At 69.6% G+C, this 113907-nt stretch carries 108 protein-coding genes and 1 pseudogene (1 of these 109 only partly in view); 42 read left to right on the top strand and 67 right to left on the bottom strand.

From position 1 onward, the window contains the following. Both GPZ80_RS10915 and GPZ80_RS10910 read left to right on the top strand, forming a co-directional pair. Nucleotides 1–723: the 3' portion of a DUF58 domain-containing protein gene (locus tag GPZ80_RS10915; protein WP_187220202.1), read on the top strand. The gene continues 543 nt to the left of window position 1, outside the view; the window shows 723 of its 1266 coding nt (coding positions 544–1266); its start codon lies off the left edge, out of view; the stop codon is at nucleotides 721–723. Between the two features lie 49 nt (nucleotides 724–772). Next, complete coding sequence (locus tag GPZ80_RS10910) at nucleotides 773–3157, top strand: transglutaminase TgpA family protein (RefSeq protein WP_187220201.1); 2385 nt, start codon at nucleotides 773–775, stop codon at nucleotides 3155–3157. A 115-nt stretch (nucleotides 3158–3272) separates the two neighbouring features. Here the strand turns inward: GPZ80_RS10910 and GPZ80_RS10905 are convergent, their stop codons facing one another. Then, nucleotides 3273–3677: an SCO2097 family morphological protein gene (locus GPZ80_RS10905; protein ID WP_187220200.1), complete on the bottom strand. Its 405-nt coding sequence runs from the start codon at nucleotides 3675–3677 to the stop codon at nucleotides 3273–3275. 134 nt (nucleotides 3678–3811) lie between these two features. Continuing rightward, the gene (locus GPZ80_RS10900) at nucleotides 3812–5812 is read right to left on the bottom strand and encodes an acyl-CoA dehydrogenase family protein (protein WP_187220199.1); all 2001 of its coding nucleotides are present in this window, start codon (nucleotides 5810–5812) and stop codon (nucleotides 3812–3814) included. 74 nt (nucleotides 5813–5886) lie between these two features. Between GPZ80_RS10900 and GPZ80_RS10895 the strand changes: the two genes are divergently transcribed. After that, a complete protein-coding gene (locus GPZ80_RS10895) occupies nucleotides 5887–6897 on the top strand; it encodes a PHP domain-containing protein (RefSeq protein WP_187220198.1) in 1011 nt (336 codons plus the stop codon). 3 nt (nucleotides 6898–6900) lie between these two features. Here the strand turns inward: GPZ80_RS10895 and GPZ80_RS10890 are convergent, their stop codons facing one another. Further along, nucleotides 6901–7338: an ATP-binding protein gene (locus GPZ80_RS10890; protein ID WP_187220197.1), complete on the bottom strand. Its 438-nt coding sequence runs from the start codon at nucleotides 7336–7338 to the stop codon at nucleotides 6901–6903. A 91-nt stretch (nucleotides 7339–7429) separates the two neighbouring features. After that, entirely contained in the window at nucleotides 7430–7741 is a 312-nt protein-coding gene (locus GPZ80_RS10885) for an STAS domain-containing protein (RefSeq protein WP_166658053.1), read from the bottom strand. A gap of 155 nt (nucleotides 7742–7896) precedes the next feature. On the opposite strand from GPZ80_RS10885, the gene GPZ80_RS10880 reads away from it, so the two are divergent. Beyond that, nucleotides 7897–8193, top strand: coding sequence for a WhiB family transcriptional regulator (locus GPZ80_RS10880; protein WP_187220196.1), 297 nt, complete (start codon nucleotides 7897–7899; stop codon nucleotides 8191–8193). 4 nt (nucleotides 8194–8197) lie between these two features. On the opposite strand, the gene GPZ80_RS10875 is transcribed toward GPZ80_RS10880, so the two are convergent. From GPZ80_RS10875 to GPZ80_RS10865, 3 genes are all read right to left on the bottom strand, one after another. Further along, a complete protein-coding gene (locus GPZ80_RS10875) occupies nucleotides 8198–8956 on the bottom strand; it encodes a SigB/SigF/SigG family RNA polymerase sigma factor (RefSeq protein WP_187220195.1) in 759 nt (252 codons plus the stop codon). Beyond that, entirely contained in the window at nucleotides 8953–9384 is a 432-nt protein-coding gene (locus tag GPZ80_RS10870) for an ATP-binding protein (protein WP_187220194.1), read from the bottom strand. The genes GPZ80_RS10875 and GPZ80_RS10870 overlap by 4 nt, the downstream gene beginning before the upstream one ends. Before the next feature lie 162 nt (nucleotides 9385–9546). Next, a complete protein-coding gene (locus GPZ80_RS10865) occupies nucleotides 9547–10500 on the bottom strand; it encodes a hypothetical protein (protein WP_187220193.1) in 954 nt (317 codons plus the stop codon). 161 nt (nucleotides 10501–10661) lie between these two features. On the opposite strand from GPZ80_RS10865, the gene GPZ80_RS10860 reads away from it, so the two are divergent. Continuing rightward, a complete protein-coding gene (locus tag GPZ80_RS10860) occupies nucleotides 10662–11399 on the top strand; it encodes an SIR2 family NAD-dependent protein deacylase (protein ID WP_187220192.1) in 738 nt (245 codons plus the stop codon). 78 nt (nucleotides 11400–11477) lie between these two features. On the opposite strand, the gene GPZ80_RS10855 is transcribed toward GPZ80_RS10860, so the two are convergent. Both GPZ80_RS10855 and GPZ80_RS10850 read right to left on the bottom strand, forming a co-directional pair. Beyond that, nucleotides 11478–12755, bottom strand: coding sequence for a DNA polymerase IV (locus GPZ80_RS10855; RefSeq protein WP_187220191.1), 1278 nt, complete (start codon nucleotides 12753–12755; stop codon nucleotides 11478–11480). Between the two features lie 30 nt (nucleotides 12756–12785). Then, nucleotides 12786–13511: a class I SAM-dependent methyltransferase gene (locus GPZ80_RS10850; protein WP_187220190.1), complete on the bottom strand. Its 726-nt coding sequence runs from the start codon at nucleotides 13509–13511 to the stop codon at nucleotides 12786–12788. A gap of 34 nt (nucleotides 13512–13545) precedes the next feature. Between GPZ80_RS10850 and GPZ80_RS10845 the strand changes: the two genes are divergently transcribed. The 3 genes from GPZ80_RS10845 to GPZ80_RS10835 are packed head-to-tail and all read left to right on the top strand — an operon-like array spanning nucleotide 13546 to nucleotide 15799. Continuing rightward, a complete protein-coding gene (locus GPZ80_RS10845; RefSeq protein WP_187220189.1) occupies nucleotides 13546–14391 on the top strand; it encodes a ParA family protein in 846 nt (281 codons plus the stop codon). Next, the gene (locus tag GPZ80_RS10840) at nucleotides 14388–15002 is read left to right on the top strand and encodes a LysE family translocator (protein WP_187220188.1); all 615 of its coding nucleotides are present in this window, start codon (nucleotides 14388–14390) and stop codon (nucleotides 15000–15002) included. The genes GPZ80_RS10845 and GPZ80_RS10840 overlap by 4 nt, the downstream gene beginning before the upstream one ends. Beyond that, nucleotides 15002–15799, top strand: a complete 798-nt coding sequence (locus tag GPZ80_RS10835) for a DNA-formamidopyrimidine glycosylase family protein (RefSeq protein WP_187220187.1) — start codon at nucleotides 15002–15004, stop codon at nucleotides 15797–15799. Before GPZ80_RS10840 ends, GPZ80_RS10835 begins: the two co-directional genes overlap by 1 nt. Nucleotides 15800–15803: 4 nt before the next feature. Here the strand turns inward: GPZ80_RS10835 and GPZ80_RS10830 are convergent, their stop codons facing one another. Next, nucleotides 15804–16229, bottom strand: a complete 426-nt coding sequence (locus GPZ80_RS10830) for a hypothetical protein (protein ID WP_187220186.1) — start codon at nucleotides 16227–16229, stop codon at nucleotides 15804–15806. 340 nt (nucleotides 16230–16569) lie between these two features. Then, entirely contained in the window at nucleotides 16570–17454 is an 885-nt protein-coding gene (locus tag GPZ80_RS10825) for an ATP-grasp domain-containing protein (protein WP_187220185.1), read from the bottom strand. Nucleotides 17455–17743: 289 nt separating this feature from the next. On the opposite strand from GPZ80_RS10825, the gene GPZ80_RS10820 reads away from it, so the two are divergent. Beyond that, nucleotides 17744–17926, top strand: coding sequence for a DUF7455 domain-containing protein (locus GPZ80_RS10820; RefSeq protein WP_091371508.1), 183 nt, complete (start codon nucleotides 17744–17746; stop codon nucleotides 17924–17926). A 64-nt stretch (nucleotides 17927–17990) separates the two neighbouring features. On the opposite strand, the gene GPZ80_RS10815 is transcribed toward GPZ80_RS10820, so the two are convergent. The 5 genes from GPZ80_RS10815 to GPZ80_RS10795 form a co-directional block, all read right to left on the bottom strand. Beyond that, the gene (locus GPZ80_RS10815; protein WP_312880244.1) at nucleotides 17991–19157 is read right to left on the bottom strand and encodes an ROK family protein; all 1167 of its coding nucleotides are present in this window, start codon (nucleotides 19155–19157) and stop codon (nucleotides 17991–17993) included. Nucleotides 19158–19184: 27 nt separating this feature from the next. Continuing rightward, complete coding sequence (locus GPZ80_RS10810) at nucleotides 19185–20612, bottom strand: sugar ABC transporter permease (protein WP_187220184.1); 1428 nt, start codon at nucleotides 20610–20612, stop codon at nucleotides 19185–19187. An 8-nt stretch (nucleotides 20613–20620) separates the two neighbouring features. Further along, nucleotides 20621–21394 (bottom strand): ATP-binding cassette domain-containing protein, encoded by a 774-nt coding sequence (locus tag GPZ80_RS10805; RefSeq protein WP_187220183.1) that lies wholly within the window; start codon nucleotides 21392–21394, stop codon nucleotides 20621–20623. Between the two features lie 136 nt (nucleotides 21395–21530). Then, on the bottom strand, nucleotides 21531–22655 hold the full coding sequence (locus GPZ80_RS10800) for a sugar ABC transporter substrate-binding protein (protein ID WP_187220182.1): 1125 nt from the start codon (nucleotides 22653–22655) through the stop codon (nucleotides 21531–21533). 202 nt (nucleotides 22656–22857) lie between these two features. Next, on the bottom strand, nucleotides 22858–24594 hold the full coding sequence (locus tag GPZ80_RS10795) for a DEAD/DEAH box helicase (protein ID WP_187220181.1): 1737 nt from the start codon (nucleotides 24592–24594) through the stop codon (nucleotides 22858–22860). Between the two features lie 172 nt (nucleotides 24595–24766). Here GPZ80_RS10795 and GPZ80_RS10790 point away from each other — a divergent pair, with 172 nt between their 5' ends. Both GPZ80_RS10790 and GPZ80_RS10785 read left to right on the top strand, forming a co-directional pair. Continuing rightward, nucleotides 24767–25852 carry a YihY/virulence factor BrkB family protein gene (locus tag GPZ80_RS10790; RefSeq protein WP_187220404.1) on the top strand — a complete coding sequence of 362 codons (1086 nt, stop codon included), beginning with the start codon at nucleotides 24767–24769 and terminating at the stop codon, nucleotides 25850–25852. Between the two features lie 127 nt (nucleotides 25853–25979). Next, nucleotides 25980–29087 (top strand): efflux RND transporter permease subunit, encoded by a 3108-nt coding sequence (locus tag GPZ80_RS10785; protein WP_187220180.1) that lies wholly within the window; start codon nucleotides 25980–25982, stop codon nucleotides 29085–29087. Nucleotides 29088–29316: 229 nt separating this feature from the next. Here GPZ80_RS10785 and GPZ80_RS10780 read toward each other — a convergent pair whose 3' ends face one another. After that, nucleotides 29317–29559 (bottom strand): DUF3039 domain-containing protein, encoded by a 243-nt coding sequence (locus GPZ80_RS10780; protein WP_312880243.1) that lies wholly within the window; start codon nucleotides 29557–29559, stop codon nucleotides 29317–29319. 66 nt (nucleotides 29560–29625) lie between these two features. On the opposite strand from GPZ80_RS10780, the gene GPZ80_RS10775 reads away from it, so the two are divergent. After that, nucleotides 29626–30420, top strand: coding sequence for a sporulation protein (locus GPZ80_RS10775; RefSeq protein ID WP_187220178.1), 795 nt, complete (start codon nucleotides 29626–29628; stop codon nucleotides 30418–30420). Nucleotides 30421–30595: 175 nt separating this feature from the next. Next, a complete protein-coding gene (locus GPZ80_RS10770) occupies nucleotides 30596–31540 on the top strand; it encodes a pseudouridine-5'-phosphate glycosidase (RefSeq protein WP_312880242.1) in 945 nt (314 codons plus the stop codon). Here the strand turns inward: GPZ80_RS10770 and GPZ80_RS10765 are convergent. From GPZ80_RS10765 to GPZ80_RS10755, 3 genes are read right to left on the bottom strand one after another with little or no spacing between them, the layout of a single operon-like run. Next, nucleotides 31525–32472, bottom strand: coding sequence for an ABC transporter ATP-binding protein (locus tag GPZ80_RS10765; RefSeq protein ID WP_187220177.1), 948 nt, complete (start codon nucleotides 32470–32472; stop codon nucleotides 31525–31527). The genes GPZ80_RS10770 and GPZ80_RS10765 overlap by 16 nt on opposite strands. After that, on the bottom strand, nucleotides 32469–33254 hold the full coding sequence (locus GPZ80_RS10760; protein WP_312880241.1) for an ABC transporter permease: 786 nt from the start codon (nucleotides 33252–33254) through the stop codon (nucleotides 32469–32471). Before GPZ80_RS10760 ends, GPZ80_RS10765 begins: the two co-directional genes overlap by 4 nt. A gap of 7 nt (nucleotides 33255–33261) precedes the next feature. Continuing rightward, nucleotides 33262–34050 (bottom strand): ABC transporter permease, encoded by a 789-nt coding sequence (locus GPZ80_RS10755; protein ID WP_187220176.1) that lies wholly within the window; start codon nucleotides 34048–34050, stop codon nucleotides 33262–33264. Between the two features lie 100 nt (nucleotides 34051–34150). Between GPZ80_RS10755 and GPZ80_RS10750 the strand changes: the two genes are divergently transcribed. Continuing rightward, the gene (locus tag GPZ80_RS10750; RefSeq protein WP_187220175.1) at nucleotides 34151–35020 is read left to right on the top strand and encodes a carbohydrate kinase family protein; all 870 of its coding nucleotides are present in this window, start codon (nucleotides 34151–34153) and stop codon (nucleotides 35018–35020) included. On the opposite strand, the gene GPZ80_RS10745 is transcribed toward GPZ80_RS10750, so the two are convergent. Then, nucleotides 35002–35337 (bottom strand): DUF3099 domain-containing protein, encoded by a 336-nt coding sequence (locus GPZ80_RS10745; RefSeq protein ID WP_187220174.1) that lies wholly within the window; start codon nucleotides 35335–35337, stop codon nucleotides 35002–35004. The two genes, GPZ80_RS10750 and GPZ80_RS10745, sit on opposite strands and share 19 nt — an antisense overlap. A gap of 80 nt (nucleotides 35338–35417) precedes the next feature. On the opposite strand from GPZ80_RS10745, the gene GPZ80_RS10740 reads away from it, so the two are divergent. The 5 genes from GPZ80_RS10740 to GPZ80_RS10720 all read left to right on the top strand — a co-directional run bounded on the left by GPZ80_RS10740 (nucleotide 35418) and on the right by GPZ80_RS10720 (nucleotide 41515). After that, nucleotides 35418–36002, top strand: coding sequence for a class I SAM-dependent methyltransferase (locus GPZ80_RS10740; RefSeq protein WP_187220173.1), 585 nt, complete (start codon nucleotides 35418–35420; stop codon nucleotides 36000–36002). A 47-nt stretch (nucleotides 36003–36049) separates the two neighbouring features. Beyond that, on the top strand, nucleotides 36050–37540 hold the full coding sequence (locus GPZ80_RS10735) for a DUF7782 domain-containing protein (RefSeq protein WP_187220172.1): 1491 nt from the start codon (nucleotides 36050–36052) through the stop codon (nucleotides 37538–37540). Next, nucleotides 37537–37962, top strand: a complete 426-nt coding sequence (gene dtd / locus GPZ80_RS10730) for a D-aminoacyl-tRNA deacylase (RefSeq protein WP_187220171.1) — start codon at nucleotides 37537–37539, stop codon at nucleotides 37960–37962. Before GPZ80_RS10735 ends, dtd begins: the two co-directional genes overlap by 4 nt. Nucleotides 37963–38138: 176 nt before the next feature. Then, the gene (locus tag GPZ80_RS10725; protein ID WP_091371542.1) at nucleotides 38139–39113 is read left to right on the top strand and encodes a sigma-70 family RNA polymerase sigma factor; all 975 of its coding nucleotides are present in this window, start codon (nucleotides 38139–38141) and stop codon (nucleotides 39111–39113) included. Nucleotides 39114–39853: 740 nt separating this feature from the next. Further along, nucleotides 39854–41515 carry a fumarate hydratase gene (locus GPZ80_RS10720; protein WP_187220170.1) on the top strand — a complete coding sequence of 554 codons (1662 nt, stop codon included), beginning with the start codon at nucleotides 39854–39856 and terminating at the stop codon, nucleotides 41513–41515. 61 nt (nucleotides 41516–41576) lie between these two features. Here GPZ80_RS10720 and GPZ80_RS10715 read toward each other — a convergent pair whose 3' ends face one another. From GPZ80_RS10715 to GPZ80_RS10695, 5 genes and pseudogenes are all read right to left on the bottom strand, one after another. Then, nucleotides 41577–42413 carry a M23 family metallopeptidase gene (locus GPZ80_RS10715; RefSeq protein WP_246476973.1) on the bottom strand — a complete coding sequence of 279 codons (837 nt, stop codon included), beginning with the start codon at nucleotides 42411–42413 and terminating at the stop codon, nucleotides 41577–41579. 455 nt (nucleotides 42414–42868) lie between these two features. Continuing rightward, nucleotides 42869–43396 (bottom strand): hypothetical protein, encoded by a 528-nt coding sequence (locus tag GPZ80_RS10710; protein WP_187220169.1) that lies wholly within the window; start codon nucleotides 43394–43396, stop codon nucleotides 42869–42871. A gap of 95 nt (nucleotides 43397–43491) precedes the next feature. Further along, nucleotides 43492–43941, bottom strand: a complete 450-nt coding sequence (locus GPZ80_RS10705; protein WP_187220168.1) for a hypothetical protein — start codon at nucleotides 43939–43941, stop codon at nucleotides 43492–43494. Nucleotides 43942–43997: 56 nt separating this feature from the next. Beyond that, the gene (locus GPZ80_RS10700; protein WP_187220167.1) at nucleotides 43998–44909 is read right to left on the bottom strand and encodes a winged helix-turn-helix transcriptional regulator; all 912 of its coding nucleotides are present in this window, start codon (nucleotides 44907–44909) and stop codon (nucleotides 43998–44000) included. Then, nucleotides 44906–45232 (bottom strand): annotated as a pseudogene (locus GPZ80_RS10695) (carotenoid oxygenase family protein); the annotation flags it as partial. The gene GPZ80_RS10700 and the pseudogene GPZ80_RS10695, both read right to left, overlap by 4 nt. Before the next feature lie 89 nt (nucleotides 45233–45321). Between GPZ80_RS10695 and GPZ80_RS10690 the strand changes: the two are divergent. Next, the gene (locus GPZ80_RS10690) at nucleotides 45322–46512 is read left to right on the top strand and encodes an acetyl-CoA C-acyltransferase (RefSeq protein ID WP_187220165.1); all 1191 of its coding nucleotides are present in this window, start codon (nucleotides 45322–45324) and stop codon (nucleotides 46510–46512) included. A gap of 30 nt (nucleotides 46513–46542) precedes the next feature. Here the strand turns inward: GPZ80_RS10690 and GPZ80_RS10685 are convergent, their stop codons facing one another. The 5 genes from GPZ80_RS10685 to GPZ80_RS10665 form a co-directional block, all read right to left on the bottom strand. Beyond that, complete coding sequence (locus tag GPZ80_RS10685) at nucleotides 46543–47310, bottom strand: SGNH/GDSL hydrolase family protein (protein WP_187220164.1); 768 nt, start codon at nucleotides 47308–47310, stop codon at nucleotides 46543–46545. A gap of 14 nt (nucleotides 47311–47324) precedes the next feature. Further along, on the bottom strand, nucleotides 47325–48068 hold the full coding sequence (locus tag GPZ80_RS10680; protein WP_187220163.1) for a GntR family transcriptional regulator: 744 nt from the start codon (nucleotides 48066–48068) through the stop codon (nucleotides 47325–47327). Between the two features lie 239 nt (nucleotides 48069–48307). Further along, a complete protein-coding gene (locus GPZ80_RS10675; RefSeq protein ID WP_187220162.1) occupies nucleotides 48308–50989 on the bottom strand; it encodes a bifunctional acetate--CoA ligase family protein/GNAT family N-acetyltransferase in 2682 nt (893 codons plus the stop codon). Nucleotide 50990: 1 nt separating this feature from the next. Continuing rightward, a complete protein-coding gene (locus GPZ80_RS10670) occupies nucleotides 50991–52166 on the bottom strand; it encodes an acetoin utilization protein AcuC (RefSeq protein ID WP_187220161.1) in 1176 nt (391 codons plus the stop codon). A gap of 107 nt (nucleotides 52167–52273) precedes the next feature. After that, entirely contained in the window at nucleotides 52274–53161 is an 888-nt protein-coding gene (locus tag GPZ80_RS10665; protein ID WP_187220160.1) for a sulfurtransferase, read from the bottom strand. Nucleotides 53162–53238: 77 nt separating this feature from the next. On the opposite strand from GPZ80_RS10665, the gene GPZ80_RS10660 reads away from it, so the two are divergent. The 3 genes from GPZ80_RS10660 to galE all read left to right on the top strand — a co-directional run bounded on the left by GPZ80_RS10660 (nucleotide 53239) and on the right by galE (nucleotide 56557). After that, nucleotides 53239–53931, top strand: coding sequence for an iron-dependent transcriptional repressor DtxR (locus GPZ80_RS10660; RefSeq protein WP_187220159.1), 693 nt, complete (start codon nucleotides 53239–53241; stop codon nucleotides 53929–53931). A gap of 266 nt (nucleotides 53932–54197) precedes the next feature. Then, the gene (galK, locus tag GPZ80_RS10655; protein WP_187220400.1) at nucleotides 54198–55328 is read left to right on the top strand and encodes a galactokinase; all 1131 of its coding nucleotides are present in this window, start codon (nucleotides 54198–54200) and stop codon (nucleotides 55326–55328) included. A 272-nt stretch (nucleotides 55329–55600) separates the two neighbouring features. Beyond that, complete coding sequence (gene galE / locus GPZ80_RS10650) at nucleotides 55601–56557, top strand: UDP-glucose 4-epimerase GalE (RefSeq protein ID WP_187220158.1); 957 nt, start codon at nucleotides 55601–55603, stop codon at nucleotides 56555–56557. A 301-nt stretch (nucleotides 56558–56858) separates the two neighbouring features. On the opposite strand, the gene GPZ80_RS10645 is transcribed toward galE, so the two are convergent. The 3 genes from GPZ80_RS10645 to GPZ80_RS10635 form a co-directional block, all read right to left on the bottom strand. Then, entirely contained in the window at nucleotides 56859–57923 is a 1065-nt protein-coding gene (locus GPZ80_RS10645) for a DUF4192 domain-containing protein (RefSeq protein ID WP_187220157.1), read from the bottom strand. Between the two features lie 126 nt (nucleotides 57924–58049). Continuing rightward, a complete protein-coding gene (locus GPZ80_RS10640) occupies nucleotides 58050–58892 on the bottom strand; it encodes a M23 family metallopeptidase (protein WP_187220156.1) in 843 nt (280 codons plus the stop codon). Nucleotides 58893–59007: 115 nt separating this feature from the next. Next, the gene (locus tag GPZ80_RS10635; protein WP_187220155.1) at nucleotides 59008–60843 is read right to left on the bottom strand and encodes a Xaa-Pro dipeptidyl-peptidase; all 1836 of its coding nucleotides are present in this window, start codon (nucleotides 60841–60843) and stop codon (nucleotides 59008–59010) included. Between the two features lie 139 nt (nucleotides 60844–60982). On the opposite strand from GPZ80_RS10635, the gene GPZ80_RS10630 reads away from it, so the two are divergent. After that, nucleotides 60983–62554 carry a mucoidy inhibitor MuiA family protein gene (locus tag GPZ80_RS10630; protein WP_312880239.1) on the top strand — a complete coding sequence of 524 codons (1572 nt, stop codon included), beginning with the start codon at nucleotides 60983–60985 and terminating at the stop codon, nucleotides 62552–62554. 54 nt (nucleotides 62555–62608) lie between these two features. Here the strand turns inward: GPZ80_RS10630 and GPZ80_RS10625 are convergent, their stop codons facing one another. Both GPZ80_RS10625 and GPZ80_RS10620 read right to left on the bottom strand, forming a co-directional pair. Then, nucleotides 62609–63274 (bottom strand): anti-sigma factor family protein, encoded by a 666-nt coding sequence (locus GPZ80_RS10625; protein WP_187220153.1) that lies wholly within the window; start codon nucleotides 63272–63274, stop codon nucleotides 62609–62611. Beyond that, nucleotides 63271–63846 (bottom strand): sigma-70 family RNA polymerase sigma factor, encoded by a 576-nt coding sequence (locus GPZ80_RS10620; RefSeq protein ID WP_187220152.1) that lies wholly within the window; start codon nucleotides 63844–63846, stop codon nucleotides 63271–63273. Before GPZ80_RS10620 ends, GPZ80_RS10625 begins: the two co-directional genes overlap by 4 nt. 144 nt (nucleotides 63847–63990) lie before the next feature. Here GPZ80_RS10620 and GPZ80_RS10615 point away from each other — a divergent pair, with 144 nt between their 5' ends. Further along, on the top strand, nucleotides 63991–64869 hold the full coding sequence (locus GPZ80_RS10615) for a DUF4394 domain-containing protein (RefSeq protein WP_187220151.1): 879 nt from the start codon (nucleotides 63991–63993) through the stop codon (nucleotides 64867–64869). A gap of 79 nt (nucleotides 64870–64948) precedes the next feature. Here GPZ80_RS10615 and GPZ80_RS10610 read toward each other — a convergent pair whose 3' ends face one another. After that, nucleotides 64949–65845, bottom strand: coding sequence for a TIGR03619 family F420-dependent LLM class oxidoreductase (locus GPZ80_RS10610; protein ID WP_187220150.1), 897 nt, complete (start codon nucleotides 65843–65845; stop codon nucleotides 64949–64951). A 34-nt stretch (nucleotides 65846–65879) separates the two neighbouring features. On the opposite strand from GPZ80_RS10610, the gene GPZ80_RS10605 reads away from it, so the two are divergent. Further along, a complete protein-coding gene (locus GPZ80_RS10605) occupies nucleotides 65880–67889 on the top strand; it encodes a prolyl oligopeptidase family serine peptidase (RefSeq protein ID WP_187220149.1) in 2010 nt (669 codons plus the stop codon). Between the two features lie 41 nt (nucleotides 67890–67930). Here the strand turns inward: GPZ80_RS10605 and GPZ80_RS10600 are convergent, their stop codons facing one another. Together GPZ80_RS10600 and GPZ80_RS10595 are read right to left on the bottom strand one after the other, a co-directional pair. After that, on the bottom strand, nucleotides 67931–68107 hold the full coding sequence (locus GPZ80_RS10600; protein WP_187220148.1) for a DUF397 domain-containing protein: 177 nt from the start codon (nucleotides 68105–68107) through the stop codon (nucleotides 67931–67933). Next, nucleotides 68104–68946, bottom strand: coding sequence for a helix-turn-helix domain-containing protein (locus GPZ80_RS10595; protein WP_187220147.1), 843 nt, complete (start codon nucleotides 68944–68946; stop codon nucleotides 68104–68106). The genes GPZ80_RS10600 and GPZ80_RS10595 overlap by 4 nt, the downstream gene beginning before the upstream one ends. Nucleotides 68947–69063: 117 nt before the next feature. Between GPZ80_RS10595 and GPZ80_RS10590 the strand changes: the two genes are divergently transcribed. The 5 genes from GPZ80_RS10590 (at nucleotide 69064) to GPZ80_RS10570 (ending at nucleotide 74624) form a co-directional block, all read left to right on the top strand. After that, complete coding sequence (locus GPZ80_RS10590; protein ID WP_187220146.1) at nucleotides 69064–69246, top strand: hypothetical protein; 183 nt, start codon at nucleotides 69064–69066, stop codon at nucleotides 69244–69246. Beyond that, nucleotides 69239–69469 (top strand): HC3 family zinc finger protein, encoded by a 231-nt coding sequence (locus GPZ80_RS10585; RefSeq protein WP_187220145.1) that lies wholly within the window; start codon nucleotides 69239–69241, stop codon nucleotides 69467–69469. Before GPZ80_RS10590 ends, GPZ80_RS10585 begins: the two co-directional genes overlap by 8 nt. Nucleotides 69470–69770: 301 nt before the next feature. Beyond that, entirely contained in the window at nucleotides 69771–72791 is a 3021-nt protein-coding gene (locus GPZ80_RS10580; protein ID WP_187220144.1) for a DEAD/DEAH box helicase, read from the top strand. Further along, nucleotides 72784–73599 carry an SWIM zinc finger family protein gene (locus GPZ80_RS33675; protein ID WP_187220143.1) on the top strand — a complete coding sequence of 272 codons (816 nt, stop codon included), beginning with the start codon at nucleotides 72784–72786 and terminating at the stop codon, nucleotides 73597–73599. The genes GPZ80_RS10580 and GPZ80_RS33675 overlap by 8 nt, the downstream gene beginning before the upstream one ends. Further along, complete coding sequence (locus GPZ80_RS10570; protein ID WP_187220142.1) at nucleotides 73596–74624, top strand: DUF2293 domain-containing protein; 1029 nt, start codon at nucleotides 73596–73598, stop codon at nucleotides 74622–74624. The genes GPZ80_RS33675 and GPZ80_RS10570 overlap by 4 nt, the downstream gene beginning before the upstream one ends. 57 nt (nucleotides 74625–74681) lie before the next feature. On the opposite strand, the gene GPZ80_RS33670 is transcribed toward GPZ80_RS10570, so the two are convergent. From GPZ80_RS33670 to GPZ80_RS10555, 3 genes are all read right to left on the bottom strand, one after another. Beyond that, on the bottom strand, nucleotides 74682–75650 hold the full coding sequence (locus GPZ80_RS33670; protein WP_187220141.1) for a neutral zinc metallopeptidase: 969 nt from the start codon (nucleotides 75648–75650) through the stop codon (nucleotides 74682–74684). Nucleotides 75651–75819: 169 nt separating this feature from the next. Further along, on the bottom strand, nucleotides 75820–76542 hold the full coding sequence (locus tag GPZ80_RS10560; protein ID WP_187220140.1) for an SDR family oxidoreductase: 723 nt from the start codon (nucleotides 76540–76542) through the stop codon (nucleotides 75820–75822). 21 nt (nucleotides 76543–76563) lie between these two features. Continuing rightward, a complete protein-coding gene (locus GPZ80_RS10555) occupies nucleotides 76564–77457 on the bottom strand; it encodes an RNA polymerase sigma-70 factor (RefSeq protein WP_312880238.1) in 894 nt (297 codons plus the stop codon). 82 nt (nucleotides 77458–77539) lie between these two features. Between GPZ80_RS10555 and GPZ80_RS10550 the strand changes: the two genes are divergently transcribed. Beyond that, entirely contained in the window at nucleotides 77540–78151 is a 612-nt protein-coding gene (locus tag GPZ80_RS10550; RefSeq protein WP_187220139.1) for a LysE family translocator, read from the top strand. Nucleotides 78152–78155: 4 nt separating this feature from the next. Here GPZ80_RS10550 and GPZ80_RS10545 read toward each other — a convergent pair whose 3' ends face one another. Continuing rightward, a complete protein-coding gene (locus GPZ80_RS10545) occupies nucleotides 78156–79034 on the bottom strand; it encodes a DNA-processing protein DprA (RefSeq protein ID WP_187220138.1) in 879 nt (292 codons plus the stop codon). A gap of 142 nt (nucleotides 79035–79176) precedes the next feature. Between GPZ80_RS10545 and GPZ80_RS33665 the strand changes: the two genes are divergently transcribed. Further along, nucleotides 79177–80028 carry a ComF family protein gene (locus GPZ80_RS33665; RefSeq protein WP_187220137.1) on the top strand — a complete coding sequence of 284 codons (852 nt, stop codon included), beginning with the start codon at nucleotides 79177–79179 and terminating at the stop codon, nucleotides 80026–80028. Nucleotides 80029–80091: 63 nt separating this feature from the next. On the opposite strand, the gene GPZ80_RS10535 is transcribed toward GPZ80_RS33665, so the two are convergent. From GPZ80_RS10535 to GPZ80_RS10525, 3 genes are all read right to left on the bottom strand, one after another. Continuing rightward, nucleotides 80092–82926, bottom strand: a complete 2835-nt coding sequence (locus tag GPZ80_RS10535) for a vitamin B12-dependent ribonucleotide reductase (RefSeq protein ID WP_187220136.1) — start codon at nucleotides 82924–82926, stop codon at nucleotides 80092–80094. A gap of 118 nt (nucleotides 82927–83044) precedes the next feature. Then, the gene (gene nrdR, locus GPZ80_RS10530; protein ID WP_187220135.1) at nucleotides 83045–83518 is read right to left on the bottom strand and encodes a transcriptional regulator NrdR; all 474 of its coding nucleotides are present in this window, start codon (nucleotides 83516–83518) and stop codon (nucleotides 83045–83047) included. A gap of 395 nt (nucleotides 83519–83913) precedes the next feature. After that, complete coding sequence (locus tag GPZ80_RS10525) at nucleotides 83914–84390, bottom strand: LysM peptidoglycan-binding domain-containing protein (RefSeq protein ID WP_187220134.1); 477 nt, start codon at nucleotides 84388–84390, stop codon at nucleotides 83914–83916. A gap of 207 nt (nucleotides 84391–84597) precedes the next feature. On the opposite strand from GPZ80_RS10525, the gene lexA reads away from it, so the two are divergent. Beyond that, nucleotides 84598–85359: a transcriptional repressor LexA gene (lexA, locus tag GPZ80_RS10520; RefSeq protein WP_187220133.1), complete on the top strand. Its 762-nt coding sequence runs from the start codon at nucleotides 84598–84600 to the stop codon at nucleotides 85357–85359. A 134-nt stretch (nucleotides 85360–85493) separates the two neighbouring features. Here the strand turns inward: lexA and GPZ80_RS10515 are convergent, their stop codons facing one another. From GPZ80_RS10515 to GPZ80_RS10495, 5 genes are all read right to left on the bottom strand, one after another. Beyond that, the gene (locus GPZ80_RS10515) at nucleotides 85494–86513 is read right to left on the bottom strand and encodes an SdiA-regulated/phytase-like domain-containing protein (RefSeq protein WP_187220132.1); all 1020 of its coding nucleotides are present in this window, start codon (nucleotides 86511–86513) and stop codon (nucleotides 85494–85496) included. A 149-nt stretch (nucleotides 86514–86662) separates the two neighbouring features. Next, nucleotides 86663–88114: a GTPase HflX gene (gene hflX / locus GPZ80_RS10510; RefSeq protein ID WP_376771667.1), complete on the bottom strand. Its 1452-nt coding sequence runs from the start codon at nucleotides 88112–88114 to the stop codon at nucleotides 86663–86665. Nucleotides 88115–88251: 137 nt separating this feature from the next. Continuing rightward, complete coding sequence (gene dapF, locus GPZ80_RS10505; RefSeq protein WP_187220130.1) at nucleotides 88252–89088, bottom strand: diaminopimelate epimerase; 837 nt, start codon at nucleotides 89086–89088, stop codon at nucleotides 88252–88254. Between the two features lie 9 nt (nucleotides 89089–89097). Next, a complete protein-coding gene (gene miaA, locus GPZ80_RS10500) occupies nucleotides 89098–90000 on the bottom strand; it encodes a tRNA (adenosine(37)-N6)-dimethylallyltransferase MiaA (RefSeq protein WP_187220129.1) in 903 nt (300 codons plus the stop codon). Then, on the bottom strand, nucleotides 89997–90713 hold the full coding sequence (locus tag GPZ80_RS10495; protein ID WP_187220128.1) for a class III extradiol ring-cleavage dioxygenase family protein: 717 nt from the start codon (nucleotides 90711–90713) through the stop codon (nucleotides 89997–89999). Before GPZ80_RS10495 ends, miaA begins: the two co-directional genes overlap by 4 nt. Nucleotides 90714–91469: 756 nt before the next feature. Here GPZ80_RS10495 and GPZ80_RS10490 point away from each other — a divergent pair. Further along, nucleotides 91470–92735: a DUF349 domain-containing protein gene (locus tag GPZ80_RS10490; RefSeq protein WP_312880272.1), complete on the top strand. Its 1266-nt coding sequence runs from the start codon at nucleotides 91470–91472 to the stop codon at nucleotides 92733–92735. A 150-nt stretch (nucleotides 92736–92885) separates the two neighbouring features. On the opposite strand, the gene GPZ80_RS10485 is transcribed toward GPZ80_RS10490, so the two are convergent. Genes GPZ80_RS10485 through miaB form a run of 3 tightly spaced genes read right to left on the bottom strand, consistent with a single transcriptional unit; the run spans nucleotide 92886 to nucleotide 95414 of the window. Beyond that, nucleotides 92886–93410, bottom strand: coding sequence for a P-loop nucleotide/nucleoside kinase family protein (locus tag GPZ80_RS10485; RefSeq protein ID WP_187220127.1), 525 nt, complete (start codon nucleotides 93408–93410; stop codon nucleotides 92886–92888). Nucleotides 93411–93468: 58 nt separating this feature from the next. After that, the gene (locus GPZ80_RS10480; protein WP_187220126.1) at nucleotides 93469–93942 is read right to left on the bottom strand and encodes an Rv2732c family membrane protein; all 474 of its coding nucleotides are present in this window, start codon (nucleotides 93940–93942) and stop codon (nucleotides 93469–93471) included. Further along, nucleotides 93939–95414, bottom strand: coding sequence for a tRNA (N6-isopentenyl adenosine(37)-C2)-methylthiotransferase MiaB (miaB, locus tag GPZ80_RS10475; protein WP_187220125.1), 1476 nt, complete (start codon nucleotides 95412–95414; stop codon nucleotides 93939–93941). The genes GPZ80_RS10480 and miaB overlap by 4 nt, the downstream gene beginning before the upstream one ends. A 66-nt stretch (nucleotides 95415–95480) precedes the next feature. Here miaB and GPZ80_RS10470 point away from each other — a divergent pair, with 66 nt between their 5' ends. Then, the gene (locus GPZ80_RS10470) at nucleotides 95481–96416 is read left to right on the top strand and encodes a TAXI family TRAP transporter solute-binding subunit (protein ID WP_187220124.1); all 936 of its coding nucleotides are present in this window, start codon (nucleotides 95481–95483) and stop codon (nucleotides 96414–96416) included. Here GPZ80_RS10470 and GPZ80_RS10465 read toward each other — a convergent pair. Then, entirely contained in the window at nucleotides 96413–97816 is a 1404-nt protein-coding gene (locus GPZ80_RS10465; protein ID WP_187220123.1) for a sensor histidine kinase, read from the bottom strand. The two genes, GPZ80_RS10470 and GPZ80_RS10465, sit on opposite strands and share 4 nt — an antisense overlap. An 18-nt stretch (nucleotides 97817–97834) precedes the next feature. Continuing rightward, on the bottom strand, nucleotides 97835–98518 hold the full coding sequence (locus GPZ80_RS10460; protein ID WP_187220122.1) for a response regulator transcription factor: 684 nt from the start codon (nucleotides 98516–98518) through the stop codon (nucleotides 97835–97837). Nucleotides 98519–98700: 182 nt separating this feature from the next. On the opposite strand from GPZ80_RS10460, the gene GPZ80_RS10455 reads away from it, so the two are divergent. The 4 genes from GPZ80_RS10455 (at nucleotide 98701) to GPZ80_RS10440 (ending at nucleotide 101976) form a co-directional block, all read left to right on the top strand. After that, complete coding sequence (locus tag GPZ80_RS10455; RefSeq protein ID WP_187220397.1) at nucleotides 98701–99429, top strand: amino acid ABC transporter ATP-binding protein; 729 nt, start codon at nucleotides 98701–98703, stop codon at nucleotides 99427–99429. Between the two features lie 56 nt (nucleotides 99430–99485). Further along, complete coding sequence (locus GPZ80_RS10450; protein ID WP_187220121.1) at nucleotides 99486–100361, top strand: glutamate ABC transporter substrate-binding protein; 876 nt, start codon at nucleotides 99486–99488, stop codon at nucleotides 100359–100361. 71 nt (nucleotides 100362–100432) lie between these two features. Next, nucleotides 100433–101083, top strand: coding sequence for an amino acid ABC transporter permease (locus tag GPZ80_RS10445; RefSeq protein WP_187220120.1), 651 nt, complete (start codon nucleotides 100433–100435; stop codon nucleotides 101081–101083). Then, the gene (locus GPZ80_RS10440) at nucleotides 101080–101976 is read left to right on the top strand and encodes an amino acid ABC transporter permease (protein ID WP_187220119.1); all 897 of its coding nucleotides are present in this window, start codon (nucleotides 101080–101082) and stop codon (nucleotides 101974–101976) included. The genes GPZ80_RS10445 and GPZ80_RS10440 overlap by 4 nt, the downstream gene beginning before the upstream one ends. Nucleotides 101977–102031: 55 nt before the next feature. On the opposite strand, the gene GPZ80_RS10435 is transcribed toward GPZ80_RS10440, so the two are convergent. Continuing rightward, complete coding sequence (locus tag GPZ80_RS10435) at nucleotides 102032–102502, bottom strand: Lrp/AsnC family transcriptional regulator (RefSeq protein ID WP_312880236.1); 471 nt, start codon at nucleotides 102500–102502, stop codon at nucleotides 102032–102034. Nucleotides 102503–102572: 70 nt separating this feature from the next. Between GPZ80_RS10435 and GPZ80_RS10430 the strand changes: the two genes are divergently transcribed. Further along, on the top strand, nucleotides 102573–103484 hold the full coding sequence (locus GPZ80_RS10430; protein WP_187220117.1) for a DMT family transporter: 912 nt from the start codon (nucleotides 102573–102575) through the stop codon (nucleotides 103482–103484). Here the strand turns inward: GPZ80_RS10430 and GPZ80_RS10425 are convergent. The 9 genes from GPZ80_RS10425 to GPZ80_RS10385 form a co-directional block, all read right to left on the bottom strand. After that, entirely contained in the window at nucleotides 103465–104220 is a 756-nt protein-coding gene (locus GPZ80_RS10425) for a succinate dehydrogenase/fumarate reductase iron-sulfur subunit (RefSeq protein ID WP_187220116.1), read from the bottom strand. The genes GPZ80_RS10430 and GPZ80_RS10425 overlap by 20 nt on opposite strands. Nucleotide 104221: 1 nt before the next feature. Beyond that, nucleotides 104222–106135 (bottom strand): fumarate reductase/succinate dehydrogenase flavoprotein subunit, encoded by a 1914-nt coding sequence (locus GPZ80_RS10420; RefSeq protein ID WP_187220115.1) that lies wholly within the window; start codon nucleotides 106133–106135, stop codon nucleotides 104222–104224. Nucleotides 106136–106179: 44 nt separating this feature from the next. Then, a complete protein-coding gene (sdhC, locus tag GPZ80_RS10415; RefSeq protein ID WP_187220114.1) occupies nucleotides 106180–106962 on the bottom strand; it encodes a succinate dehydrogenase subunit SdhC in 783 nt (260 codons plus the stop codon). 81 nt (nucleotides 106963–107043) lie between these two features. Beyond that, nucleotides 107044–107325 carry an Rv0250c family protein gene (locus tag GPZ80_RS10410; RefSeq protein ID WP_091371644.1) on the bottom strand — a complete coding sequence of 94 codons (282 nt, stop codon included), beginning with the start codon at nucleotides 107323–107325 and terminating at the stop codon, nucleotides 107044–107046. A gap of 251 nt (nucleotides 107326–107576) precedes the next feature. Next, nucleotides 107577–109601 carry a discoidin domain-containing protein gene (locus tag GPZ80_RS10405; RefSeq protein WP_187220113.1) on the bottom strand — a complete coding sequence of 675 codons (2025 nt, stop codon included), beginning with the start codon at nucleotides 109599–109601 and terminating at the stop codon, nucleotides 107577–107579. A gap of 65 nt (nucleotides 109602–109666) precedes the next feature. Beyond that, complete coding sequence (locus tag GPZ80_RS10400) at nucleotides 109667–110155, bottom strand: tetratricopeptide repeat protein (RefSeq protein WP_312880235.1); 489 nt, start codon at nucleotides 110153–110155, stop codon at nucleotides 109667–109669. 63 nt (nucleotides 110156–110218) lie between these two features. Further along, the gene (locus GPZ80_RS10395; protein WP_187220111.1) at nucleotides 110219–110800 is read right to left on the bottom strand and encodes a regulatory protein RecX; all 582 of its coding nucleotides are present in this window, start codon (nucleotides 110798–110800) and stop codon (nucleotides 110219–110221) included. Further along, nucleotides 110800–111840 carry a recombinase RecA gene (gene recA, locus GPZ80_RS10390; protein WP_091371651.1) on the bottom strand — a complete coding sequence of 347 codons (1041 nt, stop codon included), beginning with the start codon at nucleotides 111838–111840 and terminating at the stop codon, nucleotides 110800–110802. Before recA ends, GPZ80_RS10395 begins: the two co-directional genes overlap by 1 nt. Nucleotides 111841–112020: 180 nt before the next feature. Then, nucleotides 112021–112215 carry a DUF3046 domain-containing protein gene (locus tag GPZ80_RS10385; RefSeq protein WP_187220110.1) on the bottom strand — a complete coding sequence of 65 codons (195 nt, stop codon included), beginning with the start codon at nucleotides 112213–112215 and terminating at the stop codon, nucleotides 112021–112023. A 32-nt stretch (nucleotides 112216–112247) separates the two neighbouring features. Between GPZ80_RS10385 and GPZ80_RS33315 the strand changes: the two genes are divergently transcribed. Beyond that, the gene (locus GPZ80_RS33315; RefSeq protein ID WP_281401215.1) at nucleotides 112248–112370 is read left to right on the top strand and encodes a hypothetical protein; all 123 of its coding nucleotides are present in this window, start codon (nucleotides 112248–112250) and stop codon (nucleotides 112368–112370) included. Nucleotides 112371–112401: 31 nt separating this feature from the next. On the opposite strand, the gene GPZ80_RS10380 is transcribed toward GPZ80_RS33315, so the two are convergent. After that, nucleotides 112402–113907 (bottom strand): Hsp70 family protein (locus GPZ80_RS10380; RefSeq protein ID WP_187220109.1); only part of this gene is annotated, 1506 nt, incomplete at its 5' end.

Genomic DNA, 113907 nt, shown 5'->3' with positions numbered 1-113907 from the left:
TCGGGCGACGACGGCTCGATCCGGCTCAACGCGGGTCACGGCGAGGACGACGCGATCGTGCGCCCCTACCGGCAGGGCGATGACCTGCGCAAAGTCCACTGGCGTTCAACGGCCAAGCGCGACGAGATGATGGTCCGGGTGGAGGAGAGCCCGTGGCGCGGCGGCACGACCGTGCTGCTCGACCACCGGGTGTCCGGACACCGCGGCACCGGGGCGAGATCCAGCCTGGAGTGGGCGGTGTCGTTCGCCGCCAGCATCTGCGTGCACCTGCACCGCTACGGCCAGCAGATCCGCCTGGTGACCGAGACCGGCAGTGTCCTGGTGAGCGACGCGGGCGACGGCAGCCACAGCGACAACGCCGTGCTGGACGCGCTCGCCGCGCTGCAGCCGATCCACCAGCGGGAGATCAACTGCCCGGCGGACCCGGGCCACGGCCAGGAGCTGATCGCGATCATCGGCGCGGCGACCCCGGAGTCGGTGGGCCAGTTGATCAGGTACCGGACCCGGGGGACGCGCAGCCTCGCGGTCCTGCTCGACACCTCGGCCTGGGGTTCGGCCGAGGGGCCGGAAGCCGATCCGCACGGCACGGCCACGCTGCTGACCGCGGCGGGGTGGGGCGTGACGATCGCCCGCCCGGACACCCCGATGGCAGGCGTGTGGGGCAGCGTCTGCCGCAACAGCTCCAAGCGGGGCGACAGCATGATCGCGGGGTTCGGCCAGTGAGCACAGTGGACGGCAGAGCCATGGTTGAGAGCACCCGGGGGGTCGGGCGATGAGCGAGCAGACGACTCCACAGGCGCAGTGGTCGGTGACGGTCACCCCGGTGATCGCCGCCATCACGACGCTGTGCGCCTCCAGCGCGCTGGCGGGCGTGATCGACGGGATGCGCTGGCTGGGCTACGCGGGTATCGCGGTGATCGTGGTGACGGCGACCGGCTTGGCGCTGCGGGCGATCCGGACCCCGACCCTCGTCGTCGGTCTCGCGCAGATGGTCGCGCTGCTGTTCCTGGTCGTGGCCCTGTTCACCCACAGCGGAATCCTCGGGGTGATCCCCGGCCCGTCGGCGTTCGCCGAACTCGGCGAGGTGCTCCGCAAGTCCGTCGACGCGGTGCAGACCGGTGTCCCGCCGGTGCCGGCGTCAACGCCCATGCTCTGTCTCGTGGTGATCGCGATCGGGTTGGTCGCGGTCCTCGTCGACACGCTCGCGGTCTCCGCGGGCGCCCCCGCCGCGTGTGGCCTCGTGCTGCTCTGCGTCTACGCCGTGCCCGCGTCCCTGGCCGACGAGTTGCTGCCCTGGTGGTCCTTCGTGCTCGGCGCGACCTCGTTCGCGCTGTTGCTGGCCGTCGACGGCGCCCACCGCCACCAGCAGTGGCGCAACCGGCCCGCGCTGCCGGACACGGCGACGGCGTTCGGCTCGCCGACGGCGATGGTGTCCTCCGCGTTGGTCCTGGGCCTGCTCGCCGGCGTGGTGGTCACCGGCATCGGCACGGTCGGCGGTCTCCCGGGCGGGAGCGGCGGCGGCGGTGGCGGCGGCCTGGCCCTCAAGCCGTTCACGGCGCTGCGCGGCATGCTCGACCAGGGAACGAACGTCGAACTGTTCCGCGTGCGGGGACTGGGCAACGAAGGCCGCTACCTGCGCGCGATGACGCTGCCCCGCTACGACAGCAACGGTGGCTGGACCGCCGCCGACGCCCTGCCCGACGACATCCCGGCCGACAGCGACCTGCCGCCCGCCCCCGGTGACGACGGCGGCGGCACGATCACCCGGATCTCCATCGAGCCGATCAACTCCCAGGACCTGTGGGCTCCGGTCTACGGGATCCCGCGCAAGCTCCGGGACATCCCGAAGGGCTTGTTCTACGACCAGAGCGGCGGCATGGTCTATTCGCGCAACCCGCGCAAGCTGCCCACCTATGTCGAAGAGGCCGACATGAGTCAGCCCACGGCGGCCGACCTGCGGCTGGCCGGGTACGACTTCGGCGAGATCGACTCGGTCTACCTGACCGCCGAGGGCATCGACCCGGAGGTCGTGGCGCTCGCGAAGCAGATCACCGACAGCAAGACGACGATGTTCGACAAGGCGCTGGCGCTGCAGAAGCACTTCGAGCGGTCCAACGGGTTCGAGTACAAGACGCAGACCGGGACCTCCAGCGACGAGGACGCGCTCAAGGAGTTCCTGTTTCGCTCGAAGATCGGGTACTGCGAGCAGTACGCCTCGGCGATGGCGCTCCTCGCGCGCGCCGCGGGCATCCCGTCGCGGGTCGCGATCGGCTACACGGCAGGCTTCCAGTCCGGCGACTACCGGTCGATCACGACGCAGGACGCGCACGCGTGGGTCGAGGTGTTCTTCCCGGCCCAGGGCTGGGTGACGTTCGACCCGACTCCGCTGTCGGACGGCCGCACGTACGAGGCGCCGTACACGACCAGCGACCCGAACACGGAGACGTCGACTCCCACCTCGGAGTCCGCCGCGCCGTCGGAGTCCGCGAACCCGAGCACGTCGGCTCAGCAGAACCCCGAGGACCGCCCGGACACCGCGGGCGAGGCTCCGACCCCCGGACAGGGGTCGTGGTCGATCCCTTGGCAGCTCTACGCGGCGTTGATCTGCGCGCTGCTTCTCGTCGCGGTGATGGCGATCGCGCACGTCAGGCGCGACCTGCTTCGGTTCGCCGTGCCGGTCGTGGCGGCACTCGGCACGCTGACGGTGTTCTTCCTCGCGTCCATCCTGTCCTGGTGGCTGGCCGTGCTGGTCCTGGTGCTCGTGGCCGCGACTGTGCCCGCGTCGCTCAGGGAGTGGTGGCGCCACGATCGCAGGCACGCGGTGCTCGCAGGCACCGCGTCCTCGGCGAGCGCGGCGTGGACCGAGCTGATGGCGGAGTCCTGGGACCGGGGGGCGTCGATGTCCGATGCCGACACAGTCCGCACCGCCGCGCGCAGGCTGTCGCGGGAGCACAACCTCGACGAGGGCGGCAAACAGGCGCTTCGGACCGTGGTGAGCTCGGTGGAGCGGTCCTGGTACGGCGGGCGGACCGAAGACCCGGCGCTGGCGCAGGCCTTCGACGAGGTCGTCAGCGGCCTGCGGCGCACCGCACCGTTGCCTTGGAAGGCCCGGCTGCTACCTCGCTCAGTGATGCGGCCACGCCGCACCAAGCGCTAGCCACGCCGCACCAAGCGCTACGAGCCTGGACAAAGCGAAGGTGGCCGAGGGACCGAAGTCCCAGGACCACCCGAAGCTTTGTGCTGCCTCAACAGCGAGGCGGCACCCCTACTCGCTACTCGCCGTCGAAGCGCTTCTTGAAGCGCTCTTCCATCCTTTGCGAGAACGAACTGCGCCGGTGGGCGGACTCGCCGCCTGGCGGACGCTGGCCTTCGCCCTCTTCCGACGCGGCGTCGCCGCCGTGTCGCAGGGCCGTCAGCGTGAGCAGAGCGCCGACGAACATCACCAGGAAGCCGAGCAGGCTCACCACTGGGATACCCGCCGGTTTGAACGGCAGCATCACACCGATCACAAGGAGCGCAACGCCCAGGACGAACAGGGCGATGCCCTGCAGCCTGCGCCGTCGGGACGGCTTGCGTAGACGAGCACCTCGGACAGTGGAGGCGAACTTGGGATCCTCGGCGTAGAGAGCGCGCTCGATCTGGTCGAGCAGTCGCTGCTCGTGCTCGGAGAGTGGCATATTTTCCTCCTCCGGCACAGCGGTCGCGGGCGCCGGGCGATCACGGTTGCCGCCGGACCCGGCGGGCACCCCGCAGTGGGGGTGTCAGTGTCCAGGATACGGGCCTTTCCTGGCCAGGACTACCCGATCCTCGATCACGGTGTCACAGCTTCTTCGGAGTCCTCCATACGGGGTAGTTCCCGAGCCTCGTAGGACCGCTGGGCGTCCTGGCGGTCGCGTTCGGCGCCGAGCGCGATAGGGGCGCCGACCATGCTGTCAGGAATGGCGAAGGCCTCGACCAGAGTGTCCGCGTGCGGTCGCAGATGGGCGCAGAGTTCGTTGACCGCGCTGGTCACAGCCTTGGCCCGGGCGGTGGTGAGGCGACCGTGGCCGAGGAACCAGTCGAGGTCGGCCTCGATGTTGCTGAGCACGTGCAGATCGCAGAGCCGTTCGAGCAACTCCGTGACAGCCTCGTCGGTGCTGCGGTCGATGGCGGCGACAAAAGCCTCAAGGACCACCCGGTCGATGTGGACCCGGGCCGCGCGCAGCACGTGGTCTTGCGCACGATTGAAGATGGCGAAGGAGTCCGCGTCCTCCTCTCCCGCCCGACGCAGCCTCCGGGCGAGGGTGTCGAGGACGTGTTTCTCCCGGTCCTCGAACAGCTTGAGGTGCCAGCCGCGCTCCAGGAGGTCGGTCTCCTCGTCTTGGGGTGTGACCGCGTTGATGAGCCGCTCGATAAGCCCACGCGCGGCGGTGCGCTCGATGACGGTCCCGACGACCTGGTCGGTGATGAACCGGGCCATGCCCGTGCTGCCGAGTTCGTGCAGGTGCTGCTGGTAGCCGGTGAGCAGGCCTTTCGCGACCAGTTGGAGCAGGACGGTGTTGTCGCCCTCGAAGGTCGTGAACACGTCGGTGTCGGCCTTGATGCCGGGCAGCCGGTTCTCCGCGAGGTAGCCCGCGCCCCCGCAGGCCTCCCGGCAGGTCTGCACGGTCCTGGTGGCGTGCCAGGTGGCGATCGCCTTGATGCCCGCCGCCCGCGATTCGAGTTCGCGCTGCGCGCGGTCGTCGGCGTCGGTCCGGCGCTCGTGCAGGGTGGTGACGAGTTCCTCCTGGGCGAAGTGCAGGCCGTAGGTGGTCGCCAGGGCGGGCAGCAGCTTGCGCTGGTGGGCGAGGTAGTCGAGGAGGACGACCTCCTCCCCTGTCTCCGGGTTGTCGAACTGGCGGCGGACCTGCGCGTAGCGCACGGCGATCTTCAGCGCCGTCTTCGTCGCGCTGCCCGCGGCGCCCGCGACGCTGATCCGGCCGCGGATGAGGGTGCCGAGCATGGTGAAGAACCGCTTGGAGTCGCCGTCGATCGGGCTGCTGTAGGTGCCGTCGGCGGCCACGTCGCCGTAGCGGTTGAGCAGGGCGGCGCGGGGCACCCGCACGTTGTCGAACCAGAGCCTGCCGTTGTCGACGCCGTTGAGGCCTGCCTTGCGCCCGCAGTCCTCGATCCGCACGCCGGGAGCGGGCTCGCCGGTGTCGGTGCGGATCGGCACCAGGAGCGCGTGCACGCCGTGGGTCTCGCCGCCGGTGACCAGCTGGGCGAAGACGACGGCCATCCTGCCGTCGCGGGCCGCGTTGCCGATGTACTCCTTGCGGGCGCCCTCGTGGGGCGTGTGGACGACGAACTCACCGGTCGCCGGGTCGTAGGTGGCGGTGGTGCGCAGGTGCTGCACGTCGGAGCCGTGCCCGGTCTCGGTCATGGCGAAGCAACCGGGCAGGTCGAGTTCCATGATCGCGCGCAGGTAGCGCTCGTGATGGGTATCGGTGCCCAGCGCCTCCACGGCCCCGCCGAACAGGCCCCACTGCACGCCCGCCTTGACCATCACCGACAGGTCGCCGAAGCCGAGCATCTCGAACGCGGTGAGTGCGGCACCGGTGTCGGCCTCACCGCCGTACTCCTTGGGGAACCCGGCGCGCGGGTACCCGGAGGCGACCAGCGCGCGCAGCGAGTCGAGGACTTGGGCGCGGTGCTCCTCGGTGGGGATGTCGACCGGCGGTGCGGGCAGCTCGGACATCCGGACGCGGGCGTCGCGGCGGACGTGTGCCCACCGCCCGTCGAGCAGGTCGGTCAGCGCGGACGGGTCGACGGGCGCGGTGGCCGGTATGTCCATGGAGGTGTTCCTTTCGACCCATCGAACGCTAGTGGTGGGTCGCGACTGTCGCCCGCTGATGGTTAATTGGGGAGATGGATCCCGTCGCCGCCCTGAAGCAGATCGCGCTGTTCCTGGAGCGGTCGGGCGAGCCGACCTACAAGGTGCGGGCGTTCCGCAAAGCCGCCGCGATCGTCGCCGACCTGCCCGCCGGGGAACTGGACAAACGGGTCAAGGCGGGCACGCTGACCGCGTTGCCCGGTATCGGCAAGTCCACCGCCGCCGCCATCACCGAAGCGGTGACGGGCGGTGAGCCCGGATACCTCACGAAACTGACCGAGGGCGCCCAGTCTCCGGTCGCGGGCGGCGCCCAGCTGCGGGCCGCCCTGCGCGGCGACTGCCACACGCACTCGGACTGGTCCGACGGCGGCAGCCCGATCCGGGAGATGGCCGAGGCGGCGATCGCGCTCGGCCACGAGTGGATGGCGCTGACCGACCACTCCCCCCGGCTCAAGGTCGCGAACGGGCTCAGCGCCGAGCGGCTGCGCAGGCAGCTGGAGGTGGTGGCCGAGCTGAACGTGGAGCTGGCGCCGTTCCTGATCCTGACCGGTATCGAGGTCGACATCCTGCTCGACGGCGGTCTCGACCAGACCGACGAGTTGCTCGCGGAGGTCGATGTCGTGGTGGCCAGCGTGCACTCGAAGCTGCGCATGCCGAAGGCGGAGATGACCGAGCGGATGCTCACGGCCGTGGCCAACCCGCACACCGATGTACTGGGCCACTGCACCGGCAGGCTGATCACCGGCCGCGGCAGGCCGGAGTCCACCTTCGACGCCGAGTCGGTCTTCGCCGCCTGCGTCGAGTACGGGGTGGCCGTGGAGATCAACTCCCGCCCGGAGCGCCTGGACCCGCCGCGCAGGCTGCTGCGCCTGGCCGCCGAACTGGGCTGCGATTTTGCCGTCGACACCGACGCCCACGCGCCCGGCCAACTCGACTGGCTGCCCTTCGGCTGCGAACGCGCCGAGGAGTGTGGCATCGGGGCGGAGAGGGTCGTCAATACCCTGACGGCGGACGACTTCCTGGCCCGGATCGCCGCGCGGAAATAACTATCAGTGGTGTGCGGGCGGACGCGAGTGGACCGACGCGACCGGCGAGCCCGCGGGAACGAAGGGGAACTCCGCCCACACCCACTTCCCGCCTGGGGCGAGCTGCCAGCCCCACGCCGTGCTCAATGCTTCGACGATGGTCAGCCCCCGGCTGCGCGGGGCCAGCAGGTCCCGGTCCCCGCTGACGGGCGCGCCTGGTCCTTCGTCGCGTACTCGCAGGAGGACGCGGCTTTCGATCAGCCGCAGGTCGACGGTGATCTCGCCGCGCCCGTGTTCCATCGCGTTCGTGACCAGCTCGGAGGTGGCGAGGACGACGTCGGCGGTGAGCGCCTCGTCACACGCCCAGGACCGCAGGGCCATGCTGACGAAGTCGCGTGCCTCACCCGCCGACCGGGTGGTCGGCGGAAGGCGGGCGACTAACTCTGCCCGGTCATCCACCATCTCGCCGCCCCTTGCTGGAGTCCACGCACCACCCTCCCAGTGGGCCTGGGGGTGCACTCGCTCTGAGATACCCCGACCGGGGGAGCTTGAATCACGAATTTCTCGCGAGCCCGAACACCTCCGCGAGGCCCGTGATCTCGATGATTCGGCGGACCCGGTCGTGCGGCTCACGCAGGGTCATCGACAGCCCCGACCCGTCGGCCCGGCGCCGCGCGGCGACCAGAACCCGCAGGCCCGCGGAGTCCATGAACTCGACTTTTGACAGGTCGACGCACACCCCGGTGGCCCCGGAGGACGAGAGCGCCTCGTCGAGTGCCTGCTCGAGCCGCGGCGACGTGGCGAGGTCGACCTCACCCTCCACGGACACGATCACCGGGTCGAGACCCTCGCTGTTGATCTCCACTATCGATCCTTTCCGACCGGGTAATTCGGGTTTGTCACGGTGTTTCCGCAAGGCCGATCACTGTGCGAACGCTGAGCACAGTTTGGTCCATGCGGGCACCGGGTATCTGATGATCACTTCCCCGCGCGATGGCGGGGCCACAAGGAAGGGTCACGATGGCCGAGATCACCCGCCTGCCCAAGCCCGTCACGACCGAATGGGAATGGCAGACCAAGGGGTCCTGCCGCGGGGTCGACAGCGTGGTCTTCTTCCACCCCGACGCCGAGCGCGGCCCGGCGAGGGCCGCCCGCGAAGCCCGCGCCAAGGCGATCTGCCGCGCCTGCCCGGTGCTGGAGCAGTGCCGCGAGCACGCGCTGAGCGTCCAGGAGCCATACGGCATCTGGGGCGCGATGGGCGAGGGCGAGCGGCGGGCGCTGATCGCCCACCGCCGCAGGCAGATTCGGGTCAGCTGATCCATCAGCGCACCATGCTGTCCTCGCCCAGGCCCGCGCGCAGCCGCTCGAGGATCTTCGTGAGCAGTCGCGAAACCTGCATCTGCGAGACGCCGACGCGGCGCGCGATGTCGGCCTGGCTCATCCCGCGGACGAATCTGAGCAGGATGATTTTCTGTTCCCGTTCGGTCAGCTCGGCCAGCAGCGGCTGCAGCGCCCGGCGGTTGTCGACCTGGTTGAGCTCGTCGTCCTCATACCCGAACCGGTCGCCGTTGGGTTCGGCGAGCCGCGCGTCGAGCGAGGAGCCTTCCTTGGACGCGCCCGCCATGAGCGTCTCGTAGACCTGTTCCCTGGTCAGCCCGAGATGGTCGGCGAGTTCACTGGGCTTGGGCGCGCGGCCCAGCTGCTGGGTCAGCTCGGCACGACCCGCGGCGACGGTGACATGCAGCTCCTTGAGCTGGCGCGGCACCCGCACGGCCCATCCGGTGTCGCGGAAGTGCCTGCGGAGCTCGCCCATGATGGTCGGTATGGCGAAGCCGTAGAAATTGCCCTTGGCGGGCTCGAACCGGTCGATGGACTTGATCAGCCCGATCGTGGCCACCTGGACCAGGTCTTCGAGCTGGTCGCCGCGGCGGTCGAACTTGCGCGCGAGGTTGCGGGCGAGGTCCATGTAGGCCTCGACCAACTCGGTGCGCAGCGCGACCCGACGTGGATCACCGTCGGGGAGACGGGCCAACTTGTCGAACCGGGCGTCCTCGCGCTGCGTGGCGTGGGACTCGGTCACCGGGCCGCCGCTTCCCCGGTGCGGGTCACCAACTCGATCGACACGCGGTGCCCGTCCCCGGTCGCCTCGACGTTCTCCGTGACCGATGACGCGAGCGCGGTCAGGATCTGCCAGCTCATCCGGTCCGCCGAGGGCGGCATCGGGCTCTTGGCGTCGACATGGACGCGAACCCGCAGCGTGTCTTCGAGCAGTTCGAAAGCACAGAACAGCGACGAGTCCGGCACGGCCGCCCGCACCAGCAGCGAGCATGCCTCGTCGACCGCCATGCGCACGTCCTCGATGGCGTCGAGATCGAAATCGAGGCGCATCGCGATGTCCGCCGCGAACGAGCGGATCAGCGGCACCTGTTCGGCGTCGGCGCTCACCCGGACGTCGGCGCCGCGCACTCCCGACGCGTGAGCCGCCGCATTGGTCTCGACCTCTGACACTTGTTCCTCCTGGCGCTCCTGGTCCGATCCGGCAACGTACCGCGCCGGACGAGGCGAAAGCGGGGTGGCGGCGCCCTGGCGCCGCCACCCCGCTCACGATGACGCGTTCGCACGCGCGGATCCGGATGGTGTGTACCCCCGGCGCGCGCGCGTCAAACTCGGCTAACGGTAGGAGTTTCGGGTGTAGGCAAGGCTGAACGAGCCTTCACCCGCGAAGTACTGGGCCACGAGGTAGGCGGGGTCGGTGGCGATCATGCCGCGCGGGATGTCGCCGCCGTCGTTGCCGTCGTCCCAGCCCCACGGGGCGTTCGCGGCGTTGTCCTTGCCATTGTCGCCGCGGAACGTCCCGTAGCCGGCGAAAGTCGCCGTGTTCGCGCGGCGCGCCCACAGGCCGTCGGCGGCGAAGACGTTCACCAGTTGGTAGCCGACGAAGCGGTCGTTGCCGCTCGACGGCACCTCGGCGGCGCCACTCGGGTAGTAGACGACGCCGTCGCCGCCGGGGAACTCGGCGCCGTTCCAGGCGTAGACGCCGTGCCCCTTCGCCTCCTGGCGGGTGGTGGGGTGCGCGACACCGTTGTAGGTCCGCATCGGCACGGTGCCGTCGACGTTCTCCCGACCGCTGGTGAAGGTGCTGCCCGCGGGCACGTAGGAGTAGAAGTCGGTGTGCGCGACGGTCACCATTGCCTCGAACTTGCCGTAGTACGACCCGTCACGGCGCACGGTGAGGACGACGCCCTCCATGTCGTTCTCGTGGGTGTAGATGCCGAACGGGTCGGAGAAGTCCTCCCAGTCGCGCGGGTGGTAGAAGCCGTAGCCGAGGAACCAGTGGGTCGAGGTCTCCACGACCGAGTAGTAGACCGTGCCGGTCAGCCGGGAGAGCACGTCGTCCTGATGCTCCCAGTTGTTCAGGGTGTCCCATTCGAGATCGAAATCGATCTTGGAGAGGTAATCGGCGTCGTAGTCGGACGAGTCGGTGTCCTGGTAGTGGATGGGCGCCCAGCGGGTCGCCAACTCCAGGTCGGTGACCGCGGCCGCGGTGGGCGCGGTCACCACGAGCAGGGAAGCGGTGGTGACCAGACCCGCGCCCAGCGCGGCCAAGCGGCGTAAGGACTTCATCAGCTGCTACCTCCGGTGATCTTGGGGTAGCGAATTGATTACCGGAGGTACGCGTCGTCGTGGTGATTTACGGACGAACGAGTGCCGTGCGCGAGATGATCAGTACGGGTTAGGGGGTTCGGCGTCGGGGGTCGAAGCCCTACCCGTGACATCATTTTCGGATGGGCACGGATCGGGCGCGTAAGCTGATCGCGGCGGCGGATCGGATCGTCGTGCTGTCCGGGGCGGGCATCTCGACCGACTCGGGGATCCCGGATTTCCGTGGTCCCGACGGGCTGTGGACGAAGAATCCCGACGCCCAGCGGATGTCGAATCTCCGCGAGTACCAACGAGATCCGGCGCTGCGCGCGCAAACCTGGCAGGCCCGACTCGTGCATCCGGCGTGGACGGCGGAACCCAACGCGGCGCACCTGGCGCTGACGCGGCTGGAACACGCCGGACGCCTCGCGGCGATCGTGACCCAGAACATCGATCGGCTCCACCAGCGCGCCGGGTCGAGACGGGTGATCGAGTTGCACGGGACGATCTTCGACACGGTGTGCCTGTCCTGCGCCGACGTGCGGCCGATGCGGGAAGCACTGGACCGGGTGGCGGCGGGAGACGCGGACCCACCCTGCCCGCGGTGCGGCGGGATCCTGAAATCGGCGACGGTGTCGTTCGGGCAGGCCCTGGACCGGGCGGTGCTGGATGAGGCGCGGGCGGTCGTGGAGTCGGCGGAACTGCTGATGGCGGTGGGAAGTTCGTTGACCGTGCAGCCCGCTGCGGGGTTGGTCGGGCTGGCAGCTCAGGCTGGTGCTGCGGTGGTTGTGTGCAACGCTTCGGCGACGCCTTATGACGGGGTGGCGGAGGTTGTGGTGCGTGGGCCGTTGTCGAGCGTGTTGCCTGATCTTTTGGGCTGATCTTGCTCCCGCCCTGGTGGGGTGGTGGCCGGATTGGCTGTCGGTGGTCTGTTCGGGTGGTTCGCCTTGATCCGGTGTCTAGGACTTGGCGGGTTTGGGTTCTGTGGCGCCGGCTCGCTCCGGTCGGGCGCCCAGTAAGGCCGCCGGGCGTACGGCGGCGGTGCCGAACTTCGACCGGGCCTTGTCCGCGGCCTGTTCGGCTTCCCGCCAGCCCTGTTCCGGGGTGTCCAGCAGCAACTGGCCGCCCTCGCCCTGGCCGAGTTGTTCCATCCGGACCCCGATCAGCCGGACAGCGCCCGGTGGGACCTGTTCGTCGAGGAGTTTGCAGGCGGTTTGGTAGACCTCGCGGGTGACGTCTGTCGGGACCGGCAGGGTCCGTGACCGGGTGATCGTGGTGAAGTCGGCGTACCGCACCTTGATCGAGACCGTTCTGCCGCGCAGGCCGCGTGCGCGCAGGGTTGCCACGGTGCGTTCGGAGAGGCGTAGGAGTTCGCGTTTGAGCAGGTCGCGGTCGTAGTGGTCGATCTCGAAGGTTTCCTCGGCGCCGACTGACTTCTCCGCTGTCTCCGCCACCACCGCGCGGCTGTCGTGGCCGTTCGCGAGGGCGTGGAGGTGTTCGGACAGGGCCACGCCCAGCATGCGTTTCAGGCGCGGCAAGGGGGTGGCGGCCACATCCGCGACAGTCTCCAGGCCGACGTCGAAGAGGCGTTCGGCGGTCTTCTTGCCGACGCCCCACAGGGCCGAGACAGGCAGTGGGTGCAGGAACTCGGTGACCTGGTCCCGCGGCACCACGAGCATGCCGTCCGGCTTGGCCAGGCCCGACGCCAGTTTCGCGACGAACTTCGTCGGGCCGACGCCGACCGAGCAGGTGATGCCGAACTCCTCCTGGACGCGGCGGCGGATCTCCGCACCCAGGGCCGCGGGGGTGGTGCGCAGCCTGCGCAGCGAGCCGGAGACGTCCAGGAACGCCTCGTCCAGGCTCAGTGGCTCGACCATCGGGGTCAGGTCGCGGAAGATCGCCAGCACGCCGCTGGAGACCTCCTGGTAGAGCTCGAAGCTCGGCGGCAGGAACACCGCCTGCGGGCACAGCCTGCGGGCCTGACCGGTCGGCATGGCCGATCGCACGCCGAAGGTGCGGGCGATGTAGTTGGCCGCCGACACCACGCCCCGGGCGCCCACCCCGCCGACGATGACCGGCCGCTCACGCAGCTCCGGGCGCCTGCGGATCTCCACCGAGGCGTAGAAGGCGTCCATGTCGGCGTGCAGCATCGTGCAGCCGGTGTCGTCCGGCCACTCGCCGTCGCGCGCCTTGAATCTCTCGACCAGCCCTCTTGGCAGGTCGCCGCTTCTGCCCATGGCCCTGAGCCAACCACAGGGAGCCGACAGTCAGCGCCTGGCGATGGCGTGCAGGCGGCTCGCCACGTCGCGCAGCGGCGGTGTCGTGGCGGCCACCAGCTCCAGCTGGGCGAGCGCCTCCTGGGCGCCCGGGTTGCTCTCCAGGACCGAGCCGGGCACCAGGTCGGCGACGACGCCGTAGCCCTGGACCAGTTCGACGGTGAGCCCCGCGTCGGCGATCAGGGCGCGCAGGCCCTCGGTGTCGAAGCGGCGCAGGAGCGCCTCGGTCGGGCCGCTGATGGCCCCGGCCGGGTCGTCGAGCAGGGCCCGGGCGTCGACGAGCTTGCCCGAGATCGCCCGGTGCAGGATCGCCGCGAACCGGTTCGCGACCAGCACGGACAGCACCCCGCCCGGGGCCACGACGGCCGCCATCGCGGCGACGGTCACCTTCGGGTCGTCGACCACCTCAAGCAGCCCGTGGGCAAGGACCAGCTCGGCCGAACCGGGCTCCACCAGCTGGTCCAGGGCGTCGCTGTCGCCCTGGACGGCGGTGATCCGGTCGGCCACACCGGCCTCCTGGGCGCGGCGCTGCAGCGTGGCCAGGGCATTGGGGCTCGGCTCGACGACGGTGACCTCGCAGCCGGCGGCGGCCATGGGCACGGCGAACACCCCGCTGCCGCCTCCGACATCGACCACCCTCGGCGCTAGGCCGCCGCGCCGCTCGCGGGCAGCGGTCAGCTCGAGGTCGAGCACACGGCGTACGGCATCCGGTCGCATGAGAACGAACTCTAGAGACTCTAAGGTCTAGGGCGTGCAAACGGTGGCAGTGCTCAGCCTCAAAGGCGGCGTGGGGAAGACCACGGTCGTGCTCGGCCTCGCGTCGGCCGCGCTGCGGCGCGGGGCCCGCACGCTGGTGGTCGACCTAGACCCACAGTGCAACGCGACACAGACACTCGACCCGGACGAGACCGAGGCGACACTCGCCGACGTCCTGGAGAACCCGACGGCATCGGTCCTCAAGGCCGCGATCGCCCCGAGTTCCTGGGACGGGGAGGTCGACGTCATGGTCGGTTCGGAGGAACTCGAGACCCTAAACGAACCTGATCCGGGTGCCCGGAGGCTGGAGAAGCTGGGCCGGGCGCTCGCCGAACTGCGACACCTCCTGGCCGACGGTGAGCTGCCCTACCAGCTGGTGCTGATGGACTGCCCGCCGTCGCTGGGCAGGCTGACCCGCTCAGCGCTGGTGGCCGCCCAGGGCGCGCTGCTGGTCACCGAACCGACGATGTACGCGGTCGCGGGCGCCCAGCGCGCGTTCGAGGCGGTGGAGAACACCCGCGACGAGCACAACGCGAACCTGGTCGCGCTGGGCGTGGTGGTCAACAAGGTCCGCACGCACTCCTACGAGCACCAGTTCCGCATCCAGGAGCTCCGGGAGAGCTTCGGGAGGCTGGTCATGCCGGTCGCGCTGCCCGACCGGCTCGCGGTCCAGCAGGCCCAGGGCGCGTGCATGCCGATCCACCAGTGGCAGACGCCGGGGGCGCGGGAGGTGTCACTGGCGTTCAACCTCCTGCTCGCGCGCGTCCTGCGCACCGGCAGCCGAGGCAGGCACAACGCCGTCACCTGGCCCACCGCCGAAGCCGAGGCGGCCCAGGAATGAGCGGCGCGGCGCTTCTCGGCTACACCCTGGCCGCGTTCCTGCTGACCATCACGCCGGGCCTCGACACGCTGCTCATCCTGCGGTCGGTCCTGTCCGGCGGCCGTCGGGCCGGGTTCGCCGTGGGGGTCGGGATCACCGCGGGCTGCGTGCTGTGGGGCACGGCGAGCATCGCCGGTCTCACCGCCCTGCTGGCGGCCTCCCCGGTCGCCTACGACGTCGTCCGGTACGCGGGTGCGGCCTATCTGCTCTGGCTCGGCGCGTCCGGGCTCTGGCAGTCGTGGAGGCGGCGCGAGGAACCGGAGGCCTTCGTGCCGGTGTCCGGCGCGTTCCGCACCGGGCTGATGACGAACCTGCTCAACCCCAAGATCGGCGTGTTCTACGTGAGCCTGCTCCCCCAGTTCGTGCCCGCGAGCAGCGCGAGCGCGGCGTGGGCGGCGCTGCTGGTGGCCATCCACGTCGGGCTCGGCCTGCTGTGGCAGGCGGGGCTCATCTGGTTCGGCGGCCAGGCCCGGACCGCGCTCACCAGGCCAACGCTGCGTCGGGTCACCGAGCGGGTCGCGGCGAGCGTGCTGCTCGCCTTCGGGTTGAAGGTCGCCTTGGGCGGGCGCTGATGCCGGAAGGCGACACGGTCTACCAAGCGGCGGCCAGGCTGGCCGCCGCGCTGACCGATCGTGTGCTGACCACCGGCGAACTCCGCCATCCTCGATTGTCGACTGTGGACCTCAAAGGGCGCACCGTCCTCGGGCCGCACACTGTCGGCAAGCACCTCTTCCTCCGGTTCGACCGCGACCTCAGCCTGCACAGCCACCTCGGACTGGACGGCACCTGGCAGGTCCAGCCGCGGGGCGTGCGCTGGCGTCGGCCCGCCCACCAAGCCCGAGCCGTGTTCACCACCGCCGAGCACCAGGCGGTGGGATTCCTGTTGCACGAGATGGCTTTGGTGTCCACCGGCGAGGAAGGCAGGCTGGTCGCACATCTCGGCCCGGACCTCCTCGACCCGACGTGGGGTGACGAACACGCGGCCGAGGCACTCGCCCGGCTGACCGCCGGTCCCGAGCGGGAAATCGGGCTCGCGCTGCTCGACCAGCGGGTCATGGCGGGGATCGGCAACGTGTTCAAAGCCGAGATCTGCCACCTGCTCGGCGTCTCGCCCTGGACCCCGGTGTCCGATGTGGACAGCGAACGCGCCATCGCGCTGAGTCGGGATCTGTTGGAACGCAACAAGATGACACCGGACCGGTGCACGACTGGGGACCCTCGACGGGACCGGCGGCTGTGGGTCTACGGTCGCACCCGGTCCGGCTGTCTGCGCTGCGGGTCGCGGGTGGTGGCCGGAACCCAGGGATCCGGGGTGCGCGAGCGGGTGGCCTACTTCTGCCCGAAGTGCCAGCCCGGCCCCACCGGCTGAGCGATCAGCACCAGAACAGCCAGCACTCCTCGGGCTTGGTCGTGGTGGTGGTCGGGCGCTGCGTGGTGGTGGTCGTCCGGGGCGTGGTCGTCGTCGGCTTCGGCTTCGGCGTGGTGGTCGTCGGCGAGGCCGCGGTGCTCGACCCGGAGGCGGTCGTGGTTGTCGTCGTCGTTGTCGTGGTGGTGCTCGTCGCGGCGGTGGTGGTCGACGTCGACGTGCTCAGCGCGGTCGTGGTGGCGGTCGGCTCCGGGGGCAGCGCCCGACCCTCCACGCTGTCGTCGGGCTCGTCGACGACCACCTGCGGCGCCGCCTCGGCGGGCGCGTGCAGCACCGGTCCGGAGACCATTCCCTCGTAGAACAGCGCGGCGGCCGCGGCTCCGATCACGACGCCGAGCGCGATTCTTCGGGGTTGCTCCTGCTCGCTCCGCAAGGTCCCCTCCGCGCCGATCAGCCGAACTCCGGTCAACCACGTGTGTGAACCAACCCCACGCTGCGTGTGTGCGGGGACCCTATCAGTGACCCGAATGGGGGAGATAAGAAACCTCGTTGTCGAATCCGGCCCAAGACTTTACGGTCGCCGTACACGAGAGAGGAGGTGGTCCGAAGGTGAAATCTCAGAGGACTCGTGAGGTGGCTGTCCGCTAGGACCGCCCATCGAGAGATGGCAGCCGGCTCCGCGCACGGCTCGGGCTGACGGGCGTCAGTCGCCGTGGGCGCGGCGTGTGGTCGGCGAATACCAGGCAGTCACCCAGCCCTCGGGCCCCCGGGAATCAGTCCTCCCCGGCCCGACCGCCCCCGGCGGTCGGGAAACGGCCCGAGGGCTGCACCCTTTCCGAGGTCAGCGCGCCGATGAGGACCTCGGGATCCAGGGCGGGCGGCCGATCGCTCATCTGCCCGTCGCCGACCTCCACCACCCGCCACGCGCCGTCGGCCCGACGGACGACGTCGGTGGTCACGAATCGGCAGTCCAGCTTCGCGACCAACTCGGCGATACCCGCCAAGTCCGGCTCCACCGAGACATCGGGCGTGTCCGGGTGCGGGCCGACATAGACCGGCCGCCCGTCGAGCCACCAGACGCGGGTCTCAGGGCCCATGAACCGCTCGAACGCCCGCACGACGATCCCACCCGCCAGGAACTCGCCCTGGAGCGCCCGGAAGGCGTCGACCACGCCCCTCAGCCCCGCGCGATCGGCGAGATCGGGGACAAAGCAGGCGGTGTCCCAGTCGTGCTTCCGAGACTTCACGTAGTCCTTGACGATCCCCGCACCGGGCCCGAGCGATCTCACGTCGGGCACGCCGTCCGCCCAGACGCTCGCGGGCGTGCGATCCGCGAACACCGAATACCAACCGGGCAGCTCATGGGCGCGCCGGTAGGCCTCCGGCGAGACGATCAACCCCGCCTCTCGCTCGGCTAGCGCGGAGGCCAGTTCGCCGTAGCGGGCCACGGGGATCATCCAACCCCGGTACCAGGCGGCGCCGAACCCGCGTGGCACTCGACGCACCGCGGCCCGCGCGTCTCCCGCCAGGAGCGCGTCATGATCGATGAGAGCGGTCTCCGCGCCCAGAGACCGCGCGGCCTGGGTCTCGGCCGCGAAGTGCGGATCGGCCTTGGCTGGGCGAAGTGGATCAGCGCAGGACAGCAGCGGGGTGTGCACCAGGTCACATTAGGCGTTCGCCTGTGGTGAACACGGGGTGGCCAGGGCGGGGCGGGGGCGGTCGGATTTCGGGAGCAGATCCCCTGCTGAACATGCAAAAACATGGTTGAGCTTGGGCCAACCGGGTTAATCAAGGGTTACTCGATTGCTATGTGGGCGCGGGAACACTGCTATTCCTCCGCGCGTCTGTAAGAGTAGGAATCGTGAACCGGTGGAGCTCTCAGCCTCCGAGTCCACGGCCGATGATGGTGCCGGGTTCACCCGGCACCGGGACGGAGGGAGAACTCCCATGACGACAACGACGCTCACCCGCCCCGAGCTGACCGCTGCCGATCGCTGCGACCGATGCGGCGCCGCCGCACAGGTTCGCGCCGTATTTCCCTCCGGAGGAGAGCTGCTGTTCTGCGGCCACCACGCTCGCGCGCACGAGGATCGTTTGCGCGAGATCGCGGCCGAGCTCCAGAAGGGCTGATCCCGCGCCCTAGTCTCGTCCAGGACGGGCGGCACCCCCAATGGGGTGCCGCCCGTTCGCTGTGTCAGACCGTGTCGAGGACCGGCTCGAACGCCAGCTCGGCCGCCCCCACCAGCTTGCCGTCGGTGCCCAGCGTCGACGCCTGAACCCTGGTGCCGCCGATCGCGCGGGACACCAGGCTGCGTTTGCCCACCTCGGCCCCGACCGCCGCGATGAGCGACGGGGGCAGCGCGGTGAACAGGTCGCCGAGGACCACGAGTTCCGGGCTGAACGCGTTGACGATGTTGACCAGGCCCAGGGTCAGCCACTCGCGGAACTCGCCCAGGCGCGGTCCGACCTCATCGGGGCGCAGGCCACGCAGCTCGGCGATGACGACCCCGCGCGGCGTGCCCTCCGACAGCGACAGGGCCCGGCACAGGGCCAGCTCCCCCACCTCGGTCTCCCAGCAGCCCCGGCTGCCGCAGTGGCAGTCGCGGCCGGTCGGGTTGATGACCATGTGGCCCAGTTCGCCCACGTACCCGGCGGTGCCACGCAGGGCCGAGCCGTCGGAGATGACCCCGCCGCCGATCCCGATGTCAGCCGAGACGTAGACGGCGTCGAGAGACCCCCGAGCGGCCCCACGCAGGTGTTCGGCGAGCGCCCCGACCTCGGCGTCGTTGGCGACCCGCACCGGCACGCCCAGCGTCGCGCGCAGCCGGTCGCCCAGCGGGACGTCGCGCCACCGCAGGTTGGGCGCCTCGTGGACGAACCCGTCGGAGCGCCGCACGACACCGGGCACGGACACGCCGACGCCGAAGATCTTCAAGTCGAGCTCGTCGGCCAGCACCCGGGTCGACTCGATGATGTGGGTGATCACCTCGTCGGGCTCGCCGGAGCGTCCGTGCAGGTTCCACCGGTTGCGGCCGAGCATCTCCCCGCCCAGCCCGACCAGCGCGATCGCCACCTGCTCGACTCGGATGTCGACCGCGAGCACCACGGCCGCCTGCGGCTGGGGCAGCACGAGCAGCGAGGGCCTGCCCGCGCCCGAGCGCGCCCGCGGCACCCGCTCCAGCACGATGCCCGACTCCGCCAGCCCGTCGACGAGCGCCTTGATCGTGCTGCGGTTGAGGCCGAGTTCGGCGGCCAGTTCGGCGCGGGTGCTCGGCCCGTCGACGTGCAGGCGGCGAAGCAGCGCGGTGCGGTTGTGCCTGCGCACCTCGTCGGGCCGTGCGCCCGCCGTGGGTGTGCTCACCGTGCCGCCTCCCGTTGCCCGCCTCCCCTACCTGACCGCCACCGTGGCCCGCCGCCGCGAGAGAGCGTCGACGCTCGCCGCGAGCAGCAGCACGAGTCCAGTCACGATGTTGACCACCGCGGCGGGCTGCTGCAGCAGCCCGAGCCCGTTCTCCACGACCGCGAGGACCAGTCCGCCGATGACCGCGTGGATGACCTTCCCCCGCCCGCCGAACAGCGAGGTCCCGCCGATGACCGCCGCCCCGACGGCGAACAGGAGCGTATTGAGGCCACCGGCCTGCGGGTCGACCGACCCCACCTTCGATGAGTACACGATGGCGCCGAGCGCGGCCACCGATGAGCAGACCACGAAGACGCTCGCCCGGATCTTGGGGACGTTGATGCCCGCGCGTCGGGCCGCCTCGGCGTTGCCGCCGACGGCGTAGATGTGGCGGCCGTACCGGGTGCGGTTGAGCACGTAGGTGCCGATCACGAGCAACACCAGGACGATCGGCACGACGTACGGGACGCCCTCGATGACCACGAAGTCGTTGGGCGACCGGTTGAGGGTGAAGGCGTAGGTGCCGAGCGCGGCGATCACCGTGACCGCGGCGACCTTGCCGACCACGATCGGGGTCGGCGCGGTCACCAGGCCCTTGTTGACCCGGACGTAGTGCTCGCCGAGGACCACGCCCGCGTAGCCGACGATGCCGACGGCGAACAGGATCCAGCTGCCCAGCACCGACAGGTTGCCGTTGGCGACGGAGAACAGGACAGGCTGGGTGCCGATGCCGAAGACACCGCCCTGACCGATGAACTGCAGGATCACCCCCTGCCAGGTGATGAACAGCGCCAGCGTCACCACGAAGGACGGCATGCCGATCTTCGACACCAGAAACCCGGTGATCACGCCGATCGCGGTGCCCACGCACAGCGCGAGCAGCATCTCGATCCACGGGTTGGGCCCCACGCCGAGCATCGCGATCGTGACGGCGACCATGGCGAACACGGCGCCCGCCCAGATCCGCATGATCACCGCGAGCACCGCGGCGACGAGCATCCCGCCGACGAAGACGTAGAAGACCGTCGAGCCCATGCCGCCGACGAGATTGCCCGCCCGCACGTAGTGCATGGCCATCACCGCCGCGCAGACGCCGGACGCGGTGCCCGCGGAAAGGTCGATCTCGCCGAGCAACAGGACGAAGACCAGACCCATGGCGATGATCATCTTGCCGGAGCCCTGGGCGATCAGGTTCGCCGTGTTGTCCAGGGTCAGGAAGCTCTCGGACTGGGTCCAGAAGTAGAGGACGAGCACGCCGAGGCCAAGCACCGCGGGCATCGAGCCGAGGTCGCCGGACCGCAGTCGCACGAAGAAGTCACGCACCGCCTCACCGGTGGACTGGGTGGTGGTGTCGATGCCGAAGTCGGAGATCGCGCCACCGGATTCGGGTTTGGCGGCGACGGGCTGGTTGGTCATGGGAATCCTCAGACGGTTGCGGTCTCGGGGCGGGCGAGGCCGAGATCGCCCGAGCGGCCGGCGGTGATCAGTTCGACGACCTGGCCGTGGGTGACCTCGCGGGTGGGCACCTCGGCGACCATGCGACCCAGGTAGAGCGTCGCGATCCGGTCGGCGACCTCGAATACGTCGGCCATGTTGTGGCTGATCAGGACGACGCCGAGGCCTTGCTCGGCGAGCCTGCGGACCAGGTCGAGCACCTGGCGGGTCTGCGCCACGCCCAGCGCGGCGGTCGGCTCGTCGAGGAGCACGACCTTGCTCTCCCACAGGACGGCCTTGGCGATGGCGACGGTCTGGCGCTGGCCGCCGGAAAGCGAGGAGACGGGCGTGCGCACCGACTTGACCGTGCGCACCGACAGCGACGCGAGGGTGTCGCGCGCGGCTTGCTCCATCGACGCCTCGTCGAGCAGCCACGCGCCGCCGCGCTCACGGCCGAGGAACATGTTCTGCACGATGTCGAGGTTGTCGGCGAGCGCGAGGTCCTGGTAGACGACCTCGATCCCGAGCTTGGCCGCGTCGCGCGGCCCGTGCACCGACACCGGGTCGCCGTTGAAGCGCACTATGCCCGAGTCCATCGGGTGGATGCCCGCGACGCATTTGACCAAAGTGGACTTGCCCGCGCCGTTGTCGCCGACGAGGGCGGTCACTTCGCCCGCGCGGACCGTGAAATCCACGTCGTGCAACACATGCACGGGTCCGAAGCTCTTGTTGAGCCCGGTCACTTCGAGAATCGGTTCACTCATGACTTCCCCTCGCAGGCTCGGTGAAGCCACGCGTGGTCGCCCTGTGTCGATGATTCGTTCGCAAGCTCACTCATGAGGCGGCTCTCCTGGCCGGGCCCCGGCGCGGCGCGTGGCCGCGCCGGGGCTGGTGGTCGAACTAGCTGATGCCGAGCTGGGCGCAGACCGCGGCGAGGTCGCCGCCGCAGATGTCGCTCGCCTTGACGTAGCCCTGGGTCACGACCTCCTTGACGCCGTCCTTGGTCGTCAGCTTCGGCTCGAGCAGCAGCGACTTGACCGTGCGGCTGCCCTTGGGGTCCTCACTGGACTGTCCGGCGATCTTGTCGGCGGCTGCCTTGTCGCCCTTGGCCAGCGCCGCGGCGAGCTTGGCCGCGCCCTCGGCCTCGTCCTTGATCGGCTTGAACACGGTCATGTACTGGTCGCCGCGCAGCACGGCCATCAGGCCGTCCGGTGTGGCGTCCTGGCCGGTGACCGGGACCTTGCCGTTGAGGCCGTTCTTGCGCAGCACGGTGATCACCGCGCCCGCCAGGCCGTCGTTGGCCGCGACGACGCCGTCGACCTTGCCGCCGTTGCCGGTCAGGATCTGCTCGAAGGTGGCGCCGCCCTTCTGGTTGTCCCAGCCGTCGATCGGCTGGCTGCGCACCAGCTTCAGCGCGCCCGAGTCGTAGAGCGGCTTGAGGACCTTCTGCTGGCCCTCGTGGAAGAGCGTCGCGTTGTTGTCGGTCGGCGCGCCCTCGATCTCGATCACCTGCGCGCCCGGCTTGTCCTTGAGCGCGGTGGCCAGGCCCTGCCCCTGCAGTTCGCCGACCTTCACGTTGTCGAAGGACACGTAGTACTCGGAGCTGCCGCCGAGGTTGAGCCGGTCGTAGTCGATCGTGGGGATACCGCGGGCCTTGGCCTTGGCCGCGACCGCCGACCCGACCTCACTGTTGATGGCGGCGATGACCAGGACCTTCACGCCTTGGCTGATCATCCCGTCGGCCAGCGTCGTGAACTTCTGCACGTCGCCTTGGGCGTTCTGGATGTCCGGCGCGAGCCCCTCGGCCTTCATGGCCGCCTCGAGCATCGGCTTGTCGAAGCCTTCCCAGCGGGCGGAGGTGGCGGTCTCGGGCAGGATCACGCCCACCTTGATCCCGCCTGCCGGAGCTGCCGAGGTCTGCTGCCCTGAGCCGCCCGACGGAGTTTCCTGATTGGCACCACAGGCCGTCATGGCGAGGGAGACACCCACACCAGCGGCGAACAGAGCCAGCGTCTTGCTGCGCATTCGGTCGTCCCTTTCGAGTCCGTCGACGCACCGCCAGGGCCCGGGCGGCAACCGTCTGAGGTAAATGTTGTGGCTCACAACATATGTCCAACCATGCGGTGATGTGAACCACACTGGATCGATTCAGCGCACATTCACGGACACGTTTTGGCAACGGCGTCGACATCTGCCGGACGGTGGAGCGGGAGGACTGGCGGACGAACTACCAGGAACGCAGCGTCGCGATTCGCTCTTCGAGCTGCTCGACGGTGGCCATCGCGGTGGGCGGTCCGCCACAGGTGCGACGCAGCTCGCCGTGGATCATCCCGTGCGGCTTGCCGGTGCGGTGGTGGGCCATCCCCACCAGCGCGTTCAGCTCTTTTCGCAGGGTCGCGAGACGCTCCTGGACGCTCTGCGGCTTGACCGTCTTCGGCTCCGCGGGCCCCTTCTCGGCGGCCTGCTTCGAGCGGTTGTCGAGCTGGGTGTCCTGCCGCTTGCGCAGTAGCGCGCGCACTTGTTCGGGTTCGAGGAGACCCGGTAACCCGAGATACTCCTGTTCCTCGGCGGACCCGGCGAACACCGCCGTGCCGAATGAGGAGCCGTCGAAAATCACCTGATCGAGTTCGGCGGAGGCGCCCAGCGAGGTGAACGCCTTCTCCTCCTCGCCGAGTTCGTCCTTGGTCCGGTTGGCGTCGGCGAGGAGCTGGTCGTCCCAGCCGTCCTTCTCCCGATGCGGCTTGCCCAGGACGTGGTCGCGCTCGGCCTCCAGCTGGCTGGCCAGGTCGAGCAGCACCGGCACCGACGGCAGGAAGACGCTCGCCGTCTCCCCCGGCCTGCGCGCCCGGACGTACCGGCCGATCGCCTGGGCGAAGAACAGCGGGGTGGACGCGCTGGTCGCGTAGACCCCCACGGCCAGGCGCGGCACGTCGACGCCCTCACTCACCATGCGGACCGCGACCATCCAGCGGTCGGTCGACTCGCCGAACTCGGCGATGCGGCCCGAGGCCTTCGGGTCGTCCGACAGCACCAGGGTCGGCTCGTCGCCGGTCAGGGTGTGCAGAATCTTGGCGTACGCCTTCGCCGTGACGTGGTCCGAGGCGATCACCAGCCCGCCCGCGTCGGGGACGCCGCCCTCGCGCAGCTGGTTCAACCGCATGTCGGCGGCGCCGAGCACCGCGGGGATCCACTCCCCGTCGGGGTCGAGCGCGGTGCGCCAGGCCCGGGCGGTCTGCTCGGTGGTCAGCGGCTCGCCCAGCCGGGCGGTGAACTCCTCACCCGCGCTGTTGCGCCAGCTCGCCTCACCGGAGTAGGCCAGGAAGATCACCGGGCGGACGACGCCGTCACGCAGGGCGTCGGCGTAGCCGTAGGTGTGGTCGGCCTTGCTGCGCATGAACCCGGCGCCGTCGGGCTCGTAGTCGATGAACGGGATCGGCGAGTCGTCCGAGCGGAACGGGGTCCCGGTCAGGCTCAGCCTGCGCACGGCCGGGGTGAAGGACTCGCGGACCGCGTCGCCCCAGCTCTTGGCGTCGCCACCGTGGTGGATCTCATCGAGGATCACCAGCGTCTTGCGCTGCTCGGTGCGCACGCGGTGCAGACTCGGATGGGCGGCGACCTGCGCGTAGGTGACGGCGACGCCCACGTAGTCGGTGGAGGTCTGGCCCATCGAGTTGGTGAAGTTCGGGTCGATCGGGATGCCCGCGGCGGCGGCCGACTGCGCCCACTGGTGCTTGAGGTGCTCGGTGGGGGCGACGATCGTGAGCCGCTCGACCGTGCGATCCGCGAGCAACTCGGCGGCGACTCGCAGTCCGAAGACCGTCTTGCCCGCACCCGGGGTCGCCACGGCGAGGAAGTCCTTGGGGCGGCGGGCCAGGTACTTCGTCAGCGCGCGGCGCTGCCAGTCACGCAGCGGTCGCGCCGAAGAGGTCGCCTGAGACTCCGGTTGCACCTCGGCCCGGGTCACGAGATCCCCCAGCCCCCTTCCGTGAACAGACGAATGCCCTCAGCGGACGACGTTGAGGGCGACAGCGAGAATACCGTCCGCCGGTCCAAGATCGCTCACCCCGCGACACGGAGGTAACGATCCGCGAGTGATACCGCCGATCGCGCGCGGATGGACCATGCTTGGCACCGCCATGAGTGACCAGCCCATACCCAAGAACGGGACCGACGCCGTCCCCGCGGCGACCGACGAGCGCCGCGGCGCGTGGCGGTTGATCTCCCGGACGCTGTCCAAGGCATGGGGCGGCAACCTGTTCTCCGAGGCCGCGGAGGCCGCGTTCTGGCAGATCCTGTCGCTGCCGCCGCTGCTCCTCGGCCTGCTGGGCAGCCTCGGTTACGTCGCGGACTGGTTCGGCAAGGACGTGATCAACGCCGTCGAGGCCGACATCATCGAGATCTCGCGCACCGCGTTCAGCGAGAGCGTCGTGACGCAGATCATCCAGCCGACCGTCTCCGACATCCTCACGGTCGGGCGTGGCGAGATCGTGTCGGTGGGTTTTCTCATATCCCTATGGGCCGGATCGTCGGCCATGTCGTCGTTCGTCGACGCGATCACGGTCGCGCACGGGCAGTACGGCGTGCGCAACGAGGTGTGGCAGCGGATCTTCGCGCTGCTGCTCTACATGCTGAGCCTGGTGCTGCTGGTCATCGGGCTGCCGGTGCTGGCGCTGGGACCGGACCTGCTGCCCAAGCTGTTCCCCACCTCGTGGCGGGGGACGATCTCGTCCTGGGTGGACATCACCTACTACCCGATCATCGGTCTGCTGCTGGTGCTGGCGCTCGCCACGCTCTACAAGTTGGCACTGCCACGCAAGCTGCCGTGGCACCGCGGCCTGCCGGGCGCGATCCTGGCGATGGTGGTCTTCCTGCTCACCAGCATCGGCCTGCGGCTCTACATCAGCTGGATCACCACCACCGGCTACACCTACGGCGCGCTGGCCACACCGATCGCGTTCCTGCTGTTCGCCTTCTTCATCGGGCTCGCGGTGGTGATCGGCGCGTACTTCAACGCCGCGATCCAGGACATGTGGCCCGCGCACATGACCCGCAGGCAGCGCCGCAAGTGGCGCAGGCTCGAGATCGAGCGGGCGGCGGTGCAGCTCAGGTCCGACAAGGACGCCACTGACGCCACTGACACCGCTGACACCGCTGTCAGCGCCGCTGCCGCGGACACCGAGGCTTCGAAGGCTTCCGAGACTTCCGAGCGCTCGACGCACTGAGCAGGTCTGTCATACCAAAGGATGACGCGAACTCAGACCTTGGACCGAGTCGGTCCGCTGCCGATCGTGACACCATGATCTCGTCTTCCCGGCGCGGGGGTGCCGGTGTTTCTCACGAGGGGATCACATGTCAGTGCTGGCTCGCCTGAGCCTGGCCAACCGCGGTCTGGTCGGCCTGCTCAGCTTGGTGATCATCGGCTTCGGCGCCATCGCGCTGCCATCGCTCAAGCAGCAGCTTCTGCCGTCGGTCCAACTGCCCGCCGCGGTGGTGATCGCGCCATACCCGGGCGCCTCACCGGACATTGTGGACAGTGAGGTGGCCGAGCCCATCGCGGGCGCGCTGCGCGGAGTGTCCGGAGTGGACGAGGTCACCACCCGGTCCGGTGAGAGCTCGGCGTCGGTCCAGGTCCTGTTCGACTACGGGACGGACATCGACGCGGCGGTGAGCCAGCTGCAGCAGGCGGTCAACCGCTTGCGGCCGGTCCTGCCCGCAGGCGTCGAGCCGACGGTGGCGCAGGGCAATTTCGACGACATCCCAGTCGTGATCCTCGCCGCGGGCACCGGCGCGGACGAGGCCGCGACGGTGCGCGGGCTGCGCACCGAGGTCCTGCCGGGCATCGAGGAGATCCCCGGCGTGCGCGGCGCGTCGATCACCGGCACCAGGTCGGAAACGATCAACGTGACCGTCGACTACGCCAAGCTCGCCGCTGCCCAGGTGGACCCCGCGGCACTCACGGGGGCGCTGTCCTCCGCGGGCAAGCCGCTGCCCGTGGGCTCGGTCGCCGAAGGCGAACGCACGCTGACCGTGCAAATCGGCGGCCCGCTCAAGTCCGCGGACGATCTCCGGGCACTCGTGCTCCCCTCTCGCGGCGCACCGGTCCGACTCGCCGACGTCGCGACGGTCGAGCAGGGTCTCGCCGAGACCACGGTGATCACGCGCACGGACGGCAGGCCCACCCTCGGCGTGATGGTGACGATGACCGCTGACGGCAACGCCGTGGAGATCTCCAAGGCGGTCCGCGGCAAGCTCGACGACCTGAGCAAGAAGGCCCAGACACCACTGACGGTGGCCTACGACCAAGGCCCTGAGGTGGAGAAGGCCATCGGGGGCCTGACCACCGAGGGTCTGCTCGGCCTGCTGTTCGCCGTTGCCGTGATCCTGCTTTTCCTGTTGTCGCTGCGGTCCACGTTGGTCACCGCGGTGTCGATCCCACTGTCGGTGCTGGTCGCGCTGCTCGCACTGTGGGCCGGCGATCTGTCGCTGAACCTGCTCACCCTCAGCGGCCTGACGATCGCCATCGGCCGGGTGGTCGACGACTCGATCGTCGTGCTGGAGAACATCAAACGCCACCTCGCCTACGGCGAGGAGAAGGACCGCGCGGTGCTCGACGGCACCCGCGAGGTCGCCGGGGCGGTCACGGCGTCCACACTCACCACGGTCGCGGTCTTCCTCCCGATCGCATTCGTCAGCGGGATCGCCGGCGAGCTGTTCCGGCCGTTCTCGATCACGGTCACAGTCGCGCTGCTCGCTTCGCTCCTGGTGTCGCTGACGATCGTGCCGGTGTTGGCCTTCTGGTTCCTCCGCCGTCCGCCGGTGCCCGCCGACCCCGAGGCCGCTGAGGCCGTCCGCGTCGCGGCGGTGGACAAAGAGCGGCGCAGTCCGCTGCAGCGCGCCTATGTCCCGGTGCTGCACTTCGCCACCACTCGTCGGTGGATCACGGTGCTCATCGCGGTACTGATCTTCGGCGGCACGCTCGGCCTGGCGAGCAGGCTGGAGACCAACTTCCTCGACGAGTCGAACGGCACCGCCCTGCAGATGTCGCAGGAACTGCCGCCCGGGTCGAGCCTGCAGGCTCGGGACGCGGCGGCGAAGAAGCTCGAAACGGTCCTCGCCTCGGCCGACGAGATCGAGGTCTACCAGGTCACCGTCGGCAACGACGACACCTTCGCCGGGTTCGGGCTCGCGAGCAACGGCACCAACACCATCAACGCCACCGTTCGCGAGGGCACCGACCTCACCGCTCTGAAGGCGCGGCTGGCCGACCGACTCAAGGCCGTGCCGGACAGCGGGGTGGTCAAGTTCGGCGCCGAGGCCACCGGGTTCTCCACCGAAGGCGTCCAGATCGTCGTGACCGCGCCGGACGCGGAGTCCTTGCAGGTCGCGGCGGACACGGTCGAGAAGGCGGTGGCGGACGTTCCGGGTCTGAGCGAAGTCGCCAATGATTTGGCGAAGAGTTCGCCCCGGGTCCAGGTCATCGTCGACCAGCAGGCCGCCGCGGCGCGCGGGCTGAGCACACAGGCCGTCGGACAGTTCGCCGCACAGGCACTGCGCGGCGTGCCGGTCGCGGAACTGCCGATCGGCAACACCCGGCACGACATCGTGCTGCGCACCGGCACGGCACCCACCGACGTCGCCGCGCTGCGGGCGCTTGCGCTGCCGAGCGCCACCGGTGTGGTCACCCTCGGCGAGATCGCCCAGGTGTCCACCGTCGACGGGCCGGTCCAGGTCCGCCGACTCGGCGGTGACCGCAGCGCGACCGTGACTGCCAAGTCCACCGAGGCCGACCTGGGCAAGCTGACCAAGGACCTGAAATCCCGGCTCGACAGTGTCCAGCTCAAGGGCGGCGCGAACTACGAGATCGGCGGCGTCAGCGCCGACCAGGCCGAGACGTTCGGCGACCTGGGGCTGGCCATGCTCGCGGCCATCGCGATCGTCTTCCTGATCATGGTGGCGACGTTCCGCAGCCTGATCCAGCCGCTCATCCTGCTGGTGTCCATCCCGTTCGCCGCGACCGGCGCGATCGGCCTGCTGCTGATCACGGGCACACCGCTGGGTCTGCCCGCGCTGATCGGCATGCTGATGCTGGTCGGCATCGTGGTCACCAACGCGATCGTGTTGATCGACCTGGTGAACCAGTACCGGGCCGAAGGCATGAGCGTGCGGGACGCGGTCATCGAGGGCGGCCGCAGGCGTCTGCGCCCGATCCTGATGACGGCCGCGGCAACGATCTTCGCCCTGTTGCCGATGGCGCTGGGGCTGACCGGCCAGGGCGGATTCATCGGGAAACCACTGGCGCTGGTGGTGATCGGCGGACTGCTCAGCTCGACGCTGCTGACGCTGGTGCTGGTTCCGACGCTGTACACGATGGTCGAGAACCGCAAGGACAAGCGGAAGGCCAAGCGGTCGGCCAAGCACGCGCTCAAGCGGGAGGCGCTGGTTTCCGGCGACGCCTGATCTTTGACGTGAAGCGGGCCTCGACATTGTCGGGGCCCGCTTTCGCGCGTGCAGGTTGCGCCATCTGGTGCCTGTTGCGTTTTCCTGCGACACCGACCGCCACGAACGCGACCATGGCCATGCCGCCGTTCATGGGCAGGCGGCTCATGCCCCTGCCGAAGAGGAGGGTTGAGCAGCTTTGGCCTGGTGGCCGATGTCGTCGGTCACCAGGTCCGCATCGAGGGCTCCGTCAGCCCTTCATCCGCTCGTAGATCTTCTTGCAGTCCGGGCAGACCGGGGAGCCGGGCTTGGCCGCCTTCGTCACCGGGAAGACCTCACCGCACAGCGCTACGACCATGGAGCCCATGATCGCGCTTTCGGCGATCTTGTTCTTCTTGACGTAGTGGAACATCTTGGGGGTGTCGTCGCTGGTGGTGTCGGTGCCCTCGGGGCTGGTGTCGACATCAGGCCGCGTCTGGGTGGGTGCGCTCACCTGTCCATGATGCAACATCGGGTCAAAATCGTGCGTACACGGTCCGCGGGCCGGCAGGATGCGCGCATGTTCCAGAAGGTGTTGGCGAGCTTGGGCTCGGGTGGCGCGAAAGTGGACGCCCGCATCATCGACCCGGCCGTGCGTCCCGGCGGCACGCTGCGTGGCGAGGTGCTCCTGACCGGTGGTCAGGTCGACCAGCAGGTCGAGTCGCTCGGGGTGTCGGTGTTGGCCCGGGTGGAGACCGGCAACACGACCGCCGACCTGCCCGTGCAGTCGGTGCACCTGGCGGGGCGCGAACTGATCCGCGCCGGTTCGCAGATCACCGTGCCGTTCGAGGTGCAGCTGCCCTGGGAGACGCCGATCACCTCGGTCCTGGGCAAGCACCTCACGGGCATGGCCGTGGGCCTGCAGACGAACCTCGACCTCGCGGGCAGTGTCGTCGACCCGCAGGACGTCGACGCCATCCCCGTCGAACCGCTGCCCGCCCAGCACCGCATCCTCGACGCGATGAGCCGGATCGGGTTTCAGTTCCGCGGGGCGAACCTGGAGAAGAACCGACTCGACGGCGTCGACCAGCAGCTTCCCTTCTTCCAGGAGATCACCTTCACTGCCTCCCCCGTGTTCGCGCAGGCGTTCGCCGAGGTGACGGTCACCTTCCTGGCCCGCCCGCAGGACGTGCAGGTGGTGCTTGACGTGGTGAAGAAGGTCCGGGTCGCCAAGGGCGGCGGGCTCGGGTCGCGCAACCAATCGATGCTCGGGAGCTTCGTCGTACAGAACGCGACCCTCGCGCAGAACAACTGGGAAAAGCAGCTCGAAGCCTGGTTCCACCAGGTCGCCGCCCCCCGCGCCATCTTCGACTAACCCGCGAGTCCGGTCGCGAGTCCAACGTTCAGAACAGCGAGTCCAACGTTCGGAACATCAACTTCCGTCCCACGCCACCTGAGCTGGAACTGGGGATGTGCCGAACGTTGGACTCGCTGTTCTGAACGTTGGACTCGCGACCGGACTCGCGGGTGGGGTGGTGGATGATCGGTGGGTGAGTGAACTGAGCACTGATCATCTGGTCCTGTCCGATGAGGTCGCGGACGCGTTGGCTGAGGGGCGCGCTGTCGTCGCGTTGGAAAGCACGTTGCTGGCGCATGGGCTGCCCGCGGGGCGCAACCACGAGGTCGGTGTCCGGCTGGAGCGGGTGGTCCGCGAATCCGGGGCGGTGCCCGCGACGATCGCCGTGCTCGACGGCAAGGCCCGGATCGGGCTCACCGACGCCGACCTCGACCGGGTGTGCGCCGAGGACTCCGGCCTGGTCAAGCTCTCCCGGCGCGACCTGGGCCCGGCCCTCGCGCTCGGCCGCGACGGCGCGACCACGGTGGCGAGCACCGCCACCCTCGCCCACCAGGCGGGCATCGGCGTGTTCGCGACCGGCGGCCTCGGCGGCGTCCACCTCACTCTCCCGCGCGGGGCGGCGGCCTGGGACGTCTCCGCCGACCTGGACGTCCTGTCCACGACACCCGTCGTGGTGGTGTGCTCCGGGGTGAAGTCGGTGCTCGACATCGCCGCCACGGTCGAGGTCTTGGAGACCCGCTCGGTCCCCGTCCTCGGCTACCGCACCGACGCCTTCCCGGCGTTCTACCTGCGCGTCTCGGCCTTCCCGGTGCCGTGGCGGGTCGACACCCCGGCCGACGCGGCCGCGGTGATCGACGCGCACCGCACGCACGTCCCGGGCGGCGCGGGCGTGCTGCTGGTCAACCCGATCCCGGTGGAGCACGAACTCGACCGCGAGTTGCACGACCGGCTGCTGCAGGACGGCATGGACCTGCTCAAGCGGCGCGACATCCGCGGCAAGAACGTCACCCCGGTGCTGCTGGAGCACTTCCACACCGCCAGCGCGGGCGCGAGCCTCACCGCGAACATCGAACTCGTCGCCGACAACACCCGCGTGGCCGCCGAGGTGGCCGTCGAGCTGGCTCAGTCCCGCCGGTAGAGCCGCGCCACCACGTCCTCGATCTGCGGCTCCCGCACGGACAGGTCGCGCAGCGGCACGGCCTTGGCCAGCGCGGCGACAACCTCGCCCGCGGTGGTGCCGTTCAGCTCCAGGGTGACCCGTCTGCCCTCGACCGACACCACGGACGCGCCGGGCAGGCACACGTCCGCGGGCCAGTCGGCGTCGAGGTCGGCGACGATGGTGCGCCGCGAGCCGTAGCGGGCGTGCAGGGCGTCGAGGGTGCCGTCGTGGACGACCCGGCCGTGGTCGATCACCACCAGCCGCTTGCAGAGCTTCTCGATGTCGGCGAGGTCGTGGGTGGTGAGCACGACGGTGGTGTCGCCGCGCTGGTCGAGTTCACCGAGGAACTCGCGGACGGCCTGTTTGCTGAGCACGTCAAGGCCGATCGTGGGCTCGTCGAGGAACAGCACCTCAGGCCCGTGCAAAAGGGCCGCGGTCAGCTCGCCGCGCATCCGCTGACCAAGGGACAGCTGGCGGACCGGGGTGCGGGCGAACTCGGCCAGGCCCAGCAGGTCGGTGCATCGGGCGAGCCGGGCGGCGTGGTCGGCGGCGGGAACCTGGTAGATGTGCCGGAGCAGGTCGAACGACTCGGCCAGCGGCAGGTCCCACCACAGCTGGGACCGCTGCCCGAAGACGACACCGATGCGGCGGGCGAGCGTGGTGCGCTTGGCGACCGGTTCGAGCCCGCACACCCGCACCTCCCCCGCGCTGGGCGTCAGCACACCGGTGAGCATCTTGAGCGTCGTGGACTTCCCCGCGCCGTTGGGCCCGATGTAGCCGAGCAGCTCGCCCCTGCGCACGGTGAGGTCGACGCCGTCCACCGCGGACACGACGTGCCGCTCCCGGCGCAGCCTGCCCACCTTGCGGTTGACCGTGAAGTCCTTGCGCAGACCCGATGCTGAGATGATCATGACCCCGTACTTCGGTAGTGGCGGACGCCCGTGCGCCAGAACAGGGCGGCGAGCGCGGCGGCGATCAGCGCGGTGACCGGCGAGCACCAGCGCAGCCAGTCCGGGGCGCCAAGCGGGTCCGCCCGGCCGACCAGCGCGAGGGTGGGCAGGTAGGCGACGAAGCCAAACCCCAGGGCGCTCGCGAAGACCGTACGGAACCAGCCATCGTACATTGTGGACGGATATGCGCTGAAGTCCTTGCCGCCGTAGGTGAACGCGTTGGCCATCTCGCCGGACTCCACCCACCAGAAGGCCACCGTGGAGCCCGCGATGAAGAAGCTGCCGAAGAACACGGCGCCGGCGACAGGCGCGCCGACCGCGTACACGGCCCGCGCGAGGTCCCAGTCGATGTCGGCGATCGCCAGGGCCACGACGTAGAGGACGAGCCCCTGAACCGCCCGGCCGACCCGGCGTGGCGCGAAGTTGACCGCGAGCAGCTGCCACAGGGCCGAGAGCGGGCGCAGCAGCAGCGTGTCGAACAACCCGGTGCGGACGTAGTCGCGCAGCTTGTCGGCGTTGCCGACGACCAGGTCGGCCACGGCGAACGCGCACGCCGACAGTGTCGTGAGCAGGAGGACCTCCGTGCCGCCGAAGCCGCCGAGACTGCCCGCGACCGAGAACAGGACGAACACCGTGGCGAGGTCGAGCCCGTTGATCACCACACTGCCGATGACCTCGACCACGAACGACATCCGATACTGCGTCTGGCTGCGGATCTGCGCGCGAAGCACGTGTCCGTACACCGCCGCCCTACCCACCTTGGATCACCAGCTTCGCGACCGCCCTGGCCTGCACGACCCGGCACGCCCACAGCAGCGCCACGGCCCAGAACAGCTGCAGGGCGAGGATCTCCGGCCCGCCACGCTCGACCAGGATGTCGAGTGGGCCCTGCAGCAGGGACGCGAAGGGCGTGCCGATCCACAGGAACGTGCTGAGCCAGTCCGGCAGCAGGGCCAACGGGAAGTACAGGCCGCTGCCCACGCCGGACAGGAAGACCCAGATCATCGACACGCCCCGGATATCGAGCAGCCAGAACGCGGTCAGTCCGACGAGGTAGCGGCAGGCGAAGCCGACCACCACCGCGAGCACGATCGACACGGCGAACAGCACGTAGGTCACGGCGTGCGCTGGCGCGTAGAGCTCGAACGCGAGTGCGCCGACGACCAGTGGCGCGGCGAAGCGGGTCAGCATCGCGAACCCGGCCCGGCCGAGGTCGGTCCAGAGGTATGTCCACAGTGGATCGATAGGGCGCAGCAGGTCGGCGGTGATGTCGCCGGAGCGGACCCGGTCGGCCAAGTCGAGCATCGTCCAACTGTTGACCACGGCGAGCATCCCCTGTCCGACCCACACGTAGGTGGCGAGCTGTGGACCGGTGTACCCGGCGACGCCCGCCGCCGTGCCCGCCGCGACAGCGAGCAGCACGTAGCAGCGCAGGAACCCGAACACCGAGTTGGTGAAAATGCCCGCGACGGTGGCCTGCCGGTAGGTGGCGTAGCGGCGGAACCCGGCACCCGCCAGCGCCCAGGAGGCAGACAGCATGAACCGACCTCCAGGAGGGCTTCGGCGTCGGGGAATGGCGGGAGTGGTTTTCTACCGTAGGGGCGACGATCGCGCGACCCATTAACGCGGGAGGAAACACATGGCGGTTGGACCGGCCGTGGTGGTCGTCGGCGACGCGGCGCTCGACGTGGTCGCCCGGCACTCGGGTCCGATCGTCCACGGCGACGACACCCGGGCCCGGATCTCGCTGACCATGGGCGGCGCCGGTGCCAACACCGCCGCCTGGCTCGCGCATCTGGGGTGCGACACCACGCTGGTGTCCAACATCGGCGACGACCCGGCCGGAGCGCAGGTGCGGGCCACGCTGACCGCGGCGGGCGTGCGCTGCGAGTTCACCGTCGACCCCGAAGCCGCCACCGGCTGTGTCGTGGTGCTCGTCGACGACACCGGCCAGCGCAGCATGCTGCCAGACCGGGGCGCCAACGCCCTGCTGCGCACCGCCGACCTCGACCTCACCGGCAGGCGCCACCTGCACCTGTCCGGCTACGTCCTGCTCGACGCGTCCTCACGGCAGGCGGGCCTCGACGCGCTGGCCGCCGCCCGGGCCGCGGGCCTGACGACCTCGGTCGACCCGCAGGCGGCCACGCTCATCGAAGACCCGGCGGCGTTCCTGCAGTGGGTGCGCGGCGTCGACCTGCTCCTGCCCAACCGCGACGAGTTGCGGAAGCTGACTGGCTCGGGCGACCCGCTGGATCTGCTGAGCGCGGTGGGTGCGGTCGCGGTGACGGACGGCCCGCTGGGCGCGTCCTGGGTGTCACCCGACGGAGTGGAATCGGTGACCGCTCCCCCGGCGCGGTGCGTCGACAGCACGGGCGCGGGCGACGCGTTCGACGCGGGACTGATCACCGCGTGGGTCCAGGGCGCCTCGCCGAGGAACGCGCTGCTGGCGGGCGTCGCGGCAGGCTCGGAAGCGATTGGCCGGGTGGGTGCTCAGCCGTCGATCACGTGACGCTGAGTCGGCTCGATGGCTCCCTTGTCCCGCTGGAACCGGTTGACGTCCTCGGCTCGGCGCGGCGGCCGGTCATTCGCGATGAGGACCGCGACCCAAGGCAGTGGAATCGACAGCACCACGAACCCGAGGGCCAGCCACCACGTCTCGTGGAACATGCCCGCGAGCAGCAGACACGGGATGCGCAGGCCCATCATGATCATGTACTTGCGCTTGCGCGCGGCGAACTGCTCTTCGTACGACGGCTGGGCCTCGGTGATGAGAACCGGGGTGTCGTCCCGCTCGGCGCCTCTCACGACACCACCTCCGCCCCCCATCCTCCCACCGTCGGGACGTAGTTGCGCCATCCGGGTGGAAGTCGGTGAGTATTCGTTAACACACCGGTAGAAACAGACGCATGACGGTTCAAGGCGTCGAATTCCTGCCGGAATCACGGCGGGACTGGCAGGACACCCCGGCGGCGCGCAGGCGCCACGCGGTGACCGAGGCCAACCTCACCCGCCACCTCGACGGACCCCAGCGGATTCTCGACGCGGCGGGCGGCACCGGGCGCGACGCGGTGCGGCTCGCGCTGCGCGGTCACGACGTCACCGTCCTGGACCCGGCGGGCGCGATGCTGACCGCGGCGATGGCCTGCGCCGACGACCACGGGGTCGCCGACCGGGTGCACGTGGTGCAGGCGATGGCCGAGGACGCGCCGGAGCTGTTCGGCCCGCACGACTTCGACGTCGTGTTGTGCCACAACCTGCTCCAGTTCGCCGACGACCGGGTCGGCCTGTTGCGCGCGCTCACCGCGCCGCTTCGCGAGGGCGGCCTGCTCTCGGTCGTGGGACCGGCGAGCGGGGCGTTGTTCGTCTGCCCGGCCAGTGACGTCCTCGACGACCTGCGCACCGCGGGCGCGGAGGTTCTGGCCCACTACGGCGTGGACGTGCAGAGCGGCCACCCGCTGTCCTACTTCCAGATCATCGCCCGCAACGTCTGATCTTGTCCGGCCGCGCGGCCGTGACGGGCCCGTGCGAGCATTCCCGGGTGCTTCCGCGTCTGACCGACCAGTTCTGCGACCGTCTCCGAAACACCCTGCGGACCAGCGGGTTCGACGCGGACGGGGTGGTGGCGACCCTCGGCGACGAGGCGCACGCCGCGCTCGGCCGGTTCGAGCCCGAGCCCGCCCGTCGCGCGACCCGCGGCGGCTCCCCGCTCGACACCCTGATCCGGCTGTTCCTCGTCGGCGACCCCGCGCCGCGCGCCAAGGCCGAGCAGGCGCTCGGCGACGTCGACGAGGCGGCCGCGGCGGGCCTGGTGCGGATCGACGGCGACGACGTCCGGGCCGCCCTCGACCTGCGGCCCTACGGCGACGACCAGGGCAGCTGGTGGGTGTTGGCCGACCTCGGCGACGACCGCCTCGGCAGGCCCGTCGACGCCGAGCACGTCCTGGGCATAGGCCACGCGTCGCTGAGCCTGGCCAGGGCGTCGACGCGGCGCAAGGTCGGCTCGGTGCTCGACCTGGGCACCGGCTGCGGCATCCAGGCGCTGCACGCCTCCCGCAACGCCGACCGAGTCACGGCCACCGACCTGTCGCAGCGGGCACTGACCCTGGCCAAGGCCACGTTCCGGCTCAACGATCTCACCGTGGAGACACTGCGCGGACCGTGGTTCGAGCCGGTCGCGGGCCGCAGGTTCGACCAGGTCGTCTGCAACCCGCCGTTCGTGGTCGGGCCGCCCCGCGTGGACTTCGTCTACCGCGATTCCGGCCTCGGTGGCGACGACGCCAGCGCGCTCGTGGTGCGCGGTATGCGTGACGTGCTGGCCGACGGCGGCGTGGGCCAGCTGCTGGCCTCGTGGCTGCACCGCCGCGGCGAGGACTGGGGCGACCGGGTGGCGAGTTGGCTGCCCGACGAGGGCCTCGACGCCTGGTTCGTCCAGCGCGACGTCGCCGAGCCCGCGCTGTACGTGGGCACCTGGTTGCGCGACACCGGGGTCGACCCGCGCTCGCCGGAGGGGTCGGCGAAGGCGTCGGCCTGGCTCGACTGGTTCGAGGCGAACGACGTGGTCGGCATCGGGTTCGGCTTCGTCACCCTGCGGGCCACCGACAGCGACACCGAGGTGGCCTGCGAAGACCTGCGCCACGCCTACGACGACCCGCTGGGTCCGGAGACCGGCGCGTGGCTCGACCGCGTCGCCTGGCTGCGCGCCCACCAGGACCCGAAGGCGCTGCTGTCGGCACGCCTGGTCGTGCCGCCCACCGTGGTCTTGGAGCAGGTCTCCGAACCGGGTGAGAACGGGTGGTCGGAGCTGGTGCGCAGGCTGCACCGCACGGACGGCCCCGGCTGGCAGCAGGAGACCGACGAGCTGGTCACGGCGCTGCTGGCGGGCTGTCGCGGGCAGGTGCCGCTGGGTGAGCTGCTGGCCCTGCTGGCGGCGGCCAACGGCCTGGCGGCCGACGAGGTCGTCGGCGCGGCGCTGCCGGTGGTCGCCGAACTGATCCAGCACGGCATGGTGCTGCCGGTGGAGCTCGCGTGAGGGCCGTGGCGGCCCGGGTCACGCGCGCGAGCGTGGTCGTCGACGGCGAGACGGTGGGCAAGATCGACCAGGCGGGTCTGCTGGTGCTGCTGGGGGTGCACGTCGATGACACCCCCGAACAGGCCACGACGATGGCACGGAAACTGCACGAACTGCGCATCCTGCGAGATGAGGAGTCGTGTGCCTCGGCGGGCGCTCCACTACTGCTAGTGAGCCAATTCACACTCTACGGGGAAACCCGTAAAGGCAGGCGTCCGACGTGGACCGCAGCCGCACGACCGGAGACGGCGCAGCCGCTCTTCGACGCCGTCGTGACCGAACTCCGTGAGCGCGGAGCACACGTCGAGACCGGCGTTTTCGGTGCCATGATGGCAGTTGAGAGCGTCAACGACGGCCCGTTCACCGTGCTCGTGGAAACCTGATCCACGCCTATCCCGTTGCGTCGTCCGTGGACGGTCGCGGTTCTCAGGGAAACCTCAGGTAAGCACGAGCAACCCTCTGTTCTTGGCCGGCGTCTTCATAGGTGGGAAACCGGGAACGAAATCCGGTGCACCGACGTTTTGCAGGACAGAACCACAGCGACAGGGGGAGGAGCACCATGACGGTCCCGCAGCAGCGCGAACCCGAGGTCACCTACGAAGCCGCCGACCTCGACGCCCAAGGGCCCGCGGCCGACCTGGTCCGCGTGTACCTCAACGGGATCGGACGCACGGCGCTTCTCACCGCGGCGCAGGAGGTGGAGCTGGCCAAGCGCATCGAGGCGGGGGTCTTCGCGCAGCACATGCTCGACACCGCGCCCCAGCTCTCGCATGGCCGCCGCGCCGAGTTGCGCGCGCTGATCGCCGACGGGCACACCGCCAAGAACCACCTGCTGGAAGCGAACCTGCGCCTCGTCGTGTCGCTGGCCAAGCGCTACACGGGCCGCGGGATGCCGCTGCTCGACCTGATCCAGGAGGGCAACCTCGGCCTGATCCGGGCGGTCGAGAAGTTCGACTACACCAAGGGTTTCAAGTTCTCCACCTACGCGACGTGGTGGATCCGCCAGGCGATCACCCGCGGCATGGCCGACCAGGGCCGCACGATCCGACTGCCTGTCCACCTCGTGGAGCAGGTCAACAAGCTCGCCCGGATCAAGCGCGACCTGCACCAGGCGCTGGGCCGCGAGGCGACCAAAGACGAGCTTGCCCGCGAAGCCGGGCTGACCCCGGAGAAAGTCCGCGACCTGCTCGACCACGCGCGTGACCCGGTGAGCCTGGACATGCCGGTCGGCGCCGAGGAAGATGCCCCGCTGGGCGACTTCATCGAGGACGGCGAGGCCACCGACGCCGAGAGCGCGGTCATCTCCGGCCTGCTGCAGGACGACATGCGCCGCGTGCTCGCCACGCTCGACGACCGGGAGCAGTCGGTGATCCGGCTGCGCTACGGCCTCGACGACGGCCAGCCGCGTACCCTCGACCAGATCGGCAAGCGCTTCGGGCTCTCCCGCGAGCGTGTCCGCCAGATCGAGCGCGAGGTCATGTCGAAGCTGCGCCAGGGCGAGCGGGCCGAGAAGCTGCGGGCGTACGCCAGCTGACAAGGTCTTTCCGAAGAAAGTCGGCGACCCTGAGCAACCTCCTGGCCGCCCGCTACGTCACCTAATCAGCAGCGTTGACATGTGACGCCAGCCACGGCAACGTTCAGCACAGACCGCGCGGCACGGAACACCCGAAAGGTGTTCCGTGATCGCATTCGACGGGAGGTCGGGACGGCCGGGGGCCGCCCCGGCCTTCCGGCTTTCCAGGGCTCGGCGACAACGCCCGATCGCCGGAAAATGCAAAAACCATTCACCATATTCGCTTTATCTGCCCATTTCCCGCCGCCACAGAACGCGACCGGCGTCTGGACTGTATGGGTGAATCAGCGTTGCGACAGGCGGCGTCCCATTCTCAGGCGACCGGTTGACCCCCATCTGCCCCGGTTAGATCATTTTCGCAGGTGCACCCTCTCGTCCTCGTCGGACCCATCCCATTTCGCAAGACATCCGGCGCGCGGTGGGAGGACTCGTGGCGCCCCGAATCGCGGCCGGGGGTCGGCCCGCCCTTTCGCACGCGAACGCATTCGGGGAGAACCATGGCCTTGAATTGGCCATATAGGCGGAAACCATGACGAAATCTTGGTCTGGGCAAACCGACAGGAGCAGCCTCACCAACCGCCCGCCGAGAGCGTCTGCCGAGCCGGAAGGTGGTCAGTGCCACGTGGGGAATGGCGGAGCGCGCGACGGCGGCGGGGTACGTTCATGGGCAACTTGGACGCGCGCAAGGGAGCCCGCACATCGTGACCGCCACCACGAATTTCGAGTACACCGACGTATTGCCGCTCGGCCCGGACCGGACAACCGAGTACCGGCTGGTCTCCTCGGACGGTGTCCGGGTCGTCGATGCCGCGGGACGCCGGTTCCTCGAAGTCGACCCGGCCGCGCTGACCCTGCTGGCGAAGGAAGCCATCAAGGACATCCAGCACCTGCTGCGCCCCTCGCACCTGGCCCAGCTGCGCGCGATCATCGACGACCCCGAGGCCAGTGGCAACGACCGTTTCGTCGCCATGGACCTGCTGCGCAACGCGTGCATCGCCGCGGGCGGCGTGCTGCCCATGTGCCAGGACACCGGCACCGCGATCATCATGGGCAAGCGCACCGAGACGGTGCTGACCGGCGGCGCCGACGAGCAGGCCCTGTCGCAGGGGATCTTCGAGGCCTACCAGGAGCTGAACCTGCGGTACTCGCAGATGGCGCCGGTGACGTTCTGGGACGAGAAGAACACCGGCACCAACCTGCCCGCGCAGATCGACATCCACACCAAGCCCGGCATGGACCCGTCGTATGAGTTCCTGTTCATGGCCAAGGGCGGCGGGTCGGCCAACAAGACGTTCCTTTACCAGGAGACCAAGGCCGTCCTGAACCCCACGCGGCTGGCGAAGTTCCTCGACGAGAAGCTGCGTTCGCTGGGCACGGCCGCCTGCCCGCCGTACCACCTCGCGATCGTCGTCGGCGGGCTGTCGGCCGAGCAGAACCTCAAGGTCGCCAAGCTCGCCTCCGCGCGCTACCTCGACAACCTGCCCACCGAGGGTTCCGCGGCGGGCCACGCCTTCCGCGACGTCGACCTCGAGCAGCAGGTCCTCGAGCTGACCCGCCAGTTCGGCATCGGCGCCCAATTCGGCGGCAAGTACTTCTGCCACGACGTGCGGGTCATCCGCCTCCCCCGGCACGGCGCGTCCTGCCCGGTGGGTCTCGCGGTGTCGTGCTCGGCCGACCGGCAGGCGAAGGCCAAGATCACCCCGGACGGTGTGTTCCTGGAGCAGCTCGAACGCGACCCGGCGCGCTTCCTGCCCGAGGTCACCGGCGAGGACCTGTCCGACGAGGTCGTCAAGATCGACCTGACGCTGCCGATGTCGGAGATCCGCGCGACGCTGGCGAAGCTGCCGGTGAAGACCCGGCTGTCGCTGACCGGCCCGCTGGTCGTCGCGCGCGACATCGCCCACGCGAAGATCAAGGAACGCCTCGACGCGGGCGAGCAGATGCCGCAGTACCTCAAGGACCACCCGGTGTACTACGCCGGACCGGCCAAGACCCCGGCCGGATACGCGTCCGGCTCGTTCGGGCCGACCACCGCGGGCCGCATGGACTCCTATGTCGAGCAGTTCCAGGCGGCGGGCGGGTCGATGGTGATGCTGGCCAAGGGCAACCGGTCGCGCCAGGTGACCGACGCCTGCCAGACCCACGGCGGGTTCTACCTCGGGTCGATCGGCGGCCCGGCCGCGCGGCTGGCGCGGGACTGCATCAAGAAGGTCGACGTCGTGGAGTACGCGGAGCTGGGGATGGAAGCGGTCTGGAAGATCGAGGTCGAGGACTTCCCCGCCTTCATCGTCGTCGACGACAAGGGCAACGACTTCTTCGCGGGCACTTCGGCGCCGACCTTGCAGGTCTCGTTCCGCCGCTAGCCTGACAACGCCGAAACGCGGTCCTGGGATTCCCGGGACCGCGTTTCGCTTTGCGTCAGTGTCAGATCGAGACGCCGCGCTGGCGCAGCCAGGACAGCGGGTCGACCTTATTCGAGCCGCCGAGCCACACCTCGAAGTGCACGTGCGGGCCGGTCGACTGGCCGCGGTTGCCCACGGTCGCGATCAGCTGGCCCGCGCCCACCCGGGTGCCCTTGCCCGCCTTGATCTCGTTGACGTGACCGTAGATCGTCACCGTGCCGTCGTCGTGCTGGACGCGGACCCACAGGCCGAAGCCGCTGGCCGGGCCGGCCTCGATGACGGTGCCGGGCGCGACGGACACGATCGGCGTGCCGATGCTGTTGGCGATGTCGATGCCGTAGTGCGTGGTGCCCCAGCGGGCGCCGAACCCGGAGGTGAGCCTGCCCGCGGCGGGACGGGCGAAGCCCGCGGCCGCCTTGCGGGCCGCTTCGGCCGCCGCGGCCTTCTGCTGGGCGACGCGCTGCGCTTCGGCCTCGGCGGCGACACGCTGCCGTTCGGCCTCGGCGGCCTGAGCGGCCTGGGCGGCGCGCTGCTGCTGGAGCTGGAGCGCCAGCTGCATCTTGCGGGCCTCTGCGCCCGGGTCGGCCGTGGCGGCGCGGGGCGGCACCAGGACCGGGTACTGCGAGGTGATCTTGTCAGTGGGCGTGCTGAACGCCATCCGCAGGACTTCCTGGACCCGCGTGTCGGGCTCCTCGGCGGGCGTGCCTGAGATCAGCGGGGCACCGACCGTCAGGACCGCACCAGCGGCGAGGACAGCCACCATGAGGTGCTTGCGCGGCTTGTACCGCGCCGGGATGAACTCGCCCCCGACACCGGGAATCGGTGTCGGGACACGTTTAGAGCCGTCGGAGCTGGACATGCGTGTAGTGCCTTCCGTCTCGGGGAGATCCGGTCGGGCACCGGGCGGGGGATCCCGGCGGCCAAGTGGCCAGCCCTCGTAACCGAACCGTGACGTTCGACGGCGACGCTAACCGTGCGCAACCGCCGAAGGCAAACACGATGTGATCTGGGTCAATAACTGCAGGAAACGAGCGAACGGGCCTGAGAGATCGACTACTCAGAGTGTTCACAAGATCCAAGCAAAGATCGTTTGATGATCAACTCTTTGGTGAATTTCTCTCAAAACCCGGGTTCACCAGCGGGGATCAAAGTGCTGTCAGAACTGGAAAATTACCCACGAGTAACATGATGGGACCGGGTCCGCCGCGGCGGAAGCGCCGCGATCAAGCCCGCCTCGGCGGGCGATCCATGTGACCAAGGCCACTGTTTCAGAGCGGCGCGAACGGGCAACCTAACCCGTTCGCGCCGCGTGGCTCAGTCTTCGACTACGACAACGGTCCGGTTGCCAAGCGCCTCGCGAAGCGGGACGAGGACCGGCCGCGGGGTGACCACCATGGCGCACGCCTGCCCCTCGGGGCCGCCCTGCGGCTGGGCCATCGGGCGTAGGCCGATCCGGACGGTCGAGGCCGAGAACTCCAGCACCTCACCCTCCACCCCGCCGCAGGAGTCCCGCGCCATACCGACGAGTTGCAGGGTCTTGCCGTCCGGCGAGGCCCAGACCCGGCGTTCGGTGTAGACCTCCGGCAGCGACTTCGACTCGACCTGCCCCGGGGGCAGTTCCTTGAAGTCCGGGGGTACAGCGGTGCCGGTCGGCGCCCCAGTAGGCGGCGCAGTCGGCGGAACCGACGTCCCCGGGGTCGCCGAGGGCGTGGTCGTGGGCTGCGTGGTCGTGCTCGCAGGCGTGCTGGACGGGCCGGCACCAGCCTGTTCGGGCTGCTGGCCACACGCCGTCAGGGCGAGCAGGGCCAGGGCTGCTCCAGCGGTAAACAACGAGGTCTTCATGGTGTGAGGACGTTACTAGTGACGCGCGCGGTTGCACGGACCAGAAGGTGCCCCCGGGCGGCTGGGGCAGAGCCGACCCGGGGGCACAGGGACCCTTAGGACTTGCGCTGCTCAGCGCGCAGGACGACCTTGCGGCCGCCGAGGGGCTCATCGAGTTCCGCGGTCACCGTTGGGAAGCGGATGTCCATGGTGCACATCTCCGCCTTGGCGGGCGTGGTCTCGACCAGGACGAGCACGACCTTCTCGGCCGACTGCTCGGCGACCTCGGCACTCGCCTTGCCGCAGCCCCCCTCCTGGGCGGTGGCGCCGAGCGTCTTGCCGCCCGACTCCGTCCAGACCTTCGTGGGGAACTCCGCGGGCAGCGCGGTGCCGTCGAGCTGGGGCCCCGCGACGGGCACCGCGTCCGCGGGCGGGGTCAGGCCCGGTTGGCCCACCGGAGCGGTGGACGGCGCGGGCTGGATTTCAGGGCTTCTGTCGCTGGTGCCACAGGCGGCCAACGCGACAAGGAGGGCGCCGGCGCCGAGCACGGTTCCGATTCGGTTCATGTCCGGAGGACGGACACGACCGCCCCACGGGTTGCACGAAATATCACTCCAAGTGCTCAACCGACCTCGATATCGCGACCAGCCAGCGGTTTCTCGCACTCCGCGCACAGCAGCAGCATCCAGAACCGGTGGTCTCGGTGCTGGAACTGCAACGCGGGTCCTTCCGGCGCGACGTACCAGCGCTGGCTCCACTCGACGCCCGACATCACCACGGGGAAGAACGCCCGCCCCTTGTCGGTCAGCCTGAACGTGGCCCGGTCCGCGCGGTCCTGATCGCCCTCGGCGTGCAGCACCCCGACTTCGCGGAACACGCGCAGCCGGTCGGCGATCACCGTGGCGGGAGCGCCGACTTGGCGATGGAACTGGGAGAACCGGGTCGCGCCCAGGTAGGCGGCGCTGAGCATGGCAGCGGCCCAGCGGTTGCCGATGAGGGCACGGCTCTGTGGGAAGAAGCTGGGACCGAGGTTCGCCGACCCGCCCGCGCGACGGCGGGTCGCGGCGCTGGGCGCTGACCTCGGCCACGAACCACTCGGCCCGAACTCGCCGTCGACATCGCGGGCGGCGGCGACCTCACCGCATGCGCCGCAGGCCATCAGCGGGGTGAAGTCCGTGCCGCAGCGCAGATGGCGCAGTCGCGGCAGCGGCTCGACGTGGTCGTCGCCCCACACCTTCTCCCACCCGGCGAGGGTGACGATCATCGGCCACAGCGCGGCGCCGCGTCTGGTCAGCGGGTAGGTGTCCCCCGACACCGCGACGATGCCGAGCTCAGCCATGCGGCGCAGCCTGCCCGCGAGCACCGGCGGGGAGATCGGCAGCAGCTCCAGCCACCGGTCGAAACTGTCGACGCCCTGCAGCGCGTGCCGCAGGATCAGCAGGGTCCACTCGTCGGCGGTGACACCGATGAGGAACGCGATCGAGTTGTCGCCGCCGGCGTGCAGGGCGGTGGGCTGATCGGGCGGATGGATCATGCTTGGGCGGGCCCGCCATCGGTGACCCGCCGCGCGTCGAAGACCCGGCACTCGCAGCGGTCGGCATTCATGTCGGTGGTCATGGTGATCAGGTAACCGTCGTCCTCACCTTGGGAACCCGTGCGCGCCGCGAACGCCGTTCTCACCGCCGAACACCCCGCGCCGTACCGGTGGCGCCCTGCACGACCGGTCAGGAGGTCGTGTTCCACGAACCCGTCGAACAGGCACCAACCGGGCTCGCCAGTGGCGGCAAAGGTGTAGCGATAGGGACGTCCAGCGTTGCGACGGTTGACCATACCGAACTCGGTGACCGTGTCCGTGGCGCGTTCCTCGGTGAGACCTGGCCGAGCCCTTGCCCGCGCTGGGAAAACGAGACTACAACTAGAACCGGGGCACTCGGGAGGGGGAACCGGTGAACGAGGCCTATGTGCTCGACTACGTCCGAACCGCCCGCGGCCGCGGCTCCACCGTGGGCGGCCTGCACCCGCTGAGCGCCTTGGACCTGGTCACCGGCCTGCAGCGGGCGCTCGTCGGGCGCACGGGGCTCGACCCGCGCACCGTCGAGGACGTGGTGATCGGCTGCGCATCCCAGGTCGGCGAACAGGGCGGCAACCTCGCCCGGACGGCCGTGCTGCTGGCGGGCTGGGGCGACGAGGTTCCCGGGGTGACGGTCAACCGCTTCTGCGCCTCCGGCCTAGAGGCGGTCGCGCAGGTCGCGGCCCGGGTGCGGGTGGGCGAACTCAGCCTGGCGGTGGCGGGCGGCGTGGAGAGCACGTCGCGGGTGCCGATGTTCAGCGACCGCGCTCCACTGTGGACCGACGCCGAGGTCGTGGCCGCGACCGGGTCCGTCCACATGGGAGTCGCCGCGGACCTCAACGCCACCATCGACGGCTTCTCCCGCTCCGACCTCGACGCGTATGCCCTGGAATCACACCATAAAGCGGCAGCCGCGAACCGGGCTGGAGCGTTCTCCCGTTCGCTGATCCCCCTCGGTGGACTCGATCGCGACGAACAGGTGCGGCCACAGGTGAGCCGCGAGGCACTCTCGGCCCTGACGCCCGCGTTCGCCGCGGTCGGCGCCGACGGCCAGGACGCGCTGGCCCTGTCGAGCCGGGCATGGCCGGAGCGAATCGAGCACGGGCACACGGTCGGCACCTCTCCCTCGGTGGCCGACGGCGCCGCCCTGCTCCTCATCGGCGACGCCCGCGCCGCACGCAGACTGGGCATCACACCGCGGGCTCGGATCGTGTCGTCGTCAGTGGTGGCACACGACCCGGTGACGATGCTGACCGCGGGCCAGGACGCCATGGTGACCGCGATGCGCCGAGCCGCGATCCGGCCAGGGGAGGTCGACGTCTTCGAATTCGCCGAGTCGTTCGCGGCGCTGTGCCTGCGATTGCGGCGGGACTTGGGGGCGGGGCCGGACCGGCTCAACCTGTGTGGGGGAACGCTCGCGGCCGGGCATGCGTTGGGGGCCACCGGGGCGATCATGGTTGGGGAGTGCGTGGAGAACCTGGAGCGCAGTTCTGGGCGGTTGGGGGTCGCCGGGGTCAGCGGGGCTGGTGGGTTAGGGGCCGCCCTCGTCGTTTCCCGAATGCTGTGATGCCAGTCGGGGCCGCGCGACATGCGCGGATCAGGTCAGCGCCAGGTAATCCGGGGCCTTGGGTCGGTTCGGCACCGAGGCGGGAGCGCCGAGCTGCCTACGCAGCCAAGGCACCGCGGTCGTGGTGAGCCACCGCAAACTCGGCGCCATCCCCACCAGTGCCCGCGGCGGATCGGCGGGAAGCGGCTCAGCACGATCCGACCGAATGCCCGTCAGGAGAGCCAAGAACTCGTCCGCCACCACCTGATGCCCGTAGGGGCTCGGGTGCAGACGGTCCGCGCTCCACGCGTGGTGGTCGCCGTCGGCGAGGCGGGCCAGGTCGAGGCAGTGGGCGCGCCGCCGCCACGCGCTGCCGCGGAGGTGGTCGTTGAAGCGGCCCAGGCGGGCGGTGAACCGGGACCGCACCACCGGTGGCAGCGGCAGGATCGCACCAGGATCGGGCAGGGTCGCGGTGAGGACGGTGGCGCCGGTCGCGCCGACTTCGTCCAGCAGGCTGTCGTAGTCACGCAGCACCGTGCGCAGGCTGAGGTTGGGGCGGACCAGGTCGTTCATCCCGACGATCACGCTGACCAGGTCGGGGCGCAGCGCCACCGCGGCGGGGACCTGCGTGCTCAGGACCTCGGCGGTCGCCAGTCCGCGCACCGCGAGGTTGGCATAGCGCAGCCCGCCCTGCCTGCGGGCGATCTCCTCGGCGAAGCGGTCGGCCCAGCCGCGGGGCCTGCCGGTCTCGTCGACGTCGCCGACGCCCTCGGTGAGGCTGTCCCCCAGCGCGACGAACTTCGGCCACCGTCGGTTCATGTGCCCACGGTAGATCACTCGCGCAGGGTCGCGATGATGCTGAAGCGGTCGCCGCGGAACAGCGACCGGGCGCGGTCGATGGGCCTGCCGTCGGCGTCGCGGGTGAGGCGGTTGAGCAGCAGCATCGGCAGCGCCTGGCTGACGCCGATGAGCTGGGCCTCACGCGGGGTGGCCAAGATCGTCTCGACGCGCTCCTCGGCGTCGGCGACGGTCACGTCGAACACCTCGCGCAGGTGGGCGTGCAGTGACTCGGCTGGGTCGAACCGGTCGGTTAGGCCGGGAAACCGTTCCGCGGCAAGGTAAGTCGACTCCAACCCGATCCGGTCGCCGGAGGTCGAGACGACCCGCTCGATGTGCACGATCATCGCGCCGACCCGCACCCCGAGCTCGGCGGCCAGCGGGTTGGCCGCGGGGAGGTGTTCGAGGGTGACGAGGCCGCGGGTGGGTTCGAAGCCCACGTTGGACAACGTCATCGGCCGCACCAGCTTCGGCGGCGCGACGAAGGTCCCCACCCCCTGCCTGCGGGTGAGCCTGCCTTCGAGCACGAGTTCACCCACGGCTTGCCGAACGGCGAGACGCGACACGTCGAACAGGTCTGCGAGGTCTCGCTCCGAGGGCAGCGCCGAGCCCTCGCCCAGCGTCTGGATGAGGTCGAGCAACCGGGACCGCACGGCGAAGTACAGGGGGACGCGGCCGTGCTCGGGGATCCCCGCGTGCACCGCCTCGCCCTGCTTCGGGTGACGCCGTTCACCAGACATGGTCAACGAGCATAGGCCCGCGAGCAGGCCCCCGGGAGATCTCGCGGGAAGATCATCCAACGAGGTCGCGGTGACGTTTCGGGGGTCCGCGCAAACCCGGGCTGCCCCACCCCGCTCGGTCGCGGTGACGTTTCGGGGGTCCCGCACGAACACGCCATCGAAGTGGGCAGTGTTCGTGCGGGACCCCCGAAACGTCACCATCAAGGCGACCGAGCCGCGCCGCCGGAGGCGGCGCCATGTCACAGCATCGCGCGCAGCCTGCGTGGACCGCCGTCGTGGCGCGAGGGCGGCGGGCCGACCGTCGCGTGGCCCCCGCTGACGAAAGCGCCCGCCGCCGAGGCCAGGATCGGCTCCACCAGCAGCGAACGGATCTCCGGCAAGTCCTCGGCCAGCGCGGCGACCCGCAGGACCAAGTCCTCCAAGGCGGCCAAGTCCGCGGGCTCGGCGCCCCCGTAACCGACGAGCAGCGGTGCCGCCCGCGGCGCCCGGACCAGGGAGGCGGCATCGGCGTCGGTCAGCGGCACGGCCCGGAAGGCGCGGTCGCCGAGCAGATCGCTGATCATCCCGGCGAGCCCGAAGGACAGCAGCGTGCCGAACGACGGATCGTCCTGCAGGCCGATCGAGCAGGAGTTCCCCTTGGGCGCCATGCGCTGCACGAACACCTCCTCGACCCCGGACACCGCGCGGAGCTGGTCGTAGGCGGTGCGGATGGCGTCCTCGGTGGTCAGGTCGAGCCGGACGCCGACGAGGTCGTTGCGCCTGCGGAACCGACGGTCGGCGGTCTTCATCACGACTGGGAGACCCAGTTCGGTGGCGGCCGTGACCGCGTCGCCCGCGGTGGCGACGACCCGGTAGGGCATCACCTGGATGCCGTAGCAGGCCAGCACCCGGCGGGTCTGGTCGTCGGTCAACTCCACCTCGGACCCGCCGGCGGCGACCAGCGCCGCGGCGACGATCTCCGTTGCTTCGCGGGTGTCGACGTCCTCGGGCCTGCGGTACTCGCCGAGCGGAGCCGACCGCCACCGCGCGTACCGCGTCGCCCGCGAGAGCGCCAAGGCCGCGCGCTCCGGGCTCGGGTACGACGGGATGGACCCGCGGCCCGGTGCGCCGCCGGGGCCCGCGACCGCGAGCTCGGCGGGAATTCCCTCGGCGGCAAGGAAAGTCGAGACGATCGGTTTGGCGTTCGCGTCGGCAGGCGCCGCCTCCCGCAGCGCGCGGGCGTACGCCGTGCCGGGGATCGCCAACGGCGGCACGAACACGACGATCAGCGAGTCGACATCGTCGCGGCGCAGGGCGTCGGTGACTGCGGCGGCGAACTCCTCCGGTCCCGCCTGCGCGCCGACGTCGACCGGGTCGCCCGCGAGGGACAGCCCGGCGGCCATCGCCGAGTCCGCGGCCAGCACCCCGATGGCCGAGGAATTGCCGACAACAGCGACCCGCTCCCCCGACGGCAGTGGCTGGTGGGCCAGCAGGATCGCGGTGTCGAACAGCTGCGCGATCGATTCGACGCGGATCACGCCCGCCTGTTCGAACAGGGCCTGCACGCTCGACTCGTCGATCGCGACCCCGGTCGCGGCGAGCGCGGGAAGCACCGCGTTGCGGCCCGACTTCACCGCCACGATCGGCTTGCTGCGGCCGAGCCTTCTGGCGAGCCGGGCGAACTTGCGCGGGTTGCCGAAGGACTCCAGGTACAGGAGCACGACATCAGTGTTGGGGTCGGTCTCCCAGTACTGCAGCAGATCGTTGCCCGACACGTCGGCGCGGTTGCCCGCCGAGACGAAAGTGGACAGTCCGAGGCCGCGCGCGGCGGCGTCGGCCAGGATCGCGGTGCCCAGCGCGCCGGACTGGCAGAAGAACCCGGTGCGGCCGCGGCCGGGCAGGGTCGGGGCGAGGCTGGCGTTGAGCCGGACCTTCGGGTCCAGGTTGACCACGCCGAGGGCGTTCGGCCCGACGACCCGCATTCCGTGCGCGCGGGCCTCGTCGACGAGCCTGCGCTCGGCGCCGCGTCCCTCGGAGCCGGTCTCGCCGAAACCGGAGGTGACGACCACCAATGCCTTGACCCCCTTGGCAAGGCAGGCGTCCATGACGTCGTCGACCCGTGCGGCGGGGACGGCGACGACGGCGAGGTCGACCGGGTCCGGGATGTCGAGGACGGTGGCGTACGCCCGGACTCCGCGCACCGACGGGTGTTCGGCGTTGACCGGGAACACCGGACCGGCGAAGTCGGCGCCGAGCATGTTGCCCAGCACGGCGTACCCGACCTTGGTGCGATCCGTCGACGCGCCGATCACCGCGACCGACCGGGGATGGAGCAGATTGTGCACACTGCGCGCCTCGGCGGCCTGCTCGCGCGACCACGCGACGCGCACCGAGTCCTCGGTCGGGTCGATCGCGAACTCCAGGTGCAGCACGCCTTCCTCGAACTCGCGGCTCACCTGGTAGCCGGCGTCGCGGAAGACGCGGACCATCTGGGCGTTCTCCGAGAGCACCTCGGCCTCGAACCGGCTCAGTCCGCGTTCGCGGGCGGCGGCGGCCAGGTGCTCCAACAGGATCGAGCCGAGCCCGCGGCGCTGGTGGTCGTCGGCGACGACGAAGGCGACCTCGGCGGAGTCATGGCCGGGCAGCCGCTCGTAGCGGCCGACGGCGACGATGTCGTCGCCGAGCAGGGCCACGAACGCGACCCGGTCGCGGTGGTCGACCGTGCTGAACCGCACCAGGTCGCGCGCGGGGATGCGCGGATACGGTGAGAAGTAACGGAAGTAGCGGGTGCGGTCGGACAGCTTGCCGTGGAAGGCGAGCAGCGCGTCGCCGTCGCTGGGCACGATGGGCCGCAAGTGGACAGTCTGACCGTCGGAGAGCACGACGTCGGCTTCCCAGCGGCGCGGATAGTCGTACGGGTCGTACGCGGGCGTGTCGGCCACGTCAGTCCCTCGGGTCGTCGGGATCGAGCCCGTGCAGCGGGAACACGGCCCGCCGCACGTCCCGGATCACGGCGTCGACCGGCCGGTCCAGTCCCCCGCCCCACGGGTCGAACGCGGTGTCGCGCCCGTCGCTCATGGTCGTCGGGAGATCGGCGTGCGGCGCTATCTTGCGCACGGTCGCCGTCCAGTCCGCGGGCACCCGGGTCTCGGGGGCGACGTCGCGGTCGAGCACGGTGGCGATCAGATGGGTCCAGGAGCGCGGGACCACGCGCAGCAGCTGGTATCCGCCGCCGCCGGTGGCCAGCCACTTGCCGCCCGCGTACTGGTCGGCCAGCCGACGCAGGGTCCGGTAGATCTCGCGGTGGCCGTCGACCGAGAGCGACAGGTCGGCGAGCGGGTCCTCTTCGTGGGTGTCCACGCCGCACTGGGTGACCAGGATCTGCGGGTGGAACGCCGACAGCAGCGACGGGACGACCGCGGTGAACACGCGCAGCCACGCCGGGTCGCGTGTGTGCGGCGGGAGGGGGATATTGACCGAGGAGCCCATGGCCTCGCGGCCGCCGAGCTCGTCGACGAAGCCGGTGCCCGGCCACAGGGTCGCCGGGTTCTGGTGCAGGGACACGGTCAGGACGCGCGGGTCGTCGTAGAACGCGGCCTGCACGCCGTCGCCGTGGTGGACGTCGACGTCGAGGTAGGCGATGCGGTCGAAGCCGTTGTCGAGCAGCCAGGAGATGGCCACGGCGCAGTCGTTGTACACGCAGAACCCGGCGGCGCGGTCACGCATCGCGTGGTGCAGTCCGCCCGCGATGCTCACGGCCCGGTCGACAGTCCCGGACGCGATCTCGCGCGCTCCCAGCAGGGATCCGCCCACGACCAGCGCGGACGCGGCGTGCATGCGGTCGAACACGGGGTTGTCGTCGGTGCCGAGCCCGTGCCCGACATCCCAGGTCACCGTCGGCGCCTGCTGCACGGCCCGCACGTAGCCGAGTTCGTGCACCCGCTCCAAATCGGACTCGGTCGCGGACTCGGGGATCCTCAGCTCCACCCCGTCGAGCACGCCGAGCGCCGCGGCCAGGCGCATGGTGAGTTCGAGGCGGATCGGATTGAACGGGTGTTCGCCGCCGAGGTCGTAACCGAGCAGCGAGGAGTCCCAGACGACGGCGGCTCGATCACCCATATGCCGACCCTAGTGTCCCGACCCGCTCCCCGTCGCCACCGGAGCCATGCGATCCGACGCACTTGTGCCCATGACGACCGGTGGGCCCGTCTTCCCGGCGCCTGGAGCTATTCGCCCGGCTGGTCGCCCGTCGCCACCGGGCGGGTGGGGTCGACGCACCAGTGCGACCAGGAGCCCGCGTAGAGGGCGGCCGGGCGCTCGCGGCTGGTGAGACCCGAGGCCTGCAGGGCGAGGACCACCGACGCCGCGGTCACGCCGGAGCCGCAGTACGCGCCGACGGGCTGACCGGGCCGCACGCCCAGCGCCTCGAAGCGTTCGGCCAGCTCGGCGGCGGGCTTCCAGCCGCCATCACGCAGGTGCTCGGTGAAGGGGGCGTTGCGGGCGCCCGGCACGTGCCCGGCGCGCGGGTCGATGGGTTCGATGTCGCCGCGGTACCGCTCGGGCGCGCGGGCGTCGAGCAGCACGCCGTCGCGGGCGAGGTCGGCCGCCTCGTCGGCGCCCAGCACCGGCATCCCGCCGGGGCGGACCTCGATGTCGCCCCCTTCGGGGGTCGCCTCAACGGTGGTCACCGGGTTGCCTGCCGCCACCCAGGCCGCGTAGCCGCCGTCGAGCACCGCGACGTCCTCGTGGCCCGCCCATCGCAGCAACCACCAGGCGCGGGCGGCTATCGAGCCGTTGTCGGAGTCGTAGGCCACAACCCGGCGGTCGGCGCGCACACCGGCTTCCCGCAGCACCCGCTGCAGGTCTTCCGGCGCTGGTAGCGGGTGCCTTCCGCCGTCGCCGGGCGCGGCGGCGAGATCGGCGTCGAGGTCGAGGTAGACGGCGCCAGGGAGGTGGCCCGCGACGTAGTCCTGCCGCCCGGGAGGGCCGCCGAGGCGCCAGCGGACGTCGAGCAGCACCGGCGAATCCGCACTGTCCAGGCAGGACAGAAGGTCGGCGGCGGAGATGAGGGGCCCGGTGAGTGCGGTCACCCCACCATCCTGCCGTACCGCCATGTGATCACTCACGGGCTACATAGCCGCAGCCCTGTCGGGTGCAGCGACTACCATTGGAGCCGACGAAGGGGAACGGCGTGAACGATCTCATCGACACCACAGAGATGTACCTCCGGACGATCTACGAACTCGAGGAAGAGGGCGTCGTCCCCCTGCGTGCCCGCATCGCGGAACGCCTCGGCCAGAGCGGCCCCACCGTGAGCCAGACCGTCGGCCGCATGGAGCGCGACGGGCTGCTGATCGTCGCGGGCGACCGGCACCTCGAACTCACCGACCACGGCCGGTCCCTGGCCATCGCCGTGATGCGCAAGCATCGCCTCGCCGAGCGCCTGCTCGTCGACGTCATCGGCCTGGAGTGGGAGCAGGTCCACAGCGAGGCGTGCCGCTGGGAGCACGTGATGAGCGAGGCCGTCGAGCGCAAGCTCGTCAAGCTCCTCAACCACCCGACGACGTCGCCGTACGGCAACCCGATCCCCGGCCTGGACGAACTGGGCGAGGGCGAGCCCGCTCCCCCGGTCGAAGCGGGCTTGGTCCGCCTCGACGAGGTCGCCCGCCGCGGCGGCGGCACGGTCGAGGTCCGCCGCATCGCCGAGCACGTACAGCTCGACTCGCAGCTGATGGGCGAACTCAAGGCCGTCGGGATCCTCCCCGGCGAGATGATCGCCGTCGGCGCGTCCAAGGGCGACGGCAACATCGAGATCACCGGCGCGGGCAACACCGCCCAGCTGGCCCCGATCGTCCTGCACGCGGTGCTGGCTCGCTCGACGTGACCCGAGGTTCCGACCGAGGCGCCGACCTGCCCCACGACACGCCCAGCACCATACCGGCCGGCTCCCTCGACGACGTCTCCCGCGTCACCACCGAGAGCCCGACCGGCAAATCACCGGGAACGGCTCCTGGATCTCTCCAGGAGCCGTCGGCGGCAGGCCCCGTCCGCTCCCCCGGCATAAGGGCAGACGGAAGCCCTGGCGCACCGAGTGCACCGCCGCCAGGGCTCGCCGCCACCGCGGTCGGGCGCGACGCCGCGACCCCGGCCATCCGGGCGGCCGGCGCGTTCCGGCAGAAGCACGGCCGTGCCCCCGCCGGTGTCTGGTCCGCCCCCGGTCGGGTGAATCTCATCGGTGAGCACACCGATTACAACGACGGCTTCGTCCTCCCTTTCGCTCTCCCCTTCCGTATCGCCGTCGCCGCGTCGCCGCGGGACGATGGAATGCTGACCGCCACGACCGTTGGCGACGACGGCACCACCCAGCACGCGGGCCCGGTCGCGGTGGCCGATCTGCGTCCCGGTGGGGTGACCGGCTGGGCCGCGTACCCGTGCGGTGTGGCCTGGGTGCTGCGCGACCACGGTTTCGACACCGGGGCCGACCTGGTCATCGCGGGCGACGTCCCGACAGGCGCCGGGCTGTCGTCGTCGCACGCGCTGCAGTGCGCGGTCGCACTCGCCCTGCTCGGCCTCGGCTCGGGCGAGAAGCCGCCACTGGCCGAGTTGGCTCGCTGGATCCAGCGGTCCGAGAACGACTTCGTCGGCGCCCCCACCGGCCTGCTCGACCAGACCGCGTCCCTGTGCTGCGTGGCCGCGCACGTCCTGTTCGTCGACGTCCGCTCCGGCGAGCAGGAGCAGATCCCATTCGACGCGGCAGCCCACGGCCTTGAGGTCCTGGCGATCGACACCCGGGTCCGCCACTCGCTGGCCGACTCGGCCTACGGCGACCGGCGCAAGGGTTGCGAACGCGCGGCCGAGCTGTTGGGTCTCGCCTCCCTTCGTGACGCGAGCGAGGTGTCCGCGCTTCCACCGGACCTGTTGCCGCTGGCCAAACACGTGGTGTCCGAGAACGAACGGGTGCTGAAAACCGTGGCCGCGCTGCGCGCGGACGCTCCCGGGCGGATCGGTGACCTCTTGACGGAGTCGCACCGCAGCCTGCGCGACGACTACCGCGTGTCGTGCGAGGAACTCGACGTCGCGGTGGCGGCCGCGGTGGGTGCCGGAGCCCTGGGCGCCCGGATGACCGGTGGTGGATTCGGTGGCACAGCCATCGCGCTGGTGCCGGTCGACCATGCCGCGCGGGTTCGCTCGGCCGTGCTGGCCGCGTTCGCGGAGCGGTCGTTCGAACCGCCGCGCATGTTCCCGGCTGTCCCGTCCGCGGGCGCGGGCCGAGACCTCTGAGCGTCGCCGCGAGGTAGTTGGGACGTTGGCCGGGGTGTGCCGTGCGCGCCCTGGGCGGATCCTGTGGACCATTGCGGGCGGGATTCGTGACCCGACTGGCTCCTGGGCATGCCGAGGGGACGGTCGCGTGCCGGTTGTCCGTGGCCGTTCCCGCGGTGCGAACAGTGGCCGCGCGGCCGCGAATAGCGCCTGCCACGGTCCGCAGGACATGCCCTAGGGTCGTCGCGAGGGCGAGACACGCCATCGCGCGGACGAGGAAGGCGAGGACCACGGTGAAGCTGCTCGTGACCGGCGGAGCGGGATATGTCGGCAGCGTCTGCGCGGCGAGGCTGGTGGAGACCGGGCACGACGTCGTGGTCGTGGACGACCTGTCGACCGGGCACGCGGACGCCATCCCCGAGGGTGCCCGGTTCGTCGAGGGCGACCTCGCCGAGGTGGCGCCCAAGCTGCTCGCCGAGGGATTCGACGGCGTGCTGCACTTCGCGGCGAAGTCATTGGTCGGCGAGTCCATGCAGGACCCCGGCAAGTACTGGAACGGCAACGTCCTCACCTCCCTCCGGCTGCTCGACGCCATGCGTGAGCACGGCACCCCGCGGCTGGTCTTCTCCTCCACCGCCGCGACCTACGGCGAGCCGGAGCAGGTCCCGATCCTCGAGACAGCCCCCACCCGCCCGACCAACACCTATGGCGCCACCAAGCTGGCCATCGACCACGCCATCACCTCGTACGCCGCCGCGCACGGCCTGGCCGCGGTGAGCCTGCGCTACTTCAACGTCGCGGGCGCGTACGGCTCCTTCGGCGAGCGGCACACCACCGAGACGCACCTGATCCCGATCGTGCTGCAGGTCGCCATGGGCAAGCGGGACAAGCTGTCCATCTACGGGGAGGACTACCCGACCCCCGACGGCACCTGCGTGCGCGACTACATCCATGTCCTCGACCTCGCCGAGGCCCACCTCCTCGCCTTGGGCCACGCCGTCGCGGGCGAGCACCAGATCTTCAACCTCGGCACCGGCACCGGCTTCTCCAACCGCGAGGTCGTGCAGACCTGCCGCGAGGTCACCGGCCACGCCATCCCGGCGGACTTCGCCGACCGCCGCCCCGGCGACCCGGCGATCCTCGTCGCCTCGTCGGATGCCGCGAGCACCCGGCTGGGCTGGAAGCCCGAGCGCCCGGACCTGCGCACCATCGTCAGCGACGCCTGGGAGTTCACCCGCGCCCGAGGCTGATCCACACGGACAGGCAGCGTCTTGCCCCGCTGCTCACTGAGCATGGTGAGCGCCTGAAGCACCCACTGGCGCAGCGGAGGTTCAGCGCTGCCGCGTTCATCGCCAGTGCGCTGATGCCCTTGGCAAGCCCCAGGAAAGCGGGTCAAGAACGGCGATCTCGGTCCTCTGGCACGCACCACAACGACCGAACCACGCTCCGCGGAAGGAGCCTTCCGCGGACGCGAGTCGATGACCGCTGACCAGCTCCGGAGCAGAGTTGGTCGCGCGTAACCACTTGGCCGCCGACCGCGGTGTGCACGATTCACGGCGCCGCCACGGTGCGAGTCGAGTATTGGCTCGCGCGGGTGATGATCTCGCGAAGTTCAGTCGGTGCGATCGCGTGGCCGATGGCCGCGCGCAAGAGTGAGGCGAGGGCGTGGCCCGGGTTTGCCTCCATGGCGACGTCCAAGGCGATATGCGCGAGCGGGCCGTCGCCGCGGAGGTACGCGCCGATCGCCAGCAGGACGGCTGGTTGCGCGCGTTCGGGGGCCGGGGTCGACCGGGTCAGCCGGGTCCACAGGCGCACGGCCGCGGGCGCCCGTGCGGACAGCGCGACCTTGAGGCATTCACTTCTGACGTCGCTGTGGCACAGGGCGACGGCCAGCCCCACGATTCTCTCGTCCTCCCAGAGTGGCTCCGATCCGCGGCCCGAAAGATCCTCTGTGGACCGCGTGAAGTCGTCCAGCGCGGCATCGACCAGAGCCCAGTCCCGCGAGAAGGCCTCGGGATCGCACTCGCCTGCTTGCCCGTTCCTGAATTCAGCCTGGAGCCGGGCATCGATCAGGACGCTCCGACGCCTTATGTCGTCCGGAGGATCGGGCGCCAGCGTCGCGGCGAGAGCCTCACGAGTGGGGTACTTCACCAGGCCCGCGACAGTCAGGGCGGCGGCGACCGGAGCGATGTCCGGGTCTGGGACTTCCCCGCACCGCTCGGGATCGTCGTAGCACCACCACTTCTCGCCCGCCCTGGCGGACCGAGCCCAGACGGCCAGCTCGACCGACACCCCCTCCTCGTCGAACGCCGCGCGGACCAGGTCGACGAAATCGCTCTGGGGCAGACGCTCCGAACCGCCTCCGGTGATCAGGACGAAGACGCGCGAGCCGCCGTTCTGGGCGCACGTCTGACTCAGGTACCGCGCCATGAACAGGTCGTCACCCGGTAGCCGCAGGTCCGAGCGCATGAGTTGCCCGATCCGGCAGCGCGGACCGTCGTCGACGACGGCGAGCACGACGATGGAGTCGACCGGGTGGAAGCCCAGCAGCGAGGGCACGGCAGCGACGAAGTCGCCTTCGTCGGCGAAGGTGATGGTGGCGTGGAGGTGCGTCATGAGACCACTGTGCGGCGGATCCGGCGGTGTGAACACCCCCGGCGATTCCACTGTGGATAGCGGATCGCCCACTGTGGACGGGGACCCGACGAGACCGTGGTTCGTCGGGTCCCCGCGTTACCCTCTTCAGCCGCAGTGCTCGAACGGGCTGGCGTAGGAAGCCGATCCGACCGACCCGCCCCACTTGACGCACTTGCCCGGCGCGGACCGCTTCACCGGTCCCGCGTAGTACTTGTAGGACCCGGAATCCGTGGTCCGTGTGCCGCCCGCGACCTCGAGGAACGCCGAGACCGGGGAGGCCGTGCCGATGTTCACCGACTTGATCGTGGCCACACAGTTGTAACCGTTGCCGGAGTTGTAGAGCAGGTAGGTCCGACCCGAGGTGCCCAGCGCCGCGGAGTCGATCACGCTGTAGCCGCTGCCGCACACTTCCTGCGGCGTGTACGGATTCCCGCCACCGCACCGGTTGTTACTGGTGTAGCTGCGAGTGCCCCAGTAGAAGATCTGGCTGCCGTTGAACACGATCCGCTGTGCGACGCCGTTGAGTCGCTGCTCGAAGTGCAGGTGCGCGCCGGACGATTCGCCGGTGTTGCCGACATTGCCGATGAGCTGCCCGATCGTGACGGACTGTCCGACCGAGACGCGCCGCACCGACAGGTGCGCGTAGCGGGTCCGCCAACCGGAGCCGTGATCGATCTCGACCCACTGCCCGTAGCTGGCGTCGCCCTCGCTCTCGGAGCGGCTGACCGTGCCGCCCGCGGACGCGACCACCGGGTCGTTCAGGTCGTCGGTGCGGTTGAAGTCCACCGCGTTGGCCGGGCTGTGGTTGGTCCGGGTCTGCCCGGACCAGACCTGCCCACAGGGGAATGGCATTTGGAAGCCCGGAGCGGCCGCGGCGACGCCCTCGCCCAACACGAGGAGCGCCGCCGCGACGACTGTGGTGCACGCCAGGGATAAGTACCTGTTCATCTGACACCTCCGCGAAGATCCGATACATCGATCGGACCACGACGTATGTCGGCGCGAAAGGTTCGACAGACGACTCCGCAGTGAACAGTTTCCTGGATAGGGGTTCATTAGGGGACTATCCAACGGAGGCGCGAACGGCCGCCTGACCTCCCACCGCGGGCAGGGTCAGGTAGCTGTGCGACAGGTCCAGGGAGATCCCCGCGCCCGGACGTGGGCGCAGCGTGTAGTCGTAGTCGCTGGACATGACTACCACCGCGAGGCTGTGACCCGCAGCGAGAACGTAGTCGTCCGGGACCAAGTCCACCTGGATGTCGTAAGCCTTGCCCGGCTGGATCGGCTTGGTCCGGCTGGGCGACTGCCGGTTCTGCGGGTCGGTCCATCCCCGCGTCACGATCGACGTCTTGCCGTCGGGTGCGCGGTCGACCAGCAGCACGGTCACGTTCGCCGCGGGCTTGCTGAACGAGAGCCGCAGGTCGGCTTGCACGACACCGCTGATCCGCAGCGGCCGCGCGGCGGGGCGGGTCACGTAAGACAGCCGGTTCTCCGACGCCGCCGCGGCCGCGAGGTCCTCGGCGGTCTTGGCCACGTCATCGGTCAGCGTCTCGACCAACGGACGACCGAACGACGGACGCGCGCTCAGCCCACCGTGAGCGGAGCCGCCCACCGACGGGTAGAGCCGGGCGGACATGGTTCCCGGCGCGGGCCACTCGGCTTCGTCGTGCCAGGTCTTGTCCTCGCGCTGCACGGTCGACTTCGGCTCGTCCTCGACACCGTTGTCGATCGCGTAGAGGTAGTGCGACATCCAGCGGTTGAGCGTGGTGAGCCATTCGGCCTGGCGCAGCCGGTACGGGTCGGCGTGCCCGGACTGGTGCAGCCAGATCTTGTGCTCGACCCCGTTGCGCTTGAGTGCCGAGTACAGCTGCTCGACGTGGGTCATCTTGACGTTCCAGTCGTTGAGCCCGTGCACGGCGAGCACCGAAGCCCGGACGTTCCCGACATCGTTGAGATAGTTTCGCTCGTCCCAGAACGGGCTGTAGTCGCCGGTCACCCGGTCCTGCTTGGCCACGATGTCGGCGATCACCGGCTTGCAGATCTCACGGTCTTCGCGCGTGTAGACGTAGTCGGCGAGCACGTCGAGGTCCTCGCCCTGGAACGTTCCCGGCGCCACGATCAGGCCGTCGGCCCGGTAGTAGTCGTACCAACTGGAGATCGCCGCGATCGGGACGATGGTCTCCAGACCCTCGACACCGGTCGTCGCGACCGCGGTCGGCAGGGTGCCGTTGTAGGACACGCCCATCATGCCGACCTTGCCGGTGGTCCAGTCCGCGGCGACCGGGGCGCCTGCCGCGTCGGCGGCCGGGGCACGGCCGTTGAGCCAGTCGACGACCGACTTGGCGCCGATGGTCTCGTTGCGTCCGCCGCTGGTGGGGCAGCCCGTGGAGAGCCCGGAACCGAGCGACTCGGCGTAGACCACGGCGAAGCCGCGGGCGGTGAAGTAGGACTCGTACCGCCAGGTGATCGGTGCGTTCGGCCCCATCGCGGCGGTGACCCGCTCGTCGGACAACCCGCGCGAAGCGGTCTTGTCAGCACCGTTCCCGGGCTTGCCCGGAACGTAGAGCTCTTGGTCGACGCCGTGGTTGGGCACATCGTTGCCGCCGGCGTAGTACGGGCTCGCCTGGTAGACGACCGGCACCTTCATGCCGAGTTCGGTCGCCTTGGGCCGGACGACCTCGACGTGGACCAGGTCGTCCTTGCCGTCGAAGTCGGAGTCGACCGGCGCGGAGACCCAGAGGGACTGGCGGACAACGTCCTTCGGGTCGAAGACCGGCTGCGCCTGGCCGTCGACGAAGACCGGCTTGGGCGGGTCGACCTGGGCGGAGGCGGTGCTGGTGAGCAGCGGAACGGCGAGTAAAGCGGCCAGGGCCGTGACGGCGGGTCGCGCACGTCTCATGGGTTGGCTCCAGACGAGGCAGGGTGTCAGGTCGGGCCGAACCATTCCGTCAACATCCACAGGGTGTCAATACGCCGAAAGTCGTTGTCTCCACTGTGGACACGTGCCGGACCGGCTCACCGTGGGTAGCCTCGCGGACGTGACCAGCCGACTCGACGCCCCGATCGTCGCCGTGACCGTTTATCCAGGACAAGCGCGGATCACCCGCCGCGGAGTGCTCAGCCTCGAGGTGGGCGAGCAGCGGGTGGCCATCGGCGGGCTGCCGATGTCGCTGCATCCGGATTCGGTGCGGGTCAACGGCCGCGGCGCGGCGACCGTGCTGGGTGTCGATGTGCGCGCTGAACACCACCCGCGAACGCCCGATGGCGCTATCGCGGAGTTGGAGGAGCAGCGGGACATGGTCCGCGCCGCCCTCGACGAACTGGGCGACAAGGAGACTGTTCTCGCCGCGCGGGCGGACATGGTCACCAAGTTGGGTGAACACGCGGGCGGCACCTTCGCGAAGGCGCTCGCGCGCGAGCAGACCGACGCCGCGCGGGTCGCGTCCGTGTCCGACGAACTGGCGCGGCAGCTCTCCTCCGTGCTGGCAGACCGACGCGACCTCGCTTCCGAGCGACGCAGGGTCCAGGAGAAGCACGACGAGATCGAGCGCAAGCTCAACGACCGCCGCACCCGACGCGCACCGGACCGCATGGCCGTCGACGTCGACGTGGAGGTCGCTGAGGCCGGTGAGCTGGAGTTCGAGCTGTCCTACCTGGTGCACGGCGGCAACTGGGAATCGCGCTACGACGTGCGGCTGTCAGCGGGCTCGCTGGCGGTCACCTGGTACGGGCTGGTCACCCAGCACAGCGGCGAGGACTGGCCGGAGTGCGACCTGCGGCTCTCGACCGCGCAGCCGACCGACGGCCTGAACGTGCCCGAGCTGTCGCCTTGGTATGTCGACGTGGTGCGGCCGAGGCCGATCGCCCCCCAGGCGTCGCGTGGCATCGCGTACGGAGCCGCCATGGACGCCGCACCGGGCGGAGCCGTCCCCATGCCCGCCATGGCGGCGGCACCGATGATGGAGGAGCGGTACGCGGCCGTCGAGCAGGGCGCCACTTCGGCCACCTACCGGCCCACGCGCCCTATCGCCGTGCCGGCGGACGGCACGGCCCACCGCACCACAGTCGCGGCCTTTGATCTGCCGGCCGAGACCGATCACGTGACCGTGCCCGTGCGCGGCCCGGAGGCCTATCTGCGGGCCACGGTGACCAACACGTCCGAGCACACCTTGCGCCCGGGCCGGGCGTCGATCTTCCACGACACGGAGTTCGTCGGTGCGACCGAGCTGCAGCCGTGGGCGCCGGGTGAGGAGGTCGAGCTGACGCTGGGCGTCGACGAACGCATCCGGGTCGAGCGTGAACTGGTCCGGCGCTCGGCGGGCAAGGCTGTCCTCGGCGGCACGCGGCGCCAAGAGGCCGCTTACCGGATCAAGGTCGGCAACTTCGGTCCGCGCGCCGCGCGAGTCACGGTCATAGACCAGGTTCCCGTTTCACGAAGCGAGTCCATCGTCATCCGAGAGGTCACGCTGCGCCCCGACCCGGCAGAACGCGACGAACTCGGCAAAGTCACCTGGAAGCTGAACCTGGCCCCGGGCAAAACGGCGGAGATCGACCTCGGCTTCCGCCTCGACATCGCCAAGGGCGTGGAGGTCTCGGGCTGGCGGGACTAGGTCCTGTCTGATCATCGTGGGTCACGTGTTAGTGGTGATCGACCGACCCGCCCCTCAGAACGTCGAGGTCAGAACCAGCGTCCCGGCAGAGTCGGTGACCTCGAACCCCGTGGCCTGGTCGCGCAGCACCGAGCTGTTGAGGTTGCACTTCATCTGCTTGGCGCCGGTGCCGAGGAACTCACCGGCCGGGACCTTGTTGCCATCGACCGTGGTCACGGCCACCCGATACGGCGCGCCCGCCTCGAACCCGCTCGCGGTCAGCTTGATCTCCACGCCCCAGGTGTGCGGGACGAGGTCGGCGCTGGCGCTGATCCTGGCGTCCGGACCCGCGACCTCGACCGCCTCCAGAAGGACCACGGGCTGGTCGGGCACGTCCGGGTGCGCCACCCACCCGACGCCGGCTCCGAGGGCGATCGCGGCCACGACGGCGGCGGCCGGTAACGCCCAGCGTGGAGCCTCCCGCCTGCGAGCGCGTTCGATCTGGATCCGGGCAAGGACGGCGTCACCGAGACTGGCAGGCGGAGCCGGGGCGAGTTGGCCGAGCCGGTCCAGGTCGACCAGCCGCAGACTCTGCGCGACCGGGGCGATCTCGTCCAACTCGGCGCGGCAGTCGGGGCAGCCGGCGAGGTGCGCGTCGACTGCGATGCGTTCGTGGTCGTCGAGCTGGTCGAGCGCGTAGGCACCGAGAAGCTCGCGTAGGGACCGATGGGCGTCGTTCACGGCTCCACCCCCATCTCCTCCATGACCACCCTGAGCGACTTCAACCCGTAGAACAACCTGCTGCGCAACGTCCCGGTCGGCACACCCTGCTCTGCGGCGACCTCCGCATGAGGACGTCCGCGAAAGTATGTCTCCACCAACGCGGTGCGGTGCTCGGGGCTGATCCTGCTCAATGCCTCCTCGATAAGCCACGCTGTCATCTTCTGCTCGTCGAAACCGTTGTCAGCGATGCCCTTCGCACCCGAGGTCTCCTCCATCGCCAGGCCGAACGCCCGCGCGGGCCGGGCCCCGCTTCGCCGGATCTCGTCCACCACCACGTGCCGCGCTATGGCGAACAACCACACTCGCAGGCTCGCGATGTTCGGGTCGAACCGGTCGGCCGAGCGCCAGGCCCGCAGGAACACCTCCTGCACGACGTCCTGCGCGCCGCCGTCGTCGCGCAACTGACGCAACGCGAAGCGGTACAGCTCCGGTCCGTGCGCCCGGTACGCGGCTCGCAGAGCCTGGTCGGACGCGAGGTCGGGTTCGTCGGCTCCCTGTGTCGTCCGACTCCTTCGCACGAGCCTGCCCATCGGGTATCCCCTCGCTCTCTTGGGCTTATTCGGAGCCGAGGCAGCAGATGTTCACCTTCCGACGAAAACTTCGGACCGATTGAACGCGCACGCCATCCGACCCGAAAGCACCGACGCACGCTCGTCGAGACCTAGGAGCACCCAATGCGTAAAGCGACAACCGCGATCGTGATCGGCGCGGCGCTCGCGGCCGCGATGCTGAGCACCGGCGCCGCGTCCGCCACCCCGCGCCACCACCCTTCCGGCGGAGACCTGGTGGTACTGCACTCGAACGGGGTACTGAGCAGGCACGACTCGGGCTTCCCACTGCTGCCCAGGGGCAAGACCCGGATCACCGGTGTCGCCAGGGGGGACAAACTGATCGGCATCGACGTCCGGCCGGCGACCGGCGTCCTGTACTCGCTGTCCGCCAAGGGTCAGCTCTACACCGTCGACCAGGACTCCGGGCGGGCCACGGCCGTCGGGACGCCGGTGGCGCTGAACGGCTCGGCGATCGGCTTCGACTTCAACCCGACGGTCGACCGCATCCGGGTCGTCACCGACACCGGCCAGAATTTCCGGCTGGTCCCGGACACCGGCGCCCTCGCGGCCACCGACGGCCCGCTGGCCTACGCCATGACCGACCCGGCCGCGGGCACCACCCCGAAGGTCGGCGCCGCCGGTTACACGAACAGCGTGGCGGGCGCGACCAGTACGCTGCTCTACGACATCGACGCCGCCCGCGACACCTTGGTCACCCAGGGCTCGGCTCCCGGCGTCACCCCAGTCGTCTCGCCGAACACCGGGCAACTGTTCACCGTCGGCAAGCTCGGCCTGCGGGTCACCGCCGTCAACGGCTTCGACATCCGTGGCGCGGCGCCCGCCGGCCCGTTCAACCCGCGTGACTACGAGGCCCTCGCGGCCGTGCAGTTCGACGGGCCGCGGAGCCTGTCGGTGCTGGCAAAGGTCAACCTGGCCACCGGAAAGGCGCACGTCGTCGCCCCGCTGTTCGGTACCGCGGTCGGCATCGCGTTCGTCGGCTGAGTCCGAGCCCGAACACCGAGTCGGGTGGCCCGCTCCGCCGGGCCACCCGACTCGGACGTGTCCCGTGATCCACGGGGGCCTAGGGCGCGAACGCGGTCAGCGCATCCTCGGCCCGGCGCATCGACTCGGCCGGGTCGGCGTCCGGGGAGCCGATCTCCGGGTCGAAGTTCAGGTCGATGAACAGCTCGGTGACGCCCTGCTCCTCGAGCAGGGCGAAGTCGGCGCGGATCTGCTCCAGGGTGCCGGTGAGTGGACGGGTCCGCTCCGCGCGCACGCGGACCGCGCCTCGGCACACGAACCGAAGCCCATCGGGGTCACGGCCGGCGTCGGCCGCGGCCGCGCGCACGACGTTGACCGACTCGCCGATGGCGGCCGGGTCGGCGCGGCTGCTGCTCACCCAGCCGGCGCACAGCCGACCCGCTCGACGCAGCGCCGGTTCGGCTGAGGCGCCCAGCAGGACCGGCGGGCCGCCCTCCTGCACCGGTTTGGGATCCATCCGGGTCGCGGGGACGCGGTAGAACTCGCCCTCGTGCTCGACGACGTCGTCGGTCCAGAACCGGCGCAGCAGCGGCAGGTATTCCTCCGCGCGCTTGCCACGGCCCGCCATGTCCACGCCGACGGCGGCGTACTCCTCCGGCGCCCAGCCGATGCCCAGGCCCGCGTCGAGCCGCCCACCGCTGAGCACGTCGAGGGTGGCCAACTGCTTGGCGAGCAGCGGCGGGGCGAAAAACGGCAGGTTGAGCACGGCGATGCCGAGCCGCACCCGGGTGGTGTGGGCGGCGAGGAACGACGTGGCCGCGACGGGGTCGAGGACCGACCGGTAGGACTCACCCCAACTCCCGTCGGGTGGCGAGAGCAGCCGCTGGAACGTCCACACCGAGTGGTAGCCGAGTTCCTCGGCGCGGGTGGCGACCCGCACGAGGTTGTCCACAGTCGCCCACGAGCCTGACACCGGGGCGGCGAATCCGATGAGCACGAGACCCACGCTACTGATACGGCACACTGGCGGCATGACTGAGGGACTCGACGACCCGTACCTGTGGCTGGAAGAGGTCACCGACGAGACCGCCCTGGACTGGGTGAAGGCGCGCAACGCCGAGACCACGGCCGAACTGGCGGGTGAGCGGTTCGACTCTCTTCGCGCGGGAATCAGGGAGGTCCTCGACGCCGACGACCGGATCCCGTACCCGCGGCGGCGCGGCGAGTTCCTCTACAACTTCTGGCAGGACGCCACCCATGTGCGGGGGCTGTGGCGGCGGACGACGCTGGAGCAGTACCGCACAGCCGAACCCGAATGGGAGATCCTGCTCGACGTCGATGCCCTCGCCGAGCGCGAGGATGAGAACTGGGTGTGGGCAGGGGCCGCGGTCCTCAAGCCCGACTACCACCTCGCGCTGGTGGAGCTCTCCCGCGGCGGCGCGGACGCGACGGTGGTCCGCGAGTTCGACCTGCGCACCGGCGAGTTCGTCACCGACGGGTTCACCCTGCCGGAGGCCAAGTCCCGGGTCAGCTGGATCGACGCGGACCGGATCTACGTCGGCACCGACTTCGGCGACGGCTCGCTGACCACGTCCGGCTATCCGCGGGTGATCAAGGAGTGGCGGCGCGGCACGCCGTTGGCGGAGGCGGTCACCGTCTTCGAGGGCAAGCCCGAGGACGTCTCCGCCTACGCGGTGCACGACTCGACGCCCGGGTTCGAGCGGGACTTTGTCGGCCGCCACCCGGAGTTCTTCACCTCCGAGGAGTTCGTGCGGACCCCGGGCGGCCTGGTCCGCATCGACGTACCGGACGACGCCACGTCCGACGCCCACCGCGAGTGGCTGCTGGTCTGGTTGCGCTCGGACTGGACCATCGGCGACACCACGCACAGGTCCGGCTCGCTGCTCGCCGCGAATTTCGACGCCTTCCTCGCGGGCGAGCGGTCCATGACAGTGCTGTTCGAGCCCGACGCGCACAGCTCGCTGGCAGGCTACTCGTGGACCCGCAACCACCTGATCCTCAACGAGCTCGTCGACGTGAACACCAGGCTCGAAGCGCTGACTCCAGGACCGGACGGCTGGACGCGCGCACCGCTTCCCGGGGCGCCGGAGCTGAGCTCCGCGGACGTGATCGACACCGACCCGGACCACAGCGACGAGTACCTGCTCAACGTCAGCGGCTACCTGCAGCCCGCGACCCTGCTGCGCGGGGAGATCGGCGGCGAGGTCGAGGCGCTCAAGCAGGCGCCCGCGTTCTTCGACACCGAGGGGCTCACGGTCCAGCAGCACTTCGCCACGTCCGACGACGGCACGCAGGTCCCCTATTTCGTGGTCGCCGGGAGCGACCCGAAGGGGCCCACGCTGCTCTACGGGTACGGCGGCTTCGAGATCTCGCTGACCCCGTCCTACGCGGGCGGGATGGGCCGCGCGTGGCTCGCCCAGGGCGGCACGTACGTGGTCGCCAACATCCGCGGCGGCGGCGAGTACGGCCCCGCCTGGCACCGGGCCGCACTGCGTGAGAACCGCCCCCGCGCGTACGAGGACTTCGCGGCCGTCGCGCGCGACCTCGTGGCGCGCGGAGTGACCACGCCCTCGCGCCTGGGCATGCAGGGCGGCAGCAACGGCGGCCTGCTCGCGGGCGTCATGCTGACCCGCTACCCGGAGCTGTTCGGCGCGGTCGTCAGCCAGGTCCCGCTGCTCGACCTCCGCCGGTACCACCTGCTCCTCGCGGGCGCGTCCTGGATGGCTGAGTGGGGCGACCCGGACGACCCGGCCGACTGGGCCTACCTCAAGGAGTTCTCGCCGTACCACAACGTCCACAGTGGACGCGAGTACCCGCCGGTCTTCTTCATCACCTCCACCCGCGACGACCGCGTGCACCCTGGGCACGCCCGCAAGATGGCGGCGAGGATGCGTGAACTCGGTTATGAACCGAAGTATTACGAGAACATCGAGGGCGGCCACGGGGCGGCGGCGGACAACGAGCAGCGGGCCTTCATGTCGGCCATCGTCTACGAGTTCCTACTGCGCACACTGATTTAGAAGGGAACGGCTCCTCTTCGATGGAGAGGAGCCGTTCCGCGCTAGGCCATCCGGACCGCACGAAGAAGTTGCCGCACATCACCACGAATCATCGGGCCGCCCGGATTCTTGCTGTCGCGCAGCGCATCGAGGGTGTTTGCTAGCTCGACGCAAGTGTCATTGCCGTCCGAACGACTCGCCTTCCGCCACCTGATTGCCTCGACCGGTCGAGCACTCATTCGGCCTCCATCCCTTCGATCAGCTCCTTGATCACGTCGAGCGTGCGCACTGGAGACAGTGCCCGTTCCGCCACCTTCACCGCGGCAGCGGCGAAGCCGCTGACATCTTCTTCATCCCACAACGTGACACTCGCCCGGTAGTGCTCCAGATGGACTATCGGCGCAGCAGACGGGAACTCGAACATGATGAAAGCACCAGCAAGATGCGGCGAGTATCCAGGCGCCGTGGATGGCACCAACTGAATGGTCACGTTCGGAAGTTCAGCCATCGTGAGCAAGTGGCGCATCTGGTCGGTCATCGCCTCAGGCGGCGCGATGGGCCGCATCAGCGCCCCATCGTCGATCAGTGCGTGCAGTTCAACCGGGTTCCTCTTGCGCGTGAGAATCTCCTGACGCCCCATGCGAATAGCAAGACGCGTATGCGCATCCGGACTCTGACCGAAGATCTCCCGCGCGTAGCTACTGATCTGTAGCAACCCGGGGATGAGTAGCGGGGACACCGTTGTTATCCGACGTGCGGCTTGTTCCTGATCGATGAGCTGAGCGAGCGCCGTTCCGACCAACGGCGCGCTTCCCAAGAGCTGACCCGGACCTTCTGTCGCCGCACGCCACTTCCCGAGAAGGCGCTCACGATCATCCCCAACGGCGCCGATCGCATCGAGGACGAGCAAGAGGTCGTCGTGCGCGGCCAACCGCTGCCCGGTCTCCCACAGACTGATCTTGGCGTTGCTGATGCCCGTTCGACTCTCGACGGCGCGAAGGGTCATACCTGCGGCCGCTCGAAGCTTTCGAAGCTCCGCACCCATTTCACGTGCTGCTGCGGGCTTGCTTACGGACATGTAGCAAACCCTACGCGGCGCCTGCGCGCGGCGCGGAGTCCCCCGATCAGGGCATTGCATGGACGCTACGTAGCGCACGTACGCTCTGTAGCATTCATTCGATGCGAGGTGGCTTGCATGGCCCGTTGGACGGTCACGGATGACGACGGTCGCATCATGGCGATCGAGGTTCCGCGTGACAGCTTGATCATCACTCTGGATACACCCGGGATATTCCGTACCGAGAGCTCGGACGTCGCACAGGATGTCCATCGCAAGCTTCGTGTCGCGATCGGCCAACTGCCGAGAAACGATGACTGACCGCCCCTTCGAGTGGCAGGCCGTCGACGGCGGACTGCACGCCATCCCCAACACGACCCACCGCCCCTACCCACCACTCCCCGGCGCCGATTTCACCACCCTCTGCGGCCTCGAAGTCGTCCTCGCCCCCGAAGACTTCCGGCGCGACCGGCTTCGGCCCATGTGTCGGGACTGCCACGGCAAATGGCGCGCGCATCAAGACCAGGGAAGGACCAAACGTTGAAGCACCAGCCGACCGACCTGATCAGTGCCGAGCCGCCGGAGGTCGGGTTCTCGGTGATCCGCGATCTTGGCCGATTGCGCACCGAACCCTCCGTGATGATGGCCGCCATCCCCACGGGCGGGCTCACCACAAGGATCGCGGCGGAGTTCGCTTCGCGTTGCGATCAGGTTGCTCGGGCGGTGTTGCGGTTGGAGCGAACCGAGACGAACCGGTGGACGAGGCACTGCGGGAGGCCGCGCGGCTGAACAACCGATGACGTCCAAGCGCGAACCTGTCACACCCGCCGGCTACTGTGTACCGCGTGTTGGCGCTGCACTGTCTGGCCACGGCCGCGGGAGAGGTGGCGCTGTGGGCTGAGGATTCGGAGTCGCCGCCGCGCCGGGCGAGTCGGACGGCTCGGGCTCATCCGTTCGCGGTGCCCTCCGACGTCCTTGCCGACCGGCTTGGTTTGGCGGCCAAGGCGCGGACGCTGCCGGTCCTGCTGCCGTCGCGCCCGGCCGCGCCGGTCGACTCCCCCGAGTTGGTCCGCGACCCCATGGTCGTCCTCGCCAAACCGCGCGGGGAGATTTCGCTGCGGCCCTGGCAGGTGCCGGTCCTCGGCTGTGACCCGGCCGCGCTAGCCGCCGAGCTGCCGCGACTGCTCGACCTCGACGACGACATCCGGCCGGGCTCGAGCATTCGCTTCGTCGCCACCGTGGCCGCCCTCGCCGAAGACCTGGTCGACCGAGGTCGCGTGCTGCCCGCGATCGTCACCGAGGCCGACGGCCCGGCGGCACGCTGGCGGCCGGTGCTCTCCGGGGCCGACGCCGCTCGGTTCGCCCGGCTGCGCGACAGCGTCCCCCCGGTGGCGCGCGCGGAGCAGTTCGAGCCCGACCTGCTCGACGGGCGCGACGCCGACGACGTGCTGCGCCAACTGCTCGACGCCATGGTCGACGGGATCGCGCGAAGCAGGCTCGCCGACTCCCCTGTCGCCCCGTCGGGTAGTTATCGGACCATTGAGGAAGCGTCCGGCGCGTTCCTCAACGCGCTGACCGGCGACGCGCACATCGATGCCGACAGCTCACTGGTCGAACTGCTGAGCCGCCAGCTCGACACCTGGCGGTCCGGCGCCGCGCACCAGAACCCGGTTCGCACGTGCCTGCGGCTGAAGTCCCCGGAACAGGCCGAGCAGTGGGAGGTCGAGTTCCTGCTGCAGGCCGCCGACGACCCGAGCGTCCTCGTGCCCGCCGCGCAGGTGTGGAACGGCGAGAGCGTCCTGCACCGCTGGGTGACCCGCCCGCAGGAGCTGCTGATCGCCGACCTGGCGAAGGCGGCCCGGATCTTCCCCGACCTCGACACCGCCCTGCGCGACTCCCGTCCGGTCGGCATGAAGCTCGACACCGAAGGCGCCCACCGGTTCCTCAGCCACTCCCCCGCGCTCGACCAGGCCGGGTTCGGCGTGCTCCTGCCGACCTGGTGGCGCCAGTCCTCCGGCATCGGCCTGCGGCTGACGACGGCCTCGCGCGGGGCCGCGGGCACGGTCAGCCGCAACACGATGCTGGGCAAGGACGAACTGGTCGACTACCGGTGGGACCTGGCCTTGGGCGACCTCACCCTCAGCGAGCACGAGCTCAAGGAACTGGCCGCCGCCAAGGTGCCGCTGGTGAAGGTCCGCGGCCAGTGGATGCACCTTGACCAGCGCAGACTCGCCGCGGGCTTGGCCTTCCTGGAGCGCTCGGGCAGCGGCCGGATGTCCGCGGGCGAGGTCATCGACCTGGCCGGGATGCCGCCGGACGACGACGAGTTCCCGGTCCCGCTGCTCGATGTCGGCGGCACCGGCTGGTTGGCCGACCTGCTCGGCGGTTCCGTCGAGGCGACCCTCGACCCGGTCGACACGCCCGCGGGCTTCACCGCCGAGCTGCGGCCCTACCAGCGCCGGGGCCTGGCCTGGCTGACGTTCCTCGACCGGCTCGGGCTGGGCGCCTGCCTGGCCGACGACATGGGCCTGGGCAAGACGGTGCAGCTGCTCGCGCTCGAAGTCGCCGCCCGCGCGACACCGGGCCGCGCGCCGACCCTGCTGGTGTGCCCCATGTCGGTTGTCGGCAACTGGCAGCGCGAGGCCGAGAAGTTCGCTCCCGCCCTGCGGGTACACGTCCACCACGGCGCCGACCGGATGAGCGGGCCGGAGCTGGCCGCCGCGGTCGCGGGCACCGACCTGGTCATCACCACCTACGCCCTGGCCGCCCGCGACACCGCGGAGCTGGCCGAGCTGACGTGGGACCGGATCGTGCTCGACGAGGCGCAGAACATCAAGAACAGCGCGTCCCGGCAGGCGCAGGCGGTCCGGTCTCTCCCGGCGCGGCACCGGATCGCGCTTACCGGCACACCGGTGGAGAACCGGCTCGCCGAACTGTGGTCGATCATGGACTTCGCGAACCCGGGACTCCTCGGCCCCCTGTCGAGGTTCCGCGCGCGCTACGCGGTTCCCGTGGAGCGCTATGGCGACGAGGAGGCCGCGGCCCGGCTGCGGCGAATCACCGGGCCGTTCGTGCTGCGCCGGGTGAAGACCGATCCGGCGATCATCGACGACCTGCCGGACAAGATCGAGATGAAGCAGCTCTGCAACCTCACCACCGAGCAGGCCACGCTCTACCGCGCGGTCGTCGACGACATGCTCGGCAAGATCGAGGAGAGCGAAGGCGTGCAGCGCAAGGGTCTGGTGCTCGCGACCATGACCAAGCTCAAGCAGGTCTGCAACCACCCGGCGCAGTTCCTCGGCGACGGCTCCCGCATCGCGGGCCGCTCGGGCAAACTGGCCCGGCTGGAGGACATCCTGGAGGAAGCGCTCGCCGAGGGCGACCGCGCGCTGTGCTTCACCCAGTTCGCGAGCTACGGCGCGATGCTGGTCCCCTATCTGGCCGCCCGGTTTGATACCGACGTGCTCTTCCTGCACGGCGGTACACCCAAGAGGCAGCGCGACGCGATGGTCGAGCGCTTCCAGTCCGGCGACGGCCCGTCGATCTTCCTGCTGTCGCTCAAGGCGGGCGGCACCGGTCTGACGCTCACCGCGGCGAACCACGTCATCCACCTGGACCGCTGGTGGAATCCGGCGGTCGAAGACCAGGCCACCGATAGAGCCTTCCGCATCGGCCAGCGGCGGGACGTCCAGGTCCGCAAGTTCGTCTGCATCGGCACGCTCGAGGAGCGGATCGACAAGATGATCGAACAGAAGAAAGCGCTTGCCCAACTGGTCGTGGGCGCGGGCGAGGACTGGCTGACCGAGCTGTCCACGGCCGAGTTGCGCGAGTTGGTCACCCTGTCCGCGGAGGCCGTCGGTGAGTGAGGAGTGGTGGCGAACCGAGCCGACCAAGACAATCCGGGTCGAGGGCGGGATCCGCACGCGCAGTCAGCATGGCGACATAGCGCGCACCTGGTGGTCCCGGCGGTTCTTCGAGGTGCTGGAGTCGCTCGGCATGGGCGGCAGGCTTGAACGCGGCAAGCGGTACGCGCGCGCGGGGCAGGTGTTGAGTCTGTCGCTGTCCACCAGCATCGCTGTCGCGCAGGTCCAGGGCTCGCGCCCGGAGCCGTACCGGGTGCGCATCGGGGTCAGGGCGTTCACCCCTGAGCAGTGGATCGAAGTGGAGAAAGCGCTTGCGGGGCAGGCGTTGTTCATGGCGAAGCTGCTGGCGGGCGAGATGCCCGCCGACATCGAGGCCGTGTTCGGGACCGTCGGCCTCAAGCTGTTCCCCGACTCGTCGCGCGAGCTGTCGATGGACTGTTCGTGCCCGGACTGGGAAGTGCCGTGCAAACACCTGGCCGCCGCCTGCTACCTGCTCGCGGAGTCGTTCGACGCCGACCCGTTCGAGATGCTCGCCTGGCGCGGCCGGGGCAGACAGGAACTCCTGGATCATCTCCGCGCGTTGCGGGACAGCACGGTGACCACAGCGCCAGCGGACGTCGGTGAGCCGCTTTCGTCGGTGCTCGATTCCTTCTGGGGCAAGCCATCCCCGCGCACCGGGGACGCGCCCGCCGCGGCGGACAAGCCGGACGCGCTGCTCGACCAGCTCGACCCGCTGCCGGTGATCGTACGCGGGCGTGCGCTGGTGGAATTCCTCCGACCCGCGTACCGGACCATGGTGGAAGGTTCATGAGACTTGCCGGACGGGTGGCCGCGGTCGCCGAGGAACTGCTGCGCCGCAAGAAGTTCGTCAGCCCGCTCGACGTCATGGCCGGGCTGGGCTGGCTCAGCGGACGGGTGGTCGAGGCCTGGGAGCAGGGCCGGACCCCGCAGCTGGACCAAGTCGCGGCCGTGCCCGCGGAGCGGATGGCGGAGGCAGTCGACCTGCTGCACGAGTGGGCCGAGGAGCGCGCGCTCGCGCCGTCCGAAGTGGACTACATCGCCGCGACCCGCGACCGCCGCGCGTTGGTCTTCAGCGCGAGCGACGACAAGCGGTACCGCACGCACTGGACCGACCCGGAACTTCCCGCGGCGCGCCGGGAGAAGGTGCTGGAACGGCAGCGGAAAGTGCCGGACCTCGTGGTCATCCAGCCGGACAGGCACTGGTATTGCTCGCAGTGCCAGGACACCGGCGACTTCCACTTCCTGCAGGACGAGCGCCCGCTGTGCCTGGGCTGCGCGGACATGGACCACCTGGTGTTCCTGCCGTCGGGCGACACGGCCCTGACCCGGCGCGCCCGCAAGGCCAGCGGGCTGGCCGCGGTGGTGGTGCGGTGGGACAAGTCCCGCAAACGGTTCCAGCGGCGTGGGCTGCTGGTCGAGCGGGCCGCACTCGACGTCGCCGAGGAGCAGTGCTTCGCCGACGAGGAGCTTCGTGAGCGGCGCAAAGCCCGCGACCGTGAGCGGCGCGCCGCCCAGGACGTCGAATTCCAGGCGGCGTTCGCGCTGCGCATCGCCGAACTGTTCCCCCGGCTGGCGGTCGACAGGGCGAAGGCGATCGCCGAACACGCGGGGACACGGTCCAGCGGCCGGGTTGGGCGCTCGGCGGCCGGTCAGGCGTTGGACGAGAACGCGGTGACGCTCGCCGTGGTCGCCGCCATCCGGCACGAGGAGACCGAGTACGACGCGATGCTCATGGCCGGGGTCGCCCGCGCCGAGGCACGCGAGCGCATCCGAGACGACATCGAGCGGGTGCTCGCCCAGTGGCGGGCGCCGTGAAATGCGAACTCACTGTCCTGAACGGTGAACTCATTGTCGGGAATGGACGACTCGCGGTTATTTGACCTCGTCGGCGGGTGCCTGCCAGGTGTTGCATGAGGCACTCGACTTGCCGGTGAAACCGGCCTTCGCCCAGGCGGACTGGTTCTTGCGGCTGCCGTGGGTGTCACTGTTCAGCGTGTCGTTGAAGCTGTCGACTGCGGCCTGCGCCAGATCCTGGTCCACCGAACCGTTTCCGGCGACAGCGGCCAGGAACGCCCCGGCGAAGCAGTTCGCCTGGAGCTCCACGCGCCTGCTCAGTTCGGGCAACTCGTCTTCGTCGGCCACCTGTTCCTGGTCCTGAGCCGCGCGCAGGATGCCCGACTGGGCTTGCACGTGATGCCCGTACTCGTGGGCGAGGACGGCGAGGTGATACGCCGTCTCGTCCCCGGCGTCCCGGATCAGCCGCTCGCGGGGCATGTAGATGATCTTGTCGCGGGCGCAGTAGAAAGCCGTCGCCTCGTGCTCACCCGGTGCGAATCCGCACTTGGTGCGCGGGTCGTCGGCGATGTTGAGCCCGGGGCTGCGGAACGGCAGGTTCACCGAGGTCAACACGGGCCGCCACGCCTCGTCGAGGCAGGTGATCCCCTTGCGGTAGTAGCTTTCGAGTTCGCCCGCACCCGTGTCGAGGTCCGGCAGGTCGCACGCGGCCGAGCGCAGCGCCGCGCCGGGAACCAGCACCGGGTTGGCCGCGAGTTCAGCGAGCGAACCCGGATTGGCGCGGGGACGTTGGCCGACACCGTGCTCGCCGACCGCGTACGCGGTGCCTTCGACCGTCGTGGACAGACCGCCGGAGGTCACCTTGCCGATCACCGCGATCCACGCGATGCCGACCAGCACGATGCAGAGCACGGCGAACAGCACGATCGGCGAGTTGCGGCGCGGCGGCTCGGCGATGGTGACGACGGAGACCTGGGACAGGAAGATGTCCCGGTAGTCCTCGGGCAGCGCGGGCGTCCGCGGACGCTCACCCTCTGGTTCGCTCACGTGCCCCCCGTCGTCGGCCCCTGTGGACCGGCGCCCGACTGGCGTGCGGACCCCCCGAACCGGCCGTGTCCATCATATGCGGAGCGCTATGACACCGTTTGCGGCAGACGTCCCCGAGCGCGACTCGCACGAGCCTCGGTGCGGGCGAGCAGTGCGACGATCGCCCTCATCACCGCGCCAGGAAGGTGTCGAAGTCGACGAGTCCATAGGCATGGTCGGGTGTCAGGTGTTCCCCGCGCCGATAGGCGGCGAAGGTCTTGCCGGGCAGCCACAGCGGGACGGCGGGGCGGCGGCTGCCGGTCGACCGCAGGTAGGCGCGGGCGAGGTCGCCCGCCTTCTCGACTTTTGGCCCACCCAGGTCGGGAACGCGGCCGGCGGGCGGACCGTCCGCCAGGTCGATGAGCCGGGCGGCCACGCTCTCGGTGTCGACAGGCTGGAACCGGAGCGAGGGATAGAACAGGACTGGGAGCCGCTGCCGCGACCACAGGAGCGCGAGCAGGTCATGGAACTGCGTGGTGCGCAAGGTGGTCCACGGAATGCCCGAATCCTCGATCAGCCGCTCTACCGCCAACTTGGTCTTGTAGTACGGCAGTGGAATGCGATCGATGCCGACGATCGAGATATAGACCAAGTGCTTGACACCGGCCGCTCTGGCCGCGGTGAGGAGGTTCTCGGTGGCCACGACGTCCTTGCTTCCCAGCGTCGTCGCGCAGTGGATGACGGTGCCCACGCCTGCCAGCGCGGTGTCGAGGCCGTCGCCGGTGAGCAGGTCGACGGGTGGCGTAGTCGAACGGCTGACCGCGCGCACGGGCCTGCGCGCGTCGGTCAGCTGTCGGACAACGACGAGGCCGAGGGTGCCTCGGCCGCCGGTCACCAGAATCGGTGGGGTCACTGGTCCTCCAGGGTTGAACGGTCACCCCTGCAGACCGGACAGCTCCCCGGAACGTGACAGCTGCGCGGCCAGATAGGTCAGCTTGTCGGGGTTCGCCACAATTCGCAGGGCGACCACCCAGTCTCCCTCGATCTGCGGGGCGAACAGGCCCAACGGTGTCTCGCCGACCCAGCCGACGACCGCGAGATCGCCGTTGACCTCCACGAAGCTGACGTTCGTCGCCGTGTCGAACCGGGCGAGGATGCCGATGAGGTAGCGGGCCACCCGGTTCGCCCCGACCACCGGCCTGCGCGCGGCGTTGACCTTGCCGCCGCCGTCGGCCCACGACGTGGCGTCGGCGGCGAGCAGCCGCTCAAGTCCGGCGACGTCGCCTTCGTAGGCGGCGGCGAGGAAGCGTTCCAACAGCTCCTGGCCGCGGCTCGCGCTCCGCCGCGGCTGGTGGCCCACCAACCGCTGCCGGGCCCGGCGGTGCACCTGGCGGCTGTTGGCCTCGCTGAGCCCGAGCACCGCGGCCACCTCGGCGTGCGGGTAGGCGAAGGCCTCACGGAGCACGAACACGGCGCGCTCGACGGGCGTGAGTTGCTCCAGCAACACCAGCAGCGCGAACGACACCGACTCCCGCCGCTCGGCGGTGTCCACCGGGCCCAGCGTGCCGTCCGCGGTCGCCACGGGCTCGGGCAGCCAGGGCCCGACGTAGCGCTCGCGGCGGGCGCGGGCGGAGGTGAGCTGGTTGAGGCACAGGTTGGTGACCACGGTGGCCAGCCAGGCGGAGGGGGTCTCGACATCCTCGGCCTGGCTCCACCGCAGGTAGGCGTCTTGGACGATGTCCTCAGCCTCGGTGGCCGACCCGAGCATCCGGTAGGCGATCCCGAACAGCCGCGACCGGTGCGCCTCGAACTCGACCACATCGTCCACGGTCCGAATCCTCCCTGAAGACAAAGATCCGAGTACGTTGACCGGCACTGGGGAAGCGCACATCACACGGAGGTTCACGCCCGTGAGCGTCGAGTTCTGGCTGACCACGTTCATCATTGTCATCACACCGGGAACGGGCGTCGTCTACACGATGGCGGCCGGGCTCGCCCGCGGCTCACGCGCGAGCGTCGTGGCGGCACTGGGCTCCACCGTGGGGATCGTGCCGCACATGCTGGCCGCCATCACCGGACTCGCGGCCCTCCTGCACACGAGCGCACTGGCCTTCCAAATCCTCAAGTACCTGGGCGTCGCGTACCTGCTGTACATGGCGATCAGCACGTTCCGCGACCGGAGCGCGTTGACCGTCACGGAGGAGACGGGACCGCTGTCGGTGCGCAAAGTGATCACCTCGGCGATCGTGCTGAACCTGCTGAACCCGAAACTTACGATCTTCTTCTTCGCGTTCCTGCCGCAGTTCGTGACCGCGGGCGAACCGAACGCCTTCCTCCGCATGATCGCCATGAGCGGCGTCTTCATGGCCATGACGTTCGTCGTCTTCACCGCCTACGGCCTCTTTGCCGCCGCGATCCGGACGCACGTCATCTCGCGGCCGAAGATCCTGGCGTGGATGCGCCGCACTTTCGCGGGCGCTTTCCTTGTCCTGGGAGCGAAACTGGCTTTCACTGACAAGTGATTGCTCAACCGAGTGGAAGCTCAGGCGTTTGCTCGACATGCAACTGCTGCAACTGGTCGAGCAGTTGCTCACGGTTCATGATCTGACGAGCTCCGGCAGCCAATAGTCGCTGGTTGCCGATCGGCACGTCGTCAGTGAGGCCGAGGACCAGGGTGGGTCGTTTGGTTCGAAGCGCGAGTTCACCTGCCTTGAGTGTGCCTCCTGAACCACGTGCCTCAACCACTACGAGTGCGCGGCCAAGCCCGACGATGACATGGTTGCGTGACATGGCAGCTCCGGCCGTCCACCGCTGGGACGGCGGGAACTGAGAGATCACCAGCATTCGTTGCCCGACATCGCCTGACACGGTTCGGTAATCCTGTTTGAGGCGGAAATGGTCGATGCCTTCGGCGAGAACCGCGATCGTCGCACCTCCGGCGTTCAGAGCGGCTAGATGGCTTTGTGTGTCGACACCTCTGGCATACCCGGACACAACGGTGACTCCGGAACGAGCCGCGTCCTCTCCACAAGCGTGCGCGGCACCCAGGCCTCTGGCACTCGCATCCCGTGCCCCGCAGACACCGACAGCGACCGCGTTGAGGAGTTCGAGCGGTCCCCGGTAGAACAGCGTCGGTGGCGCGCCTGGGAAACATCGGAGTCGCCCTGGGTACGAAGGATCGTCGCAAAGCAGCACCCGCACGCCGTCCTCACGCAAGCGCCTCGCGGAGGATTCGGCTTCGACTCGTTCAGACTCATCCAACTGATCTATCAATGCCATCAGCTGATGCCTGCCCGACTGCAGCAATACTTTCACCGCGCTTCGGGCCCCGCCGCACGCGCGCGGGGCCAGCAGCGCCAGCCACAGTTCACGTTCGATGACGTCCGGGTGATCGCTGGTTCCCATAGCGCCTTACTCAGCAACAGATTCAAGCGACATGCCCGCATCGTAATCCCGCCAGATCCGCTGATCCGCATCCGTGACGCACGTGCTTGTGCGACTCTGGCAAACGTAGCGACCGAGACCCAGCACAGGAGACTTCGAGCGCGTGGACCGCGTGACCATCTCACCCGCACCGACTCCCTACACGGCGCACCCCCGCGCCAACAGACTTGATGATTGGGATCTTGTCCCGGTATCCAAGCAAATGTGGTACTTGATGCTTCGTGGCGCACCGGAGATCGTGAACCATGTCGTCGGGGCGTGGCCTCGAGCGAAGTCCATCAACATCCACCCGCACGATCAGCCGCAGTGGACCCATCGGATCCGGCTCGACTTCGCCCCGCATGAAGAACTGAAAGAATTCCTTGATCTGCTCAGGAAGATCCTTGTGCTGTGGGTTCGCGGGTCCAGCGACCTCGACGGCGCGGTCGCACTTGACTTCTACAAGAAACCGTCCGCGACCGATCCCACGCAGCTTGAGAACACGCCAACCGCCGAACTGATACGCACGATCAAGGGATATCGGTCGTGCGACAACGCTGAGGTGATGCGCGCGGGTCGCGCACTGTGCGATGACCTCTACGAAGTGGTCATGCAGCACCCTTGGCTCAACAGGGCTGACCGCATCCTGCCCGTGCCTGGCCACTCCCGGAGCGGGCCGCCGAGTGCGAGCGTCCGGCTGGGCGCCGCCTTGCATCATGATCTGGGCATCCCTCTCACCCAGATCTACACCCGCCACGAACACCGGACCTCAGCCAAGGACATGAAACTGCTCAGCGAGCGCACCGCCCTGCTAGGTGAGTTCCGCATCAGGGAAAATCTCGAAGACAAATCGGTCTTGATCGTCGACGACATCTACCACACGGGGTGCACCATGGCGGGAGTCGCCAGAGCGGCGCGACATGCGGGCGCGACCACGATTCTCGGGCTCGTGGCAGCACGAGTCATACGGTACTGACCGCTGACCCGACGTAAAGCGGGGAGCCGACAGACGTCGACTCCCCGCTTCACAGACCGATTGTCAGCTGCAGCCCGAAGTGCTGCCGCAGCCCTCGCACACGTAGCAAGAGCCTGCCGGGCGCATCTTCGTTCCGCAGGTCATGCACAGCGGGGCGTCAGCCGCCTTGCCCAGGTGCAGTTCCAGCAGTTCCGTGGAGCTGTGCGCCTCGGACTTTTCCGTGGAATCCGCGGCCTCGATGGTTGCGCGGGGGCTGGCGTCGACCGAGGTGCGGAGGCCTTCCAGGTCCACATCGGACGGGCCGCCGTATCCAGCGGAGACCTCGGCGGAGCGTTCGTCGGCGGTGAAGATGCCGAGTTGGGCGCGCTTCTCGTACGGCAGGTAGTCCAGGGCCAACCTGCGGAACAGGTAGTCGAGGACGCTGGTGGCGATTCGGACGTCCGGGTCGTCGGTCATGCCCGCCGGTTCGAAGCGGAGGTTCTGGAACTTCGAGACGTAGAACTCCAGCGGAATGCCGTACTGCAGGCCCACCGAGATCGACATCGAGAACGCGTCCATCACGCCCGCCAGGGTGGAGCCCTGCTTGCCGAGCTTGACGAAGATCTCGCCGAGGCCGTCGTCCGGGTACGAGCCCGCGTGCAGGTAGCCCTCGGCGCCGCCGACGGTGAACGACACGGTCTGCGACGGGCGCTTCTTCGGCAGGCGCTTGCGGACCGGCCGGTACTCGATGACCTTCTCCGGCTCGGCCTTGGCCGCGGTGCCGTTGTTGGCGCCCTTGCCCGCCGACAGCGGCTGGCCGACCTTGCAGTTGTCGCGGTAGATCGCCAGCGCCTTGAGGCCCAACTTCCAGCCCTGGAAGTAGATCTCCTCGACGTCCTCGACCGACGCCGCTTCCGGCATGTTGACGGTCTTGGAGATGGCGCCCGAGATGAACGGCTGCACCGCGGCCATCATCCGCACGTGGCCCATCGGCGCGATGGAGCGCTCGCCCATGGCGCAGTCGAAGACCTCGTAGTGCTCTTGGCGCAGACCCGGGGCGTCCACGACGTGGCCGTGCTCGGCGATGTACTCGACGATGGCCTCGACCTGCTCGTCCTGGTAGCCCAGGGACTTCAGCGCGCGCGGCACCGTCTGGTTGACGATCTGCATGGAGCCGCCGCCGACGAGCTTCTTGAACTTGACCAACGCCAGGTCCGGCTCGATGCCGGTGGTGTCGCAGTCCATCATCAGACCGATGGTGCCAGTCGGCGCGAGGACGCTCGCCTGCGCGTTGCGCCAGCCCGACTTGGTGCCGATCTCCAGCGCGGCCTGCCACTCGCGGGTCGCGACGCGCTGCACGGTGGCGTCGGTGGAGTGGTGGGTGCGCAGCAGGTCGTTCGCGGCGGCGTGCTTGCGCATGACCCGCTGGTGCGCGTCGGCGTTGCGGGCGTAGCCCTCGAACGCGCCGACGACGCCCGCCAGCTCCGCGGAGCGGCGGTAGGCGGTGCCGGTCATCAGCGACGTGATCGCCGCCGCCAAGGCTCGGCCGCCCTCGGAGTCGTAGGCGTGGCCGGTGGCCATCAGCAGCGCGCCGATGTTGGCGTAGCCGATGCCCAACTGGCGGAACTTGCGGGTGGTGTCGGCGATCGGCTCGGTCGGGAAGTCCGCGAAGCAGATGGAGATGTCCATCGCGGTGATGACGATCTCGACGGCCTTGACGAAGGTCTCGGCGTCGAACGTGCCGTCGTCGCCGAGGAACTTCATCAGGTTGAGCGACGCCAGGTTGCAGCTCGAGTTGTCCAGGTGCATGTACTCGCTGCACGGGTTCGACGCGCTGATCCGGCCCGACTCGGGGCAGGTGTGCCAGTCGTTGATCGTGTCGTCGTACTGGATGCCCGGGTCGGCGCACGACCACGCGGCCTGCGCGAGCTTGCGGAACAGCGGCTTGGCGCCGACCTCCTCGATGACCTCGCCGGTGGTGCGCGAGCGCAGCCCGAACTTGCCGTCGTTCTCCACGGCGTGCATGAAGGCGTCGGACACGCGGATCGAGTTGTTCGCGTTCTGGTACTGGACCGAGGTGATGTCGCTACCGCCGAGGTCCATGTCGAAGCCCGCGTCGCGCAGGACCCGGATCTTGGCCTCTTCGCGCGCCTTGGTCTCGATGAACTCCTCGACGTCGGGGTGGTCGACGTCGAGCACGACCATCTTCGCCGCGCGGCGGGTCGCGCCGCCGGACTTGATGGTTCCCGCGGAGGCGTCGGCGCCGCGCATGAAGGACACCGGGCCGGACGCGGTGCCGCCGGAGGAGAGCAACTCCTTCGAGGACCGGATGCGGGACAGGTTCAGGCCCGCGCCGGAGCCGCCCTTGAAGATCAGCCCCTCTTCCTTGTACCAGTTGAGGATCGAGTCCATCGTGTCGTCGACGGCCAGGATGAAGCAGGCGCTGACCTGCTGCGGGGAGCTGGTGCCGACGTTGAACCACACCGGGGAGTTGAAGCTGAACACCTGGTGCAGCAGCATCCAGGTCAGCTCGTGCTCGAAGACCTCGGCGTCCTTCGGGGTCGCGAAGTAGCCGAACTTGATGCCCGCGGCGACATAGGACTTCACGACGCGGTCGATCAGCTGGCGCAGCGAGTGCTCGCGCACCGAGCTGCCGACGGCGCCGCGGAAGTACTTGCTGGTGACGATGTTGGTCGCGTTGACCGACCAGAAGTCGGGGAACTCGACACCCCGCTGCTCGAAGTTCACCGAGCCGTCGCGCCAGTTGGTCATCACCACGTCGCGGTGCTCCCAGGTGACCTCGTCATAGGGATGCACCCCCTCGGTGGTGTAGACGCGCTGCACGCTGAGCCCCTGCTTCGGCGTGCCGTTGCGCTCCGCGCGGTCGCCCTTCGCCGGGGTGCCCACGGTTTCGGTCATGACCGGTCCCTCTCCCTCATCACTGGCTTGTCCTGGTGTGGCCACGTCCGGGCTCCCCGTCCGATGCGGCTCAAGTTTCTTGCCACGCCTGCTCCCGCCCTGGGTGCGCGTGGTGCGTCTAGTCGTCATCTGTCTTCGCCTCGCCCGCCATCGCGGCACGCAAGTCGGCGATCTCCTTCTCGAAGTCCTCTACCGAGGTAAAAGCGCGGTAGACGCTGGCGAACCGCAGGTACGCGACCCCGTCCAACTCCCGCAGCGGCCCCAGGATCGCCAGCCCGACCTCGTGGCTCGGGATCTCGGCGCTGCCGGTCGCGCGAATCGTCTCCTCGACCTTCTGGGCGAGCAGCTGCAGCTGGTCTTCATCGACCGGCCTGCCCTGGCAGGCCCGTCGCACGCCCGTGATCACCTTGTCCCGGCTGAAGGGCTCGGTGACCCCCGACCGCTTCACCACGGCGAGAACCGCTTCCTCGACGGTGGTGAAGCGGCGGCTGCACTTGGAGCAGGACCGCCTGCGGCGGATCACCTGACCTTCGTCGACCTCCCGCGAGTCGACGACCCGGGAGTCCGAGTGGCGACAGAATGGACACCTCATCGGGTCTCACCCCTCCCTCTCCGCGCCGGTCATCCGAGTAGCCGCATGTCCGGGCGTCCACGACCACGCTTGGTGATCAATCTGTGGACAGCTTGTGGGTAACCCAACCCAACCTGTGGACGAACTACAGCGGCGTAACTACTAGATGTTGGGGTTGAACTTATTCCTCGACGCCACATGATGCAAGTTGGCACGCCGCTATAGCACCGAACGTGAGGGGTCGGAACTCGGGTGCACATCCAGTAGTTCCAACATCCAGGTGAACCCGTTTATTCACTCTTTCGGCGGAGTCGCGGGCGTACCCGGCCGGGCGACACCGTAGATCAACTACTGCCCGGACAGCACAAGACCCGCACCTCCCGAAGGCGCGGGTCAGTTCGACTGGAGCGTCGAGATCAGCGGGAGAACGGGACCGTCAGCGGTTGGCCGGGGTGAACCATCGAACCGTCGAGCGCGTTGAGCTTTTGAATCCTGGCGACGACCGCGGAGACGTCGCTGTCGGGCGCCATCCTCACGGCGAGGTCGGAGAGGGTCTCCCCGGGCTCCACCCGGACCACGGTGGTCGCCGTCGGCACGTCGGCACCCGCCATGGACCCCGCGAACGAGCCCAGACCGAAGATGGCGAGCGCGACCACGACCGCGAGACCGACCAGAACGGCGATCGGCGGCGACGCACACCGGGAACCCCGGTCGGGGACGGCCACGACGTGCGGCGCGAGCACCCGGCGCCGCCTGGTCGGCGGCCGCAACCTGCCCTGCCCGACCGGCCGGGCGGGACGCGGTACTGGCCTCGGCGGGGCCGCCACCTGCGGGTATCGGCCTTCCGCCAAGCCGGCCGACCTCGGCACCGCCACCGCGGCAGTCGCAGCCATCGCAACCTCCTCGAACTACCGTTCGATCGAACGTCCGTGCGAATGTCTACCACCCGGCACCGACAAAATCGAGACCCGTCCGGCGTGTCGCTCGAACAGGTGTTTGATCTGCCCAGGTCGGCGGACTAACGTCGAGACCGGAGATGATCGACGTCGATCCACTCCGGGACGCGATCGGCCGTCCCGGGTTCGCAGGGAGGCAGCGCAGTGGCAGGCACGAGTGGTCGCAAGCCCGCAGGGACACCGAAGCGGAAGCCCTTGTCGGGGGGCAACGTGCGCAGTTTTCCCGAGCTGGACCAAACGCCGGACGGCGCTGAGCTGCCGCTGCGCCAGCGTCAGGTCCTCGAAGTCATCCGCTCGTGGGTCCAGCGCTTCGGCTATCCCCCGAGCGTTCGTGAGATCGGCGAGGCCGTCGGGCTCACGTCGACGTCGTCAGTGGCCTACCAGCTGCGCGCGTTGGAGGAGAAGGGCTACCTGCGCCGAGACCCGAACCGCCCGCGCGCGATCGGCGTGCTGCCCGCGGACGCCACCCCGGGCCAGCTGCGCGGGGAGCAGGTCGTCCCGGTGCTCATCGAACAGGCCGACCAGGGCCCGAAGCCCACCTACGTGCCGGTCCTCGGCCGGATCGCCGCCGGTGGGCCCATCCTGGCCGAGCAGGCCGTGGAGGAAGTGTTCCCGCTGCCGAAGGAGATCGTCGGCGAGGGCTCGCTGTTCATGCTGAAGGTCGCGGGCGACTCGATGATCAACGCGGCGATCGCCGACGGCGACTGGGTCGTGGTCCGCCAGCAGCCCACCGCGAACAACGGCGAGATCGTCGCCGCGATGATCGATGGCGAGGCGACGGTGAAGACGCTGAAGCACCGCGACGACCACGTGTGGCTGCTGCCGCACAACGACGCGTACGAACCCATCCCGGGCGACGACGCCACCATCCTCGGCAAGGTCGTCGCCGTACTCCGGCGACTGTGAACTGGGCCGCCTCCCCGGAATTTGACGTTGGGTCACGTGCCTTGTGACGCGTGCGGCTGGTCGGTGACCGCGGCTGGGTGCCGTCACGGTCCCCTTAGCTAGCGGTTGGATGCGCTGCCGGTTGTCAGACTGATTTACCTGGCGGCGGACCTGCGGTGCATGAACCACAGCACTCCGCCGATCGCGATGACGGTGAAGCCGACGGCGGGTAGCGGGTCCAGCCCGCCGCCATCGGCGCTCTTCGCGGCGGCCGACTGCCCACCGGAGCGCGACTCCTCCTCCGCCTTCGGCGTCGCGGGGGCCAGCCGTCCGGCGGCCCCGGCGACGGCGCGGATCGGCTGGCCGACGCCCTCGGACGCCGACACGAGGGTGCCGTCGGGTTCGAGCCCGATGGCCTCCCCCTGCTTCTCCTCGGGCAGCGGAATCCGCACCGGTTCGCTCTTGAACGCGGCGAGCAGATCGCCGTCGGGCACGGCGTAGAGGTACGCGTCGGTGTAGGTGCGCACCGCGACCACCGTGCCGTCGGGATTCGAGGCCGCGCCGGTCACCACGACCGAGCCGATGGTCGGGTTGACCGGGCCGCCTTTGGTGTCGGTGCTGGTCAGCTGCACCGACCCGACTTTCTCCAGCGCGGTCGGTCCAGGGCTGGTGATCGCGGCGACGGGCCGGTAGATGTCGCCGCGGCCGAAGGGGTTCTTGGTGATCAGATAGGGCGTGCCGGACCGGTCCAGCAGCAGCGCCTCGGTGTCGTGCGCGCCGTCGGGGTAGGTCAGCCGGTGCAGCTTGGTCTTGCCGTCCGGGGTGAGCGAGATCAGCGCGACCGTCTCGCGCTTCTTGTCGTTGTCGCCGGTGTCGGCCAGCCAGAAGGTCCCGTCGGCGCCGCGGGCGAGGTCTTCGACGTCGAACGGGTCGGTCGGGCCGTTGATGACCCGTTCGACCCTGCATTCCTTCGTCAGCACGTACACCGTCGACTTGGTGCCGCCGTCGTTGACGGCGTACCAGCGGTCGCCGTCGGCGACGAGCCCGGACAGCTCCCCGACCCGCTTGTCGGCCATCACGCACACGTCTTGCGGAGCCTGCTCACGCGCGGACGCGCTCGTGGCTCCGAAGCCCACCAGACCCGCCACGAGCGCAGTCGTCACCAACGCCCGCACTGCCACCTCCCCATTCCGCTTGTCGCACCAACGGTAGCCGTCGGATGGTTCACGGAACGGTGGACGTGTCGCAGCGAGTCGCGTTCCACCCGGACGTGCGTCGGCGGCCCGGATCACTCCGGGCCGCCGATGTCTGCCGCTCTGTCCGACTACGCCGAGGTGCCGTTGGCCGCGAAGCTCTCCAGCACACCGGCGAGGTCCGCCTTGACCATCGCGCGCAGCTGGGTGCCCGCCGCGGTGTGTTCCTCGGTCAGCACCTCGCCCTCGCGGTGAACCCTGGCGACGAGTTCGCCGCGGGCGTAGGGGACCAAGACGTCGACCTGCTGGTTCGGCCGCGGGATCAGGCCTGCGATCCGCTCGCGCAGCTCGCCCATGCCCGCACCGGTGTGCGCCGAGACGAACACCGCGCCGGGAAGCAGGTGCCGCAGCCGGGCGAGCGCGAGTTCGGAGGCCGCGTCGACCTTGTTGACCACGACCAGCTCGGGCGGCATCTTCACGTCGCGCCGCTCGCCGATCTCGTTGAGCACCTCGCGCACGGCCCTGACCTGCCATTCCGGCATCGGGTCGGCGCCGTCGACCACGTGCACGACCAGGTCCGCGTCGGCGACCTCGTCCAGGGTGGACCGGAACGCCTCGACGAGCTGGTGGGGCAGGTGGCGCACGAAGCCGACCGTGTCGGTCAGCGTGTACGTGTTGCCGTCCGGTGTCTCGGTGCGGCGGGTCGTGGCGTCGAGGGTCGCGAAGAGCGAGTCCTCGACAAGCACTCCCGCGCCGGTCAGCACGTTGAGCAGGCTCGACTTGCCCGCGTTGGTGTATCCGGCGATCGCCACGCTGGGGATCTCGTTGGCGACCCGCTGTCCGCGCTTGGTGTCGCGGACGGTGGTCATCGCCTTGATCTCCTTGCGCAGCTTGGAGATCTTCGCGCGGATCCGGCGCCGGTCGGTCTCGAGCTTGGTCTCACCGGGACCACGCAGACCCACACCGCCGTTGCCGCCGCCCGCACGGCCACCGGCCTGGCGGGACAGCGTCTCACCCCAACCACGCAGGCGCGGCAGCAAGTACTGCAGCTGCGCGAGCTCGACCTGGGACTTGCCCTCCCGGGACCGGGCGTGCTGGGCGAAGATGTCGAGAATCAGCGCCGTGCGGTCGATGACCTTGACCTTGAGCCGCGCCTCCAGCTGCTGCAGCTGGCTGGGCGAGAGCTCGCCGTCGCAGATCACGGTGTCCGCGCCGGTCGCCCGGACGATGTCGCCGAGCTCGATGACCTTGCCCGAGCCGATGTACGTCGCCGGGTCCGGCTTGTCGCGGCGCTGCACGAGACCTTCCAGCACCTCGGAGCCCGCGGTCTCGGCCAGCCTCGCCAGTTCGGCCAGCGAGGCCTCCGATTCGAGCGCGGAACCCTCGGTCCACACGCCGACCAGCACGACTCGTTCCAGTCGCAGCTTTCGGTATTCGACCTCGGTGATGTCTTGGAGCTCGGTCGACAGACCGGCTACGCGACGCAGTGATGATCGCTCTTCTCGCTCCAGGTCACCGAGGGAGAGCTCAGCCGGGTCGGCCACCGCGCCGTTGATTTCCTGCTGAGTGAATTCCTCTGTCACCTGGTGAGCACATCCTTCGCGTCGGGTGGAATCGGTCGATTCCGTTGTTCCCATAGTCCCATGGTTCAGCGACGTATTCGACTCAGTTATTCCCGCGGGTTGGCACGCCCCGCGGGTGGGTACCCCTTACGCCGCGATCAGCGCTGGGCGTCCCACCAGGCCTGGTCGAGTTCGCCGCGCGCCACGAAGACCGCGGGGCCGGTGAGGGTGCTCGACGTGTCGCTGATCGTGACGTGCACGGTCCCGCCTGGGACGTGAACCGTGCACGATCCTGTGGTCTCGCCCCGGGCCGCGAGGGCGGCGGCCGTCGCGGCGACCGTGCCGGTGCCGCAGGACCTGGTCTCGCCGACGCCGCGCTCGTGGACACGCAGGTGGATTTCGTCCGGGCCCACCGGGGCGACGAATTCGACGTTCACCCCGTTCGGGAAGAGGTCCGTGTCGAATTCCGGCTGGACTGTCAGGTCGAGACTGTCTAGATCGATGGAATCGAGGACGCAGGCCAGGTGCGGATTGCCGACGTCGATGCCGATACCCGGGAACGTCGAGCCGTCGACGACCGCGACGGAGTTGCCGAGGCGGCGCACCGGTCCCATGTCTATGGTCACCGTGCCGTCCGGGTGCACGACCACGGGGCGCAGCCCCGCGCGGGAGCCGACCGGGAACTCGGGGCCGTCGACCAGGCCGGTGTCGTGGAGGTAGCGGGCGAAGACCCGCACGCCGTTGCCGCACATCTCGGCGATGGAGCCGTCGGCGTTGCGGTAGTCCATGAACCACACGTCGCCGTCGATGCCCGCGGGCGCGTCGGGCAGGGCTTTGGTCCGCACGACCCGCAGGACGCCGTCCGCGCCGAGGCCGCGACCGCGGTCGCACAGTGTCCGGATCCGCGCGACGGTGAGGTCGAGAGACCCGTCGGGATCGGGCAGCAGCACGAAGTCGTTCTCGGTGCCATGTCCTTTGAGAAACGTGATCGCCACGTGCCCAGGCTACCGTTCGACCAGGGCGAGAGCCGCGTCGACCAGGTCGGGACGGGCGGCGTCGAGCCAGGTCAGGCGCTTGTCGCGGCGGAACCACGACCGCTGCCTGCGGACGAAACGGCGAGTCGCCCGCGCGGTCTCGGCCGCGGCGGCTTCGAGATCGTGGTCGCCGTCGAACGCGGTGAGGACCTGTTGGTAGCCGAGCGCGCGCGAGGCGGTACGCCCTTCGCGAAGACCCTGGTTCTCCAAGTCGCGAACCTCGTCGGCCAGCCCACCGGCGAACATGCGCTCGACCCGCAGGTCGACCCGCTCGTCCAGCGCGGCGGCGTCGCGGTCGATGCCGACCATGACCATGCCGTAGCGGGCCGGTCCGGGCTTCGGCATGGTCGCGGAGTACGGGCGGCCGGTCAGTTCGATGACTTCGAGCGCGCGGACTATCCGCCTGCTGTTGGTCGGCAGGATCGACTCGGCGGCCACCGGGTCGAGCGCCCGCAACCGCGCGTAGAGGGCGGTAGCACCCACGGTGTCCAGTTCGGATTCCAGCCGGGTGCGCAGGGCGGCGTCCGTGCCGGGAAAGTCCAGTTCGTCCACCACGGCTTGCACATAGAGGCCGGAGCCGCCGACGAGGATCGGGACCCGGCCGCGCGCCAGGATGTCCTCCACGGCCGCGCGGGCGTGTCGCTGGTAGGCCGCGACCGAGGCGGTCTCGCGCACGTCGAGCACGTCGAGCTGGTGGTGCGGGATGCCTCGCCGCTCCTCTGTGGTGATCTTCGCGGTGCCGATGTCCATGCCCCGGTAGAGCTGCATGGCGTCGGCGTTGACGACCTCGCCGCCAAGGCGTTCGGCCAGCGCCACGCCGAGGTCGGACTTGCCGGTGGCCGTCGGACCGACCACCGCGACGGCCAGGGTCACGCGACCACCGGTTCCCACACAGCGAAGTGGTAGGCGACGCCGAAAGGCAGCTGGACGCTGGAGCGCACGCACCGCCAGGACCGGCCGTCCGCCCGGACCGCACCGGCGAGCACCTGCCACGGGGCGCGGCCCACGGCGCCGAGTTCGTCGGCTTCTGCCGGGTCCAGTGCGAGCAGCGCGTCGAGGTCGACCTGGGCGAACGCGGCCGCGACCGACTCGTCGAACGAGCCCGCGCGGGCGTCGGGCCTGCCGATCGCCTTCTCGCCGTGGCGGTGGGACCCGTCGCCGAGCACCAGGAGCCCCACGGGCTCCCCACCGGCCGCGAGCCGCCTGCCTTCGGCGACGCAGGCCGCGGTGGGCAGAACCGCGGGCACCAACTCCACCGCGACCTCGGCGGCCCCGACCTGGCCGCGGAGCCATCCGGCCACCAGCGCGGCCAGCGGCAGGTCGACGTCGGCCACCCGTTCGGCGGCACCCGGCCCCAGCTCGACCCGCACGTCGGCGCCGAAGCCGCGAAACGTCCCCGCGGCGTTCTCGATCCGCTCGGCCCGCTCCCCCGCGCCGACGGCCAGCCAGGTGGACGCGACCTGCGCCAGGTCCATCCCGACCGCCACGGCGGTCATCCTGACCGCCGCCGCGTCGGAGTCCTCCCCGCCGACGAGTTCGGGCACGAGCAGGGGTGGCTGCGGAAGCACCGCGACGCGGGATATCACCCGGCCGAGGTTACTGTCAGTCAAAGTATCTTGTCGTTGTCGGCCCACGAACGGCCGAGTTGCGGCACCATGATGACCATTGCGGCCCTCGGAGTACCCAGGCGGCTCCTGACCTGTTTGAATGCGCGCGGGTAGAGCCGCACGGCCCAGAGGGTCGTAGGAACAGTGCTGGGCCCCGCCGCGAGCGGGGCGCCCGTGGGAACACGGGCACGCAGGCAAAAGGAGCCGGCCATGACGGACAGGGACAACAGCGCCGAGACGGTGACGGAGCGGGACAACGGCGTTGACGGCGTCGATGCCGTTCTCGATGCGCCCGGGAGCGTTCCCGAAGCGGTCACGCAACGTCCGGGAGGCGAGCCCCGCCCCGCTGAGCCCGCCGACACGGCCGCGGACGCCCCGGTGACCGAGGCCGCCCAGCCTGCCGCTGTGACGGGCGCGGACATCTCCGAGGACAACACCGCTGCCGAGGCAACCGCCCCGGTGGCGGTCGACCCCGAGACCGAGACCGCGAACCCCACGGCCGCCGACGTCACCAGCGGCGACACCGACGGCGCCGCCGAGGCTCAGTCCGCCGCGCCTGCCGACGAAGCTCCGTCCGCTGAGACGGCAGACGCCGAGCCCGCCGACGAGCCTCAGTCCGCGGAGACGGCTGAGACCAAGCCCGCCGCCCCTGCCAAGCCCGCGGCGAAGCCGAAGCCGGTCGCGCTGCCGTCGGCTGTCGCGAAGGTCGCGCACGCCGCGCCGGTCGCCGCACCCGTGCCCGCCGCGGCGCCGGTCGACGCGCTGCCCCCGGTCGCGGTGGCGTCCGCCGACCCGTCCAAGTGGGGTCGGGTCGACGAGGAAGGCACCGTCTACGTGCGCACCGCCGACGGCGAGCGCGTGGTCGGGTCGTGGCAGGCCGGTGAGCCGGAGGAAGGGCTCGCGCACTTCGCGCGCCGCTTCGACGACATCCGCACCGAGGTCGAGTTGTTGGAGACGCGGCTGGCGTCCGGTTCCGGCGATCCCAAGCACGCGGCGACGAACGCCAAGCACATCAAGGACTCCCTCGCCGAGGCGCACGTGGTCGGCGACCTGGTGGGTCTGCAGGCCCGGCTCGACCAGGTGATCGCACACGCCGCGGTCGCGCTCGACCACGCCAAGCACGCGCGCGACGAAGCGCGGGCCGGTTCGGTGGCGCGCAAGGAAGAGCTGGTCACCGAGGCCGAGCAGCTGGCCGAGGAGTCGACGCAGTGGAAGGTCGCGGGCGACCGGCTGCGCCAGATCCTCGACGAGTGGAAGACGATCAAGGGCGTCGACCGTAAGACCGACGAGCAGCTGTGGCGCCGGTTCTCCAAGGCCCGCGACACGTTCAACCGCAGGCGCGGCTCGCACTTCGCCGACCTCGACCGCCAGCGCTCCACGGCCAAGTCCCGCAAGCAGGAACTGGTCGACGAGGCCGAGTTGCTGTCCGAGTCCGACGACTGGGGTCCGACGGCCGCCCGCTACAAGGAACTGATGCTGGAGTGGAAGGCGGCGGGCCGCGCGCCCAAGGACGCCGACGACACGCTATGGCAGCGGTTCCGAGCCGCGCAGGACAAGTTCTTCAGCAGGCGTTCGTCGGTGTTCGACGAGCGTGACGCCGAGTTCGCCCAGAACGCGAAGGCCAAGGAAGAGCTGCTCGCCGAGGCGGAGAAGATCAACGTCAAGGGCGACCTCGACGCCGCCCGCGCCCAGCTCCACAAGATCCAGGAGAAATGGGAGCTCATCGGCAAGGTTCCGCGTGAGCGGATCCGCGAGCTCGAGGGCCGGATGCGCGCGGTCGAGGAGAAGGTCCGGACCGCGGCGGACGCGCAGTGGCGCAAGACCGACCCGGAGGCCGAGGCACGGGCCGCCCAGTTCCGTGAGCGCGTCGAGCAGTTCGAGGCACAGGCCGCGAAGGCGCGGGCCGCAGGCGACAAGCGTCGGGCTGAGCAGGCCGAGGCCCAGGCGGCGCAGTGGCGCGAGTGGCTGGCCGCCGCCGAACAGGCCGTCGCTTCTCGCTAGCCCTATCGCGAAAGGCCGCTCCGGATTCCGGAGCGGCCTTTCGCATCCCGCGAGTCGCCCCTTCCGGCAAGTGAGTTCCCCCTTCCGGCAGGTGAGTTCGACATTCAGGCAACAGCCGCGACGAAGCCGTGCGGAACCGATGTCGCGGGATCACGAATTCTCAAGCACGACCCGGTTTGAGATCTCCTGTGCGACGTTCTCGGGAGCCAGGTTCGAGGTGTCGATGACGTCAGCGGCATCGCGAAGCCATGGCAGGGCTGCCTGGTAGGCGGCGATGTGGTTCAGTCGCCACTCTCGCGCGAGCGTTTCGACCTGGTCTGCCTCAATTCGGGCAACAAGCTCGTCTGGCCGCACATGCAGCAGGAAGTGCTGAACGGGGATGCCTGCTTCGTCGAAGCCTCGGAAGATCTCTCGTGCGTAGCGTTCGACCAAGACGGTCTGCGGGATGACGAGAGTGCCCCCGACATAGCGGAGTACCTCGACCGCCGTCTGAGTCACCAGCGGGCGCCAGGGCGGCCAGTCCTGGAAGTCCTCGACGGGCTCGGTCAGGACGTGCCGCAACATGGACCCGATCTGCTCGGAGTCGAACATCCGGGACCGCGAAATAAGCTGAGTCAGCTCGCGAGCGGTGGTGGTCTTGCCGGCTCCGAAGGTTCCGTTCAGCCACACGATCATCTGTCACGCTATCGCGATTGCGCTCCGGAAGCGGCCACTTGTCTCGTGCGAGCGAGGTTCACAGCCGGGACCAAGCCGTGCGGAACCAAAGCACACCCAGGACGACCATCGCGGCTTCGCTGATCACCAAACCGATACCGGGGCCGGGTGAGGTCAGACCCGCGACCGACTGGCGGGTCCAGATGGCCAGGAGGCCGTCCACCGAGGCGAACCAGCAGCCCAGGGCGCAGACCCAGGTGAGACCCCAGCGCCGGGTGATCAAGGCCAGAGCCGAGGCGAAGACGCCGAAGAGAAGTGCGGTGGCGGCGAACAAGCGCGGGACCATGCCTGCCTTGCCCGCCGCGTCACCTTGGTGGAGAAGGACTTCCCAGCCGGGGGCGTTGCCCATCCAGGGCAGCAGATACCCGACGATCAGCACGAACACGGCGACCGAGATGATCACCGCGCGGCCGCCCAGTTCGACCGTGCGGGCCGCCTGGTGCTCGACTTCGTCGATCTCTTTCTTGAGGCCGGAGAGGTCGTCGTCGCTCACGTGGTCACGCAGCCGGAGGCCTCGGGCAGCGGGGCGGGCACGCCGAACGCGGGCAGGCCCAGGCCGACACCGGTGGTCTTCGGGCGGATCCCGGCCTCGTGGTGGTCGCCCGCGCGGGTGCGGCGGTGGGACACGACGTCGCCGTCGGCGACCAGGTGGTGTGGGGCCGCGTAGGTGATGGTCGTTTCGACGACATCGCCCGGGCGGATCGACTCGGTGGCGCCGGTCGGAGCGAAGTGCACAAGGCGGTTGTCGCGCGCGCGACCGCTCATGCGGTGGGTGTCGGCGTCCTTGCGCCCCTCCCCCGCCGCGACGACGACCTCGACGGTGCGGCCGACCAGTTCCTTGTTCAGGTCCCAGGAGATCTCCTCCTGCAGGTCCACGAGCCGCTCATAGCGCTCCTGGACGACCTTCTTCGGCACCTGTCCCGCCATCGTCGCCGCCGGCGTTCCGGGGCGCTTGGAGTACTGGAACGTGTAGGCGCTGGTGAAGCGGGACTGGCGGACGACGTCGAGGGTGCCCTGGAAGTCCTCCTCGGTCTCGCCGGGGAAGCCGACGATGATGTCGGTGGTGATGGCCGCGTCCGGCATGGCCGCGCGGACCTTCTCGATGATCGAGAGGTAGCGGGCCGTCCGGTACGAGCGGCGCATGTCCTTGAGCACCTTGTCCGAACCGGACTGCAGCGGCATGTGCAGCTGGTGGCACACGTTCGGCGTCTCGGCCATCGCGGCGATGACGTCGTCGGTGAAGTCCTTGGGGTGCGGCGAGGTGAACCGGACCCGCTCCAGGCCCTCGATCTCGCCGCACGCGCGCAGCAGCTTGCCGAAGGCGAACCGGTCGCCGAACTCGACGCCGTAGGAGTTCACGTTCTGGCCGAGCAGGGTCACCTCGAGGACACCCTCGGCGACCAGGGCCTCGACCTCGGCCAGGATGTCGCCCGGGCGCCGGTCGCGCTCGGTGCCGCGTAGCGACGGGACGATGCAGAAGGTGCACGTGTTGTTACAGCCCACCGAGATCGACACCCAGCCCGAGTGCGCCGAGTCGCGCCGCGCGGGCAGCGTGGAGGGGAAGACCTCCAGCGACTCCAGGATCTCGACCTCGGCCCGCTGGTTGTGCCGGGCCCGGTCGAGCAGGGCGGGCAGCGAGCCGATGTTGTGGGTGCCGAAGACGACGTCGACCCAGGGTGCGCGGCGGACGATCTCGCCGCGGTCCTTCTGGGCGAGGCAGCCGCCGACGGCGATCTGCATGTCCGGGTTCGCCGTCTTCGCCGGTGCGAGGTGGCCGAGGTTGCCGTACAACTTGTTGTCGGCGTTCTCCCGGACCGCGCAGGTGTTGAAGACGACGACATCGGCCACGGAGCCGCTGTCGGCGGCGACGTAGCCTGCGTCCTCAAGCAACCCCGACAGCCGCTCGGAGTCGTGGACGTTCATCTGGCACCCATAGGTGCGAACTTCGTAAGTGCGCGCGCTCATCTCGCTGTCCGAGGGTACGCGGCCTTCCCGGTCCCGCCGAAGGCAGGCGTCTGGCACGATCGGCCAATGGTGCGGACACGACTCGGCGGCATGGTCCTGGCCCTGGTCTGCCTGGCGAGCGTGCTGTCCGGGTGCGACAGCCAGTTCGCCGGGGTGCGGCTGCGGATCGCCGCCGGTTTTCCCTCCGGGGTCTATCACAGCCTGTCCGAGTCGCTGGCCGCCGCGTGGCAGCGGCAGCTGGAGATCGAACGGCCGGAGGTCATCAAGACCAGCGGGTCCCCGGAGAACATCCGCAAGCTGTGCGCGGGCGAGGCCGATGTGGCCTTCAGCGCGGCCGACGTCGCCTCGCTGCCCACGAACACCCAGCGCAAGCCGCAGGCACTCGCCCGGCTCTACGACGACTACCTGCACATCGTGGTGCGTGGCGACGGGCCGATCCGCGGCTTGGACGGGCTGCGCGGCACGCGGGTGGCGATCGGGTCGGCCGAATCCGGCGTCGCGTTCATCGCGAAACGCCTGCTCGACCTCTCGGGGCTGTCCGACCCCGGCACGCTGACCAAGGTGCATCTCGGCCTGACCGAGTCCATCGAGGCGTTCAAGCGCGGGGAGGTCGACGCGTTCTTCTGGTCGGGCGGCCTGCCGACCAAGGCGATCACCGACCTTGCCGCGGTGCTCCCGCTGCGCCTGCTCGACCTGACCGACGCGATGCCGAGCATGCGCAACCAGTACCCGGTCTACAACACCGCGTCGATCCCGGTGTCGACCTACAACCTGGCGGGTGGGCCGGTCACGACGTTGGCCCTGCCGAACTACCTGCTCGTCACCGACGCGATGCCCGCGGAGGTCGCCGAGGCTCTCGTCCGGGGGTTGTTCGACGCGCATGGCGAGCTGGCGAGGGCCAACCGCGCGGCCCTGGCGATCGACATCCACTCGGCCATCGAGACCGATCCGGTCCCGCTGCACCCGGGCGCGAAACGCTACTACCGCGACGAGAAGGCCTAAAGCCGGTCGGCGGGCAGGTCGACGGTCACCCGCAGGCCGCCGCCCTCCGGCAGGTCGAGGCGCAGGTCCCCACCCGCCCTGGCGACGATGCGGCTCACGATGGCCAGCCCCAGGCCTGAGCCGGGGACGTTCTGGTGGCTGTGGCTGCGCCAGAACCGGTCGGTGGCCCGCTCCAACTCCTCGGGTCGCAGACCCGGCCCGTGGTCACGCACCGAGAGCCGCACGACGTCGTCGACCACGTCGACGGTCAGCTCCACGGCACAACCTGATCCGGTGAACTTGAGCGCGTTGTCCAGCAGCGCGTCGAGGATGCCGTCGACGCCCCGGGGCGGTGCCATCGCCCACGTGTCACCCGCCGCCCCGACGCAGTCGAGCGCGATGTCGCGCGAGACCGCCACGACCCGCCAGTCGGCGACCCGCTCGGCGACGACCGTGTCGACGTCGGTGGGGACCAGGTCGCTGCCCGAGCTCTCGGCCCGCGCCATCGACAGCAGTTCGTCGAGGATCTGGTTGAGCCGGTCGGCTTCGGCGGCCGCGGCGACCCGGTGGACCTCGGCCTCGGCGTCCACATGGCCTTCGAGGTTGACCAGCCGCAGCTTGAGCGCGGTCAGCGGGTTGCGCAGCTGGTGCGACGCGTCGGCGACGAACGCGCGCTGCGCGGCGAGGGTGTCGCCGACACTGGCTGCCATCTGGTCGAACGAACGGCCGAGTTTACGCAGCTCAGGTGGGCCGTGGGCACCACCGACCAGTTCGGCGTCGCGGCCGCTCACCACGGCGCTCACCAGCGACCCGGTGGCTTCGTCGAGCCTGCGCACGGGCCGCAGGATCCACTGGATGACCGGCACGGCGAGCATCAGCGCGAGCCCGAACGCCAGCACCCCGCCCGCGCCGATGAGCAGCCACCACCAGAGCATCCGGGACCGACTGCGGTCGGTGGGCGACACCGACACGACCGCGCCGCGCACCTCCCCGTCGACCAGTACCGGCCCGGCCAGCACCAGCGGCTCGTCGTCCCATGGCATCAGCAGCGGCCCGGCCTTGGGCCGCGTGCCCGCGAGCGCGGCCTGCACCTGCTCGCGCACGTCTGGATCGGTCAGGTCGACCGGGCTGGGGGCGTCCGCCCGTCCCGAGCCGACCGCCGGGTTCGCGTCCTGGTCGACGACCACCACGTCGATGCCGTAGGTCTCGGAGTACCGCTGCAGTTCCTCCCGCAGCGACTCGGGCCGGGCGTCGGTCAGCGGGCGCTGCGCCATCGAGGCGAACCGGCTCGTGTCGGTGAGCCGGTCGAGGAAGAGCTTCTGCTGCTCGGCGCCCGCCACGGCCAGCGCGAGCGGGATGCCCAGCCCGAACACGACCAGCGCGACGAGAAACCAGATCATCCCCAACAGCCGCGTCCGCACGAGACCTCCCCAGGTTGCTCAGGCGAGTTTGCCCGGCTGGTTCGCCAGCCGGTATCCGACCCCGCGCACGGTCTCGATCAGCGCGGGCCTGCCGAGCTTGGTGCGCAGCGTCGCGACGTGCACGTCGAGCGAGCGGTTCTCCGCCGATCCTGCCCGACCCCACACCTCGGCGAGGATCTGGTCGCGGGTGCACACCGCGCCCTGGGCCGCGACGATCAGCGAGAAGACGTGGAACTCTTTGCGGGACAACGCGATCACCGCACCGTCCACAGTGACCTCATGCCGGTCGAGGTCGACCCGGACGTCACCGACCTCCGCGACGCCGCCCAGACCCGGCCCGCCGGGTGTGGGCGACTTGCGCCTGCGCACGGCGTGCACGCGGGCGACGAGTTCGTCGACGTCGTAGGGCTTCACCAGATAGTCGTCCGCCCCCGCGCGAAGACCGAGGATGCGGTCGTCGACCTCCCCGCGCGCGGAGACAACGATGACCGCCACGTCGCTGGCCGCGCGGATCTGTCGACAGAGGACGATCCCGTCGACGTCGGGCAGCCCGAGGTCGAGCAGGACGACGTCGACCTCGCGCACGGTCTCGAGCACCCCGGCCCCCGAGGCGAGCCGCTTGATGGCCAGCCCGCGCCGCACCAGGGCCGGGATCAGCGCCTCGGCGACCCGGTCGTCGTCTTCCACGAGCAGCACTCGCACGCGTGTCCTCCGGTTCACCAGGCGGGTGTGTGACAGAGTTGAGACCCTAAGTGTTGCTCAACTGGCCTGGACATCGGCGGGAGCCGGAGTAGGTTTCCGCCATCGCGTGCCCGCCGAAGCCGCCAACGTCACGAACGCGCTCGTGGAGGACCTACATGACCGCCTCGAACACCGCCCCAGCCATGATCCGGATGGAGGCGGTGGACAAGTACTTCGGGACTTTGCACGTCCTCAAGGACATCAACCTCGAGGTCCCGAAGGGCCAGGTCGTCGTCGTCCTGGGTCCGTCCGGTTCCGGCAAGTCGACGCTGTGCCGCGCGATCAACCGGCTGGAGCCGATCAACTCCGGCCTCATCGAGGTCGACGGCAAGCCGCTGCCCGCCGAGGGCAAGCAACTCGCGCAGCTTCGGGCCGAGGTCGGCATGGTGTTCCAGTCGTTCAACCTCTTCGCCCACAAGACGATCGCCGAGAACGTCAGTCTCGCCCCGCTCAAGGTGCGCAAGATGCCCGCCGCGGAGGCTCGCAAGACGACGATGGCGCTCCTCGATCGGGTGGGCATCGCCAACCAGGCGGACAAGTACCCCGCGCAGCTGTCCGGCGGCCAGCAGCAGCGCGCGGCCATCGCGCGAGCGCTGGCGATGAAGCCCAAGGTCATGCTGTTCGACGAGCCGACCTCCGCGCTGGACCCGGAGATGGTCCAGGAGGTGCTCGACGTGATGACCTCCCTGGCGAGCGAGGGCATGACGATGCTCGTCGTCACCCACGAGATGGGCTTCGCCAGAAAAGCAGCCCATCGGGTGATCTTCATGTCCGACGGCGAGGTCTGCGAGGACACGACCCCCGACGAGTTCTTCACCGCGCCGAAGTCCGCGCGCGCGAAGGACTTCCTTGGCAAGATCCTGACTCACTAGCAAGTCCACAACCGTTCGGCTGGACCGCAGCCGAATCGAAAACAAAGGAGCACCACATGCGACTCCGGGGCCTTCTGGTTGGCACCGTGACCGCCGCTCTCGCCCTCTCGATGACCGCTTGCGGTGACAAAGGCAACGACGCGGGAACCAACCCACCGGTCAACACCGAGGCGAAGTTCGACGAGGGCACGACCATGGCCACGCTGCAGAAGGCGGGCAAGGTCACGATCGGCACGAAGTTCGACCAGCCGCTCTTCGGCCTCAAGGGTCTCGACGGCAAGCCCGCGGGCTTCGACGTCGAGATCGGGAAGCTGATCGCGGCCAAGCTCGGCATCTCCGCGGACAAGATCGAGTGGGTCGAGACCCCCTCGAAGATCCGTGAGGAGGTCATCGAGCAGGGCAAGGTCGACTTCGTCGTCGCCACCTACACGATCAACGCGAAGCGCAAGGAGCGCATCTCGTTCGCCGGCCCGTACTACGAAGCGGGTCAGGACCTGATGGTGAAGAAGGACTCCGACATCGCGGGTCCGGAGGCGCTCAAGGCCGCCAACGCCAAGGTCTGCTCGGTCACCGGCTCCACGCCCGCCGAGAAGATCAAGGAGTACGTCGACCCGGCCAACGTCGTGCTGTTCGACGTGTACTCGAAGTGCGCCGACGCGCTGCGCACCGGCCAGGTGCAGGCCGTCACCACCGACAACGTGATCCTGCTCGGCCTGATCGACGCCAGCAAGGGTGAGTTCAAGCTTGTCGGCAAGCCCTTCACCAAGGAGCCGTACGGCATCGGCATCAAGAAGGGCGACACCAAGTTCTGCGAGTTCATCCACAAGACCCTGACCGACTCGCCCGCCGAGTACGAGAAGGCGTGGAAGGACACCGCGGGCAAGGTCTCGCCCGAGACCCCCAAGCTGCCCACGCTGGCCACCTGCAGCTGATCGACTGACCCGCCCTCGGGGCGTCTGCTGACCAGCAGGCGCCCCGAGCCTTAATCGGGCTCGGAGTCCACGTGAACGTCATTTTCGAGAACTTCGCGCTGTACCGCGACGGGTTCTTCAAGACTCTGCTCATCTGCGCCTACGCCATGGTCGGCTCGCTCGTCCTCGGGACGATCCTGGCGGGTTTCCGAGTGTCCCCTGTGCCTCCGCTGCGGTGGATCGGCACGTCGTGGGTCAACGTCTTCCGCAACTGCCCGCTCACCGTGGTGCTGTTCTTCTGCGCCTTCGGTCTGCCGGAGGTGGGGATCAACGGCGCCTACTTCTGGTTCAGCATCACGGCCCTGGTGCTCTACACCGCGGCGTTCGTCTGCGAGGCGGTGCGCAGTGGCATCAACTCGGTGCCCGCGGGTCAGGCCGAGGCGGCGCGCGCGGTCGGACTGACGTTCGGCCAGTCGCTGACCACCATCATCCTGCCGCAGGCGATCCGCACCGTGGTGCCGCCGCTGGGCAGCGTGATCATCGCGATGATCAAGAACTCGGCCATCGTCGGCGCCTTCGGTGTCGGCGGGGAACTGTTCGCGGTGTCGGACACGCTGACCGGGTCGCGCGGTGAGGCCGCACTGCCGGTGCTGACCGGCATCGTCATCGCCTACCTGCTGATCACACTCCCGGCCGGCGCGTTCCTCGGCTGGCTGGAGCGAAAGGTGGCGATCGCCCGATGAGCGCGTCCGTCCTCTACGACGTCCCGGGGCCACGGGCCAAGCGGCGGGTCATGCTGTTCAGCGTGCTCGCCCTGGTGGGCCTGCTTGCAGGCTTGTACGTGGTGTACCGCCAGCTCGACAAGCAAAACCAGTTCGACGCCGACAAGTGGTCTCCGCTGTTCGATCCGACCGACGACAGTTTCGAACTGGTCTGGGCACGCATCGGCGAGGGCATGGCCAACACGCTGATGGCGGCTGCGCTCGCGGTGGTGTTCTCGCTGGTCATCGGCACCCTGCTGGCGGTCACCCGGGTCACCTCCGCACCGTGGTACCGCTGGATCGTGGTCGGGTTCATCGAACTGCTGCGCGGTATCCCCGTCGTCATCGCCATCTTCTTCGTCGCGCGCGTGCTGCCGGAGTTCGGTGTGAGCCTGGAACCGATGTGGTACCTGGTGATCGGTCTGACGCTCTACAACTCGGTGGTCATCGCCGAGATCGTGAGAGCGGGCATCAACTCCCTGCCCAAGGGACAGCGTGAAGCGGCCGAGTCGCTTGGCTTGACCCGCGGACAGGTGCTTCGGCTGGTCCTGCTTCCGCAGGCGTTCCGGGCGATGCTGCCCGCGCTGATCAGCCAGCTCGTCGTGATCCTCAAGGACACGTCGCTGGGCTTCATCATCAGCTACGAGGAGACAGTCCGGGTCGCGGGCCAGATCGTCCAGAACCTCAGCAACCCGATCCAGACCTACCTGCTGATCGCGGTGATCTTCATCGTGGTCAACTACGCGCTGAGCCGGTTCGCGATCTACGTCGAACGCAGGCTGAGCCAGGGCAAGAAGGCCGCCAAGACCGACGAGGGCGCCGCGGTCGTGCACGCCGACGACCTCGCGGGCGCCGGGGCCACCAACGTGGGCTGACCCCAACGACCTTCGATGGCCGCCTCCCGCACCTGGGAGGCGGCCATCGTCGTCTCTAGCGGCGGGTGGGCAGAGCCGTGCCGGTGCGGACCGGGTCGAGGACGAACATCGTGCTGTAGCGCTGGATGTTGGGCGCGTCCTTGAGCAGCCGCTCGGACACCTCACGGAAGTGGGACATGCTCGTGGTGGCCAGCACCACGACGAAGTCCGTCTCCCCCGAGACGCTGTAGAGCTGCTGGACCTCCGGGGCGGCGAGCAGCCTGCGGCGGAACGCGGCGTGCAGCGCGCGGGACTCCTTGGCGAGGGTCACGAGACATATCGCGAGAAGCACGTCGACCTGGGTCGGGTCGAGCACCGCGACCTGACGCTCGATGAGTCCCGCCTTGCGGTAGCGGTCGATCCGCCGCTGCACGGCGCTTGGCGACAGGGACACCAGCTCGCCGAGTTCGCCCAGCGTGCGGGCGGAATCCCGCTGCAGCAAGGCAAGCAGCTCGTGATCGGTCTCGTCGAGCGCGGAGGTAGCCACGCAACAATCTTGCGTCCGCACGGGAAAATTTTCAATCGCGGCCACGGGCGTCTCGATTAGCGTCGCCCACATGAGACGAGGATTGGCGTTCGCCGCGGCGGGAGCGGTGGCCATGGGCAGTTCCGCTCCCGTGCTGAAGATGCTCGCCGGGTCGGGTTTGTCCGCGGTCAACGTCATCCAGGGCCGCATGGCCATCGGCGCGATCGCCCTGCTGCTGCTCGCCGTGGCCACCCGACGCAGCCTGCGGATCCACCGTCGACACTGGTGGCTGCTCGGTCTCTACGGCGTGTTCACGTTGTCGCTCAACCAAGTCAGCTACACCTTCGCGATCACCCGGCTCCCGGTCGGGATCACGTTGCTGATCGAGTATCTGGCCCCGGTGCTGATCGCCCTCTGGATCCGCTTCGTGCGCCGCACGCGGCTGCCCGTCACGCTGTGGGTGGGGATTGGCACGACGCTGCTCGGCCTGGCGCTGATCAGCCAGGTGTGGACGTCGCTGTCATTGGACGCTTTGGGCCTGCTGACGGCGATGGTGGCGGCCGCGACGCTGGCCGGGCGGTTCCTGTTGGCCGAACACGGTCTCCGCGTCCACGACCCCCTGGTCCTCACGACGTGGGGCGCCTGCGTCGGCGCGGTGGCGCTGCTTCCGCTCGCGCCGTTCCCGTTCGAGCGGGTCGACGCGAAAGACTGGTTCCTGCTGACCTGGATCGGTGTCGTCGGCATGGCCGCGGCGGTCCTGCTCAGCGCGCTCGGACAGCGCACGATCTCGTCGACGGCCGCGAGTCTCGTCTCGTGTGTGGAGATCCTCGTGGGCGCTGGGCTCGCGGCGGTGCTCCTGGGCGAGTTGCTGACACCCGTTCAACTCGTGGGCTCGGTCGTGATGCTCACCGGCATCGTCGCGGCCCAGGTGGCGCTGGCCAGGGCTTCCGAGAGCCGAACTCGACTCCCGGAAGCCCCGGAACTCACGCCTTCTCGCGCTTGAACAGCTTGCTGCCCAACCAGACGATCGGGTCGTACTTGCGGTCGGCGACGCGCTCCTTCATCGGGATGAGCGCGTTGTCGGTGATCTTGATGCCTTCCGGGCAGACCTCGGTGCAGCACTTGGTGATGTTGCAGTAGCCGAGGCCGTGCTCGTCCTGCGCCTCGCGCACCCGGTCGGCCGAGTCCAGCGGGTGCATCTCCAGTTCGGCGATCCGCATGAGGAAACGCGGGCCCGCGAAGGACTCCTTGTTCTCCTCGTGGTCACGGATCACGTGACAGGTGTCCTGACACAGGAAGCACTCGATGCACTTGCGGAATTCCTGCGAGCGCTCGACGTCGACCTGCTTCATCCGGTATTCGCCCGGCCCGAGGCCCGGCGGCGGGGTGAAGGACGGGATCTCGCGGGCCTTCTTGTAGTTGAAGGACACGTCGGTCACCAGGTCGCGGATCACCGGGAACGCGCGCAGCGGCGTGACCGTGATGACCTCGTCCTCGGTGAACGTCGACATCCGGGTCATGCACAGCAGCTTCGGCCTGCCGTTGATCTCCGCCGAGCACGAGCCGCACTTGCCCGCCTTGCAGTTCCAGCGCACAGCTAGATCGGGGGCGTGGGTGGCCTGCAGCCGGTGGATGATGTCGAGGACGACCTCGCCCTCGTTCACCTCGATCAGGTAATCGTGCAGCTCCCCGGTCTGGTCGTCGCCGCGCCAGATCTTGAACTTCGCCTTGTACGACACCTCAGGCCGTCCTTCCCGGGTGGCTGCCCAGCTCGTCCTCGGTGTAGTACTTCTCCAGCTCAGGGAGCTCGAAGAGCTCGATCAGGTCCTGCCGCATCGGCAGCTGCTCCTTCGGCGTGACCTCGACACCGGGAACCACCGGATCGTCGTCCTTCGCGCTGCACACCAGAAGCTTGTTGCGCCACTGGGCGTCGAGCCCCGGGTGGTCGTCGCGGGTGTGGCCGCCACGGCTCTCCGTGCGGATCAGCGCCGCGCGGGCGACGCACTCGCTGACCATCAGCATGTTGCGCAGGTCGATCGCGAGGTGCCAGCCCGGGTTGAACTGCCGATGGCCCTCGACGGTGACGTTGCGGATGCGCGAGCGGATCTCGGCGAGCTTCTCCAGCGCCCGCTCGATCTCCTCGGACTTGCGGATGATGCCGACGAGGTCGTTCATCGACTGCTGCAGCTCGTTCTGCAGCGTGTACGGGTTCTCCTCGACCCCCTCAGCGGGCGGGTCGAACGGCGAGAGCGCCATCTCCGCCGCCGCGTCCACATCGGACTGCGACACGGTCGGCCGCGACTCCAGCGACTCCACATAGGACGCCGCGCCGAGACCCGCGCGCCTGCCGAAGACCAGCAGGTCCGACAGCGAGTTGCCGCCGAGGCGGTTGGAACCGTGCATACCACCGGAGCACTCACCCGCGGCGAACAGACCGGGGACGCTCGCCGCCGCGGTGTCCGGGTCGACCTCGATGCCGCCCATCACGTAGTGACAGGTCGGACCGACCTCCATCGGCTCCGCGGTGATGTCGACGTCGGCCAGTTCCTTGAACTGGTGGTACATCGACGGCAGCCGCTTCTTGATCTCCTCGGCGGGCAGCCTGCTCGCGATGTCGAGGTAGACGCCGCCGTGCGGTGAGCCGCGACCCGCCTTGACCTCGGAGTTGATCGCGCGGGCGACCTCGTCACGGGGCAGCAGGTCGGGGGTGCGCCGGTTGTTCTCCTGGTCGGTGTACCAGCGGTCGGCTTCTTCCTCGGTCTCCGCGTACTGCCCCTTGAACACCTCGGGGACGTACTCGAACATGAAGCGCTTGCCCTCGGAGTTCTTCAGCACGCCGCCGTCGCCGCGCACGCCCTCGGTGACCAGGATGCCCTTGACGCTGGGCGGCCAGACCATGCCGGTCGGGTGGAACTGGACGAACTCCATGTTGATCAGGGTCGCGCCCGCGCGCATGGCCAGCGCGTGGCCGTCGCCGGTGTACTCCCAGGAGTTCGACGTGACCTTGAACGACTTGCCGATGCCGCCGGTCGCGAGCACCACCGCGGGGGCCTCGAACAGCACGAACCGGCCGGTCTCGCGGTAGTAGCCGAACGCACCCGCGATGCGGCCGTCATCTTTGACCAGCTCAGTGATGGTCACTTCGGCGAAGACCTTGATCCGCGCCTCGTAGTCACCGGTCTCGGCGAAGTCCTCCTGCTGCAGCGAGACGATCTTCTGCTGCATGGTGCGGATCAGCTCGAGGCCGGTGCGGTCGCCGACGTGCGCGAGCCGCGGGTACGTGTGGCCGCCGAAGTTGCGCTGGCTGATCCGGCCGTCCTCGGTGCGATCGAACAGCGCGCCGTAGGTCTCCAGCTCCCAGACGCGGTCCGGCGCTTCCCGGGCGTGCAGCTCGGCCATGCGCCAGTTGTTGAGGAACTTGCCGCCGCGCATCGTGTCGCGGAAGTGGACCTGCCAGTTGTCGTTGGAGTTGGCGTTGCCCATCGACGCCGCGCAGCCGCCCTCGGCCATCACGGTGTGGGCCTTACCGAACAACGACTTGCACACGACCGCCACGCGCAGCCCGCGCTGGCGGGCCTCGATCACCGCGCGGAGCCCCGCGCCGCCCGCTCCGACGACGACGACGTCGTAGGAGTGCCGCTCGACCTGACTCATTGGATCCTCTCGAAAGACAAACTGTGGTGGGGAAGGCGGGTCTTCTAGAAGAACCGCAGGTCGGAGATGGCGCCGCTGGCGACGAGCATCACGTAGAGGTCGGTCAGCATCAGCGTCGCCAAGGTCGTCCACGCCAGCTGCATGTGGCGGACGTTCAGCTTGGAGATCAGCGTCCAGGCGCGGTAGCGCACGGGGTGCTTGGAGAAGTGCTTGAGGCGGCCACCGGCGATGTGCCTGCACGAGTGGCAGGACAGCGTGTAGCCCCAGAGCAGGATCACGTTGGTCGTCAGGACCAGCGAGCCCAGGCCGACACCGTGGGTGAACGACAGCGCGGCGTCGTAAGTGTTGATCACTGAGACGACCAGCGCGACGTAGAAGAAGTACCGGTGGGCGTTCTGCACGATCAGCGGCAGCCGGGTCTCACCGGAGTAGCTGCCGTGTGGCTCGGCGACCGCGCAGGCAGGCGGGGACTGCCACACCGAGCGGTAGTACGCCTTGCGGTAGTAGTAGCAGGTCAGACGGAAGCCCAGCAGGAACGGCAGGGCCACGAAGCCCAGCGGGATCCAGCCCGGCAGTTCCGGCAGCGGAGTGCCGAAGTGGCTGGATCCCGGCAGGCACGACTCACTCAGGCAGGGCGAGTAGAACGGCGTGAGGTAGCCGTACTCCTCGACCCAGTACCACTTGCCCATGAACGAACGGGCGCCCGCGTAGACCACGAACGTCAGCAGGCCGAGGTTCGTCAGCAGCGGCGGGAGCCACCACCGGTCCGTCCGAAGGGTGCGCGCGGAGATCCGCGCCCGCCTGGGGGCGCCGACGCCTGACGTCATCGTTTCCTCGTCTTTGTCGCGATCCTCGCGGGCTCGGGGCGGCCCGCGTCGGATACGTCTCGTGGTGGGGACCCTGGGGCGCTATCGGTGGTAGCCGCCGACTCCTTCGTCGTCGGCTCCCTGCCACAGGGCGGGGTCGTACGGGGTGTCCGGCACGACGACGAACTCGCCTTCGGCCGCGGGCCTGGGCACCGGTGTGCTGGGAGTCGCGGAGAACTCGCTCGAGTCGATGTCAAGCCGTTCGATGTCGTTCATGAGCCTGCGCACCGCGGGGATGTCGCCGTAGCGACCCCGCAGCGCGCCGACACAGTGCCGCAGTTGGCCGATCGTTCGCTGCAGTTCGTGGATCTCCGTGCTCGACATGTACGCACCTCCGTACGCCGGTCCGTTCGCGGACCCCGGCCGTGGGTAGACCGAGGGTGCCCGCTCGTTGCCGACTTTGCCTGCCGACAGCAGATGTGACAAGTACCACATGGCGCGAACCAGCGGGTCACTGAGTCGCTACGGAGAAGCATATTCCGGTGTGATTTCCCGCACACACCGGGTGATGCCGGGCACAAAAAACTGGCGGGAACCGTTGCGTCGCAACAGCTCCCGCCAGTTCCCGAGTGGACTCAGTAGACGCCGACCTCCAGCAGTGAGTAGCCGTAGTTCGTCCCCCTGCGGACTCCCTGGACTTTCACATGACGGGCCGTAGTCGGCGCGAATGAGACCACATCGAGTCCGCCGGACGCGCCCTCGACGGCGGCGACGGACCGCCAGCTCTGGCCGTCATCGGACACCTCGACCCGGTAGGCCGACCCATAGGCGGCCTCCCAGCGCAGCGCGACCCTGCTGATCCGGCGCTGGTCGCCTAGATCGATCCGGAACCACTGGCCGTCGCTCCAGCCCGAAGCCCAGCGGGTGCCGAGATCGCCGTCGACGGCGCGGTGCGGCCGGAAGTCGTACCAGGGGCTCCATTCCGACGCACTCGCCGTCGCGGCGGCGCCTCTGGCCAGGTTGGCGGGCGCCTGGAAACGCTCAGCGGCCCGCCAGGTGCGCAGGTAGGCCTCGGCGCCGCCGACGAGGTCCTGGACGATCTCATCGCCCGCCACCTTTCGGATGTCCTCGATCCAGTCGGGCATCAGGCCGTAGTGCGCCATACCCTCCTTGTTGACGTCCCAGGTCCGCTCGCCCATCCGCTGCCGGTCCAGGCGCACGGTGCCGTCGACCGAGGTGAACGGGTAGGACACGCCGTTGCCCGCGTTGTCCGCGCGGGGCCCAGGCAGGCCCCCGAGACCGTTGACGTCGATGCCGAACCCGTAGCCCGCGATGCCGTGCTGGTCGCGGTAGGCCTCGCCCTGCTGCCAGCCCGCGAGGAACTGCGGGGCGGAGTGGCCGTACTGGGCGATCATGCCGCCGAGCGCGTAGATCCGCGGGAAGTACTTGCTGTCGGTCCAACTGTGCGAGGACACGACACCCGGATAGCGGACCTCCTCGAGCAGGTCGAGGGTGCGGTCGGCCGCCTTGACGCTCATGTGGTCGACCTCGACCATCATGCCGCGCGCCATCATGCCCTTGACCATGTGTTCGCCGAGGTCGGTCAGCCCGCGGGTGTTGCAGTGCGGCGCGGGCGGATACACCGGCAACGGGACCAACGGCTTGAGGGCGTCTGGGATGGTGCCCGCGGCGGCGATGGTGTTGTCGGAGTACTCGGTGGTGCAGGTGCGGGCGTCCCAGAACTGCCCGGTTCCCAGGAAGTTGGCCGCGTTGACCGCCACACCGGCGGCGCCGCCGTCGAAGCGCACACCGCACAGGGCGTTGTCGTACTTGTGGCAGACGAACATCGTGCGCACGCCGAGCGCGTGCATCTCGTCGAGTCCACGATCGATGTCGCCCTTCGAGCACTGGGCGACCCCAAGGATCTGCCTGCAGCCGAACGGCTCGGAGGTCTCCACACCGAGCAGTACGGCGAGCTTGCCGCCCTCGATCGTCTTGCGCGCCTCATCTTGGCTGCGCACGACCCGCAGCCAGCCCTTGCCCGCGCCCCCGCTCTCGGCGTCGATGTAGTTCTGCAGGTCGTTCATCAGGCGGGCCTGCAGCCGGATGGAGTCCATCTCGTTGCAGGGCTGGTTCTTGATCGGGTACAGGTCGCAGAGTTGGCGGTTGGAGACCAGGTGGTTGACCATCAGCCGCAGCCCGCCGCGCCAGGCCCGTTCGATCCATTTGTAATAGGCCTGTTGGTGGGTCAGGGAATTGTGCGCGGGCCAGTCCTTGAAGCTCGGATACCCGACCGGGTCGTGGGTGCCGACGGGCGAGCCGGTCTTGGTGAAGTTCTCGAACCAGGCGAACTCGCCGTTGGGGAGGTGATCCGGGCAGTCGACGAGCGCCTTCTGCGGTCCAGCGGGGTCGAATGGCTTGCCGCACACCACATTCCCGCCGAACGCGACGTTGGAGAAGACGTGCGTGTGGGCATCGAGGAAACCCTGGACGGTCCCGTCCGACAAGGTTCCCTTGAACGGCACACCCACCGCCCCGACGTCAGCGCCGGGCGGACTCTGGGCGGCCTGGCCCATCCCCGGCAACGCCGTGACACCCGCGGCGAGCAGCACGGCGACCGCGACGGTCAGCTTTCGGACGGATAAGCGAGGACGGATCATCGGGTTCCTCCTCCAGGTCGAAACCCGAAAGATACTCGCGAGTAATTCTCGCGTAAAGAGCTGATCTACTCCTTTTCGATCAGGAGGCGGGCGTAGTCGGCCATGGAGCGCTGGTAGCGCGGTAGGTGCCGGGCGAGAGCGCCGACGGCCAGGGAGACGGCCTCCCGTTCCCGGCCAAGATCGGTGAGTGCCAGGGCGAGCACGGCACGAATGGCGTCGTCCAGCCGGTCGGAACCCGCGTTCATCTCGGCGGTCAGCAGGTCGACGCTCTCCTGCGGGTTGCCGATGTTGCGTAGGGAACTGGACAACTGGATCACGGCTCGGCGCCTGCGTTCACCGGTCAGGCCGCGTTCGAGCGCCTTGCGGTAGAGCGGGACGGCGCGGTCGGAGTGGCCGGTCGAGTCGAAGGCACAGGCCCGCTCAAAGTCCGCGATAGCGCTGTCGGCGGGGAGTTCATCGGCCAGAGTGCCGATCAGCGCCCGGAACTTCTCGGCGTCGTGGTTGTCGATGGCGGCCCACGCCTCGGCGGTGCGCCGCTCCCAGTCTTCGTTCACCGCGACAGCTTCGCAGACACTCACCTGCCGGTCGCGCCCTTTGGCACGACCGGGCCGCGCGGCTCAGTCCGGGATGGTGTCCAACTCGGACGCGTCACCGCCGTGGGCGGACAACTCCTCGCGCACCACCCGGAAGGCCATTCCCTCCGAATACCCTTTGCGGGCCAGCATTCCCACGAGTCGGCGGATGCGGACCTGGTCTTCCAGACCCGACATGGCGCCGAGTTTCTTGCGCACCAACTGCCGGGCGCGTTCGTCCTCGGCCTCGCTGTCGACCGCGTCCACGGCTTCGGCGACGACCTCGTCGGCCACGCCCTTGCGGCGTAGTTCCATGGCGAGGGCGCGACGGCCCAGGCCCTGGTAGGTGTGGCGGGAGCGGACCCAGCTCTCGGCGAAGGCTTCGTCGTCGATCAGGCCGATGGCGGCGAACTTGCCGAGCACGGTCTGAGCGATGTCGTCCGGGATCTCCTTGCGCTGCAAGGCTTGTTCGAGCTCCTGCCGGGTCCGGGAGCGGACCGTGAGCAGGCGATAGCAGATCTCCCGGGCCTTGGCGGCCGGGTCCTGTTCCTCGGTTTTACGCGATTCCTCGGGGGACGAGTCGCCGCCCGTCCCCCGAGTCCTGCGCGCGTACTTGCGCTCCGCCACTAGAACTCGACAGGCGCCGCGACCGTCTCGTCGGCGTCGAGCTTCGCGCCGATGCCGAGCTTGTCCTTGATGCGCTTCTCGATCTCGTCGGCCACGTCCGGGTTCTCCAGCAGGAACTTGCGGGCGTTCTCCTTGCCCTGCCCCAACTGGTCGCCCTCGTAGGTGTACCAAGCACCCGACTTGCGCAGGATGCCCTGGTCGACGCCCATATCGATGAGCGAACCCTCACGGCTGATGCCCTTGCCGTAGAGGATGTCGAACTCGGCCTGCTTGAACGGCGGCGCGACCTTGTTCTTCACCACCTTGACGCGGGTGCGGTTGCCGACCGGCTCGCCACCGTCCTTGAGCGTCTCGATGCGGCGCACGTCGAGCCGCACGGAGGCGTAGAACTTGAGCGCCTTGCCACCGGTTGTCGTCTCCGGGGAGCCGAACATGACGCCGATCTTCTCGCGGAGCTGGTTGATGAAGATCGCGGTGGTGCCGGTGTTGCTCATGGCGCCGGTCATCTTGCGCAGGGCCTGGCTCATCAGCCGGGCCTGCAGGCCGACGTGGTTGTCGCCCATCTCGCCCTCGATCTCCGCGCGCGGGACAAGCGCCGCGACGGAGTCGATGACCAGGATGTCGAGCGCGCCGGAGCGGATCAGCATGTCCGCGATCTCCAGCGCCTGCTCGCCGGTGTCGGGCTGCGACACCAGCAGGGCGTCGGTGTCGACACCCAGGTTCTTGGCGTACTCCGGGTCGAGCGCGTGCTCGGCGTCGATGAACGCCGCGATGCCGCCGTTGCGCTGGGCGTTGGCCACCGCGTGCAGGGCGACAGTGGTCTTACCGGAGGACTCCGGACCGTAGATCTCGACTACGCGTCCGCGCGGCAGACCGCCGATACCGAGCGCGACGTCGAGCGCGATCGCGCCGGTGGGGATGACCGCGATAGGGGCGCGGCCTTCCTCACCGAGGCGCATGACCGAGCCCTTGCCGAAGTTCTTGTCGATCTGGGCAAGGGCGAGTTCGAGCGCCTTATCCCGGTCGGGTGCTGGTGCCATCTTGGTTCCACCTCGGTTGACTCGAGACTGTTTCGTACTCACGGCGCCGACGCTACGGGCAAGGGCCGACGTTTCTCGGAAGGCACCGCCAGTCTGTGGACAAGCGGACCCGATGTGGACAACATGGTAGCGAACACCTGTTCGATCCTGGTAGTGACACGCCGATGGTGTAGCTGGCGCTCAGCGTCGTTCGGGCGGGACCTCGAAGGCCTCGCAGACGGCCCGCCAGATCTCCTTCGTGGGAATCCCGGCGTCGAGCGCCTGGTCGACGGTACGGCCGCCGAGCGCGCTGAAGACATGGTCGTGGGCGATGGTGTCGGCCCGCTGAGCGCCGAATTCCTCAGCGAGGCGGGACCGGAAGGCGGTGATGCGCATCGCGGCTGAGTGTAGGTGGCAGACTCGGGCACGTGTTCACCTTCGCCATCGAGAACCCGTCGGCCACCGAGGAACTGTGGCTGACCATCGGATCCATCGGCGCCTGCGTCGCCGCAATCGTCGTCGGCCTCATCGCCCTCCGAAACCGCAAGTAGTCCGCCAGGCCGGTTGTCGGAACCGCGTGCGTCAAGCTCCCGGCTGGACGGTGCTGGCGAAGAAGTCCGCCAGCTTGTCCGGGGTCAGGTCTGCCGCGTCGGACTTGGTGAGCGTGCCCACCAGCGGCCGGTCCTTCACCGTGAACACCAGCACCCCGACGCCGTCCTTGACGCCGGCGCGCAGCTTGCCGTCGAGGCCGTTGCCCCGCCAGTCGGCGACGACGTGCTCGCCCGCGTCGACCTTGCCGAGTTCGGTCTCCCAGACGCGCTGGACGTCCTCGATGGAACCGGCGTGGGTGTAGGTGACCCGGTAGGCGTCCGGCAGCGCGCACGTGACGTCGGCGCCGCGCTCACAGGTGTTGGCCTCCGGCACGCCGCCCGCCAGTTGCCGCAGGCAGTCGGTGAAACCCTTGTCGTCCGGCGTGCCCTTGGTCGCACAGGACTGAGCCGTCGGAAGTTCACCCGACCGTGTGAAGAAGAAGATCCCGCCCGCGACCGCCGCGAGCGCGACCACCGCGGCGACGGCGGTGACCACCAGCTTCTTGCGCCCCGCGGCCGCGGCGGGCTGCCGCGGCGGGGTCGGGAAGTTGCCCGCCAGGCTCGGGAAGTTCGCCTGCTGCTGCGTCGACTGCGGAAAGCTCTGCTGAGCGGCGAAGGCGCCGGTCTGCGGCGGCTGTGATCCCGCGGCGCCGGACTGCGCGGTCGCGAAGCCGCCCGCCGGAGACTGAGCACCCTGGTGCGCGGCGAAGCCCCCCGACGCGGGCTGCTGGGTCGCGAAACCGCCTGCTGCCTGCTGGGCGGGGAAACCACCCGTCGACGGCTGCGGGAACGGCTGTGCCCGCACACCCGCGGACTGCGGCCCGACCTGCGAGGTGCGCATGCTGATGCCCTCTTGGGACACGTGGTGCGCGCCGAGGGCCACGGCGGTTTCCGGCTGGTCGAGACTCGTGGGCACCACGCGGAGCTGCTCCGCGATCAAAGTCGCCACGAGCGGGATCCGGCTGGAGCCGCCCACCAGGTAGATCCCCACGAGCCGATCCGGCGACAGCCCGGTCGCGCGGATCGTCCCCGCGAGCAACTCGACGCTGCGCAGCATGCTGGGCCGGATCAGCGCCTCCAACTCGGCCCGGGTGACCAGGACGTCGTCGAACGGCTCGGGCATCGGCACCTCGGTCTGCGGGTGCCGTGAAAGCGCCTCCTTGGCCGCCTTCACGTCCTCCAGCAAGGCCCGACGCGCGCGCCGGTCGCCGAGGGACTCCGGGCGCAGCAGCCGCTGCCAGCCACCCGGGTCGCGGCGGGAGACCTGGCGGCCGACGTGCTCGAGCAGCGTCTGGTCGACGTCCATGCCGCCGAGGTCGGGCAGGCCGTTCTCGGCGAGCACGGCGAACCCGTTCTGGGTCGCGGCGACGATGGCGACGTCGAAGGTGCCCGCACCCAGGTCGTACACGGCGAGCGCCTGGTTGGGCGCGAGGGTGTGGCCGAACGAGGCGAAGTGCGCGGCCGCGGCGACCGGTTCGGGGACCAACACGAGGTTGGA

This window comes from Actinokineospora xionganensis, assembly GCF_014323725.1.
Lineage (GTDB): Bacteria > Actinomycetota > Actinomycetes > Mycobacteriales > Pseudonocardiaceae > Actinokineospora > Actinokineospora xionganensis.
This window is presented reverse-complemented; position numbering and strand designations above follow the sequence as displayed.

Coding starts and splice junctions, on each gene's coding strand:
- GPZ80_RS10910 (WP_187220201.1), top strand. CDS start 773: ATGAGCGAGCAGACGACTCCACAGGCGCAGTGGTCGGTGACGGTCACC.
- GPZ80_RS10905 (WP_187220200.1), bottom strand. CDS start 3,677: ATGCCACTCTCCGAGCACGAGCAGCGACTGCTCGACCAGATCGAGCGC.
- GPZ80_RS10900 (WP_187220199.1), bottom strand. CDS start 5,812: ATGGACATACCGGCCACCGCGCCCGTCGACCCGTCCGCGCTGACCGAC.
- GPZ80_RS10895 (WP_187220198.1), top strand. CDS start 5,887: ATGGATCCCGTCGCCGCCCTGAAGCAGATCGCGCTGTTCCTGGAGCGG.
- GPZ80_RS10890 (WP_187220197.1), bottom strand. CDS start 7,338: ATGGTGGATGACCGGGCAGAGTTAGTCGCCCGCCTTCCGCCGACCACC.
- GPZ80_RS10880 (WP_187220196.1), top strand. CDS start 7,897: ATGGCCGAGATCACCCGCCTGCCCAAGCCCGTCACGACCGAATGGGAA.
- GPZ80_RS10865 (WP_187220193.1), bottom strand. CDS start 10,500: ATGAAGTCCTTACGCCGCTTGGCCGCGCTGGGCGCGGGTCTGGTCACC.
- GPZ80_RS10860 (WP_187220192.1), top strand. CDS start 10,662: ATGGGCACGGATCGGGCGCGTAAGCTGATCGCGGCGGCGGATCGGATC.
- GPZ80_RS10855 (WP_187220191.1), bottom strand. CDS start 12,755: ATGGGCAGAAGCGGCGACCTGCCAAGAGGGCTGGTCGAGAGATTCAAG.
- GPZ80_RS10850 (WP_187220190.1), bottom strand. CDS start 13,511: ATGCGACCGGATGCCGTACGCCGTGTGCTCGACCTCGAGCTGACCGCT.
- GPZ80_RS10840 (WP_187220188.1), top strand. CDS start 14,388: ATGAGCGGCGCGGCGCTTCTCGGCTACACCCTGGCCGCGTTCCTGCTG.
- GPZ80_RS10835 (WP_187220187.1), top strand. CDS start 15,002: ATGCCGGAAGGCGACACGGTCTACCAAGCGGCGGCCAGGCTGGCCGCC.
- GPZ80_RS10820 (WP_091371508.1), top strand. CDS start 17,744: ATGACGACAACGACGCTCACCCGCCCCGAGCTGACCGCTGCCGATCGC.
- GPZ80_RS10810 (WP_187220184.1), bottom strand. CDS start 20,612: ATGACCAACCAGCCCGTCGCCGCCAAACCCGAATCCGGTGGCGCGATC.
- GPZ80_RS10805 (WP_187220183.1), bottom strand. CDS start 21,394: ATGAGTGAACCGATTCTCGAAGTGACCGGGCTCAACAAGAGCTTCGGA.
- GPZ80_RS10800 (WP_187220182.1), bottom strand. CDS start 22,655: ATGCGCAGCAAGACGCTGGCTCTGTTCGCCGCTGGTGTGGGTGTCTCC.
- GPZ80_RS10790 (WP_187220404.1), top strand. CDS start 24,767: ATGAGTGACCAGCCCATACCCAAGAACGGGACCGACGCCGTCCCCGCG.
- GPZ80_RS10785 (WP_187220180.1), top strand. CDS start 25,980: ATGTCAGTGCTGGCTCGCCTGAGCCTGGCCAACCGCGGTCTGGTCGGC.
- GPZ80_RS10775 (WP_187220178.1), top strand. CDS start 29,626: ATGTTCCAGAAGGTGTTGGCGAGCTTGGGCTCGGGTGGCGCGAAAGTG.
- GPZ80_RS10765 (WP_187220177.1), bottom strand. CDS start 32,472: ATGATCATCTCAGCATCGGGTCTGCGCAAGGACTTCACGGTCAACCGC.
- GPZ80_RS10755 (WP_187220176.1), bottom strand. CDS start 34,050: ATGCTGTCTGCCTCCTGGGCGCTGGCGGGTGCCGGGTTCCGCCGCTAC.
- GPZ80_RS10750 (WP_187220175.1), top strand. CDS start 34,151: ATGGCGGTTGGACCGGCCGTGGTGGTCGTCGGCGACGCGGCGCTCGAC.
- GPZ80_RS10745 (WP_187220174.1), bottom strand. CDS start 35,337: ATGGGGGGCGGAGGTGGTGTCGTGAGAGGCGCCGAGCGGGACGACACC.
- GPZ80_RS10740 (WP_187220173.1), top strand. CDS start 35,418: ATGACGGTTCAAGGCGTCGAATTCCTGCCGGAATCACGGCGGGACTGG.
- GPZ80_RS10725 (WP_091371542.1), top strand. CDS start 38,139: ATGACGGTCCCGCAGCAGCGCGAACCCGAGGTCACCTACGAAGCCGCC.
- GPZ80_RS10715 (WP_246476973.1), bottom strand. CDS start 42,413: ATGTCCAGCTCCGACGGCTCTAAACGTGTCCCGACACCGATTCCCGGT.
- GPZ80_RS10710 (WP_187220169.1), bottom strand. CDS start 43,396: ATGAAGACCTCGTTGTTTACCGCTGGAGCAGCCCTGGCCCTGCTCGCC.
- GPZ80_RS10705 (WP_187220168.1), bottom strand. CDS start 43,941: ATGAACCGAATCGGAACCGTGCTCGGCGCCGGCGCCCTCCTTGTCGCG.
- GPZ80_RS10700 (WP_187220167.1), bottom strand. CDS start 44,909: ATGATCCATCCGCCCGATCAGCCCACCGCCCTGCACGCCGGCGGCGAC.
- GPZ80_RS10685 (WP_187220164.1), bottom strand. CDS start 47,310: ATGAACCGACGGTGGCCGAAGTTCGTCGCGCTGGGGGACAGCCTCACC.
- GPZ80_RS10680 (WP_187220163.1), bottom strand. CDS start 48,068: ATGTCTGGTGAACGGCGTCACCCGAAGCAGGGCGAGGCGGTGCACGCG.
- GPZ80_RS10670 (WP_187220161.1), bottom strand. CDS start 52,166: ATGGGTGATCGAGCCGCCGTCGTCTGGGACTCCTCGCTGCTCGGTTAC.
- GPZ80_RS10665 (WP_187220160.1), bottom strand. CDS start 53,161: ATGGCGGTACGGCAGGATGGTGGGGTGACCGCACTCACCGGGCCCCTC.
- GPZ80_RS10645 (WP_187220157.1), bottom strand. CDS start 57,923: ATGACGCACCTCCACGCCACCATCACCTTCGCCGACGAAGGCGACTTC.
- GPZ80_RS10640 (WP_187220156.1), bottom strand. CDS start 58,892: ATGAACAGGTACTTATCCCTGGCGTGCACCACAGTCGTCGCGGCGGCG.
- GPZ80_RS10635 (WP_187220155.1), bottom strand. CDS start 60,843: ATGAGACGTGCGCGACCCGCCGTCACGGCCCTGGCCGCTTTACTCGCC.
- GPZ80_RS10620 (WP_187220152.1), bottom strand. CDS start 63,846: ATGGGCAGGCTCGTGCGAAGGAGTCGGACGACACAGGGAGCCGACGAA.
- GPZ80_RS10615 (WP_187220151.1), top strand. CDS start 63,991: ATGCGTAAAGCGACAACCGCGATCGTGATCGGCGCGGCGCTCGCGGCC.
- GPZ80_RS10605 (WP_187220149.1), top strand. CDS start 65,880: ATGACTGAGGGACTCGACGACCCGTACCTGTGGCTGGAAGAGGTCACC.
- GPZ80_RS10600 (WP_187220148.1), bottom strand. CDS start 68,107: ATGAGTGCTCGACCGGTCGAGGCAATCAGGTGGCGGAAGGCGAGTCGT.
- GPZ80_RS10595 (WP_187220147.1), bottom strand. CDS start 68,946: ATGTCCGTAAGCAAGCCCGCAGCAGCACGTGAAATGGGTGCGGAGCTT.
- GPZ80_RS10590 (WP_187220146.1), top strand. CDS start 69,064: ATGGCCCGTTGGACGGTCACGGATGACGACGGTCGCATCATGGCGATC.
- GPZ80_RS10585 (WP_187220145.1), top strand. CDS start 69,239: ATGACTGACCGCCCCTTCGAGTGGCAGGCCGTCGACGGCGGACTGCAC.
- GPZ80_RS10570 (WP_187220142.1), top strand. CDS start 73,596: ATGAGACTTGCCGGACGGGTGGCCGCGGTCGCCGAGGAACTGCTGCGC.
- GPZ80_RS10545 (WP_187220138.1), bottom strand. CDS start 79,034: ATGGGAACCAGCGATCACCCGGACGTCATCGAACGTGAACTGTGGCTG.
- GPZ80_RS10535 (WP_187220136.1), bottom strand. CDS start 82,926: ATGACCGAAACCGTGGGCACCCCGGCGAAGGGCGACCGCGCGGAGCGC.
- nrdR (WP_187220135.1), bottom strand. CDS start 83,518: ATGAGGTGTCCATTCTGTCGCCACTCGGACTCCCGGGTCGTCGACTCG.
- GPZ80_RS10525 (WP_187220134.1), bottom strand. CDS start 84,390: ATGGCTGCGACTGCCGCGGTGGCGGTGCCGAGGTCGGCCGGCTTGGCG.
- GPZ80_RS10485 (WP_187220127.1), bottom strand. CDS start 93,410: ATGATCGTGTGGCTGAACGGAACCTTCGGAGCCGGCAAGACCACCACC.
- miaB (WP_187220125.1), bottom strand. CDS start 95,414: ATGAGCGCGCGCACTTACGAAGTTCGCACCTATGGGTGCCAGATGAAC.
- GPZ80_RS10470 (WP_187220124.1), top strand. CDS start 95,481: ATGGTGCGGACACGACTCGGCGGCATGGTCCTGGCCCTGGTCTGCCTG.
- GPZ80_RS10455 (WP_187220397.1), top strand. CDS start 98,701: ATGATCCGGATGGAGGCGGTGGACAAGTACTTCGGGACTTTGCACGTC.
- GPZ80_RS10450 (WP_187220121.1), top strand. CDS start 99,486: ATGCGACTCCGGGGCCTTCTGGTTGGCACCGTGACCGCCGCTCTCGCC.
- GPZ80_RS10440 (WP_187220119.1), top strand. CDS start 101,080: ATGAGCGCGTCCGTCCTCTACGACGTCCCGGGGCCACGGGCCAAGCGG.
- GPZ80_RS10430 (WP_187220117.1), top strand. CDS start 102,573: ATGAGACGAGGATTGGCGTTCGCCGCGGCGGGAGCGGTGGCCATGGGC.
- GPZ80_RS10420 (WP_187220115.1), bottom strand. CDS start 106,135: ATGAGTCAGGTCGAGCGGCACTCCTACGACGTCGTCGTCGTCGGAGCG.
- sdhC (WP_187220114.1), bottom strand. CDS start 106,962: ATGACGTCAGGCGTCGGCGCCCCCAGGCGGGCGCGGATCTCCGCGCGC.
- GPZ80_RS10410 (WP_091371644.1), bottom strand. CDS start 107,325: ATGTCGAGCACGGAGATCCACGAACTGCAGCGAACGATCGGCCAACTG.
- GPZ80_RS10405 (WP_187220113.1), bottom strand. CDS start 109,601: ATGATCCGTCCTCGCTTATCCGTCCGAAAGCTGACCGTCGCGGTCGCC.
- recA (WP_091371651.1), bottom strand. CDS start 111,840: ATGGCACCAGCACCCGACCGGGATAAGGCGCTCGAACTCGCCCTTGCC.
- GPZ80_RS10385 (WP_187220110.1), bottom strand. CDS start 112,215: ATGCGCATCACCGCCTTCCGGTCCCGCCTCGCTGAGGAATTCGGCGCT.